This window comes from Stenotrophomonas sp. YJH_SMC_94-11 (assembly GCF_059370435.1).
Map to the genome: position 1 here is coordinate 54,066 of NZ_JCAFTR010000002.1, position 113,104 is coordinate 167,169.

General features: G+C 67.3%; 100 protein-coding genes, 3 tRNA genes and 1 pseudogene (2 of these 104 only partly in view). 55 read left to right on the forward strand and 49 right to left on the reverse strand.

The genetic code is table 11. The features are described 5' to 3' along the window. Window positions 1–826, forward strand: the 3' portion of a protein-coding gene (gene curA, locus AC5P74_RS04505) for an NADPH-dependent curcumin/dihydrocurcumin reductase (RefSeq protein ID WP_188239300.1). It extends 200 nt beyond the left edge of the window; only the last 826 of its 1,026 coding nucleotides appear in the window; its start codon lies beyond the left edge, outside the window; it ends in the stop codon at window positions 824–826. A gap of 79 nt (window positions 827–905) precedes the next feature. Here the strand turns inward: curA and AC5P74_RS04510 are convergent, their stop codons facing one another. After that, window positions 906–1,748, reverse strand: a complete 843-nt coding sequence (locus AC5P74_RS04510) for a bifunctional transcriptional activator/DNA repair enzyme AdaA (protein WP_206620024.1) — start codon at window positions 1,746–1,748, stop codon at window positions 906–908. Window positions 1,749–1,880: 132 nt separating this feature from the next. Here AC5P74_RS04510 and AC5P74_RS04515 point away from each other — a divergent pair, with 132 nt between their 5' ends. Further along, window positions 1,881–2,642, forward strand: coding sequence for an SDR family oxidoreductase (locus tag AC5P74_RS04515; protein ID WP_206620023.1), 762 nt, complete (start codon window positions 1,881–1,883; stop codon window positions 2,640–2,642). Between the two features lie 6 nt (window positions 2,643–2,648). On the opposite strand, the gene AC5P74_RS04520 is transcribed toward AC5P74_RS04515, so the two are convergent. Further along, window positions 2,649–3,134 carry a hypothetical protein gene (locus AC5P74_RS04520; RefSeq protein WP_053500731.1) on the reverse strand — a complete coding sequence of 162 codons (486 nt, stop codon included), beginning with the start codon at window positions 3,132–3,134 and terminating at the stop codon, window positions 2,649–2,651. Between the two features lie 164 nt (window positions 3,135–3,298). On the opposite strand from AC5P74_RS04520, the gene AC5P74_RS04525 reads away from it, so the two are divergent. Continuing rightward, window positions 3,299–3,469 (forward strand): hypothetical protein, encoded by a 171-nt coding sequence (locus AC5P74_RS04525; RefSeq protein ID WP_495204855.1) that lies wholly within the window; start codon window positions 3,299–3,301, stop codon window positions 3,467–3,469. 60 nt (window positions 3,470–3,529) lie between these two features. Here AC5P74_RS04525 and AC5P74_RS04530 read toward each other — a convergent pair. Beyond that, window positions 3,530–3,605 (reverse strand) — tRNA-Ala (locus tag AC5P74_RS04530). A gap of 496 nt (window positions 3,606–4,101) precedes the next feature. Here AC5P74_RS04530 and AC5P74_RS04535 point away from each other — a divergent pair. Beyond that, window positions 4,102–6,432 carry a TonB-dependent receptor gene (locus tag AC5P74_RS04535; protein WP_206620021.1) on the forward strand — a complete coding sequence of 777 codons (2,331 nt, stop codon included), beginning with the start codon at window positions 4,102–4,104 and terminating at the stop codon, window positions 6,430–6,432. Window positions 6,433–6,564: 132 nt separating this feature from the next. Here AC5P74_RS04535 and rnd read toward each other — a convergent pair whose 3' ends face one another. After that, a complete protein-coding gene (rnd, locus tag AC5P74_RS04540) occupies window positions 6,565–7,644 on the reverse strand; it encodes a ribonuclease D (RefSeq protein ID WP_206620020.1) in 1,080 nt (359 codons plus the stop codon). A gap of 84 nt (window positions 7,645–7,728) precedes the next feature. Here rnd and AC5P74_RS04545 point away from each other — a divergent pair, with 84 nt between their 5' ends. Then, window positions 7,729–9,621 carry a formylglycine-generating enzyme family protein gene (locus tag AC5P74_RS04545; RefSeq protein ID WP_171957252.1) on the forward strand — a complete coding sequence of 631 codons (1,893 nt, stop codon included), beginning with the start codon at window positions 7,729–7,731 and terminating at the stop codon, window positions 9,619–9,621. An 88-nt stretch (window positions 9,622–9,709) separates the two neighbouring features. Continuing rightward, window positions 9,710–10,606 (forward strand): M48 family metallopeptidase, encoded by an 897-nt coding sequence (locus AC5P74_RS04550; protein WP_495204854.1) that lies wholly within the window; start codon window positions 9,710–9,712, stop codon window positions 10,604–10,606. A gap of 618 nt (window positions 10,607–11,224) precedes the next feature. Here the strand turns inward: AC5P74_RS04550 and xseA are convergent. Beyond that, window positions 11,225–12,556, reverse strand: coding sequence for an exodeoxyribonuclease VII large subunit (gene xseA, locus AC5P74_RS04555; RefSeq protein WP_495204853.1), 1,332 nt, complete (start codon window positions 12,554–12,556; stop codon window positions 11,225–11,227). 44 nt (window positions 12,557–12,600) lie between these two features. Then, window positions 12,601–13,671 carry a tRNA epoxyqueuosine(34) reductase QueG gene (gene queG / locus AC5P74_RS04560; protein WP_005417785.1) on the reverse strand — a complete coding sequence of 357 codons (1,071 nt, stop codon included), beginning with the start codon at window positions 13,669–13,671 and terminating at the stop codon, window positions 12,601–12,603. A gap of 23 nt (window positions 13,672–13,694) precedes the next feature. Between queG and AC5P74_RS04565 the strand changes: the two genes are divergently transcribed. From AC5P74_RS04565 to AC5P74_RS04590, 6 genes are all read left to right on the forward strand, one after another. Then, the gene (locus AC5P74_RS04565; RefSeq protein WP_053500620.1) at window positions 13,695–15,179 is read left to right on the forward strand and encodes a bifunctional ADP-dependent NAD(P)H-hydrate dehydratase/NAD(P)H-hydrate epimerase; all 1,485 of its coding nucleotides are present in this window, start codon (window positions 13,695–13,697) and stop codon (window positions 15,177–15,179) included. After that, window positions 15,176–15,658: a tRNA (adenosine(37)-N6)-threonylcarbamoyltransferase complex ATPase subunit type 1 TsaE gene (gene tsaE / locus AC5P74_RS04570; RefSeq protein WP_053500618.1), complete on the forward strand. Its 483-nt coding sequence runs from the start codon at window positions 15,176–15,178 to the stop codon at window positions 15,656–15,658. Before AC5P74_RS04565 ends, tsaE begins: the two co-directional genes overlap by 4 nt. An 82-nt stretch (window positions 15,659–15,740) precedes the next feature. Then, window positions 15,741–17,309 carry an N-acetylmuramoyl-L-alanine amidase gene (locus tag AC5P74_RS04575; protein WP_495204852.1) on the forward strand — a complete coding sequence of 523 codons (1,569 nt, stop codon included), beginning with the start codon at window positions 15,741–15,743 and terminating at the stop codon, window positions 17,307–17,309. A gap of 139 nt (window positions 17,310–17,448) precedes the next feature. Next, on the forward strand, window positions 17,449–19,350 hold the full coding sequence (gene mutL / locus AC5P74_RS04580; protein WP_032954348.1) for a DNA mismatch repair endonuclease MutL: 1,902 nt from the start codon (window positions 17,449–17,451) through the stop codon (window positions 19,348–19,350). Between the two features lie 11 nt (window positions 19,351–19,361). Continuing rightward, on the forward strand, window positions 19,362–20,291 hold the full coding sequence (locus AC5P74_RS04585) for a DUF1684 domain-containing protein (RefSeq protein WP_495204851.1): 930 nt from the start codon (window positions 19,362–19,364) through the stop codon (window positions 20,289–20,291). Window positions 20,292–20,293: 2 nt separating this feature from the next. Then, the gene (locus tag AC5P74_RS04590) at window positions 20,294–21,262 is read left to right on the forward strand and encodes a TraB/GumN family protein (protein ID WP_495204850.1); all 969 of its coding nucleotides are present in this window, start codon (window positions 20,294–20,296) and stop codon (window positions 21,260–21,262) included. Between the two features lie 74 nt (window positions 21,263–21,336). Here AC5P74_RS04590 and phaR read toward each other — a convergent pair whose 3' ends face one another. The 3 genes and pseudogenes from phaR to gluQRS all read right to left on the reverse strand — a co-directional run. Next, a complete protein-coding gene (gene phaR / locus AC5P74_RS04595; RefSeq protein ID WP_005417756.1) occupies window positions 21,337–21,870 on the reverse strand; it encodes a polyhydroxyalkanoate synthesis repressor PhaR in 534 nt (177 codons plus the stop codon). A 182-nt stretch (window positions 21,871–22,052) separates the two neighbouring features. Beyond that, entirely contained in the window at window positions 22,053–22,793 is a 741-nt protein-coding gene (gene phbB / locus AC5P74_RS04600; protein WP_005417754.1) for an acetoacetyl-CoA reductase, read from the reverse strand. A gap of 24 nt (window positions 22,794–22,817) precedes the next feature. Then, window positions 22,818–23,732: pseudogene (gene gluQRS / locus AC5P74_RS04605) on the reverse strand (tRNA glutamyl-Q(34) synthetase GluQRS); the annotation flags it as partial. A 93-nt stretch (window positions 23,733–23,825) separates the two neighbouring features. Between gluQRS and htpX the strand changes: the two are divergent. Beyond that, window positions 23,826–24,692, forward strand: coding sequence for a protease HtpX (htpX, locus tag AC5P74_RS04610; protein ID WP_005417751.1), 867 nt, complete (start codon window positions 23,826–23,828; stop codon window positions 24,690–24,692). A 686-nt stretch (window positions 24,693–25,378) separates the two neighbouring features. Here the strand turns inward: htpX and AC5P74_RS04615 are convergent. Further along, a complete protein-coding gene (locus tag AC5P74_RS04615; protein ID WP_005417749.1) occupies window positions 25,379–26,206 on the reverse strand; it encodes an inositol monophosphatase family protein in 828 nt (275 codons plus the stop codon). 120 nt (window positions 26,207–26,326) lie between these two features. Between AC5P74_RS04615 and AC5P74_RS04620 the strand changes: the two genes are divergently transcribed. The 3 genes from AC5P74_RS04620 (at window position 26,327) to AC5P74_RS04630 (ending at window position 30,201) form a co-directional block, all read left to right on the forward strand. Continuing rightward, complete coding sequence (locus AC5P74_RS04620) at window positions 26,327–27,097, forward strand: RNA methyltransferase (RefSeq protein WP_065178241.1); 771 nt, start codon at window positions 26,327–26,329, stop codon at window positions 27,095–27,097. Window positions 27,098–27,202: 105 nt separating this feature from the next. Then, a complete protein-coding gene (locus AC5P74_RS04625) occupies window positions 27,203–28,078 on the forward strand; it encodes a phosphate/phosphite/phosphonate ABC transporter substrate-binding protein (RefSeq protein ID WP_346608008.1) in 876 nt (291 codons plus the stop codon). Continuing rightward, window positions 28,075–30,201 (forward strand): putative bifunctional diguanylate cyclase/phosphodiesterase, encoded by a 2,127-nt coding sequence (locus AC5P74_RS04630; RefSeq protein WP_005417742.1) that lies wholly within the window; start codon window positions 28,075–28,077, stop codon window positions 30,199–30,201. The genes AC5P74_RS04625 and AC5P74_RS04630 overlap by 4 nt, the downstream gene beginning before the upstream one ends. Window positions 30,202–30,268: 67 nt before the next feature. On the opposite strand, the gene epmB is transcribed toward AC5P74_RS04630, so the two are convergent. Next, the gene (gene epmB / locus AC5P74_RS04635; protein WP_111176194.1) at window positions 30,269–31,309 is read right to left on the reverse strand and encodes an EF-P beta-lysylation protein EpmB; all 1,041 of its coding nucleotides are present in this window, start codon (window positions 31,307–31,309) and stop codon (window positions 30,269–30,271) included. A 96-nt stretch (window positions 31,310–31,405) separates the two neighbouring features. Here epmB and efp point away from each other — a divergent pair, with 96 nt between their 5' ends. The 5 genes from efp (at window position 31,406) to AC5P74_RS04660 (ending at window position 35,670) form a co-directional block, all read left to right on the forward strand. Further along, window positions 31,406–31,972 carry an elongation factor P gene (efp, locus tag AC5P74_RS04640; protein ID WP_005410381.1) on the forward strand — a complete coding sequence of 189 codons (567 nt, stop codon included), beginning with the start codon at window positions 31,406–31,408 and terminating at the stop codon, window positions 31,970–31,972. A gap of 205 nt (window positions 31,973–32,177) precedes the next feature. Continuing rightward, window positions 32,178–33,521, forward strand: coding sequence for a TRZ/ATZ family hydrolase (locus AC5P74_RS04645; RefSeq protein WP_053500540.1), 1,344 nt, complete (start codon window positions 32,178–32,180; stop codon window positions 33,519–33,521). Between the two features lie 24 nt (window positions 33,522–33,545). Then, entirely contained in the window at window positions 33,546–34,262 is a 717-nt protein-coding gene (ubiG, locus tag AC5P74_RS04650) for a bifunctional 2-polyprenyl-6-hydroxyphenol methylase/3-demethylubiquinol 3-O-methyltransferase UbiG (RefSeq protein WP_053500538.1), read from the forward strand. Further along, entirely contained in the window at window positions 34,259–34,954 is a 696-nt protein-coding gene (locus tag AC5P74_RS04655) for a phosphoglycolate phosphatase (RefSeq protein ID WP_188248792.1), read from the forward strand. The genes ubiG and AC5P74_RS04655 overlap by 4 nt, the downstream gene beginning before the upstream one ends. Before the next feature lie 11 nt (window positions 34,955–34,965). Continuing rightward, the gene (locus AC5P74_RS04660; protein WP_065196619.1) at window positions 34,966–35,670 is read left to right on the forward strand and encodes a squalene/phytoene synthase family protein; all 705 of its coding nucleotides are present in this window, start codon (window positions 34,966–34,968) and stop codon (window positions 35,668–35,670) included. Window positions 35,671–35,757: 87 nt separating this feature from the next. On the opposite strand, the gene AC5P74_RS04665 is transcribed toward AC5P74_RS04660, so the two are convergent. Genes AC5P74_RS04665 through yidD form a run of 3 tightly spaced genes read right to left on the reverse strand, consistent with a single transcriptional unit; the run spans window position 35,758 to window position 38,208 of the window. After that, window positions 35,758–36,606, reverse strand: coding sequence for a M23 family metallopeptidase (locus tag AC5P74_RS04665; RefSeq protein WP_053500534.1), 849 nt, complete (start codon window positions 36,604–36,606; stop codon window positions 35,758–35,760). Next, window positions 36,606–37,952, reverse strand: coding sequence for a dihydroorotase (locus AC5P74_RS04670; protein WP_053500532.1), 1,347 nt, complete (start codon window positions 37,950–37,952; stop codon window positions 36,606–36,608). The genes AC5P74_RS04665 and AC5P74_RS04670 overlap by 1 nt, the downstream gene beginning before the upstream one ends. A gap of 1 nt (window position 37,953) precedes the next feature. Beyond that, complete coding sequence (yidD, locus tag AC5P74_RS04675; RefSeq protein ID WP_005417723.1) at window positions 37,954–38,208, reverse strand: membrane protein insertion efficiency factor YidD; 255 nt, start codon at window positions 38,206–38,208, stop codon at window positions 37,954–37,956. 271 nt (window positions 38,209–38,479) lie between these two features. On the opposite strand from yidD, the gene dksA reads away from it, so the two are divergent. Continuing rightward, entirely contained in the window at window positions 38,480–39,706 is a 1,227-nt protein-coding gene (gene dksA, locus AC5P74_RS04680; protein WP_065186037.1) for an RNA polymerase-binding protein DksA, read from the forward strand. A 648-nt stretch (window positions 39,707–40,354) separates the two neighbouring features. Here dksA and AC5P74_RS04685 read toward each other — a convergent pair. The 3 genes from AC5P74_RS04685 to cysS are packed head-to-tail and all read right to left on the reverse strand — an operon-like array spanning window position 40,355 to window position 43,482. Continuing rightward, window positions 40,355–41,602, reverse strand: a complete 1,248-nt coding sequence (locus AC5P74_RS04685; RefSeq protein ID WP_005417718.1) for an MFS transporter — start codon at window positions 41,600–41,602, stop codon at window positions 40,355–40,357. Next, entirely contained in the window at window positions 41,599–42,051 is a 453-nt protein-coding gene (locus AC5P74_RS04690; protein ID WP_053499987.1) for a SufE family protein, read from the reverse strand. Before AC5P74_RS04690 ends, AC5P74_RS04685 begins: the two co-directional genes overlap by 4 nt. A 54-nt stretch (window positions 42,052–42,105) precedes the next feature. Beyond that, on the reverse strand, window positions 42,106–43,482 hold the full coding sequence (gene cysS / locus AC5P74_RS04695; protein WP_053499986.1) for a cysteine--tRNA ligase: 1,377 nt from the start codon (window positions 43,480–43,482) through the stop codon (window positions 42,106–42,108). Window positions 43,483–43,668: 186 nt separating this feature from the next. Here cysS and AC5P74_RS04700 point away from each other — a divergent pair, with 186 nt between their 5' ends. The 12 genes from AC5P74_RS04700 (at window position 43,669) to AC5P74_RS04755 (ending at window position 55,406) form a co-directional block, all read left to right on the forward strand. Next, window positions 43,669–44,232, forward strand: a complete 564-nt coding sequence (locus AC5P74_RS04700) for a glycine zipper 2TM domain-containing protein (protein ID WP_053499984.1) — start codon at window positions 43,669–43,671, stop codon at window positions 44,230–44,232. Window positions 44,233–44,551: 319 nt separating this feature from the next. Further along, entirely contained in the window at window positions 44,552–45,562 is a 1,011-nt protein-coding gene (locus AC5P74_RS04705; RefSeq protein WP_005417714.1) for an N-acetylornithine carbamoyltransferase, read from the forward strand. A gap of 62 nt (window positions 45,563–45,624) precedes the next feature. Beyond that, entirely contained in the window at window positions 45,625–46,818 is a 1,194-nt protein-coding gene (locus tag AC5P74_RS04710) for an argininosuccinate synthase (RefSeq protein WP_329842354.1), read from the forward strand. Between the two features lie 55 nt (window positions 46,819–46,873). Next, on the forward strand, window positions 46,874–47,314 hold the full coding sequence (locus AC5P74_RS04715) for a GNAT family N-acetyltransferase (protein ID WP_053499980.1): 441 nt from the start codon (window positions 46,874–46,876) through the stop codon (window positions 47,312–47,314). Between the two features lie 17 nt (window positions 47,315–47,331). Beyond that, complete coding sequence (locus AC5P74_RS04720; RefSeq protein ID WP_053499978.1) at window positions 47,332–48,429, forward strand: acetylornithine deacetylase; 1,098 nt, start codon at window positions 47,332–47,334, stop codon at window positions 48,427–48,429. A gap of 76 nt (window positions 48,430–48,505) precedes the next feature. Continuing rightward, a complete protein-coding gene (locus AC5P74_RS04725; RefSeq protein WP_171957264.1) occupies window positions 48,506–49,834 on the forward strand; it encodes an acetylglutamate kinase in 1,329 nt (442 codons plus the stop codon). A 3-nt stretch (window positions 49,835–49,837) separates the two neighbouring features. Further along, on the forward strand, window positions 49,838–50,440 hold the full coding sequence (locus tag AC5P74_RS04730) for a GNAT family N-acetyltransferase (RefSeq protein WP_346607894.1): 603 nt from the start codon (window positions 49,838–49,840) through the stop codon (window positions 50,438–50,440). Beyond that, complete coding sequence (gene argC, locus AC5P74_RS04735) at window positions 50,437–51,390, forward strand: N-acetyl-gamma-glutamyl-phosphate reductase (protein ID WP_005417695.1); 954 nt, start codon at window positions 50,437–50,439, stop codon at window positions 51,388–51,390. Before AC5P74_RS04730 ends, argC begins: the two co-directional genes overlap by 4 nt. A gap of 20 nt (window positions 51,391–51,410) precedes the next feature. After that, entirely contained in the window at window positions 51,411–52,706 is a 1,296-nt protein-coding gene (gene argH, locus AC5P74_RS04740; protein WP_053499972.1) for an argininosuccinate lyase, read from the forward strand. Beyond that, a complete protein-coding gene (locus tag AC5P74_RS04745) occupies window positions 52,706–52,969 on the forward strand; it encodes a YciI family protein (protein WP_005417692.1) in 264 nt (87 codons plus the stop codon). Before argH ends, AC5P74_RS04745 begins: the two co-directional genes overlap by 1 nt. 11 nt (window positions 52,970–52,980) lie before the next feature. Beyond that, on the forward strand, window positions 52,981–54,138 hold the full coding sequence (proB, locus tag AC5P74_RS04750) for a glutamate 5-kinase (RefSeq protein ID WP_495204849.1): 1,158 nt from the start codon (window positions 52,981–52,983) through the stop codon (window positions 54,136–54,138). Beyond that, entirely contained in the window at window positions 54,135–55,406 is a 1,272-nt protein-coding gene (locus tag AC5P74_RS04755; RefSeq protein WP_070489496.1) for a glutamate-5-semialdehyde dehydrogenase, read from the forward strand. The genes proB and AC5P74_RS04755 overlap by 4 nt, the downstream gene beginning before the upstream one ends. 109 nt (window positions 55,407–55,515) lie before the next feature. On the opposite strand, the gene pgaD is transcribed toward AC5P74_RS04755, so the two are convergent. The 10 genes from pgaD to AC5P74_RS04805 form a co-directional block, all read right to left on the reverse strand. Continuing rightward, entirely contained in the window at window positions 55,516–55,986 is a 471-nt protein-coding gene (gene pgaD, locus AC5P74_RS04760) for a poly-beta-1,6-N-acetyl-D-glucosamine biosynthesis protein PgaD (RefSeq protein WP_053499966.1), read from the reverse strand. Next, window positions 55,983–57,239: a poly-beta-1,6-N-acetyl-D-glucosamine synthase gene (gene pgaC / locus AC5P74_RS04765; protein ID WP_053499964.1), complete on the reverse strand. Its 1,257-nt coding sequence runs from the start codon at window positions 57,237–57,239 to the stop codon at window positions 55,983–55,985. Before pgaC ends, pgaD begins: the two co-directional genes overlap by 4 nt. Window position 57,240: 1 nt before the next feature. Further along, window positions 57,241–59,127 (reverse strand): poly-beta-1,6-N-acetyl-D-glucosamine N-deacetylase PgaB, encoded by a 1,887-nt coding sequence (gene pgaB, locus AC5P74_RS04770; RefSeq protein WP_329842350.1) that lies wholly within the window; start codon window positions 59,125–59,127, stop codon window positions 57,241–57,243. A gap of 1 nt (window position 59,128) precedes the next feature. Then, the gene (gene pgaA, locus AC5P74_RS04775) at window positions 59,129–61,156 is read right to left on the reverse strand and encodes a poly-beta-1,6 N-acetyl-D-glucosamine export porin PgaA (protein WP_329842348.1); all 2,028 of its coding nucleotides are present in this window, start codon (window positions 61,154–61,156) and stop codon (window positions 59,129–59,131) included. 343 nt (window positions 61,157–61,499) lie between these two features. Continuing rightward, window positions 61,500–62,705 (reverse strand): CynX/NimT family MFS transporter, encoded by a 1,206-nt coding sequence (locus AC5P74_RS04780; RefSeq protein ID WP_065178262.1) that lies wholly within the window; start codon window positions 62,703–62,705, stop codon window positions 61,500–61,502. 224 nt (window positions 62,706–62,929) lie between these two features. Beyond that, window positions 62,930–63,006: transfer RNA gene (locus AC5P74_RS04785), tRNA-Pro, on the reverse strand. A 140-nt stretch (window positions 63,007–63,146) separates the two neighbouring features. Continuing rightward, window positions 63,147–63,223 (reverse strand) — tRNA-Pro (locus tag AC5P74_RS04790). A gap of 55 nt (window positions 63,224–63,278) precedes the next feature. Next, a complete protein-coding gene (cydX, locus tag AC5P74_RS04795) occupies window positions 63,279–63,395 on the reverse strand; it encodes a cytochrome bd-I oxidase subunit CydX (protein WP_171957269.1) in 117 nt (38 codons plus the stop codon). Window positions 63,396–63,453: 58 nt separating this feature from the next. Then, complete coding sequence (gene cydB / locus AC5P74_RS04800) at window positions 63,454–64,605, reverse strand: cytochrome d ubiquinol oxidase subunit II (RefSeq protein WP_053501030.1); 1,152 nt, start codon at window positions 64,603–64,605, stop codon at window positions 63,454–63,456. 15 nt (window positions 64,606–64,620) lie between these two features. Then, window positions 64,621–66,210: a cytochrome ubiquinol oxidase subunit I gene (locus AC5P74_RS04805; protein WP_053501033.1), complete on the reverse strand. Its 1,590-nt coding sequence runs from the start codon at window positions 66,208–66,210 to the stop codon at window positions 64,621–64,623. 228 nt (window positions 66,211–66,438) lie between these two features. On the opposite strand from AC5P74_RS04805, the gene cydD reads away from it, so the two are divergent. Continuing rightward, window positions 66,439–68,184 carry a thiol reductant ABC exporter subunit CydD gene (gene cydD / locus AC5P74_RS04810; protein ID WP_253135276.1) on the forward strand — a complete coding sequence of 582 codons (1,746 nt, stop codon included), beginning with the start codon at window positions 66,439–66,441 and terminating at the stop codon, window positions 68,182–68,184. Continuing rightward, on the forward strand, window positions 68,181–69,854 hold the full coding sequence (cydC, locus tag AC5P74_RS04815; protein ID WP_495204848.1) for a thiol reductant ABC exporter subunit CydC: 1,674 nt from the start codon (window positions 68,181–68,183) through the stop codon (window positions 69,852–69,854). The genes cydD and cydC overlap by 4 nt, the downstream gene beginning before the upstream one ends. A 98-nt stretch (window positions 69,855–69,952) precedes the next feature. Here cydC and AC5P74_RS04820 read toward each other — a convergent pair whose 3' ends face one another. The 11 genes from AC5P74_RS04820 to ccmA all read right to left on the reverse strand — a co-directional run bounded on the left by AC5P74_RS04820 (window position 69,953) and on the right by ccmA (window position 78,447). Continuing rightward, complete coding sequence (locus tag AC5P74_RS04820; RefSeq protein ID WP_053501039.1) at window positions 69,953–70,297, reverse strand: DUF1294 domain-containing protein; 345 nt, start codon at window positions 70,295–70,297, stop codon at window positions 69,953–69,955. Then, complete coding sequence (metX, locus tag AC5P74_RS04825; protein WP_053501041.1) at window positions 70,298–71,410, reverse strand: homoserine O-acetyltransferase MetX; 1,113 nt, start codon at window positions 71,408–71,410, stop codon at window positions 70,298–70,300. It lies immediately after the preceding gene. Between the two features lie 161 nt (window positions 71,411–71,571). Further along, window positions 71,572–72,561 (reverse strand): tetratricopeptide repeat protein, encoded by a 990-nt coding sequence (locus AC5P74_RS04830; RefSeq protein WP_495204847.1) that lies wholly within the window; start codon window positions 72,559–72,561, stop codon window positions 71,572–71,574. Next, window positions 72,555–73,004: a cytochrome c-type biogenesis protein gene (locus AC5P74_RS04835; protein WP_053497872.1), complete on the reverse strand. Its 450-nt coding sequence runs from the start codon at window positions 73,002–73,004 to the stop codon at window positions 72,555–72,557. Before AC5P74_RS04835 ends, AC5P74_RS04830 begins: the two co-directional genes overlap by 7 nt. Window positions 73,005–73,008: 4 nt before the next feature. Continuing rightward, a complete protein-coding gene (locus AC5P74_RS04840) occupies window positions 73,009–73,626 on the reverse strand; it encodes a DsbE family thiol:disulfide interchange protein (protein WP_053497870.1) in 618 nt (205 codons plus the stop codon). Between the two features lie 8 nt (window positions 73,627–73,634). Further along, window positions 73,635–75,554 carry a heme lyase CcmF/NrfE family subunit gene (locus AC5P74_RS04845; RefSeq protein WP_495204846.1) on the reverse strand — a complete coding sequence of 640 codons (1,920 nt, stop codon included), beginning with the start codon at window positions 75,552–75,554 and terminating at the stop codon, window positions 73,635–73,637. Further along, on the reverse strand, window positions 75,555–76,016 hold the full coding sequence (gene ccmE, locus AC5P74_RS04850; RefSeq protein WP_372483991.1) for a cytochrome c maturation protein CcmE: 462 nt from the start codon (window positions 76,014–76,016) through the stop codon (window positions 75,555–75,557). It abuts the gene before it with no gap. Then, window positions 76,013–76,201: a heme exporter protein CcmD gene (locus AC5P74_RS04855; RefSeq protein ID WP_005417652.1), complete on the reverse strand. Its 189-nt coding sequence runs from the start codon at window positions 76,199–76,201 to the stop codon at window positions 76,013–76,015. The genes ccmE and AC5P74_RS04855 overlap by 4 nt, the downstream gene beginning before the upstream one ends. Next, window positions 76,198–76,968, reverse strand: a complete 771-nt coding sequence (gene ccmC / locus AC5P74_RS04860; RefSeq protein WP_033832945.1) for a heme ABC transporter permease CcmC — start codon at window positions 76,966–76,968, stop codon at window positions 76,198–76,200. Before ccmC ends, AC5P74_RS04855 begins: the two co-directional genes overlap by 4 nt. Before the next feature lie 43 nt (window positions 76,969–77,011). Beyond that, complete coding sequence (gene ccmB / locus AC5P74_RS04865) at window positions 77,012–77,707, reverse strand: heme exporter protein CcmB (protein ID WP_006456616.1); 696 nt, start codon at window positions 77,705–77,707, stop codon at window positions 77,012–77,014. After that, on the reverse strand, window positions 77,704–78,447 hold the full coding sequence (ccmA, locus tag AC5P74_RS04870; RefSeq protein ID WP_495222451.1) for a heme ABC exporter ATP-binding protein CcmA: 744 nt from the start codon (window positions 78,445–78,447) through the stop codon (window positions 77,704–77,706). The genes ccmB and ccmA overlap by 4 nt, the downstream gene beginning before the upstream one ends. A gap of 82 nt (window positions 78,448–78,529) precedes the next feature. Between ccmA and AC5P74_RS04875 the strand changes: the two genes are divergently transcribed. From AC5P74_RS04875 to AC5P74_RS04885, 3 genes are all read left to right on the forward strand, one after another. Further along, on the forward strand, window positions 78,530–79,678 hold the full coding sequence (locus AC5P74_RS04875; protein ID WP_495204844.1) for a pyridoxal phosphate-dependent aminotransferase: 1,149 nt from the start codon (window positions 78,530–78,532) through the stop codon (window positions 79,676–79,678). A 14-nt stretch (window positions 79,679–79,692) separates the two neighbouring features. Then, entirely contained in the window at window positions 79,693–80,499 is an 807-nt protein-coding gene (locus tag AC5P74_RS04880) for an amidohydrolase (protein ID WP_111176245.1), read from the forward strand. Between the two features lie 103 nt (window positions 80,500–80,602). Next, complete coding sequence (locus tag AC5P74_RS04885; RefSeq protein WP_053497861.1) at window positions 80,603–81,037, forward strand: hypothetical protein; 435 nt, start codon at window positions 80,603–80,605, stop codon at window positions 81,035–81,037. An 86-nt stretch (window positions 81,038–81,123) separates the two neighbouring features. On the opposite strand, the gene AC5P74_RS04890 is transcribed toward AC5P74_RS04885, so the two are convergent. The 4 genes from AC5P74_RS04890 to AC5P74_RS04905 all read right to left on the reverse strand — a co-directional run bounded on the left by AC5P74_RS04890 (window position 81,124) and on the right by AC5P74_RS04905 (window position 84,984). Next, the gene (locus AC5P74_RS04890; RefSeq protein ID WP_495204843.1) at window positions 81,124–81,366 is read right to left on the reverse strand and encodes a protein L; all 243 of its coding nucleotides are present in this window, start codon (window positions 81,364–81,366) and stop codon (window positions 81,124–81,126) included. A gap of 208 nt (window positions 81,367–81,574) precedes the next feature. Continuing rightward, complete coding sequence (locus AC5P74_RS04895; protein ID WP_346607547.1) at window positions 81,575–83,197, reverse strand: pseudouridine synthase; 1,623 nt, start codon at window positions 83,195–83,197, stop codon at window positions 81,575–81,577. Further along, a complete protein-coding gene (gene scpB, locus AC5P74_RS04900; RefSeq protein WP_053497859.1) occupies window positions 83,190–84,065 on the reverse strand; it encodes an SMC-Scp complex subunit ScpB in 876 nt (291 codons plus the stop codon). Before scpB ends, AC5P74_RS04895 begins: the two co-directional genes overlap by 8 nt. 13 nt (window positions 84,066–84,078) lie before the next feature. Beyond that, window positions 84,079–84,984, reverse strand: a complete 906-nt coding sequence (locus AC5P74_RS04905) for a segregation and condensation protein A (protein ID WP_053497857.1) — start codon at window positions 84,982–84,984, stop codon at window positions 84,079–84,081. Between the two features lie 374 nt (window positions 84,985–85,358). Here AC5P74_RS04905 and AC5P74_RS04910 point away from each other — a divergent pair, with 374 nt between their 5' ends. From AC5P74_RS04910 to AC5P74_RS04955, 10 genes are all read left to right on the forward strand, one after another. Next, complete coding sequence (locus AC5P74_RS04910; RefSeq protein WP_005417634.1) at window positions 85,359–85,658, forward strand: YciI family protein; 300 nt, start codon at window positions 85,359–85,361, stop codon at window positions 85,656–85,658. Then, window positions 85,655–85,930, forward strand: a complete 276-nt coding sequence (locus tag AC5P74_RS04915; RefSeq protein ID WP_005417632.1) for a BolA family protein — start codon at window positions 85,655–85,657, stop codon at window positions 85,928–85,930. The genes AC5P74_RS04910 and AC5P74_RS04915 overlap by 4 nt, the downstream gene beginning before the upstream one ends. Window positions 85,931–86,078: 148 nt before the next feature. Then, the gene (locus AC5P74_RS04920) at window positions 86,079–87,116 is read left to right on the forward strand and encodes a LacI family DNA-binding transcriptional regulator (protein WP_005417630.1); all 1,038 of its coding nucleotides are present in this window, start codon (window positions 86,079–86,081) and stop codon (window positions 87,114–87,116) included. 76 nt (window positions 87,117–87,192) lie between these two features. Continuing rightward, a complete protein-coding gene (locus tag AC5P74_RS04925) occupies window positions 87,193–90,249 on the forward strand; it encodes a TonB-dependent receptor (protein WP_049414530.1) in 3,057 nt (1,018 codons plus the stop codon). 248 nt (window positions 90,250–90,497) lie between these two features. Next, window positions 90,498–92,102 carry a glucoamylase family protein gene (locus AC5P74_RS04930; RefSeq protein WP_005417626.1) on the forward strand — a complete coding sequence of 535 codons (1,605 nt, stop codon included), beginning with the start codon at window positions 90,498–90,500 and terminating at the stop codon, window positions 92,100–92,102. 4 nt (window positions 92,103–92,106) lie between these two features. Continuing rightward, window positions 92,107–93,447: a sugar ABC transporter substrate-binding protein gene (locus tag AC5P74_RS04935; protein WP_053497855.1), complete on the forward strand. Its 1,341-nt coding sequence runs from the start codon at window positions 92,107–92,109 to the stop codon at window positions 93,445–93,447. Next, the gene (locus tag AC5P74_RS04940) at window positions 93,444–94,325 is read left to right on the forward strand and encodes a carbohydrate ABC transporter permease (RefSeq protein WP_005410323.1); all 882 of its coding nucleotides are present in this window, start codon (window positions 93,444–93,446) and stop codon (window positions 94,323–94,325) included. The genes AC5P74_RS04935 and AC5P74_RS04940 overlap by 4 nt, the downstream gene beginning before the upstream one ends. Then, a complete protein-coding gene (locus AC5P74_RS04945) occupies window positions 94,322–95,158 on the forward strand; it encodes a carbohydrate ABC transporter permease (protein ID WP_005417620.1) in 837 nt (278 codons plus the stop codon). Before AC5P74_RS04940 ends, AC5P74_RS04945 begins: the two co-directional genes overlap by 4 nt. Next, on the forward strand, window positions 95,155–98,322 hold the full coding sequence (locus AC5P74_RS04950) for a discoidin domain-containing protein (RefSeq protein WP_346607546.1): 3,168 nt from the start codon (window positions 95,155–95,157) through the stop codon (window positions 98,320–98,322). The genes AC5P74_RS04945 and AC5P74_RS04950 overlap by 4 nt, the downstream gene beginning before the upstream one ends. A 2-nt stretch (window positions 98,323–98,324) precedes the next feature. Beyond that, entirely contained in the window at window positions 98,325–99,209 is an 885-nt protein-coding gene (locus AC5P74_RS04955) for an endonuclease/exonuclease/phosphatase family protein (RefSeq protein WP_495204842.1), read from the forward strand. A 165-nt stretch (window positions 99,210–99,374) separates the two neighbouring features. Here AC5P74_RS04955 and rne read toward each other — a convergent pair whose 3' ends face one another. Further along, complete coding sequence (rne, locus tag AC5P74_RS04960) at window positions 99,375–102,647, reverse strand: ribonuclease E (RefSeq protein ID WP_346607544.1); 3,273 nt, start codon at window positions 102,645–102,647, stop codon at window positions 99,375–99,377. 408 nt (window positions 102,648–103,055) lie between these two features. Here rne and AC5P74_RS04965 point away from each other — a divergent pair, with 408 nt between their 5' ends. After that, the gene (locus AC5P74_RS04965) at window positions 103,056–104,030 is read left to right on the forward strand and encodes an RluA family pseudouridine synthase (protein WP_031269982.1); all 975 of its coding nucleotides are present in this window, start codon (window positions 103,056–103,058) and stop codon (window positions 104,028–104,030) included. 347 nt (window positions 104,031–104,377) lie between these two features. On the opposite strand, the gene zupT is transcribed toward AC5P74_RS04965, so the two are convergent. From zupT to AC5P74_RS04980, 3 genes are all read right to left on the reverse strand, one after another. After that, complete coding sequence (zupT, locus tag AC5P74_RS04970; RefSeq protein ID WP_005417614.1) at window positions 104,378–105,187, reverse strand: zinc transporter ZupT; 810 nt, start codon at window positions 105,185–105,187, stop codon at window positions 104,378–104,380. A 97-nt stretch (window positions 105,188–105,284) separates the two neighbouring features. Further along, complete coding sequence (locus tag AC5P74_RS04975; protein ID WP_053497847.1) at window positions 105,285–105,701, reverse strand: energy transducer TonB; 417 nt, start codon at window positions 105,699–105,701, stop codon at window positions 105,285–105,287. Next, window positions 105,698–106,048 (reverse strand): 4a-hydroxytetrahydrobiopterin dehydratase, encoded by a 351-nt coding sequence (locus AC5P74_RS04980; protein ID WP_021203009.1) that lies wholly within the window; start codon window positions 106,046–106,048, stop codon window positions 105,698–105,700. The genes AC5P74_RS04975 and AC5P74_RS04980 overlap by 4 nt, the downstream gene beginning before the upstream one ends. Before the next feature lie 90 nt (window positions 106,049–106,138). On the opposite strand from AC5P74_RS04980, the gene AC5P74_RS04985 reads away from it, so the two are divergent. Beyond that, a complete protein-coding gene (locus AC5P74_RS04985) occupies window positions 106,139–106,738 on the forward strand; it encodes an NfuA family Fe-S biogenesis protein (RefSeq protein ID WP_495204841.1) in 600 nt (199 codons plus the stop codon). A 10-nt stretch (window positions 106,739–106,748) separates the two neighbouring features. Further along, window positions 106,749–108,506 (forward strand): hypothetical protein, encoded by a 1,758-nt coding sequence (locus AC5P74_RS04990; protein ID WP_495204840.1) that lies wholly within the window; start codon window positions 106,749–106,751, stop codon window positions 108,504–108,506. Between the two features lie 132 nt (window positions 108,507–108,638). Here AC5P74_RS04990 and AC5P74_RS04995 read toward each other — a convergent pair whose 3' ends face one another. Both AC5P74_RS04995 and AC5P74_RS05000 read right to left on the reverse strand, forming a co-directional pair. Continuing rightward, window positions 108,639–109,052 (reverse strand): barstar family protein, encoded by a 414-nt coding sequence (locus AC5P74_RS04995; RefSeq protein WP_171957288.1) that lies wholly within the window; start codon window positions 109,050–109,052, stop codon window positions 108,639–108,641. Continuing rightward, complete coding sequence (locus AC5P74_RS05000; RefSeq protein ID WP_061478000.1) at window positions 109,052–109,504, reverse strand: guanyl-specific ribonuclease; 453 nt, start codon at window positions 109,502–109,504, stop codon at window positions 109,052–109,054. The genes AC5P74_RS04995 and AC5P74_RS05000 overlap by 1 nt, the downstream gene beginning before the upstream one ends. Before the next feature lie 219 nt (window positions 109,505–109,723). Here AC5P74_RS05000 and AC5P74_RS05005 point away from each other — a divergent pair, with 219 nt between their 5' ends. Next, a complete protein-coding gene (locus AC5P74_RS05005; protein WP_005410310.1) occupies window positions 109,724–110,335 on the forward strand; it encodes a superoxide dismutase in 612 nt (203 codons plus the stop codon). A gap of 131 nt (window positions 110,336–110,466) precedes the next feature. On the opposite strand, the gene AC5P74_RS05010 is transcribed toward AC5P74_RS05005, so the two are convergent. After that, complete coding sequence (locus AC5P74_RS05010) at window positions 110,467–111,312, reverse strand: endonuclease/exonuclease/phosphatase family protein (protein WP_032954310.1); 846 nt, start codon at window positions 111,310–111,312, stop codon at window positions 110,467–110,469. Between the two features lie 162 nt (window positions 111,313–111,474). Between AC5P74_RS05010 and AC5P74_RS05015 the strand changes: the two genes are divergently transcribed. After that, a complete protein-coding gene (locus AC5P74_RS05015; protein ID WP_005417593.1) occupies window positions 111,475–113,040 on the forward strand; it encodes a POT-type proton-dependent oligopeptide transporter in 1,566 nt (521 codons plus the stop codon). A gap of 7 nt (window positions 113,041–113,047) precedes the next feature. Continuing rightward, window positions 113,048–113,104: the start of a rhomboid family intramembrane serine protease gene (locus tag AC5P74_RS05020; RefSeq protein ID WP_005417591.1), read on the forward strand. It continues 567 nt past the right edge of the window; only the first 57 of its 624 coding nucleotides appear in the window; it begins with the start codon at window positions 113,048–113,050; its stop codon lies off the right edge, out of view.

Sequence of the window (113,104 nt, forward strand, 5' to 3'; positions counted from 1 at the left end):
GGCAGTGGAAGCTGTGATGGAAGGCCAGACCGTGGCCGAGGTATTGCAGTCCAGGGCTGCGGGTGTCGCAGTGGGCGAACGGGTGCTGGCGCCGGGCGGGTGGCAGACCCACGCGGTGCTGCCGGCCAAGGCGCTGGGCCGCCGCCTGGACCCGGCCGGGCTGCCGTTGAGTACGGCGCTGGGGGTGTATGGCATGCCGGGCTTCACCGCCTATTCCAGCCTTCATGAAATCGCCCGCCTGCAGCCGGGAGAGACGCTGGTGGTGGCCGCTGCAACGGGGCCGGTCGGCGCGACCGTGGCGCAGTTGGCCAAGCTGCAGGGCGCGCGCGTAGTGGCTATCGCCGGTGGCGAGGCCAAGCGTGCCTATCTGCAGACGCTGGGCGTGGACGTGGCGCTGGATCATCGCGCGGCTGATTTTGCCGAGCAGCTGCGCGCGGCGGTACCTGCGGGTATCGACGTGTACTTCGAGAACGTCGGGGGCCATGTGCTGGATGCGGTGCTGCCGTTGCTCAACGACTTCGCCCGCATTCCGGTGTGCGGCACCATCGCCACCTACAACAATCGTGGTGTTGCGCAGCCTGGCCCGGACCGCCTGCCGGTGCTGTTCAGCCAGATCCTGCGCCAGCGCCTGACCGTGCGCGGTTTCATCGTGCACGACTTCAAGCACCTGTGGCCGGACTTCGAGCGCGAGATGGCGCAGTGGCTGCGTGAGGGCCGCATCCAGTACCGCGAGGATGTGGTGGAAGGGCTGGAAAATGCACCGGAGGCGTTCTTCGGGCTGCTGCAGGGGCACAACTTCGGCAAGCTGGTGGTGAAGCTGGACTGAGGGCTTGGCCGATGCCGGCCAAGGTTGGCGGCTACCGGAGGTTCGGGGCGCCGACAAGGTCGGCGGCTTGCGGGTCGCGTCAGCCGTTGGCGACCTTTTCCCGGCGCAGCAGTTCGCGCTTGCGTGCCACGCCCCAGGCATAGCCGGACAGGTCGCCGTCGCGGCGCACCACCCGGTGGCAGGGCACCGCCACGGCCAGCGGATTGCTTGCGCAGGCGCGTGCCACCGCGCGGCTCGATTGCGGCGCGCCAATACGCGCGGCGATTTCGGCATATGAGGCCGTCTGTCCGCGCGGAATCTGCTGCAGCGCCTGCCATACACGTTGCTGGAAGGCCGTGCCGCGGATGTCCAGCGGCAGCGTGGCGCCTCGCGAGGGATCCTCGACCAGGCCCACCACCTGTGCCACCAGTTGTTCATAGCCGCTGTCGGCCCCGACCAGTTCGGCCTGGCGGAAGCGCTGCTGCAGTGACTGCAGCAGCGCTTCCGGATCGTCGCCGAGCAGGATCGCGACCACGCCGGTGGCACTGCTGGCCACCAGCACGCTGCCCAACGAACTTTCGGCAAGCGCGAAGTGGATGACTTCGCCGCGACCACCGGCACGCCATTGCTTCGGCGTCATGCCCAGCAGCTTCGGCGCGTTCTCGTAGAAGCGACCGCTGGAGCCGAAGCCGGCATCGTGGAAGGCGTCGGTGATGCGTTCCTGTTGTTCCAGCCCGGTGCGCAGGCGGTCGGCGCGCAGCGCGGCAGCGTACTGCTTCGGGGTCAACCCGGTTGCTTCCTTGAAAAGGCGATGCAGACGGGTTGGGCTGCAACCCGCGATCCCGGCCAGTTCCTGCAGCGAGGGTTCGTCGTGGCTGGCTTGAAGGTGGCGGCAAACCCGTTCGACGCGGGCATCGAGGGCGGTGGTGGCGGTGCTGTCCATGGCCGGATTCTGGCACGTACTGGTTCTGCGGAAACTCCGTTTCCTGCACCGATGGGCCGGGCCCGGAAACGGAGTGTTGGCAGGCGAGAGGCGCGGCATCGTGGCGGCCACTTCACAACCGGTACCACGACCATGCGGCTGAACAACAAGATTGCTCTCATCACCGGTGCCAGCGCCGGCATCGGCCGCGCCAGCGCGCTGCGCTTCGCTGCAGAAGGGGCAAAGCTGGTGCTCAACGCACGGCGGCCGGAGCCGCTGCAGGCGCTGGCCGAGCAGATCCGCGCCGCCGGTGGCGAGGTGGTGGTGCATGCCGCGGACGTGGCTGATCCGGCCACGGCACAGGCGCTGGTGGAACTGGCCCAGCAGTCATTCGGTGGGTTGGACATCGCGCTCAACAATGCCGGCATGCTCGGCCCCGGTGCACCGGCAGCAGAGTTCCCGGTGGATGCGTGGCGCGAGGTGATGGCCACCAATCTCGATGCCGCCTTCCATGCCGCACGCGCCCAGTTGCCGGCGTTGCTGGCACGCGGCGGTGGCTCGCTGGTGTTTGTCGGCACCTTCGTCGGCCACACCGTCGGCTTCCCGGGAATGGCGGCCTATGCGTCGAGCAAGGCCGGCTTGATCGGCCTGAGCCAGGTGATCGCCGCCGAATACGGCGCGCGTGGCGTGCGCAGCAACGTGCTGCTGCCCGGGGGCACCGATACCGAGATGGGCCGGCAGGCGGCACCGACCGGTGATGCGCGTGATTTCGTGCGCTCGCTGCATGCACTCAAGCGCATGGCCAAGCCGGAGGAGATCGCCAATGCGGCGTTGTTCCTGGCCAGCGATGAAAGCAGCTTCGTTACCGGTACCGCAATGCGCGTTGAAGGCGGCGTGTCGATCACCCGAACCTGAGCGCCGTCACGTGCGAGGCGAGTAGCGGAGGCCGCTGCTCGCCATGAATCCCTTCGGGTCGAACCGGGCCCAGGCCTCGCCCCAGCTGAAGCGGGCGTGGCCGCCTGCCAGTTTGCGCCCCAGTGCCGTGGCCAAGGTGCGCCGCATGAAAGCGACTTCGGCATCGATCGCGGCCTGGGTCGGCCAGCCGTCTTCCAGTGTTGCACCGGGCAGATCGACGCTCATTGTCACCATGTCGAGGTATTGGCCGTGGAAGCACAGGCTGATGCCAGCGGGTGCACCGCCCAGGCTGAGCCGGTGCAGGCTCAGCCAGACATAGCCGGTGCCGACATCGCGCTCGCCATGCGTCAGCGTGGCGAAGGCGATGCGCGCCTCCTGCGGTGAGAGGCTGGGACAGATCAGGTTCGGCAGCGTGCCGAGCTGGATGCTGCCGTCGGTTGGATTGAGGTTCATCGGCACGGTGTGTGCCGCGTGCTGGGCGGGCGGGGGCATGGATGTACGCGGAATTCGTGCTGCATCGGATTCTGGGCGTGTGTTCACCGTCGCAGCAAGTGGGTTCGTGCACACGCTGTTGGCGCGGGACTGACCTGTGGATTACCCGCCGGCCTCTAGCGTGGGGCAGAACGTCGGCCTGATGCCGATGAGGGAGTAATCAGATGAACGAGCCAGAAAAGGATCAGGACCCGAAGCAGGGCATCCAGGAAAGCCTCCAGGACCGGAAGCAGGACAACGTGGCGAAGCAGCGGCCGGGCCAGTGCGACCAACAGGTGCGTGATGCGCATTCGCGCAGCCCGCGCCGCAAGGATGGCGGCCAGGAACCCGGCTAGGCGGATTCCAGACAAGAAAAAACCCGTAGATCGCCAGGATCTACGGGTTCTTCTGAATAGTGGTGGAGCCAAGGAGGATCGAACTCCTGACCTCGTCATTGCGAACGACGCGCTCTCCCAGCTGAGCTATGGCCCCACGGCAGGGCTGCAGTGTAGCGCTGCCTGCCGGGCTTGCCAAGCGCCGGGCAGGGACGACGCAAGGCCTGGATCCACCGCCGTGCCGGCCGGATTCGGGCCAGTGCTTGGCGCAGCAGGGCGAATTCGACAGAGACCAGGCGTTGCGCAAGGCAATGCCGGGGGCGGCAGCAATGAGCAGTCGTCCCGCGAAGCCGTGGCGCCGTAGAAGTAAAGGCGAGAGTTGGTTTCGCAGCGCGCATGCGGGCGACTTGCGAGGGTCGATGTCGCGCTGACCCGGCTGCCAGGAGCTTCGGGGTCAGATCCGTTTTCCCTTGGAAAACGGATCTGACCCCAGGCGCTGCCGGCGGACTGTGCCGAAACCGCTTGTTTCGCCGGGTTCGGGTGCCGCGCAACGAAATCGTAACAGTTTGGGGGATAATGGCCGCTTGCGCAGTTTTCCCCCTTTTTGCCGCCCGGCTCGCGCAGGCCGCACGGACGCCTCCTCAGAGCATTCCATGCCCTCCCATTCCGATTCCCGCCGCCTGTCGGGTATGTCGTCTTCCTTCGTTTCCTTCCGCCGCCATCCGCTGGCCCTGGCCTGCGCCGGCCTGGCTCTGGTCGGCAGCTTCGGTGCCGCCGCGCAGGACAGCGCGCCGACCCCGACCGGCCTGGACACGATCACCGTGACCGCCGAACACCGTGAGCAGAACCTGCAGGAAGTGCCGGTCTCGGTGGGGGTGGTACAGGGCGAGCGCATGCGCGACTTCACCGCCGGCGGCGACGACACCCTGCTGGCACTGTCCGGCCGCGTGCCGAGCCTGTATGCGGAAACCACCACCGGCCGCATCTTCCCGCGCTTCTATATCCGTGGCCTGGGCAATATCGACTTCTACCTGGGGGCCTCGCAGCCGGTGTCGATCATCCAGGACGATGTGGTGCTGGAGCACGTGGTGCTGAAGTCCAACCCGGTCTATGACGTGGACCAGGTGGAAGTGCTGCGTGGCCCGCAGGGCTCGCTGTTCGGCCGCAACACCACCGCCGGCATCGTCAAGTTCGACACCCTGAAGCCGACCCAGGACTACACCGGCCGGGTCAGCGCCAGCTACGCGACCTACAACAGCGTGTCGATCGACGGCGGCTTCGGCGGTCCGATCAATGACATCGCCTCGTTCCGCGTGTCGGCGCTGTACCAGCACCGCGATGACTACGTCGACAACACCTACAAGGGCCCGAGTGCCGACGGCACGGTCAGCCCGAAGAAGAACGCGATGGGCGGCTTCGATGACCGCAACGTACGCGCGCAGCTGCTGCTGACCCCGAGCGACCAGTTCTCGATCCTGGCCTCGGCCCACGCCCGTGACTACGAAGGCACCTCGACCCTGTTCCTGCGCGGTGCGCTGACCAAGGGCTCGAACAAGACCGACGTGCCGCGCGACCAGGTCGCCTACGACGAAGCCGACAACAATCCGCAGGCCTACAAGACCTACGGCGGCTCGGTGAAGGCACGTTACGACTTCGGCGCGATCGACTTCACCTCGATCACCGCCTACGAAACCACCTCCGGCTACAGCCGTGGCGACACCGACGGCGGCGCTGCGGTGAATTTCCCGGTGAACGGCGTGCCGAACGGCTACGGCCAGTCGATGGGCCGCATCCGTGACCTGGACCAGTGGACCCAGGAATTCCGCCTGGCCAGCCATGACGACAGCGCGCTGCAGTGGCAGGCCGGTGCGTTCTACTTCAACGGCAGCGACACCACCGACTTCTACCAGCGCGCCTGGTTCCTGCAGGGCGCGGCACGCAACCCGAACAACTGGGTGCGCCTGCGCAACAAGAACACCTCGTGGGCCGGTTTCGGCCAGCTGAGCTATGCCTTCACCGACAAGTTCACCGTCACGGCCGGCCTGCGCCAGACCCGGGACGAGAAGCACACCCGCCTGCTGAAGACGGCTGACACTGCCGCTGGCGTGGTCACCTACAAGGGCCGCACCGACGTCAAGATGTCCGACACCACCCCGAGCTGGGATCTGAGCGCGATGTATCAGATCACGCCGGACGTAAGCGTCTATGCCAAGGTCGCCCGCGGTTTCCGCGGCCCGACCATCCAGGGCCGCTCGGCCGTGTTCAATGCCGACTTCACCACCGCCGATTCCGAGACCATCCTGTCCTGGGAAGCGGGCGTGAAGAGCAGCCTGTGGGACAACCGCCTGCGCTTGAACGCCACCGCGTTCACCTACACCGTCAACGACATCCAGCTCAACGGCAACGATTCGGACGGCAACGGCGTGCTGTTCAACGCCGACAAGGCCAAGGCCTATGGTTTCGAAGCGGACATGGAGCTGCGCCCGATCCCGAACCTGACCCTGAGCGCCGGCCTGAGCCTGCTGCACAGCGAGATCAAGGACAAGCGCGTCTACGCGCAGGTCTGCGGCCTCAACGGCCAGGTGGTGTGCACGGTGAATGACCCGACCATCAAGGTCGGTGCCAACACCTTCGCGCAGATCGACGGCAACCCGCTGCCGAACGCACCGAAGTACAACGTCAACCTGGCCGCCCGTTACGACTTTCCGGTCAGCGACGCGGGCACCATGTTCGTGTCCACCGACTGGAACAAGCAGGGCTACACCAGCTTCGTGCTGTACGACAGCAAGGAGTTCAACTCCAAGGGTGATTTCGAAGGCGGCCTGAAGATCGGCTACTCGGGCAACTACGGTGCCTACGAAGTGGCGCTGTTCGCGCGCAACATCACCAACGAGAAGAACCTCAAGGGTGTGATCGAGAACTATATGGCTGCGGTCTACAACGAACCGCGCACCGTCGGTGTCTCGCTGAACATGAACTGGTAATGCATTGCCACGGTGGCGGGTCTTCCCGCCATCGTACTGCTGGAATGCAAAGGGCGGCCCGGTGATCCGGGTCGCCCTTTTTCATGGCCTTCGACGGTGGCCGGAACGCAATCCCGCGCCGCGCTCGGCGCTTCAGCGTGTCGGCAGCAGCGCCTGCAGCCGCGACTCCAGTTCCTGCTGGCGCCAGCCGGCCAGTGCGGCCGGCCATTGGCGGCGCTCCAGGTAGCTTTCCAGATGCTTGCGCGAGGCCAGCACGCCATCCGGCAGACCCAGCTCGCGGCTGCGCTCGGCAACGGCATCCTGCAGCCTCTTCAGTGCCTGCTTGTTGGTGTCGTTGGCGGGCAATGCCAACGGTGCCTCGGCCTCATCGGCCAGCGGCGTGTCCAGCGCCTGCCACACCGCGCCGGCGAGCTTGCGCGGTGCCTTCGGGAACTGTTCAAACAGCGTGGCCAGCGCGGCGGCATCGGCCGGTGGCGTGCGTGCCAGCGTGGCGGCCAGTTCGTTGTCCAGGATCCAGCTGCGCGGGCGGTCGCTGCTGCGTGCCTGCACATCACGCCAGCGCAGCAGGCGCAGCAGGCGGCGCTGCGCGGGAGCATCGAGAAACTGCGCTGAGCGCATCGCCAGATGCGGCCAGCGGTCCTCGTCATTGGCGACGCTGGCCAGCAGGCGCTCGCCGTCGTCGTGCAGCCACTGCTGGCGGCCCAGCGCCTGCAACTTGGCATCAATGGCGTCATGCAGCGCGAACAGGTGCTCGACGTCGTCGGCGGCGTATTGCAGTTGCGACTCCGAGAGCGGACGGCGCATCCAGTCCGAGCGGGTTTCGCCCTTGGCCAGCGCCACGCCGGTGATTTCCGCGACCAGCTTCTGGTAGCCCATGCCGCCACCAATGCCGGCCAGCGAGGCGCCGATCTGTGTGTCGAACAGCGGTCGCGGCAACACGCCGCAGGTCCACTTGAAGGCAACTAGGTCTTCGCTGGCGCTGTGCATCACCTTGGTGATCGACTCATCGGCCAGCCACGGCGCCAGTGCCTCGGCCATACCGGGAATCAGCGGATCGATCAGCAGGATGTCCTGCCCGACCGCCATCTGCACCAGAGCCAACTGCGGCCAGAACGTGCGTTCACGGATGAATTCGGTGTCCAGGCCGATGCGGGCCGGACGCTGCTGGAAGTACGCATCCAGCTCGGCGGGGGTGGTGATCCAGGTTGCCACGGGTCAGGGCCTACTACTCGGGTTTGCTCAGGCAGGGGAGAATAGCCTAACGTCGGTCCGCGTCCGTGCCGAAGGAGATCCTGCTTGCGTTTTCCGCTGTCGTCCGTGCTGTGCACCGCTCTGGCCGTGGCCTTGGCCGGTTGCACGCCGTCGCCCTCGGCAACACCGGAGCCGGGGCCGGCTGCTGGCGAAGACGCGCGGCCGCAGGAAGGTTCACTGGCGGAGCCGACACCGGGGGCGGGGCAGGGTAGCGTCACCATTGCCGGTGAGGATGCCACCGAGGACGTGCAGCGGTGGACACCGCCACGGGTCGACCGGCAGGGCCGCAACGTCGCCCAGCTGCGCCGCGCAGCCGAAAAGGCGTTCAGCGAAGGGCACCTGTACGAGGACGCCGACGCGGCGGTTCCGCTGTGGCTGGCGGTGCAGGAGGAAGATCCGGATGATCGCCTGGCCCGCAGCGGCCTGCAGCGTGCTCGCCAGCGCCTGCAGCAGCAGGCCGATGCTCTGCTGGTTCGGCCACTACGGCAGCGCGAGGCGCTGGCCGAGGCGAGTCGCCAGGCACTGGTGCTGCTGACCCTGGCGCCGAAGGATGAGAAGGTGCGCGCGCTGCAGGGCCGGGTGGAGCTCGCCCAGCGCGTGGTGGCCTATAACCGTGCCGGCGAGGAAGACCTGCGATCGGGGCGGATCGGCGAGGACGGTGACGGTGCGATCGGCAACTTCCGTGAAGCGCTGGCTCTGGACGAACACAACAGCCGGGCGCGGCAGGGCCTGGCGGCGGCCGAAAGTGGCCTGATCCGCCGGGCCGAGGACGCCGCGCGTGTACGCGACTTTGCCAGTGCGGGCACCTGGCTGGCCGAAGCCAGCAAGGTCCGTGACTCGTCACCGACCATTGCCGATGCCTTCGAGCGCATCGAGCAGATCCGCGCCGCCGCGCTGCTGCAGCTGCGTGATGAGGGCCTGCGCGAGCTGGCCACGCCGCAGGGGCTGAAGCCGGCGCGCGAAAAGCTGGCCGAGGCCCTGCGCATCGCCTTGCCGGGGGATGCGGTGGTGGCCCAGCTGCGCGAACGCATCGATCTGGCCACCCACTACGGCAGCTTCCGTCCGGGCCAGGTGTTCAGCGACGCGATGCGTGATGGTGGGCGCGGTCCGCAGATGGTGGTGGTGCCGCATGGCGGCTTCCAGATGGGCGCGGGTGATGCCGAGCCCGGCTCCACCGACGCCGAGCGCCCCTCCCACTACGTGCGCTTTGACCGCGGCTTCGCGATGGCGATCACTGAGGTTACCGTCGGCGATTTCGAGCGCTATGTGAAGTCGACCAATGCACGACCACGTGCGACCCGGCGCGGCCACTCGGTGGTCTATGACGAGCGCAGCGGCAATTTCATCCGCCGCAGCGGCGTTGACTGGCGTTCGGATTACGATGGCGCGCGTGCACTGGGTAACTCGCCGGTGATGCATGTCAGCGTGCGGGATGCCGAGAACTACGCGGCATGGCTGTCCGAGCAGACAGGACGCAGCTACCGGCTGCCGAGCGAGGCCGAATTCGAATATGCGCTGCGCGCCGGGAGCAGTGGCCGCTACCCCTGGGGAGACGCTGGTACGCCGCCGCCGGGCAGCGGCAATTTCACCGGCAGCAAGGACGTCTCGCCTTCGGGTCGGCACTGGCACAACGCATTCATCGGCTATGGCGATGGCTGGTGGGGACCGGCGCCGGTGGCCAGTTTCCAGGCCAATGCTTTCGGCCTGCACGACATGGCCGGGAATCTGAGCGAATGGGTGGCCGACTGCTGGCACGCCAGCTACCGGCGTGCGCCGTCCGATGGTGTCGCCTGGTTCAACCCGGGCTGCCGGTCGCGGGTGATCCGGGGCGGTAACTGGGCCAATGCGCCCGAGCAGACCCGTGCGGCCTGGCGTCAATCGCAGGATTCGGACACCACCAATGCGCGCATCGGCTTCCGCCTGGTGCGCGGCATCTGAGCGGCATCGGGCTTCACCCGCTGCTGGCGTCCGCGCACTAAGATTGCGCCGTGCCCGCCAGCCGGCGGGGTCTGCTGGAAGACCACCGATGCGCAACGATCCCTTTTCCCGCTCGCCCCAAGGTCCGCAGCGACGCGGCCTGTTCGGCAACATCCGCTGGTGGGTGCTGCTGCTGGCGGCGGGCTACGCGGTGTTCTACTGGTTCTCCAATCGCACCGTCAATCCCTACACCGGCGAGAAGGTGATGATCGACAGCAGCCTGGATGCGCGCCAGGAGACCGCGCTCGGTCTGCAGGCCTACCAGCAGATCCTCTCGCAGGAACGGCCGATGGATCCGAATGCGCCGATCGCGCGCGATGTGCGCGACATCGCGCAGCGCCTGATCGCCAAGGTGGACGTGGTGGAGACCGCGCTGGCACAGGAGCACGGCGTGCAGCCCGCGCATTTCGCGCGGGATTTCCAGTGGGAAGTGAACGTGATCCCGTCCGAGCAGGCCAATGCGTTCTGCCTGCCGGGCGGCAAGATGGCGGTCTACACCGGCCTGGTGCCGGTGGCGCGTACGCGTGATGCGATGGCGGTGGTGATGGGGCATGAGATCGCCCACGCGCTGTTGCGCCATGGTGCGCAGCGGATGGCGCAGCAGAAGCTGACCCAGATCGGGCAGATGGCCGGTGCCGCCAGCGGCATGGATGCGCAGCAGCAACAGATGATGATGTCGGCGATGGGCTACGGCTATCTGCTGCCCTATGCGCGCAGCCACGAGACGCAGGCCGATGAAGTGGGGCTGATGCTGGCCGCGGCGGCGTGCTTCGATCCCCGCGAGGCGGTGCCGCTGTGGCAGCGCATGGGCCAGGCCAGTGGCGGCCAGGCGCCGCCGGAGTTCGCTTCCACCCACCCGAATCCGGGCACCCGCATCCAGAACCTTCAGGCACTGATGCCGAAGGCGCTCGAGTACCGGCAGAAGTTCTGCGAGCAGGCAAAGTAGAGGGTGTTCGGCAGGGCTTGCAGCCCTGCACCTGCCGAAGCCAGAGCAACAGCAACAGCAACAGCCGAAGCAAAAGCTGGCTATCCGTGGGATGGCGGGGTGGGTCCGGTTGCGGGAGACGCCGTAAACCCCCAGTCCGGCCCAGCCGCTGGCGGCTGTGCGTTCGGGCGCTTGCGAAGCAGTGCTTCGCAAGCGAAGCGCCCTCACCCATGGGGGCTTGGCCGCGGCATCCATGCCGCGGACACTCCCGCAACCGGACCCACCCCGCCTTCGACAGATGTCCGCGATCTGCCGGAATGGCGCTTGGGGTCAGATCCGTTTTCCGCAGGAAAACGGATCTGACCCCGAATTGATTCGATATCTGAAAGAGATTCATCCACGCATGGCGTGGATCTACCGACCGTCATCGGGACACTGTCGAGGGTGGGGCGGTGTGGCTGTGCAGGACCGTTGGCGCCATGGATGGCGCCATCGAGCCCCCAGGGATGGGTTTACGGCGTGTCCTGCACAGCCACACCACCCCGCCAAGCTTTCAGCAATCCAGGGCCGCTTTCGCTGTTGCTTCGGCTGTTGCATTTGCCTCTGCAGGTGCAGGGCGCAGCCCTGCCGAACACCCCTCTACTTGACCTGCACGTCGATCACGCCGTCGCCGACGCGGGCCTGCAGGGCGTCACCAGGTTGCACCTGGTCGATGCGCCGCACCAGCGCACCATCGTCGCTGCGGGTCAGGATGCTGTAGCCGCGGGCTACGGTGGCCAGCGGGCTGACTGCTTCCAGTGAACGCGCCAGCCCGCGCAGCCGCAGTGCATCGCGCTCCAGCAGACGCTGCATCGCTGCCTGCGGTCGTCCGCGCAGGGCGGCCAAGCGGCGCTGCATCGTGTCGAGCTGGCGCTGTGGATGGTGCCCGCGCAGGACCGCCGCTGCATGGCGAAGCCGCGCAGCACGGCGCTCCTGCTGCTGGTTGAACGCGGCATGCAGGCGTCGTCCCAGATCGAGCTGGCGTCGACGCAGCAGATCCAGTCGTGCCTGCGGGCTCTGCGCGTTCAGGCGCAACAGGGCGCGGTCGGCGCGCTGCATCGCCTGTTGCATCGCATGCCGGTGCAGCTGCAGCATGCGAACGGCCGTGCGGCGCACGCGCAGGGCCAGTTCGCGCTGGTCCGGTACCAGCAGCTCAGCCGCCACCGATGGCGTCGGTGCACGCAGGTCGGCGGCGAAGTCGCTCAGGCTGAAGTCGGTTTCGTGGCCAACCGCAGACACCACCGGGGTGCGGCTGGCGGCGACCGCACGGGCCAGGGCTTCGTCATTGAAGGCCCACAGGTCTTCCAGCGAACCACCACCGCGGGTCAGCAGGATCACGTCGTAGCGGCCGCTGGCATCGGCGGCCTGCAGCAGCCGGGTGATCTGCGCGGCGGCACTGCTGCCCTGTACCAGGGTCGGCAGCAGGTCAACTTCCAGCAGCGGGAAGCGCCGGCCGAGCACGCTCAGCACATCGCGCACGGCAGCGCCGGTGGGCGAGGTGATCACGGCCAGGCGTCGCACGTGCGCCGGCAGCGGCCGCTTGCGTGCCGGGGCGAACAGGCCTTCGGCCTCCAGCCGTGCCTTCAGCTCCTCGAAGGCGCGGCGCAGCGCGCCTTCGCCGGCTTCCTCCATGTGGTCCAGCACCATCTGGTACTCGCCACGGGCGTCGTACAGGGTCACCTTGCCGCGCACCAGCACGCGCATGCCTTCGCGCGGCACGAACTTCAGGTACTGCGCCTTCATCCGGAACATCGCCGCACGCAGCTGCGCGCGCGCGTCCTTCAGGGTGAAGTAGAGGTGTCCGGAGGCAGGACGCGCCACGCTGCCCAGTTCGGCCTCGACCCAGATCGCCGGGAAGCTGCCTTCCAGCAGGTCGCGGGCCAGGGTGTTGAGCTGGCTGGGGGTGAGGATGTCGTTGTTGCGTGGCTGCATGGAAACGGCGTGCTGCGGGCGGAACGGGGGCTCAGGATCGCACGTCAGCGCGCCGTATGCTGGCCCAGTGCCCACTGCACGTGTTCACGCACCAGCGGCGAGGGATCGTCGATGCGGGTCTGCAGGGCAGCCAGCGCTTCGGCCGAGGACGGCGCATTGCCCAGCGCCACGGCGATGTTGCGTAGCCAGCGCTCATGGCCGCTGCGCCTGATCGGGCTGCCTTCGGTGCGGCGCAGGAACTCGGCTTCGTCCCAGGTGAACAGCTGGTCCAGGCGCGCGGTATCGAGGTTGTTGCGCGCGCGGAAATCGGCTTCGTCGGTGCGCTTGGCGAACTTGTTCCAGGGGCAGACCAGCTGGCAGTCGTCGCAGCCATAGATGCGGTTGCCGATCAGCGGGCGCATCTGTTCGGGAATGGCGCCGTCGTGTTCGATGGTCAGGTAGGAAATGCAGCGCCGCGCGTCCAGCCGCTGCGGGCCGGTGATGGCCTGGGTCGGGCAGACATCGATGCAGCGCGTGCAGGTGCCGCAGTGCGCCGTGGCCGGCGTATCGATCGGCAGCGGGATGTCGATGTAGATCTCGCCGATGAAGAACCAGGAACCGCCATGGCGGTCGATCAGGCAGGTGTGCTTGCCGATCCAGCCGAGCCCGGCGTTGCGGGCCAGTGCGCGCTCCAGGACGGGGGCGGAATCGACGAACACGCGGTAGCCCAGTGGCGCGACTTCGTCGTTGATCTGCGTGGCCAGCTTCTGCAGGCGGTTGCGCATCAGCTTGTGGTAGTCGCGGCCCAGCGCATAGCGCGCCACGTAGGCGCGGCCCGGGTCGGCCAGCGTCGCCCAGGCTTCGGTGTCATCCTTGTGGCTGTAGTCCATGCCCACCGAGATCACGCGCACAGTGCCGGGCAACAGCTCGGCCGGTCGTGCGCGCAGGGTGCCGTGGCGCGCCATCCAGTCCATCGTGCCGTACAGGCCCTGACCCAGCCAGTCGGCCAGGTGCGCCTCATCCTCGCCCAGCTCGATACCGGCGATGCCGCAGCGCTGGAAGCCATGCGCGCGGGCCAGTTCGCGGATGCGCTGCACGGCCTGGGCCGGATCGACGGGGGTGGGGGCGAGGGACATGCGCACCAGTATAAAATCCCTGCATGGCCAACCTCGCCGATCTGTTCGATTCCGCTGCCGCGCGTGCGCTTGATGCCCAGGCGTCCACCCTGGCGGGGGATGCTGGCTGGGGACTGATGGCGCAGGCCGGCCAGGCCGCCTGGCAGTGCCTGCTGCAGCATTGGCCGCAGGCGCAGCGCATCGGCGTGGTGGTCGGTGCGGGCAACAATGGCGGCGACGGCCTTGTGCTGGCTCGCCACGCGTTGCAGGCCGGACGCGAGGTGAGGGTGATCGCCCTGCCGGGCAGGGCGCCATCGACCGCGCTGGCGCAGCGTGCAACATCGGAGTTCAGGTCCGACGGCGGCGCCATCACCGAGTTCGACGGCGCGCTGCCCGAGGCCGACCTCTGGGTCGATGCCCTGTTCGGGCTGGGCTTCGATCGCGCGCCGGAGGGTGCGGCGCAGGCGCTGATCGTTGCGATCAATGCGCAGGCGGCACCTGTGCTGGCCCTGGATGTGCCCAGTGGCGTCGATGCCGACCGCGGTGCGATACCTGGCGCGGCAGTGCGCGCGGCGCTGACCCTGCAGTTCATCGTGGCCCATCGCGGGCTGTACACAGGCGACGCGCTGGATCATTGCGGGCACAAGGCCCTGGCACCCCTGCAGTTGCCCGCTGCCGCATGGCAAAGCGTGTCGCCTGCCGTGGAGTACTGGGCGCAGGCACGATTGCCGGCCCTGTTGCCGCCGCGCCGCGCAAATACCCACAAGGGCGAATCCGGCCACGTGCTGTGCGTCGGCGGCAACCATGGCAGCGGCGGTGCCATCGCCATGGCAGCCGAGGCCGCCTTGCGCGCAGGGGCGGGGCTGTTGAGCCTGGGTACCCGCCGCGACCACGTCGCTCCACTGCTGGCTCGCCTGCCCGAGGCGATGACCCACGCGCTGGAAGACGGCGAGGCGCTGCCGGCATTGCTTGACAGGGCAAAGGTGGTGGCGATCGGGCCCGGTCTGGGCCAGGACGAATGGGCGCGCGCACTGTTTGCGCGGGTGCTGGCCAGCGCCAAACCACTGGTGGTCGATGCTGACGCGCTGAACCTGCTGGCGCAGGATCCGCGTGCCTTGCCTGGCGCCGTCCTCACACCGCACCCGGGCGAGGCCGCACGCCTGCTCGGCTGCAGCACCAGCGACATCCAGGCCGATCGCTACGCCTGTGCGCAGACGCTCGCCGAGCGTTTCCACGCGGTGGTGGTGTTGAAGGGCGCCGGCAGCATCGTGGCGGCGCCCGGGCAAACGCCCCGGTTGGTCGCCGCCGGCAATCCCGGCATGGCCGTGGGGGGCATGGGCGACCTGCTCACCGGCATCATCGCCGGCCTGCGCGCGCAGGGCCTGGCCGCCTTCGATGCCGGCGCGGCGGGCGCGTTGCTGCATGCGCTGGCCGGCGACGCGGCTGCCGCTGACGGCGCACGCGGCCTGCTTCCTACTGATCTGCTGGCGCCGTTGCGGCGACTGGCCAACCCGGAACGCTTCCCATGACCGATTTCTTCCTTGCCGACAGCGACGCCACCGAACTGCTCGGGCAGTGGCTGGCGACCACCCGGCCGCCGCAGGCGCTGATCGAACTGCGCGGCGACCTGGGCGCCGGCAAGTCCACAACGGCCCGCGCGCTGCTGCGGGCGCTGGGCGTGCAGGGCGCGATCCGCAGCCCCACCTACACCCTGGTCGAGCGCTATCCGCTGGCCAGTGGCGGTGAGGCGTGGCACCTGGACCTGTATCGCATCGGCCAGGCCGGTGAGCTGGATTTCCTCGGCCTGGACGAGGGCAGCGCGGTCTTGTGGCTGGTCGAATGGCCGGAACGGGGCGCCGGCGCGCTGCCGCCGACCGACCTGGTGGTAGCACTGGAGATCGAAGGACAGGGGCGACGCGCCAGTCTCACCGCGAGCAGCGACGTTGGGCATGAATGGCTGAAACGGCTGCCTCAAGGGGGCGACTTGCAGGCCATTTCTGTCGGCTGACGAGAACAAACACCGGCAGGTTACGGATTATTAAGGAAAAAGGTGTTGCATTCCGTTCAGCGCGGTGATTGAATCCTGAGCCATGCGCCCGGGGAACCGTCTCATCGCCATCTGTGCCGCCGTCGGACTGGGTCTGGCGAGCGTCACTGCGTGGGCGGGTGAAGTCCGCCAGGTCCTGCTGAACACCGGCGCGACCGGCACCCGTGCCGAGATCTCGCTGGTCGGCAGTGGCGGCTACAAGACCCTGTCGCTGGCCGGCCCGAACCGCCTGGTGGTCGATTTCCCCGACTCCAGCGCCGTACGCAACCTGAAGATGCCGGCCGCGCAGGGCGTGGTCACGGCGGTGCGTACCGGACAGCCGGTCCCGGGCACTTTCCGTGTCGTCTTCGACCTTGCCGAATCGGTGGCGCCGTTCCGTCCGCAGATGCAGCGCGAGGGCAATGAATCCAAGCTGGTGATCGAATGGCCGGGTGATGGCCCTGCCGTGGCCACCAGCCGCCCGGCGACGCCACCGGCGGTGCAGTCGCAGGCGGCCGCTGTGGGGGGCTCAGTCGCGCCCGCGCCGGCCGAGAACGCGCAGTCGCGCACCGATGCTGCGCGGGCCACCGCCCTGCTGACCGCACAGGTGCAGCAGCAGGCCAGCGCCAGCGCCGCCGCACCCGCCACGCCGACCCCCGCACCGACCAGCGCGCCGGCCCAGGTTGCTGCGGCAGGCGTCGCGGCCAGCAGCACGCCTTCATCCTCGCCGGCTGCAATCCTTGCCGGCCAGCGCACTGCTGCGGTGGTGACCACGCCGCCGGCAACGGCCCCCACACCCGCGCCGACGCCGGCCGAGCCGCCGCGTCCGGCGATGCCCAGCGATGCATCGCGCATCCGCATGCAGCCCGGCATGCGCCACCTGGTGGTGGCGATCGATCCCGGTCATGGTGGCCAGGACCCGGGCGCGATCGGCCCGACCGGCAAGCGCGAGAAGGATGTCACCCTGGCGGTGGCGCGTGAGCTGGCCCGCCAGGTCAATGCCACGCCGGGCCTGAAGGCCTACCTGACGCGCGACAGCGACGTGTTCATTCCGCTGCCGATGCGCGCGCAGAAGGCGCGTGCGAACAAGGCGGACATTTTCATCTCGATCCACGCCGATGCGGCTGAAAACCGTTCGGCCACGGGTTCGTCGGTGTACGTTCTGTCGACCAAGGGTGCCTCCTCGCAGCGCGCCCGCTGGCTGGCGGACAAGGAAAACGCGGCCGACCTGGTCGGTGGGGTGCGCCTGCAGCAGACCGAAGGCACCCTGGCCAACGTGCTGCTGGACCTGGCCCAGAGCGGCTACATGAAGGCGTCCGAAGATGCGGCCGGCCACGTGCTGGGCGGCCTGAAGCGGATCGGCAACAACCACAAGCCGAACATCGAGCGCGCCAACTTCGCGGTGCTGCGCACGTCGGACATGCCGGCGATGCTGGTGGAAACGGCATTCATTTCCAATCCGGATGAAGAGCGCCGCCTGACGGACCCGGCATACCAGCGCAAGGTGGCGGGCGCCGTGCTGGATGGCGTGCACACCTTCTTCAGCCGCCAACCGCCGCCCGGCACGTTGTATGCCGCCCGCGCGCAGGCCGAGATCGACGCCGCAGCCACCATGGCAGGCGGCAGCAAGTAAGCCGCCGAAGGCGGGTTACTGCTTTCCGTAGAGTCGACTGTCAGTCGACTGCGCGCGCAGTGTGGGGGTTTCGGTGGCCGGCGAAGAGCAGTCGACTGACAGTCGACTCTACATGCGCAGCCTCCGTTATCATCCCCGCATGACGTCTGCTACCCATCCGCGCCCGATCCGGCCGTTGCCGGAGATCCTCATCAACCAGATCGCTGCCGGCGAAGTGGTCGAACGGCCCGCGTCGGTGGTCAAGGAACTGGTCGAGAACGCGATCGATGCCGGTGCCAGCCGTGTCGACATCGACCTGGAAGAAGGCGGTGTACGCCTGATCCGCATCCGCGACAACGGAAGCGGCATCGCGCCAGAACAGTTGCCCCTGGCGGTGTCGCGCCATGCCACCAGCAAGATCGCCGATCTTGACGATCTCGAATCGGTGGCCACGCTCGGTTTCCGTGGAGAAGCGCTGCCGTCGATCGCATCGGTCAGCCGCTTCACCCTGTGCTCGCGGCGCGCGCACGACGAGCACGGTTCGGCACTGCAGATCGAAGGCGGCAAGATCGGCGAGGTGACCCCGCGCGCGCATGCGCCGGGCACCACGGTGGAAGTGCGCGAGTTGTTCTACAACGTGCCGGCGCGGCGCAAGTTCCTGCGCGCCGAGCGTACCGAACTGGGCCATATCGAAGAGTGGCTGCGTTCGCTGGCGCTGGCACGGCCGGATGTCGAGCTGCGCGTGTCGCACAACGGCAAGGCCTCGCGGCGCTACAAGCCGGGCGATCTGTATTCCGATGCGCGCCTTGCCGAAACGCTGGGCGAGGATTTCGCCAACCAGGCCGTGCGCGTGGACCACAGCGGCGCCGGCCTGCGCCTGCATGGCTGGATTGCGCAGCCGCATTATTCGCGCGCGAGCGCCGACCAGCAGTACCTGTACGTCAACGGTCGCTCAGTGCGTGACCGCAGCGTCGCCCACGCAGTGAAGATGGCCTACGGCGACGTGCTGTATCACGGCCGCCAGCCGGCCTATGTGCTGTTCCTCGAACTGGATCCGACCCGCGTCGACGTCAACGTGCATCCGGCCAAGCACGAGGTGCGCTTCCGCGATTCGCGGCTGGTCCACGATTTCGTCTATCGCACGTTGAAGGATGCGCTGGCCGATACCCGTGCCGGCATGTCGGCGCAGGAGATCGGTGCCGGCCCCGCACATCCGGTGGACGCCGCCGCCGTCCCGACGGCATCGAGCGCTGGCGCGTCGGGGTTCGGGCTGGTGCGCGGGGCTGCGCCCGGCTCGGGAGGTGGTGGTGGCGGGTTTTCAGGCTGGCGTCCGCAGCAGCCGCTGGGCCTGCAGGTGGCCGATGCACCGGCCGCCTACGCCGCGCTGTACGCCGCGCCCGCCGGCGTCGAACGCGCAGCGGCGTTGCCGCCGATGCCGAGCGAGAACGGGTTGCCGGTGACCAGTGCCGACGCGGGTGTACCGCCACTGGGCTACGCGATCGCGCAGCTGCATGGCATCTACATCCTGGCCGAGAACGCTGAAGGCCTGATCGTGGTCGACATGCATGCGGCCCACGAACGCATCGGCTACGAGCGCCTGAAGAATGCGCACGATGGCATCGGCCTGCAGTCGCAGCCGTTGCTGGTGCCGATCACGCTGGCGGTGGGCGAGCGCGAGGCCGACACCGCCGAAAGCGAAGCCGAGACACTGGCGGCGCTCGGCTTCGAGGTGACCCGGGCCGGCCCCGGTTCGCTGCACGTGCGCAGCATTCCGGCACTGCTGGCGCATGCAGAACCGGAAGGACTGCTGCGCGACGTGCTGACCGACCTGCGCGAGCATGGCCAGAGCCGCCGCGTGGCCAGTGCACGCGACGAACTGCTGTCGACCATGGCCTGCCACGGCGCGGTGCGTGCCAACCGGCGCCTGACCGTGCCGGAAATGAACGCGCTGCTGCGCGACATGGAAATCACCGAACGGTCCGGCCAGTGCAACCACGGCCGACCGACCTGGGCCCGTTTTTCGCTGGCGGAGATCGACCGCTGGTTCCTGCGCGGACGTTGAGGGGAGCATCGATGCGTTATCGGGGAATGGCGGGCCTGCTGGCCGCCGTGGTGTTGGCCGCCTGCAGCCCGGCAACACCGCCGGCGCCGACGGCCGCTGAAGATCCGGCCTACGCGGCCGCGCAGCAGCAATGGCGTGTAGCGCGCTACCAGGACCTGACCCGGCCCGATGGCTGGACGGCCCTGGTCGGCCTGCACTGGCTGCAGAACAAATCCCATTTCGTTGGCAGCGGCGCCACCAACGGCATCCGCCTGACGGTTGGCCCGGACAGGCTGGGCCTGCTGCGTCGCGAAGGGACGCAGTGGTGGTTCACGCCTGAAGCCGGTGTCGATGTCAGCCACGACGGCCAGCCGGTGCGTGGCCGCATCCGCGTCGACACCGACAAGGACGCGCAGCCGACGCTGCTGGCCTTCGATGGCGGCAAGGGCCAGCTCAGCATCATCCGCCGGGGGCCACGGGACGCGCTGCGGGTCAAGCATGCCGAGGCACCTGCGCGGCGTGATTTCGCAGGCCTGCAGTACTGGCCGGGCGGCGCGGACTGGCAGGTGCAGGCGCGCTTCATCGCGCATCCGCCGGGCAAGACCTTGCCGATCATCGACATCACTGGCTTGACCACCGAGATGCCCAATGCCGGTGCGGTGGAGTTCGAACGTGATGGCCGCAGCTGGCGCCTGGAGGCCATCGGTGCGCCCGGGCAGCCACTGTTCCTGATCTTTGCCGACCGCACCAGCGGCCGCGGCAGCTATCCGGCCGGGCGCTATCTGGATACCGATGCCCCCGCTGCAGACGGCACGGTGCGCATCGATTTCAACCACGCCTACAACCCACCGTGCGCGTTCACCGCCTACGCGACCTGCCCGCTGGCGCCGCCGGAAAACCGGTTGGACCTGCGCGTGGAAGCGGGCGAGAAGGCCTACCACCTGCCTGAAGGAGAAGGCTGACCATGCCGATCAAACACCTGTTCCGTACCGCGCTGTTGCTGGCGGCCTGCGCAGTGGCGCCACTGGCCACGGCCCGCGATGGCCAGGCCAGCCCTGCTGCGGCCGCGGCCGCGGCCGCAACCGCGGCCAAGCCGCCGGTACCCCTGTTGTGGAAAGTCACCGGCCCGGGCGATGCACGCGTGTACCTGCTGGGATCGTTCCATCTGCTGAAGCCACAGGACTACCCGCTGTCGCCCGACGTCGAGCAGGCGTTCGAAGCCTCGCAGCGGGTGGTGTTCGAACTGTCGCCGGAAGACATGCAATCGCCCCAGCTGGCCAGCCGCATGGTGCAGGCTGCGACCCGCACCGATGGCAGCGAGCTGAAGCGTGATCTGGATGCGGCCACCTGGCAGAAGCTGCAGGCTTTTGCTGCCCAGAACCAGTTGCCGCTGGCGCAGATGCAGGGCATGAAGCCCTGGTTCGTCGGCCTGAGCATTTCGATCGGGCAGATGCAGAAGCTGGGCCTGGACCCGGCGCTGGGCCTGGACCGCCACTTCATGGAACGCGCGCAGAAGAGCGGCCGGAAGACTGCGGGACTGGAAGATATCGATACCCAGATCGGCATGCTGGACGGGATGACGGTGCAGGAGCAGCGGCAGATGCTGGCCGAAGCACTGGACCAGGCCGGCAAGGCAGATGAGCAGGCGCGGCTGCTGCATGATGCATGGCGTCGCGGCGACGATCGCCTGCTGTGGACCAAGATGGCGGCAGAGATGCGCCAGCAGTATCCGCAGCTGTACCAGCGCATCAACACCGGTCGCAACGATGCCTGGGTGCCGAAGCTGCAGCCGTACCTGCAGGCCGGGCAGGGCGGTACGCTGGTGGTGGTCGGCACGCTGCACCTGCTGGGCAGTGATGGCGTGGTCGAGAAGCTGAGGGCGAAGGGCTACAAGGTCGATCGCGTGTGCACGGGGTGCAAGGCCAAACGCTGACGCACCGCTGGAGCGATGCCAAACAAGACGGCGCGCCAGGGGCGCGCCGTTTTCGTATCAGCCGTTGCTGCAGCTCAGCGGCGGGTCTTGCCGCCGGTGCCGGTACCGGTGCCGGGTTCGCCGGGCTTGTTGCCGGTTCCCGTTCCGGTGCCGCCCGGGCGCGGGCCACCGAAGCCGCTGCCCATGCTGCGCTGGAATTCCTGCCACAGCTCCAGGTTGCGCTCGGTCAGCTGGTTCATCATCGCCCACGGGGTCTGGCCCAGCAGGTTGCCCATCTGCTGGCGGAACTGCTGCTGCTGGTCGAGGAAGACCTGCATGCTGCGCTCCAGGTAGTTGCCCATGAAGCCCTGCAGGGAATCGCCGTAGAAGCGGATCAGCTGGCTCAGCAGCTGGGTCGACAGCATCGGTTCGCCGTCCTGTTCCTGGTCGGCGATGATCTGCAGCAGGACCGAACGGGTGAGGTCGTCGCCGCTCTTGGCGTCGCGGACTTCGAAGTCTTCGCCGTCCAGGATCAGCTGGCGCACGTCCTCGATGGTGATGTAGCTGGAGATCTCGGTGTCGTAGAGACGGCGGTTCGGATACTTCTTGATGATGCGGGTCGCAGCCATGAAGCGGTACTCGTCACAGTAGACGCGCAGCATGGCGCAGTGCAGCAGCGGTTGCAACCGCCCCAGCCCCCGCCAGGCTTGGCTTTCAGGGGCGATCATGTTGCGCAGCAAGGGTTTGCGTGCTGCGCAGCATGACCATCGGCAGGGGCCGTCAGCGCATGCCGCAGCGGCCCCTGCGCGGCTTACCAGCCCATGTGGTGGCCGCCGTTGATGTCCAGGTTGCTACCGGTGATCCACGAGGCTTCCTCGGCCACCAGGAAGGACACGCCATAGGCGATTTCCTCCGGCTTGCCGAGGCGCCCGGTGGGGATGTCGGCGATGATCTTGGCGCGCACGTCCTCCGGAACCGCCATCACCATGTCAGTGGCGACGTAGCCGGGCGAAATGGTGTTCACGGTGATGCCGAAGCCGGCGTTCTCGCGGGCCAGCGAAATGGTGAAGCCATGCATGCCGGCCTTGGCCGCGGCGTAGTTGGCCTGGCCGTACTGGCCCTTCAGGCCGTTGATCGAGCTGATCTGGATGACCCGGCCCCAGCCGCGGCGCCGCATGCCTTCGATGACCGGACGGGTGACGTTGAACACCGAATTGAGGTTGGTGTTGATCACATCGTGCCACTGGTCCGCGCGCATGCGGTGGAACGTCGTGTCGCGGGTGATGCCGGCATTGTTGACCAGGATCTCGACCGGGCCCAGCTCGGCCTCGACCGCACGCACCAGCGCCTCGGCGCTGCCTGGATCGGAGACATCGCCCGGGAAGATCGACACGCTGTAGCCGCGCTCGGTCATCGCCTGCTGCCATGCGCGGGCCTTGTCCTCGTCGCGGTAATTGGTGGCGACCCGGTGGCCCTGGTCGGCCAGGCGTTGGCAGATGGCGGTACCGATGCCGCCGGTTCCGCCGGTGACCAGTGCGACGCGAGATGTCATGGAATGCTGTCCGGGAATCAGGTGGGGGAAGGGGGGATTCTGCAACATCGGCGCGGAAAGTGCGCCGGCCGGCAACAGGATGTCGGTCCGCGGCAGTCGGGCCGGGTCGAATGCCCGTTGCGCAGTGTGCAGCAGCGCATCCCGGTCATCGGCGCCGTCCAGTGCGGCAGGGGCCTGGCCCAGCAGCTGCCAGAGTGCGCGCAGTACCGGCACCGGCCGTGTACTGTCCACCGGCAGCGACGCCAGCGACTTGGACAGTTTGTGGCCGGGGGCGTCTAGCAGCAGCGGCAGGTGCCAGTAGCGCGGCACGGCCAGGCCCAGCGCCTGCTGCAGCAGGATCTGCCGCGCGGTGGAATCGAGCAGATCGGCGCCGCGCACCACTTCGGTCACCCCCTGCGCGGCGTCGTCGACCACCACCGCGAGCTGGTAGGCCCAGCAGCCGTCGGCACGGCGCAGCACGAAGTCGCCGACTTCGGCATGTACGTCCTGCTGCTGCGGGCCACGCAGGCCATCGTCGAAGCGGACCAGGTTGCCGGGCGGTACGCGGAAGCGGACGGCAGGATCCGGTCGCGGCTGCCGCGCAACGCAGCGGTGGTGGATGCCGCCGCTGGCAGCCAGTTCGCTGCGGCTGCAGTGGCAGATGAAAGCCTGGTCGCTGGCCAGCAACACGTCCAGCGCGGCCTGGTAGGCCTCGCCTCGAGCGCTCTGCCACAGGACCGGGCCGTCGTGGACCAGGCCGAACGCAGCCAGTGCCTGCAGCTGTGACTGCGCGGCGCCGGGTACGGTACGCGGCGGGTCAACGTCTTCGATGCGCAGCCGCCACAGGCCGCCGTGGTGGCGGGCCAGCAGCCAGCTGCCGAAGGCGGCAAGCAGGGATCCGGGGTGGAGCAGGCCGGTCGGCGAGGGCGCGAAGCGGCCGCAGGGAACAATGGCGGTCATGCAGGCTGAATCGTCGGTCAGGTTGGCGCTTGAATTCAAGCTGAGCGCACCGCAAATTGACGGATATCGACCCCTTCCGAGCCGGATTTTCCCATGTTCACCCGTATTGCCCTGTTCCTGGCGACCAACCTCGCGGTCCTGATCCTGGCCGGCATCGTCATGTCGATCCTGGGCGTGGACGCGCGTTCGATGAGCGGCCTGCTGGTGATGGCCGGCATCTTCGGTTTCGGTGGCTCCTTCATCTCGCTGCTGCTGTCCAAGTGGATGGCCAAGCGCTCCACCGGTGCGGTGGTGATCACTGAGCCGCGCAACCAGACCGAGCGCTGGCTGCTGGCCACGGTCGAGCGCCAGGCCAAGGCCGCCGGCATCGGCATGCCGGAAGTGGCGGTCTATGACGGCCCGGAGATCAATGCCTTCGCCACCGGCGCCAACCGCAACAACGCGCTGGTGGCGGTGTCCACCGGCCTGCTGCACAACATGAGCGAGGACGAGGCTGAAGCGGTGCTGGGCCACGAGATCGCCCACGTCGCCAATGGTGACATGATCACCATGGCGCTGCTGCAGGGCGTGCTGAACACCTTCGTGATCGTGCTGGCCCGCGTGGTCGGCGGCATCATCGACAGCGCGCTGTCGGGCAACCGCGAAGGCGGCGGCCGTGGCTTCGCTTACTACATCATCGTGTTCGTGCTGGAGATGGTGTTCGGCCTGTTCGCCACGATGATCTCGATGTGGTTCTCACGCCACCGCGAGTTCCGCGCCGACGCCGGCGGTGCCTCGCTGGCCGGTCGCCAGAAGATGATCGCTGCGCTGGAGCGGCTGCAGCTCAACCACGGCCAGAGCACGTTGCCGACCCAGATTGCCGCCTTCGGCATTTCCGGTTCGACGGCGAAGAAGCTGTTCATGAGCCACCCGCCGCTGGAAGAGCGCATCGCCGCGCTGCGGGCGTCGACGGCGGCGTAAGCTTCTGCTTTCAAGGTAGTGCAGGAACGCCTGGCCTCGCGCCGGGCGTTTTTGTATGTGCGCGCACGCATTGGTGGTGCCGGGATCATTTCCGCGACCGCGGAGGGGTGTCACTTTCTTTGCGCGCAAAGAAAGTAACCAAAGAAACGCTCCGCCGGCCGCGAGCCGACGTGCTGCGCACGCCGGTGCCCTGCGCTTCTCGGCGAATCAGGGGACGGCGCCGAACTCGCTGCGCTCAAACACCGGCGCCTCTTCGCCCCTGATTCCCCTGCGATGCTCGGCTCGCTCAAGGCGGACTGGAAGGTCAAGATCAAGAGCAACAGCATCCACGCGTAGCATGGATCAACCGGGTGCCGTTGTGGCATTTGACCTTGGGTCCGCCTTGAGCGAGCTGAGCACCGCAGGTCCGGCGAGGGCGAAGAGGTGCGGGTGTCTGAGCGCAGCGAGTTCCCGCACCGCCCCTCGACGGGCCGAGGAGCGCAGGGTACCGATGCGCAGCATCGGCTCGCGCCCCGGCGGCGTGTTTCTTTGGTTACTTTCTTTGCACGAGCAAAGAAAGTGACACCCCTCCGCGGTCGCCGAAACGACTCTCGCCAGGTCGTACCCGGCGCCACCAATGCATCGGCGCGCAAACGAAAACGGCACCCTCGCAGGCGCCGTCTCCATGAACCGCTTTACACGGAATCTCAGAACTTCGCGTCGAACTCCGCCGCGTAACCGGTGTTGACCAGTACCTTCTGCAGCGACTCGGCCACCTTCAGGTTGCCGGCCACGATCTGGTGGGTTTCCGGGCCACGGTTGTCCATGCGGCCCAGGGTCGCGCCCTTGAAGTCACAGACCTTGCCGCCCGCCTCGCGGACCAGCAGCAGGCCGGCGGCGATGTCCCACGCCTTCACGCCGGCTTCGAAGTAGGCATCGGCACGGCCGCAGGCCACGTAGGCCAGGTCCAGTGCCGCCGAACCGGTGCGGCGGATGTCCTCACCGTGCACCAGCAGGGCGTCGACCGCCTTCAGCTGGGCGCTGGCGCGGCTGCGCTCGCGCGGGGCGAAACCGGTGTGGATCATCGTGCCTTCCAGGTCCTTGCGGTCGGCCACGCGGATGCGGCGGTCGTTCAGCACGGCGCCGGCACCCCGGCTGGCGGTGAACAGTTCATTGCGCAGCGGGTCGAAGATGACCGCATCGGTCGGCTCGCCGTTCTCGACCAGCGCGATCGACACGCAGTAGTGCGGCACGCCACGCAGGTAGTTGCTGGTGCCGTCCAGCGGGTCGATGACCCACATCTGGCGGCGCTCGCCCTGCACGCCACCTTCTTCACCGAAGATGCCGTAGTCCGGGTAGGCGCGCTTGAGTTCCTTGACGATGACCTTTTCCGCGTCCGCATCCACTTCGCTGGCGTAGTCCATCCGGCCCTTCTGCACCACGTTCAGTGCCTCGAGCTTGTTGATGTTGCGCAACAGGACGTTGCCGGCGAGGCGGGCGGCCTTGACCATGACGGTGACGGCGGGTTTCTGCATGGCGTGGGCTCCCGGAAAGGCAGAAGAGATGGACTGGCGGGGGAAAAGAGCGGGTCCGGCGCAGTGGCCGGCCGCACAGTTTACCATTGGTCATCGTCCAGCTCGACCTTTTCCCTGTTCATGTCCCAGTTTCCCGCCGCCACCCGCCTCCGATTCGTCCTGGTCGGTACCCAGCACCCCGGCAACATGGGCGCCGCCGCCCGTGCCCTGAAGACCATGGGCCTGGCCCGCCTGGTGCTGGTCGCCCCCGAGAAACCGCTGGACGAGGAGGCCTTCCGCCGCTCTGCCGGTGCCGAAGATGTGCTGGGGGACGCCCCGGTGGTCGCCACCCTGGCCGAGGCCGTGGCCGATTGCCGCTTGGTGCTGGGCTGCACCGCGCGTGCCCGCCGCGTGCAGCTGGAGGAGTACCTGCCGGCCGATGCCGCCGCTCGTGCGGTGGCCAAGGCGGGAGAGGGCGCCGAGGTGGCGCTGGTGTTCGGCCGTGAGCGCACTGGCCTGACCAACGAAGAACTGCAGCTCTGCCACGCGGCGGTGCACATCCCGTCCGATCCGGCGTTCAGCTCGCTCAACCTGGCGGCCGCCGTGCAGGTGCTGGCCTATGAGACACGCATGCAGCTGCTGGGCGCGCAGCCGGCCGCGGACGCCGAGCCCGGTTTCCGCGAACAGGCAGCAAGCCATGAACAGATGGAGAGTTTCTTCGCCCAGCTTGGCGACACCCTGGACGAGATCGATTTCCACAAGGGCCGCGCGCCGGAATCGGCGATGCGCAAGCTGCGCCGGCTGTTCCTGCGCAGCGAGCCGAGCGAGCAGGAAGTGCGCCTGTTGCGCGGCATCCTTGCCGACACCCAGCGGATGGCGCGGCTGGCACAGGCGGGCAACAAGGACGGCTGACGACGTTCTCATTTTTTCGGGTAGTCTGTCCGGATACCCAGGGGGGGGATGAAGCCTGTGTCGGGTCTGCGAAGGGCAGTGCAGAGGGGACTGCTGAGCCTGGTCATGATCCTGCTGGCCGGGACGGTACATGCGGCAGCGGACGGGGTGCTGGTGCTGGGCCGGATCAGCGATGATCCCAAGGCCCATTACGAGCAGCTGCAACCGTTGCTGGACTATGTGGTGGCACGCATGCACGACGTCGGCATCACCGAAGGGCGGATCCTGATGGCACGCGACCCGCAGCAGATGGCCAGCTATCTGCGGCGGGGGCGGGTCGACTGGGTCACGGAAACGTCGGGTACGGCGGTGGCACTGGGCCAGCGCAGTGGCGCGCGGCCGCTGCTGCTGACCGAGCGCAATGGCGTGCGTGAGTACCAGACCGTGTTCTTCGTGCGTCGCGACAGTCCGATCCAGCGGATCCAGGACCTGCGCGGGCATCGCCTGGCGCTGCAGAACACGGCGTCCACCAGTGCCTACCTGGTGCCGGTGATGACGCTGCTGCAGGAGGGGCTGGCGCCGCAGATCCTGGCCGGTGTGTGGGACGTGCCGGGCCGGGACAGCGTGGGGTACGTGTTCGCACGTAGCGAGTTGAACATCGCCACGTTCGTGCACAAGGGCATGGTCGAAGTGGGGGCGGTGAGCAGCGTGGACTGGAATGACGAGCGACGGATGCCGACGGCATTCCGGCGCGACTTTCGCGAACTGCTGCGCACCGAACCCTACCCACGGGCGGTGGAAATGGTTCGCGCCGACCTTGACCCGCGGGTACGTGACCGGCTGCAGGACGTCCTGCTGCGGGCGGCCAGCGACCCGCAGGCACAGGGGGCGCTGCATCGGTTTTTCGGCACTTCCGGTTTCCACCGCGTCGATGCGCATGCGCAGCAGCGGCTGGATGAATTGAAACAAGGATTGACGCGCGTGCGGATGGAAGTGGAATGAAGTGGCTCGGCTCGGGAATGCAGGCCCGGTTCCTGCTCGCGATGGGCGGGGCGATGGTCGTGGTGGTGGCGATCCTGGCGGTGTTGCTGGGGCGGCAGGCGGCGATGCAGGGCGAGGTGCGCAACCTCAGTGGTGGCGTCATCCATGAACTGTTCGACCGCAGCGTGCGCAGCCGCGGCGAAGCGATGGCGCGCGAGCTGTCCGACGCGCTGGCCAACCCGCTGTACTACCGCGACCTGGACCAGGTCGGTGCGCTGGTGCGCAGCACCGCACGGCAGCCGGTCGTGCGCTATGTGCTGGTGTTCGACGAACGTGGCCGGCTGGTGCACGACGGCTCGATCGAGGTGTCCGGCTTCGGCCAGCCGATGACCGACCCGCTGGCCCCCAAGGCCGCGGTGGCGCAGGCGCTGGTGGTGCAGGAATCGCCCAAGGTACTCGACAACACCATGCCGATCATGGTCGGCAACCAGCGCATCGGCGGCGTCCGCGTCGGCATGGCGCTGGACGAGGTGCAGCAGCGCGAACAGGCCGCCAATGCCACGCTGGGCGAGCGCCTGCAGCAGGTCGGCAGCCGCCACCTGGGCTGGCTGCTGCTGATGCTGGGCCTGCTGGTGGTGATCGGCGTGGTGGTGATCCTGTACGTGCAGCGCACCCTGGTGGCGCCGATCCGGGACCTGGCCGCTGCGGCGCGCCGCATCGAGGCTGGTGACTACCAGGCGCCGCTGGCCGAGAACACCCGCGACGACGAAGTCGGCGAGCTGGTGCGCGGCTTCGCCCGCATGCGCGATGCCATCGCCCGCCATGATCGCGAGGTGCGGCGCATGGCCTATACCGATGCACTGACCGGGCTGACCAACCGGTTGGCATTCCGGGAAGCGCTGGACCATCGCCTGATGGCCGCGCGCGCATCCAATCATCGGCTGGGCCTGCTGTTTGCCGATATCGACGATTTCAAGCGCGTCAACGACACCCTGGGCCATGAGGCCGGTGACGAAGCGCTGTTGCAGTTCGCGCAGCGCATCGGCAGTGCGGTTACCGAGGCCGGTGGCGATGAAGCCCTGCTGGCCCGCTTTGGTGGCGACGAGTTCGTGATCCTGGTCGGTGATGGCGACGTGGCGGCCAACGCACGGCTGCTGGCCGAAGTGCTGGTACGCGAGCTGGGCAAGCCGCTGGTGGTGCAGGGCCGGGAACTGTTCCTGGGCACTTCGATCGGCGTGACCCTGTTCCCGGATGATGCCGCCGATGCGACCACGCTGCTGAAGAACGGCGACATCGCCATGTACCAGGCCAAGATGGCCGGCAAGAACTGCTACCGCTATTACAGCCGTGCGATGGACCACGCGGTCGAGCGCCGCGTGCACATGGAGCAGGAGCTGCGCGGGGCCTGGGAGCGCGGCGAGCTGCGCCTGGCCTACCAGCCGATCTTCCGCATGCGCGATCGCCGCATGGTCGGCGTGGAAGTGCTGCTGCGCTGGCAGCATCCGACCTTGGGCACGATTCCGCCGTCGGTGTTCATCGAAGTGGCCGAGCAGAGCGGGCTGATCGAGCTCATCGGGCCGAAGGTGCTGCGTGCGGCCTGCATGGAAGCCTCGCAGTGGCCACGCGGGGCGGGCGGCGATGATCTGTTCGTGTCGGTGAATGTGTCGCCGCGGCAGCTGCGCGGCGGTGAACTGCCGGCATTGGTCGCGCAGTGCCTGCACGAGTCCGGGCTGCCGGCGTCGCGCCTGCACCTGGAGTTGACCGAAACCGCGGTGATCGGCGACGAAATGGTCGCCGCGCAGCTGCTGGACAAGCTGCACCGCACCGGCGTGAAGGTCTGGCTGGACGATTTCGGCACCGGCTTCTCCGGTCTCAGCCATCTTCGGCAGGTACCGGTGGACGGCGTGAAGATCGACAAGAGCTTCGTGGCCGACATGCAGCGCGATCCCGACGATCTGGCGCTGACCACGGCGATCATCGCCATGGCCCACGCACTGGGCATCACCGTGGTGGCCGAGGGCATCGAGCAGCAGGCGCAGTTCGAACTGCTGGTGCAGCGCGGCTGCGATCTTGGCCAGGGCTACTGGCTGAGCCACCCGGTGACCGCCACCGAAGTGGTGCGGATGATCGAATCGGGCCTCTGACCTGCTGCCGTTGTCCTGGGGTCAGATCCCTTTTCCGCAGGAAAAGGGATCTGACCCCGCCCCCGGATTACAGCGGGCGCTTGCTCGGGTCGCCCGGCAGCTCGCGCACCAGTTTCGGAATCAGATAGCCGGACAGGCGTGCGGTCAGGCCGGCAATCAGCGCCTTGGCCTGGGCATCATCCACTTCGAAGTGGGCCACGCCTTCGACCCGGTCCAGCTGGTGCAGGTAGTAGGGCAGCACGCCAGCGGCGAAGCTGCGCTCGCTCAGGTCCTGCAGGGCCTGCACGCTGTCGTTGACCCCGCGCAGCAGTACCGCCTGGTTCAGCAGCTGGGCGCCGACGCCGCGCAGGCGGGCCATCGCCGCGTCCACACTGGCGTCGAATTCATTGGCGTGATTGGCGTGGACCACGATCGCCAGCGGCCATGGCAGGCTGCCCAGCCAGCACACCAGTTCATCGTCCACGCGTTCCGGCAGCACGATCGGCAGCCGGGTATGGATGCGCAGGCGGCGGATATGCGGAATCGCGCGCAGGGCGTCGGTCAGCTCGACCAGCTTGTGCGTGGCCAGTGACAACGGGTCACCGCCGGACAGGATCACCTCATCGATGTCCGGGTCGGCCGCGATGGCGGCTACGGCCTCCTGCCAGCCGCCCTTGGCAGCGTTTTCCGCGGCATAGTCGAAGTGGCGGCGGAAGCAGTAGCGGCAGTTGATCGCGCAGCTGCCGGTGGCGACCAGCAGGGCACGGCCACGGTACTTCTGGATCACCCCGGTAGCCTTCTTGGCGGCACCATCGCCCACCGCGTCGAAGCTGAACCCGGGCGCCGGGCGCATTTCCTCGTCGATCGGCAGCACCTGGCGCAGCAGCGGGTCGGCCGCATCGCCCACGCGCATGCGGGCCACGAAGCCCTCGGGCACGCGCAATGCGAACTGGTCCATGGCCGCCTCCGAGACACCCAGCGCCGCCGGGTCCAGCTGCAGCCGGGCCAGCAGGGCGTGCGGGTCGCGCAGCGCCTGGCGCCAGAGCTGCTGCCAGCGCGCGGGCGCGCCTGGCGACTGGGGCCGGGGGAAGGCGGAAAGCTGCATGGAGAGGGGGCCTGCGGTTATCATGGGGGCAGAAAAACAGTCGCCCACCGGCATCCGGTGGGCTTTCCATTCTAACGGCTCGCCGCACCCGCGGCGTTTCTGCCACTCAGGAGTTTACGCATGGCCAGCTACGGCATGAACGACGTCAAGAACGGGATGAAGATCCTGGTCAACAACCAACCGGCCGTCATCATCGACACCGAATACGTCAAGCCGGGCAAGGGCCAGGCCTTCACCCGCGTGAAGTACCGCCTGATCAAGGACGGCCGTACCCAGGAAGTGACCATGAAGTCGACCGACTCGCTGGATGCAGCCGACGTCGTCGATACCGACATGAACTTCATGTACAGCGACGGCGAGTACTGGCACTTCATGGACCCGGAGTCCTTCGAACAGGTCCAGGCCACCAAGGCCGGCATGGGCGGCGCCGAGAAGTGGCTGAAGGGCGAAGAGTCCTGCGTGGTCACCCTGTGGAACGGCGAGCCGATCTTCGTTCAGCCGCCGAACTTCGTCGAACTGAAGATCACCGAAACCGATCCGGGCGTCCGTGGCGACACCTCGGGCGGCGGCGGCAAGCCGGCCACCCTGGAAACCGGTGCCGTGGTCCGCGTGCCGCTGTTCGTCAACCAGGACGAAGTGATCCGCGTTGACACCCGTTCGGGCGAATACTCCGCACGCGTCAAATAAGGTTCCGGCCGCAGGCCGACCTTGCTGTAGAGCCGAGCCATGCTCGGACACGCGCCAGCGCATTCGCGCTGGCGCTCCCATGATCTGCTTCGGCAGATCATGGGCCCCGCTTCACGGGTCTCCAGACCCCGCCGCTTCGCGGCAGCCCCTGACCCAGGGGCGTGTCCCCAGAAGTATCTCGCCGCCCCCCAGCCAGTGAGCCCGCATGAGCGATAGCCCGCACCTCCCCGAAGCCTGCGACCTGCTCATCGAAGCTGGTCATGTCGTTCCGATCGAGCCGCATGCGGTGGTGCTGGAAGACCATGCCGTTGCCGTGCGTGGCAGCGAGATCGTGGCCATCCTGCCGCGTGCCGAGGCGCGCGCACGCTTCCGTGCCGCGCAGGTGGTCAGCCGCCCCGAGTCGGCGCTGATGCCGGGCCTGGTCAACGCGCACACGCACAACCCGATGACCCTGCTGCGCGGCGTCGCCGACGACCTGCCGCTGATGACCTGGCTGCAGCAGCACATCTGGCCGGTGGAAGCGGCCGTGATCGGGCCGGAATTCGTGGCCGACGGCACCACCCTGGCCATCGCCGAGATGCTGCGCGGCGGTACCACCTGCGCCAACGAGAACTACTTCTTCGGCGACGTGCAGGCCGCGGTCTACAAGAAGCACGGTTTCCGCGCGCTGGTCGGCGCGGTCATCATCGATTTCCCCACCGCCTGGGCCAGGACCGATGACGAATACTTCGCCAAGGCTGGCGAACTGCACGACCAGTGGCGCACCGATCCGCTGATCGGGACCGCGTTCGCGCCGCATGCGCCGTACACGGTCAACGATGCCAACTTCGAGCGGGTGCGTATGCTGTCCGACCAGCTCGACATGCAGGTGCACCTGCACACTCACGAGACCGCGCAGGAGATCAACGATTCGATCAAGCTGCACGGCCAGCGCCCGCTGGCGCGGCTGGATCGCCTTGGCCTGGTCAACGACCGCCTGATCGCGGTGCACATGACCCAGCTGACCGATGCGGAAATCCACCTGTGCGCCGAACGCGGCGTCAGCGTCGTGCATTGCCCCGAATCGAACCTGAAGCTGGCCTCCGGCTTCTGCCCGGCCTGCGCCCTGCAGCGCGCCGGTGTGAACCTGGCGATCGGCACCGATGGCTGCGCCAGCAACAACGATCTGGACATGTTCAGCGAGAACCGTACCGCAGCGATCCTGGCCAAGGCCGTGGCCGATGATGCCACCGCGCTGGACGCGGCCACCACGCTGCGCGCAGCGACGCTGGGCGGTGCCCGTGCGCTGGGCTTTGCTGACCGCATCGGTTCGATCGAAGTCGGCAAGCAGGCCGACCTGGTCTGTGTCGACCTGTCGGCGCTGGAAACCCAGCCGCTGCACAACGTGCTGTCGCAGCTGGTGTATGCCACCGGCCGCCAGCAGGTCAGCGACGTCTGGATCGCCGGCAAGCCGAAGCTGGTGCAGCGCGAGCTGGTCGGCATGGACCTGCCGGGCATCATCGCCAACGCGCGCCAGTGGCGCGAGCGTATCCGTCATATCCGCGCCTGACCCCCGGCGCCGCAAGGACCCCTCATGACTGCCCCCCACGCTTCCTCCAATTTCGATCAGGCCGAGCTGGACAAGTTCGCCGCGCTGGCCAACCGCTGGTGGGATGCTGACGGCCCGCAGAAGCCGCTGCATGCGCTGAACCCGGTGCGCCTGAAGTACGTCGCCGACCGCGTGCCGTTGCGTGGCGCGCGCGTGCTCGACATCGGCTGCGGTGGCGGACTGCTGAGCGAAGCACTGGCGCAGGCCGGCGCCGACGTCACCGCCATCGACCTGGCCCCGGAACTGGTGAAGGTCGCGCGCCTGCATGCGCTGGAAAGCGGCGCCAAGGTCGACTACCGCGTGCAGGCCGCCGAGGATCTGGCCGCCGAGCAGCCGGGCAGTTTCGATGTGCTCACCTGCATGGAAATGCTCGAGCACGTGCCAGACCCGGGCGCGATCATCGACGCCTGCAAGCGCCTGCTGAAGCCGGGCGGCCACCTGTTCCTGTCGACCATCAACCGCACCGCGGCCGCCTTCGCGGTGGCGATTGTCGGCGCCGAGTACGTGGCGCGGCTGCTGCCCAGGGGCACCCACCACTACCAGGAATTCATCAAGCCGGCCGAGCTGGCGCGCTGGCTGCGCGAGGCCGACCTGCAGCTGGTGGATGTCAGCGGCATGGCCTACGAGCCGTGGCGCAACCATGCCCGCCTGAGCAGCCGCACCGACATCAACTACCTGGCCTACGCGGTCAAGCCGGCATGACCTCCGCCCGCTTCCCGCGTGCGGTGCTGTTCGACCTGGATGGCACGTTGCTGGACAGCGCGCCGGACTTCGTCGCCACCTGCAATGCGATGCTGGCCGAGCGGGGCCGGGCAGCGGTCGATCCGGCGCAGCTGCGGCCGGTGGTCTCCAAGGGCTCGCGCGCGATGGTCGGGGCCGCTTTCCCGGACCTGGATGCCGCTGCGCGCGATGCATTGATCCCGGAATTCCTGCAGCGCTACGAAGCGCTGATCGGCCAGCACGCGGTGCTGTTCGACGGCGTGGCCGGCATGCTCGCCGCGCTGGATGAGGCCGGTACGGTATGGGGCATCGTCACCAACAAGCCGGAGTACCTGGCGCGCCTGATCCTGCCGCAGCATGGTTGGCAGCAGCGATGCGCGGTGCTGGTCGGCGGTGACAGCCTGGCCGAGCGCAAGCCGCACCCGCTTCCACTGCTGCACGCTGCGCAGGCCATTGGCATGGCCGCCGAAGACTGCGTGTACGTGGGTGATGACGAGCGCGACATCATCGCTGCACGTGCTGCCGCGATGCCGTCGGTGGCGGCGCTGTGGGGCTACCGCCTGCACAGCGACGATCCGCTGGCCTGGCAGGCCGACGTGCTGGTCGAGAACGCTGAACTTCTGCAACTGGCCAGTCTCTGGCCGACCCGGCCGGCAGCCCCGGCCCAGCCGTAAGGAATCCCGTAGTGAGCAGTACCGCGCTGGACAGTTTCCTCGACAAGTGGCGCAGCCGTTGGCCGGAATGGTCGGTGGCCGCCCCGTTCGTGGCCGAACCGCAACGCGAGCTCGCAGTGGCGTGGTTTGCGCTGCTGCAGGAGTTCGACGACATGCTCAACACCAGCGGCGATCCGCTGCCCGCCGATGCCAAGCTGGCGTGGTGGGGCGAGGAGCTGCGCAGCTGGGCAGGGCATCGTTCGCGCCATCCGCTGGGCCGTCTGCTGGAGCCGGTGCGTGCGCCGTGGGTGCAACTGGCCGAAGCACTGCCGGACCTCGTTGAAGCGCGTACCGTTGCGCTGGATGCAGCCGGTGCCGAGCGTGCGCTGGCCAATTACGCCGACGCCGTGGCCGCAGTGGAAGCGGCCTTGTTTGCCGACAAGCCGCGCACCGGCGCCGGTCGTGCGGTGCAGCTGCAGACCCTGGCCCAGCGCCTGCAGGACGCCGGCGTGGCCGGTGTGCCGCGCAGCCTGTTGGATGAGGATTCCAGCACGGCCGCGCAGCGCTGGGCCCAGTACCTGTTGAAAGGATGGGGCAGCCGCGTGCCGGGTCCGCGCCCGCGGCGCGTGTGGTCGAGCCTGGCGCGCGCACGCGTTGCCGCGCAGGCCGCAGGCAAGCCAATCGAAGCCACCCCGGTGCGCACGTTGCTGCGCGTGTGGTGGGCCGCGCGCGGTTGATCCAACTGTCTGGTAGTGCCGGCCGCTGGCCGGCAGCTCGGGCACTGCAGAATTCATGCGGTTGCCGGCCAGCGGCCGGCACTACCGTTATTTGCGTTCCAGCACCAGCAACGGGTCGATGCGGGTGTCGAACCAGTTCATGCCCCAGTGCAGGTGCGGGCCGGTGGCACGGCCGGTGGCGCCGACGGCAGCGATCACCTGGCCCTGCTCCACACGGTCGCCAACTTTTACGTCGATGCGCGAAAGGTGCAGGAAGTTGGAGCTGACCCCGAAGCCGTGGTCGAGCAGCAGCGTGCCACCGGTCAGGTACAGGTCCGGACCGGCGAAGGTCACGATGCCGGCCGCCGGCGCCTTCACCGGGGTGCCGGTCGGCACCGCGATGTCCATGCCGGAGTGACCGGCCCCCGGCTGCCCGTTGTAGACGCGTGCATTGCCGAAGCGGCCGCTGATGCGGCCCTGTACCGGCCAGATGAAGGTCTGGGTGAAGTCGGTGCGGTCGTCATCGCGGGCACGTGCGGCGGTCACCTGCGCCTGTTCGCGCTTGATCCGCTCGGCGATCGCCGCCGGCGGATTGACCGTCTTCGGTGGCACCCCGTTGACCCGCTCGGTGGGCCAGTCGCGCGGCGTCACCGCGATGGTCGCGGTCTCGCTGCCACCATCGGGGCGTTGCACCTGTACGCGCAGCGGACCCTTCTCGTCGCGGCCGATGCCGAACACCACGCTGCCGTAGCCGCTTACCCGCAGCTGGCGGCCGGCATACTGCACGCGACTGCCGGCGGGTACCTTGCCGATCACCAGCGCGCCCTGCGACGCACTGGCCGGGAACACCACGCGGCTGTCGATCAGGCTGCCGATGCCATCCTGCGCCTGCGCCGGGGAAGTGGAAAACAGGGGCGCGGCCAGCAGCAGCGCCCCGAGCATCAGTGCCGAACGCATCAGCGGTCGTAGGTCATGCGCTGGCCGGCGGGTTCACCCACCAGCTTGCTGCCGTCCCACACCTGCTGGCCGTTGACCCAGGTGGAGGCGATGCGCGAGCGGAAAGTGGTGCCCTCGAACGGCGACCAGCCGCACTTGGACAGCACGTCCTCGCGCTTGACGGTGAACGGCACGTCCTCCACCAGCACCAGGTCGGCAAAGTAGCCTTCGCGCAGGAAGCCGCGTTCTTCCACGTCGAACAGCTGCGCCGGCGCATGTGCGAATTTCTGCACCACCTGCTCGCGGGTCAGCTTGCCTTCGTGCACCCGCTCCAGCGCGGCCACCAGCGCGTACTGCACCAGCGGCAGGCCCGACGGTGCCTGCGCGTAGGGCTTCTGCTTCTCTTCCCAGGTGTGCGGCGCGTGGTCGGTGGCCAGCACGTCCAGCACGTCATCGGCCAACGCAGCGGTGATTGCCTCGCGGTCGGACACTTCCTTGATTGCCGGGTTGCACTTGATCAGGTTGCCCTTGGTCGCGTAGTCCGGACGCGCGAAGTGCAGGAAGTGCACGCAGGTTTCGGCGGTGATCTGCTTGCGGCTGCCATCGGCGCGGATCAGCGGGCCCTTCTCGAACAGCGCCAGCTCATCGGCGGTGGAGATGTGCAGCACATGCAGGCGGGTGCCGTGCTTGCGTGCCAGCGACATCGCCAGGCGCGTCGACTTGATGCAGGCTTCGCGCGAACGGATGTCCGGGTGCATGTCCGGGGTCAGCGCATCGCCGTACTTTTCCTGGAAGGCCTTGAGGTTGGCATCGATCATCGGCGTGTCTTCGCAGTGCGTGATGATCGGGGTCGGGCATTCGCGGAAGATCGCGTCCAGCGTTTCCGGGTTGTCGACCAGCATGTTGCCGGTCGAAGCACCCATGAACACCTTCACGCCGGGCGCCTTCTTCGGGTCCAGCGCACGGATCGCTTCCAGGTTGTCATTGCTGGCGCCGTGGTAGAAGCCGTAATTGGCCCAGGCGCGGCCGCGCGCGAGCTCGTACTTGGCTTCCAGGATGGTCGAATCCAGCGTCGGCGGGTTGGTGTTGGGCATGTCCATGAAGCTGGTCAGGCCACCGGCCACGGCCGCGGCCGATTCGCTGGCGATGTCACCCTTGTGGGTCAGGCCCGGTTCGCGGAAATGCACCTGGTCGTCGATCATGCCGGGCAGCAGCCAGCGCCCGGCGGCGTCCACCACCTGCTCGCCGTCGCGCGGCGCCAGCCCGTTGCCGATCTGCGCAATGCGGCCGTTCTCGATGCGCAGGTCGCCGTCGAAGGTGCGGCCTTCGTTGACCATCCGGGCGTTGGTGATGAGGGTGGAGGACATGTCAGTGTTTTCCTGTGCAACGGCAAGAGGGGGCGTGGGTGGATTCGGGCACCGGATCGAAGCCGCCGGGGTGGAACGGATGGCAGCGGCCCAGCCTGCGCGCAGCCAGCCAGCTGCCGCGCAGCGGCCCGTGCCGGGAGATGGCATCCATCGCGTATTCAGAACAGCTCGGCACGAAACGGCAGCGCGGCCCCAGCAGGGGGCTGATGAAGCGCTTGTAGAAGCGCAGCAGGGCAATGAGCAGGCGCGAGATCACCCAGTCATCTTATGCCAGTTGGCATGAAGGCCGCATTTGTGCAGGATGGGCCGTTGGTCGCATGTCGCCGATGGCCTGCGACCGGTACCAGCACCCGCGGGTGTTGGCCAGGTTCCGTACCGCGCAAGGCGGTCCGTGTTCGTCGGACTGCCACTTGGGCACCTTGACTCCAGGACTGAATGGAGCAGGGTGCCAAGGTTGCTGCTGCGGGTCGGGTAGGCTATAAAGGCCCGCTTTCCCGGGCCCCGGGGAATCCAAGGAAGAGCGTTTCGTGGCTGCTAAAAAAACTGCAAAGAAGGCCGCAACGGCCGCCAAGAAAACCGCCAAGCCTGTTGTGAAGAAGTTGGCGGCAAAGCCCGTTGCCAAGAAGCCGGCCAGCAAGCCGGCCACCAAGGCAGCGTCCTCGCAACCGGCGGCCAGGAAGGCCACCGCAAAGAAAACGCCGGTCAAGGCAACCAAGCCGGTGGCGAAGAAGGCCGCTGCGCCCGCCAAGGCCAAGCCAGCCGCTGCCAGCAAGAAGGCGCCGGTGAAGAAGACCGTCAGCAAGGCTGCGCCGGTGAAGAAGGCCGCCGCCAAGCCGGTGGCCAGGAAGGCAGCCGCCAAGCCAGCGCCGAAGGCGGTGGTGAAGAAGGCTGCAGCCAAGCCGGTCGCCAAGCCCGTAGCAAAGAAGGTCGCTGCGGCTAAACCGGCCGCCACGCCCGCCGCTGTAAAGAAGGTTGCCAAGAACGTTGCCGCGCCGGCCACAAAGCCGACCCCGGCCCCAGTAGTGAAGTCCGCACCGAAGCCTGCTGCCAAGCCGGCTCCGGCCAAGCCTGTCCCGGCCAAGACCGTGGCAGTGGCGGCAGCCCAGCCGGCCTCAACGCCGGCCCCGGCCGCCGCTCCTGTCGCTTCGAAGGCCCCGCAATCCAAGAATCCCGTGCCCGTTTCGAAATCGCCTGCCAAAACCGCCGTGAAATCCGATTCCGCCCCGAAGACCGTGTCGCGCCCTGTCGGCAAGGTTGCCGTGGCCGTCGCCGCCCGCTCGGCAGCACCGGCCCCGCGCAGCAAGTACAAGGTGGTCGAGTACAAGACCGACGAGGCCACTGGCCGCCCGATCCTGCCGGCTGGCTACAAGCCGTCCTCGGAAGAGGAATACATGAGCTCGCTGCAGCAGGAGTATTTCCGCCAGCGCCTGCAGAACTGGCGCGCGGACCTGGTGGAAGAGTCCAAGCAGACCATCGAGAACCTGCGCGAGGAAGTGCGTGACATCGGCGACGAAGCCGAGCGTGCGACCCGCGAGACCGAGAACTCGCTGGAACTGCGTACCCGCGACCGCTACCGCAAGCTGATCGGCAAGATCGACAGCACCCTGAAGCGCCTGGAAGCAGGCGACTACGGCTACTGCGTCGACACCGGCGAAGAAATCGGCCTGGAGCGCCTGGAAGCGCGCCTCACCGCTGAACGCACCATCGACGCCCAGGAGCGTTGGGAGCACCTGCAGAAGCAGCAGGGCGACTGATTCCCGGTCGTTGTCTGGTCATGCAGAAAACCCGGCTTCGGCCGGGTTTTTTGTTGGGGGTGGTTGGCTGGGTAGAACGGCGCCTTCCGGGTATCGGAGGGAGCCTGCGGGTGGGTCCGGGCAGGACACGCTGCAAGTACATCCCTGTAAGCTCGGCTGCGGCATCCATGCCGCGGACGGTCCCGCCCGGACCCACCCGCAGGCTCTCGACGCATCCCTGCGTGCGCGGCTGATGTAGAGCCGAGCCCACGCTCGGCTCAGGCCGAAGCCGGAGGGTAGGGAAGAGCAAGAGCAAGAACAAGAACCGCCAAGCATGGCTTGGCTCTACCAGGAGCGGTCATGCGTGCGCTCGCGGCTGTGTTGGGTCCGCTTTGTAGCGAGCCGAGCACCGCAGGGGAATCAGGGGCGAAGAGGCGCCGCTGTTTGAGCGCAGCGAGTTCGGCGCCGTCCCCTGATTCACCGAGGAGCGCAGGGTACCGGTGCGAAGCACCGGCTCGCGGATGGCGGAGCGTTTCTTTGGTTACTTTCTTTTCGCGAAAAGAAAGTGACACCCCGCCGCGGTCGCGGAAAAGGGCCGCCGGGCATGGCCCGGCGCTACCAATGCGTCGGCGCACGTAAAGCGGCTGTCGCGGAAACGACGAGCCGACGCTACTGCAGGTCGCGAAGATTCAGTTTCCGCAGCGTTGGGTTCTTCCACGCGGTGATCCCGGCCACGCTCAGCACCGCGAATCCGCCCAGCACCACCGCCGGCACCAGGCCGAGCAGCTTCGCCATCGTGCCGGCATAGAACGCGCCCAGCTCATTGGACGAACTGATGAAGATGCCGTTGATCGACGATACGCGACCGCGCATTTCTTCCGGCGTAGCCAACTGCAGGATGGTCGAGCGGATCACCACCGAGACGCCATCGAACGCGCCGTAGAACAGCAGGATCAGCGCCGACAGCCAGAAGTGCTGCGACAACCCGAAGCTGATCACGCACAGGCCGAAGCCGGCCACCGCGAACAACAGCACGCGGCCGGCATTGCGGTGCAGCGGGTGGCGCGCCAGCCACAGGCCCACGCACACCGAGCCCAGCGCCGGCATCGCGCGCAGGATGCCCAGTCCTTCCGGGCCGTGGTGCAGGATCTCGTGCAGGAACGCCGGCAGCATCGCCACCACGCCGCCCAGCAGCACCGAGAACATGTCCAGCGCCATCGCGCCGACCATGATCCGGTTGCCGACCACGAAGCGCGCGCCTTCAGCGATGCTCTTGAAGATCGGGGCGGCCGGACCGGTATGCACCGGTTCTTCCACCTTCAGCGTGGCCAGGCAGGCCATCGCCACCAGCGCAAAAGCGGTGGCCACTGCGTAGGACAGGCCTTTGCCACCGAAGCCGACCAGCACGCCACCCAGTGCCGGGCCGGCGATCATGCCGGCCTGGAACACCACCGCGCCCAGGCCGGCGCCACGCGCGAACTGGTCACGGGCCAGCACGCGGGCGAACAAGGCGTTGTAGATCGGCGACAGGAAGGCGCGGACCATGCCGGTCAGCGCGATGGCCGCGTAGATCGGCCACACGCCGTCAATCGGCAACCAGCCCATGGCCACGCTGGTCAATACCAGTGCAGTGGCGATCAGCCCGCAACAGGCGACCATGCCCAGCCGACGGCGCGGCAGGTGATCCACCAGGTAACCGGCGAACGGAGCCACGCAGAAGAACGGCACGACCTCGGCCAGGCCGATCAGGCCCAGCGAGAACGGATTGCGGGTGACTTCGTAGATGTGCCAGCCGACAGTGACCGCGACCACCTGGTAGGACAGCATCGCAAAGATGCGGTAGGCCAGCAGCCTGGCGAAACCGGGCCGGGACAGCAGGCCCAGTGCACTGTCTTCGGCCGTGGCGGGCTCGCTCACGACGGGTCGCGCTGCAGCTGCGCCTGCGCCGTCTCACGGATGAACGCCAGCATCGCCGCCACGCCGTTGCTGCGGGTGGGCGAGAGGTGGCGGGCCAGGCCGATGTCCTGGATGTAGCTCGGTTCGGTGGCCAGGATCTCCTGCGCCGAGCGCCCGGAGTACACGCGCAGCGCCAGGAAGATCAGGCCGGAGACAATCGCCGAATCGCTGATGGCATGGAAGCGCAGCGACTGCGCGTTGCCTTCCGGCACGATCCAGACCATCGACTGGCAGCCGAGCAGGCGATGCTCTTCGGTCTTCCATTCTTCCGGGAAGACCGGCAGCTTGCGGCCGAGGTCGATCAGGTACTGGTAGCGCTCGGACCAGTCGCCGAAGAAGCCGAATTCCTCGGCGATGGCGGTCTGGGCCTCGGCGGCGGTGGATTCAAGCGGGAACGGGGAGTCGGTCACAACAGTCTCTACGGTGGGGGCGTGGCCGGCGGACCGGCCACGGGGCAGGGCAGGTCAGCTGCGCTTGCGCGACCAGCGAACGCCCTGCGGGGTGTCATCCAGCACGATGCCTTCGGCGGCCAGCTGGTCGCGGATGGCGTCGGCACGGGCGAAGTCGCGTGCCTTCTTGGCCGCGGCGCGCTCATCGATCAGGCCCTGGATGCGGGCATCGTCGCCGTCATCGCTGGCCGCGGTGCCGAACCACTGCGCCGGATCGGCCTGCAGCAGGCCCAGTGCCAGGCCGGCGCCGAGCAGTTCACCCTTCAGGCGCGCCTGCTCGGCCGGGTCGGTGGCACGACGCGCATCGGCGGCGATGCGGGCCACTTCGGCCAGCGCCTGTGGGGTGTTGAGATCGTCGTCCAGGGTCGCCTCGACCGTGGCCGGAATCACTGCAGTGGCCTCGACCGATGCCAATTCGCGCAGGGTGCCGTACAGGCGGTCCAGGGTGCGCACCGATTGTTCGATCAGCGCATCGGACCAGTCCAGCGGCTGCCGGTAGTGGGCCGACAGCAGGGCCAGGCGCAGCGCTTCCGGCGGATGCTGGCGCACCAGATCGTGCACGCGCTCGATGTTGCCCAGCGACTTGCTCATCTTGGCGCCGCCGAAGTTGAGCATGCCGTTGTGCAGCCAGAAGCGGGCGAAGATCTTGCCGCCGTGGGCGCATTCGCTCTGCGCAAGCTCGTTCTCGTGGTGCGGGAACTGCAGGTCGACGCCGCCGGCATGGATGTCGATGGTCTCACCCAGGTGAGCCGCGGCCATCGCCGAGCACTCGATGTGCCAGCCCGGGCGGCCACGGCCCCAGGGCGACGCCCAGCCGGGCAGGTCGTCGCTGGACGGCTTCCACAGCACGAAATCACCCGGGTCGCGCTTGTACGGGGCCACGTCGACGCGGGCGCCGGCCAGCATTTCGTCGGGGTCGCGGCGCGAGAGCTTGCCGTAGCCGTCGAAGCTGGCCACTGCGAACAGTACGTGGCCCTCGGCGGCATAGGCATGCCCGTTGGCGATCAGCTGCTCGATCATGGTGATGATCTGCGGAATGTGCGCGGTCACCTCCGGTTCGATGTCCGGCGGTACCACGCCCAGCGCGGCCATGTCTTCACGGTAGGCGGCGGCGAACTTGCCGGTGATGGTGCTGATCGGCACGCCCTGCTCGCGCGCGGCGGTGTTGATCTTGTCGTCCACGTCGGTGATGTTGCGGGCGTAGCGCAGCGCGCCGAAACGGCGCCGCAGCAGATCGGCCAGCACCCCGAACACCACCGGGCCACGGGCGTTGCCGATGTGCACGTAGTTGTAGACCGTGGGGCCGCACACATACAGGGTCGGACAGGCCGGGTCGAGCGGAGTGAACGGTTCGAGCTGGCGAGTCAGGTTGTTGTGCAGGCGCAGGGTCATGGGGCTGTGGCTGGGGGACAAGCCTGTGATTTTAGAACGTGTCGGCCCCCTTTGGGGGCACTGGCTGCCACCGGTGGACGCCGGTTCCTCCGGGTGGGGTGGGCAGGAGCAGCGTGGACGGGTAATGTTCAGCCCCTTGCGCTCGCCACTGCCTACACTATTGCCGTGTCCTTGCTCCCGTCGCCAATGAAATCCACCGCGTTGCTGACCCTGGCCTACCTGTCGGCGCTGCCCGCCGTGGTGCTGGCCCAGGAGGCCGAGCCCCGCAACCGGGTGGTGATCGTGGAGAACGTGAAGTTCGACTACGCGCAGGTGCTGAACGTCGAACCCGTGTTCCAGACCCTGCGTGCGACCCGCACCGAAGAGCACTGCGAGCCGGTGTCGACCCGGACCCTGGCCCCGGTGAACGTGACCGGCGAGGAGCCGGTCGAGGACAAGGGCCGGATCAGCCGCTTCTGGGACTCGGTGCGCTCGATGTTCAAGCGCAGTGACGAGGAGGCCGTTGAGGAGGTCGGAACCGAGTCGCCGGCCCCGGCGCCGGCCAACACCGGTCCGATGCTGACCCGCGACTGCCGCATCGTGCCGGTGGGGCGTGAATTCCGCCGGCCCATCGCCTACGACGTGGATTACGTCTACAAGGGCACCAAGTACCGCTCGCGGCTACCGGAAGACCCCGGCAACCGGCTCAAGATCCGGGTGTCGATCACGCCCTGGGTCGGCCCCGAGCAGGGTGCGGCCGGCAATCCCTGATTCTGCGACCGCGGCCCCTTGCGCCGGCCCCGGCCGCATGCAAAGATGGCTGACCATGAAGCTCACCGACTTCCAGCACGACAGCAGCGCAGCCCGACAGGCGTCGGGCATGACCTCGCGTGCGCGTCGACCGGAACCCCACATTCTCGCTGGGTAACCGGAGCTTTTTGCTGTTCGTCCGATAAAAACCCAGCCCGCCGGCTGGGTTTTTTCGTTTCTGCGTTCTGAAAGCTGCAACTGCAACCTTTTCGCTCCACCTTTGGTTCCTGCTTTTCCCTTCCACTGCGTCGAACCCGGCGCCGCCACGCAAGGAAAGATGATGTCCCCCAAGCACTTCCTGAACACCCAGGACTGGAGCCGCAGCGATCTCGACGCGCTGCTGACCCAGGCCGCGCTGTTCAAGCGCAACAAGCTCGGCGACCAGCTCAAGGGCAAGTCGATCGCGCTGGTGTTCTTCAACCCGTCCATGCGCACCCGCACCAGCTTCGAACTGGGCGCGTTCCAGCTCGGCGCCCACGCGGTGGTGCTGCAGCCGGGCAAGGATGCGTGGCCGATCGAGTTCAACCTCGGCACGGTGATGGACGGCGATACCGAAGAGCACATCGCTGAAGTGGCCAAGGTGCTGGGCCGTTACTGCGACATCATCGCCGTGCGCGCGTTCCCCAAGTTCGTCGACTGGGCCTACGACCGCCAGGACATCGTCCTCAACAGCTTCGCCAAGTACTCGCCGGTGCCGGTCATCAACATGGAGACCATCACCCATCCGTGCCAGGAGCTGGCCCACATCATGGCGCTGCAGGAGCACTTCGGCACCCAGGACCTGCGCGGCAAGAAGTACGTGCTGACCTGGACCTACCACCCCAAGCCGCTGAACACTGCCGTTGCCAATTCGGCGCTGACCATCGCCACCCGCATGGGCATGGACGTGACCCTGCTGTGCCCGACCGCCGACTACATCCTCGACGACCGCTACATGGGCTGGGCCGAGCAGAACGTGGCCGAGAGCGGCGGTTCGCTGAAGATCAGCCATGACATCGACAGCGCCTACGCAGGCGCCGACGTGGTCTACGCCAAGAGCTGGGGCGCGCTGCCGTTCTTCGGCAACTGGGAACCGGAAAAGCCGATCCGTGACCAGTTCAAGCACTTCATCGTGGACGAACGGAAGATGGCGCTGACCAACAACGGGGTGTTCAGCCACTGCCTGCCGTTGCGCCGCAACGTGAAGGCCACCGATGCGGTGATGGATTCGCCGCAGTGCATCGCCATCAACGAAGCCGAGAACCGCCTGCACGTGCAGAAGGCGATCATGGCCGCGGTTGCCGGGCGCTGATTTTTTCCGATTCAATCATTTCCGCCGGGCACGGCCCGGCGCTACCAGGACATACCCTCCCCATGAGCAACAAAGACGTCGTTCTCGCCTTCTCCGGCGGCCTGGATACCAGCTTCTGCGTGCCGTACCTGCAGGAGCGTGGCTACAACGTGCACACCGTGTTCGCCGACACCGGTGGCGTGGATGATGAAGAGCGCGATTTCATCGAGAAGCGCGCCGCCGAACTGGGCGTGACCAGCCACGTCACCGTCAATGGTGGCCCGGCCATCTGGGAAGGCTTCGTCAAGCCGTTCGTGTGGGCCGGCGAAGGCTACCAGGGCCAGTACCCGCTGCTGGTTTCGGACCGCTACCTGATCGTCGATGCCGCGCTGAAGCGTGCTGCCGAGCTGGGTACCCACATCGTCGCCCACGGCTGCACCGGCATGGGCAACGACCAGGTCCGCTTCGACCTGGCTGTGAAGGCACTGGGCGACTACCAGATCATCGCGCCGATCCGCGAGATCCAGAAGGAACACACCCAGACCCGCGCCTACGAGCAGAAGTACCTGGAAGAGCGCGGCTTCGGCGTGCGCGCCAAGCAGCAGGCCTACACCATCAACGAGAACCTGCTGGGCGTGACCATGTCCGGCGGTGAGATCGACCGTTGGGAAGCCCCGGGTGAAGGCGCGCGTGGCTGGTGCTCGCCGCGCAGCGAATGGCCGGAACAGGCGCTGACCGTGACCCTGAAGTTCGTTGAAGGCGAAGCCGTCGAACTGAACGGCAAGGCGCTGCCGGGCGACCAGATCCTGGCCCAGCTCAACAAGCTGTTCGCCCCGTACGGCGTTGGCCGCGGCGTCTACACCGGCGACACCGTGATCGGCCTGAAGGGTCGCATCGTGTTCGAGGCCCCGGGCCTGGTTTCGCTGCTGGCCGCGCACCGCGCGCTGGAAGATGCCGTGCTGACCAAGCAGCAGAACCGCTTCAAGCCGGACGTCGCACGCAAATGGGTGGAGCTGGTGTACGAAGGCTTCTACCACGACCCGCTGAAGACCGACATCGAGGCCTTCCTGAAGTCCTCGCAGGCCAAGGTCAACGGCGAAGTGGTGCTGGAAACCCGCGGCGGCCGCGTCGATGCAGTGGCGGTGAAGTCGCCGCACCTGCTCAACGCCAAGGGCGCCACCTACGCGCAGTCGGCCGACTGGGGCGTGGAAGAGGCCGAAGGCTTCATCAAGCTGTTCGGCATGAGTTCGACGCTGTTCGCGCAGGTGAACCGCTGAGATCCCATCGCCCTGGCCCTTTGCGGGCCAGGGCGCACGGCAACCGGATGAAACGATGAGCACGCTCCGCATCAGCACCGATCCGCAGCACCTGGACGTTGCCCTGATCCACCAGTTCCTGTCCACCCAGGCCAATTGGAGCCTGGGCATCGGGCGCGAGGTGGTGGAGCGGGCGATCAATGGTTCGCTGTGTTTTGGCGCCTACCTGGACGAGTCCGGCCAGGTTGCGTTCGCGCGCGTCATCACCGATGGTGCCACCTTTGCCTATCTGGCCGATGTGTTCGTGCTGCCACAGCACCGCGGCCAGGGCTACAGCAAGCAACTGCTGCAGGCGATCATGGCCCATCCGCAGTTGCAGGGCCTGCGCCGCTTCATGCTGGCCACCAGCGATGCCCACCGGCTCTACACCACGTTCGGCTTCAGCGCGCCGGCACGGCCAGAGTCGTTGATGGAAATCATGCGCCAGAACCTCTATGCACCGGCTGCGGCCGAGTGAACACCTTGTTGATTCCCATGACCGACCTGCTTGCTTCCACCCTGTATCACCTGCAGGCGCTGGTGTCCTTCGACACCCGCAACCCGCCGCGTGCGATCACCACCGGTGGCATCTTCGATTACCTGCGCGACAACCTGCCCGGCTTCAACGTCGAGGTGATCGACCATGGCGCCGGTGCGGTGAGCCTGTATGCCGTGCGTGGGACGCCGAAGTACCTGTTCAACGTGCATCTGGACACCGTGCCGGATTCGCCGCACTGGAGTGCCGACCCGCACGTGATGCGGCGCCTGGACGACCGTGTGGTCGGCCTGGGCGTGTGTGACATCAAGGGCGCCGCCGCGGCACTGGTGGCGGCGGCCAACGCCAGCGATGGCGACGCCGCGTTCCTGTTCTCCAGCGACGAGGAAGCCAACGACCCGCGCTGCATCGCTGCATTCCTGGCCCGTGGCCTGCCGTATGAAGCCGTACTCGTGGCCGAACCGACCATGAGCGAAGCAGTGCTGGCGCACCGTGGCATCAGTTCGGTGCTGATGCAGTTCGCAGGTCGGGCAGGGCACGCCTCGGGCAAGCAGGATGCGGCCGCCAGCGCATTGCACCAGGCCATGCGCTGGGGAAACCGCGCGCTGGATCATGTGGAATCGCTGGCTTCGGCGCGCTTTGGCGGACTGACCGGCCTGCGCTTCAATATCGGCCGCGTCGAAGGCGGCATCAAGGCCAACATGATCGCACCGGCTGCTGAGGTGCGCTTCGGGTTCCGCCCGCTGCCGTCGATGGACATCGATGGCCTGCTGGCGACCTTCGCCGGTTTCGCCGAGCCGGAAGCCGCCGTTTTCACCGAGACGTTCCGTGGTCCCAGCCTGCCCGCCGGTGACATTGCCGAAGCTGAGAACCGCCGCCTGCTGGCGCGCGACGTGGCCGATGCGCTGGAGCTGACGATCGGCAATGCGGTGGATTTCTGGACCGAGGCGTCGCTGTTCTCGGCCGCTGGCTACACCACCCTGGTGTTCGGCCCGGGTGACATCGCCCAGGCCCACACCGCCGATGAGTTCGTGACGCTGGACCAGCTGCAGCGCTACACCGACGCCGTGCATCGGATCATCACCGCCGGCGCCTGATCGACCCCACAACGCCGCCATGCCCCGGGCATGGCGGAACTGCAACGCGGCGACCGCCGCCTGTGACGAAACCGAAATGTCTCCTGCCCTCCAGCCCCACCGCCAGACCCGCCAGACCATCGTGCGCCTGCTTTCCAGCATGGCCAGCGCGAAGGAGATCAGCCAGTACCTCAAGCGCTTTTCGCAGCTGGATGCCAAGCGCTTCGCCGTGGTCAAGGTCGGCGGCGCGGTGCTGCGCGACGACCTCGACGCACTGACCTCCTCGCTGTCGTTCCTGCAGGAGGTCGGTCTGACCCCGATCGTGCTGCACGGCGCCGGCCCGCAGCTGGATGCCGAGCTGTCGGCCGCCGGCATCGAGAAGCAGACCGTCAACGGCCTGCGCGTGACTTCGCCGGAAGCATTGGCGATCGTGCGCCGGGTGTTCCAGCAGTCCAACCTGCGCCTGGTCGAGGCGCTGCAGCAGAACGGCGCACGTGCCACCTCGATCACCGGTGGCGTGTTCGAGGCCGAGTACCTGGACGTGGACACCTACGGCCTGGTCGGCGAGGTGAAGAAGGTCAACCTGGCACCGATCGAGGCCAGCCTGCGTGCCGGCTCGATCCCGGTCATCACCAGCCTGGGTGAAACCGCCGGTGGCCAGATCCTCAACGTCAACGCCGACTTTGCCGCCAACGAGCTGGTGCAGGAACTGCAGCCGTACAAGATCATCTTCCTGACCGGCACCGGTGGCCTGCTGGACGAGGCGGGCAACGTGATCGATTCGATCAACCTGTCCACCGAATACGACCACCTGATCGCGCAGCCGTGGATCCACGGTGGCATGAAGGTGAAGATCGAACAGATCAAGGACCTGCTCGACCGCCTGCCGCTGGAATCGTCGGTGTCGATCACGCGTCCGGCCGACCTGGCCAAGGAACTGTTCACCCACAAGGGCTCGGGCACGCTGGTGCGCAAGGGTGAGAAAGTACTGCGCGCCACCGCCTGGAGCGAGCTCGACCTGCCGCGGCTGAAGGGCCTGATCGAATCCAGCTTCGGCCGCACCCTGGTGCCGGACTACTTCGAAAAGACCAAGCTGCTGCGTGCCTATGTCAGCGAGAACTACCGCACTGCGGTGATCCTCACCGACGAGGCAGAGGGCGTGTACCTGGACAAGTTCGCCGTGCTCGACGACGCGCAGGGTGAAGGCCTAGGGCGTGCGGTCTGGAACGTGATGCTGGAGGAAACCCCGCAGCTGTTCTGGCGCTCGCGCCACGGCAACCCGATCAACCACTTCTACTACGCCGAGTCCGATGGCTGCTACAAGCAGGACCATTGGAAAGTGTTCTGGTTCGGCGCCGATGGCATCGACCGGATCAAGACCTATGTCGATCATTGCGCGCAGCGCGCACCGAGCCTGCAGGGCTGAGCGATGGCCAATCCTGACGTTTGGAAGACGGTGCCTACCCTGCGCGGCCAGCATGTGACGCTGCAGCCGCTTCAGCTTGAGCATGTCCCCGGCCTGCGCGCTGCACTCGAAGGCAGCGGCCTGGACCAGCTCTGGTACACCCAGGTACCGTCACCGCAGCGGGCCGAAGCCTATGTGCAGGCCGCGCTGCAGGTGCAGGCCGAAGGCAAGGTGCTGCCGTTCGTGATCTACGATGCGGCGGGTGACATCATCGGCAGCACGCGCTTCTACGACATGGACCCCAGCGTGCCCAAGCTCAGCCTCGGCTACACCTGGTACACGCCGCGCGTGCAGCGCACCGGCGCCAACACCGAAGCCAAGCTGTTGCTGCTGCAGCACGCCTTCGAGGCCATGGGCTGCATCAGCGTGGTGCTGGAAACCAGTTGGTTCAACGTCACCTCGCGCACCGCCATCGCCCGCCTGGGCGCCAAGCAGGATGGCGTGCTGCGCAACCACAAGCGGCACGCCGACGGCACGCCGCGCGACACCGTCATCTTTTCCATCATCGATGCCGAATGGCAGGGCGTGAAGCGCCACCTGCAATACCGACTGGACAGCCACGCATGAACGATTCGACCTTCACCCTGGGCATCGTCGGTGCCCGCGGCCATACCGGCGCCGAGCTGATCAAGCTGGTGGCCGCCCACCCACGGCTGGAACTGGCCTTCGTCTCCTCGCGCGAGCGCGCCGGGCAGCGCCTGTCCGACCACCACCCGGAATTCCAGGGCGAGCTGCAGTACGAAAACCTGGACGCCGACGCAGTGGCGGCCAAGGGGGTGGACGCGGTGATCCTGGCCCTGCCCAACGGCCTGGCCGCTCCGTTCGTGGCCGCATTGGAAGCGGCGAAGCCCGACACCGTCATCGTCGACCTGTCGGCCGACTACCGCTTCGACAACAGCTGGTACTACGGCCTGCCGGAGCTGACCCGCGGCCGGTACAACGGCCAGAAGCACATCAGCAACCCGGGCTGCTATGCCACGGCGATGCAGCTGGCGGTGCATCCGCTGCTGGACCTGCTGGCCGGCCCGCCGCAGTGCTTCGGTGTGTCCGGCTACTCCGGTGCCGGCACTACGCCGTCGGACAAGAACAACGTCGAACTGCTGGCCGACAACCTGATGCCGTATGCGCTGACCAACCATGTGCACGAGCGCGAAGTGTCCGTGCAGCTGGGCGTGGCCGTCGAGTTCATGCCACACGTCGCGCCGCACTTCCGTGGCATCACGCTGACCGCCAACCTGTGGCTGAACCGCGTGCAGACCCGTGAGCAGATCGTCGAGCGCTTCCAGCAGGCCTATGCCGGTGAACCCTTGATCGAAGTGCTGGACGAAGCGCCGTGGGTCAGCCGCATCGCCGGCCGCCACGGTGCCCAGGTCGGTGGCTTCACGCTCGCGCCGGGCGGCAAGCGCGTGGTCGTGGTGGCGACGCTGGACAACCTGCTGAAGGGCGCGGCCACCCAGGCCATGCAGAACCTCAACCTCGCGCTGGGCATCGACGAACTGACGTCGATCCCGCACTGAACACGCATTCCGGAGCCCCCATGGCAGACCTTCTTTGGCAGAAGCCCGGCGTCGCCGTCGACGCCCAGATCCAGACCTTCCTCGCCGGCGACGACGTGATCCTCGACCGCGAGTTCTTCCTGCATGACATCGCTGCCAGCGCCGCGCATGCGCAGGGCCTGCAGCACATCGGCATCCTCAGTGCCGATGAGCTTGCCGGACTTCTGCGCGAACTGGAGATCCTGGCGCAGGACTTCCGCGAAGGCCGCTTCGTGCTGGATACGCAGTACGAGGATGGCCACTCGGCGATCGAAGCGCGCCTGACCGAACGCCTTGGTGATGCGGGTCGCAAGATCCACACCGGCCGCAGCCGCAATGACCAGATCCTGGTCGCCACGCGCCTGTGGCTGAAGGAGAAGCTGCTGCGCGTGGCCCAGCTCAGCGCCGACGTGGCCAAGGTCGCGCTGGACCGCGCGCAGGCTGAGAAGGATCTGCCGATTCCCGGCTACACCCACATCCAGCGTGCCGTGGTGTCCTCGGCCGGAATGTGGTGGGCGGGCTGGGCCGAGGCCTTCATCGACAACGCCATCCGCGCCCGTGACACCCATGCACTGGTCGATGCCAATCCGCTCGGCACCGCTGCCGGCTACGGCGTGAACCTGCCGCTGGACCGCAAGCACACCACCGCCGCGCTGGGCTTCGCGCGCATGCAGATCTCGCCGATCTACGCGCAGCTGTCGCGTGGCAAGTTCGAGCTGGCTGCACTGGAAGCGCTCGGTGGCGCCACGCTGGACCTGCGCCGCATTGCGTGGGACCTGTCGCTGTTCACCAGCGCCGAATTCGGCTTCGTCGCGCTGCCGGCGCAGTACACCACCGGCAGTTCGATCATGCCCAACAAGCGCAATCCGGATGTGATCGAGCTGATGCGCGCCACCCACGCCAGCGTCGCCGCTGCGCGCACCGAGATCGAGCAGCTACTGTCGCTGCCGTCTGGCTACCATCGCGACCTGCAGTCGTCCAAGGGTGCCATCTTCCACGGCTTCGGCCGTGGCCTGGCCGCGCTGGAACTGCTGCCGGCGCTGCTGGCCAATCTGGAATGGCGTGAGGACAGGCTGCGCGCGGCGATTGATTCGGGCATGTATGCCACCGACGTCGCCGTGGAGGCGGCCGTGGCTGGCGTACCGTTCCGCGAGGCCTACAAGGCCGCTGCGGCCGGTGCCGACAGTGCAGGGCAGGGACGCACGCCGGAAGGCAGCCTGGCCGCGCGTGTATCGCCGGGCGCGGCCGCTGACCTGCGCCTGGACGAACTGCGCGCGCGCTGGCAGGCGCTGTCCTGATGGCGGGCACTGTCTACCTGGTCCTGGCGATGCGCCGGCCGGACTTCAACGATGCAGCGGTGCAGCCGCACCGCGATTTCCTCGATGCGTTGCAGGCGCAGGGCAAGCTGCAGCTGACCGGTGGCTTCGCCGATGGCAGCGGTGGCGCCTACGTGCTGTGCAACGTGGACAGCCTGGCGCAGGCGCGGGCCATCGTCGCCACCGATCCACTGGTGACGATGCAGGCCTCCGACCTGACCGTGCACGAATGGAACACCCGCTGAGAGCCTGACCGATGATCCAGCACGCTGCCCATGTCGCCTCGCCGTTCCCCGAACAGGTGCTGCCGCCGTGGCGGCGTGCGGTGCTCAAGGTCGGCAGCAGCCTGCTGGCAGCCGATGGCGGCGGCCTGTCGCCACGCCACGCGCTGGGCCTGGCCCAGTTCGTCTCGGCCAATCTCCTGGGCGGGCGCGAGGTGGTGATCGTCTCCTCCGGCGCGGTCGCTGCCGGGCGCGCGATCCTGCCGCGCGCCGATGAACCGGGCGCAGCGATGGCGGCGCGGCAGGCCCTGGCGGCGCTTGGCCAGGCCCAGCTGATCGGGCTCTGGCAGCGCTTCTTCGAGCGCCCGGTGGCGCAGGTGCTGCTGACCCATGACGACCTGCGCAACCGCCGCCGCTACCTCAATGCACGCGCCACGTTGAGTGAACTATTGCGCCTGGGCGCGTTGCCGGTGGTCAACGAGAACGACACCGTGTCGGTGGATGAGCTCAAGCTCGGCGACAACGACAACCTGGCTGCCACCGTGGCGGCGCTGGTCGACGCCGATGCGCTGTTCATCGCCACCGACATCGATGGCCTGTACAGCGCCGACCCGCGCACCGTGGCCGATGCGCGGCCGTTGCACGACGTGCCGGAACTGGGTGACGAGGTGCTGGCGATGGCGGGCGGCGCCGGCTCGCGCGTCGGTACCGGCGGCATGCGCACCAAGCTGGAGGCGGCGGCGAAGGCCGGACGCCTGGGCATCGAAACCTATCTGTTCAATGGCCGCAGCGGTGACGTGGTGCGCGCGCTGGCGCAGGACCGCCTGTTCGGCACCCGCATCCATGCCGCACGCAGCCGCGAGGCCGCCCGCAAGCACTGGCTGCGGCATGCACCGCTGGCCGAGGGTGTGATCGTCATCGATGCCGGTGCGGCACAGGCGATGCGCGAGAAGGGCGCCTCGCTGCTGCCCGGTGGCATCACCGGTGCAGAGGGCGTGTTCCGCCGCGGCGATATGGTACAGGTGTGCTGGAACGCGCCGCAGGGCCGAGTCTGCGTGGCCCGTGGCGTCAGCCAGTATGCTGCCGACGACGTACGCCGGATTGCCGGCCACCATTCGCGCGACATCCAGGCCGTGCTCGGCTACAACTATGGCGGCAGCGTCGTCCATCGCGACGACCTGGTGCTGCCATGACCGGATTGAAGGACACACCGATGAGCGAGATCGAAGCGCAGGCGCGTGCCTGCCGTGATGCGGCGCAGATCGTTGCCGGCCTCGACGGCGCGGCACGACGCACGCTGCTGCTGGCGATGGCGCAGGCGCTGGAAGTGAATGCAGGGTTGATCCTGGCCGGCAATGCACGTGACCTCGCCGCCGCGCGCGAGAAGGGCGTGGGCAGCGCCATGCTCGATCGTCTGGCACTGGACCCGCCGCGCCTGTTCGCGATGGCCGAAGCCGTGCGCGAAGTGGCCGGATTGCCAGATCCTGTCGGCGAGGTCACCCGCGATGACGTGCGCCCGAATGGCATCCGCGTGCAGAAGGTGCGCGTGCCGCTGGGCGTGATCGCGATGATCTACGAGGCGCGCCCGAACGTGACCGCCGAAGCCGCGGCGCTGTGCCTGAAGGCGGGTAACGGCGTGATCCTGCGCGGTGGTTCCGAGGCAATTCACTCCAACACCGCGATCGCGCAGGCACTCGCCGGTGCATTGAAGGCCAATGGCGTGCCGCCGGCCGCCGTGACCGTGCTGACCGACCTGCGCCGCGAGGCGATGCTGGAACTGCTGCAGCTGCATGAGCTGATCGACCTGGCGATTCCGCGCGGTGGCGAAGGCCTGATCCGTTTCGTTGCCGAGCATGCGCGGGTACCGGTGATCAAGCACTACAAGGGTGTCTGTCATCTGTTCGTGGATGCCAGCGCCGACCTGGGCAAGGCCATCGACCTGCTGGTGGATGGCAAGTGCAGCCGGCCAGCCGCCTGCAATTCTCTGGAGACACTGCTGGTACACCGTGACGTAGCCGATTCCTTCCTGCCGCGCGTGGCGCAGGCGCTTGGCCAGCGTGGCGTTCAGCTGCGCGCCGATGCGCAGGCGCAGCCGCTGCTGCCGGGCAGCACGGCGGCGACCGAGGAGGACTACGCCGCCGAGTTCCTCGACCTTGTGCTGGCCGTGCGCGTGGTGGACGACCTCGATGCGGCCATCGCGCACATCCGCCGCTATACCTCCGACCACACCGAAGTGATCGCGACCGCAGACGCCGACCATGCCGAGCGCTTCGTCACTGCGCTGCGCTCGGCGGTGGTGATGGTCAATGCCTCATCGCGCTTCTCCGATGGTGGCCAGCTGGGCCTGGGCAGCGAAATCGGCATTTCCACCACGCGCCTGCATGCCTATGGCCCGATGGGTCTGGAAGCGCTCACCGTCGAACGTTTCGTGGTGCGTGGCGAAGGGCAGACGCGCAAGTAGATTCACGCCATGCGTGGATGCTCTTCGCGGTAGACCCCGGTGCCGACCATGATCGGCACCCACCAGGCACAAGCGCCGACCAGGGTCGGCACCCCACCGGCTTGTCGGGCTACACCACCTCGCGGCGGATGCCGACCGGGCGTGCGTGATCATCCATGTGCAACGTGGCGGCCTTGCAGCCCATCAGGCGTTCGGCCAGCCCCGTGCTGGCACCCAGATCGGCGGCCACTTCGTTGAGGCTGGCCAGTGGCCGCGGCAGGCGGCGTTCGCGGCCACGGAAGCGGGCGCGGTTGTACTCGGCCCAGCCGATCAGCAGCACGCTGGCGCCCAGCAGCATCAGCGGCAATGCCACCAGCACGTAGGGATCGAACTGGCTTTGCCGTTCGTACAGCTGCTGCCAGGCCAGCTGGCCGCCAACCAACCACGAGAACAGGGTCACCAGGGGCGCCCACAGGTAGAAGTAGAAGCCCCAGAACGCCAGCGTGACGAATCCCCAGGCGGTGCGCTGGAAGCGCGGCTGGCGGTGTGGCTTGCGGATCATCCGTGAGTCGAAGCGGTTGGACGGGCGTTGCGCGTTCATCGGATCCCCCGGTCAGGGCTGGTCCAGGTGGCGCGCTTGCTGCGACGGCGCAGCAGTGTCTTCGGCAACGCCACCAGGGTGGTGGAAAGGCTGATCAGCCAGTACGCCATCGGGTACCAGATGACCCAGAAATAGTTGCGTCCAATCTGTGTTTCGTAACGCCGGTCGATGATCAGGCTGCTGGCGAACTGCAGCAGGCAGACCAGCGCCAGGATCACGCCATGCCACTGCGGCAGCAGGCTGGCGATATGCAGCTGCGGCGGCAGCTCGACGAACTTGCCCAGTGCCCACAGCAGCACGATGAACAACATGGTGTAGGCCCAGATCACGCTCAGCACGTACTCCAGAAGCACGCCCCACATGCGCCGCTCTTTCCAGTGCAGCAGCGAGCGCGCGTGGCGCAGCATTACCTCCACGCCGCCCTGGGCCCAGCGCAGGCGCTGCCGCCACAGGCCCTTGAGGGTCTCCGGCATCAGGATGAAGCACAGCGCATTGGGTTCGTAGCGGATGTCCCAGTGCGCGCGCTGCAGGCGCCAGCTGATGTCGATGTCCTCGGTCACCATGTCATCCGACCACCAGCCGACCTGATGCAGGGCGGTACGGCGGAAGCCGGCGATCACCCCGGAGAGGGTGAAGATGCGCCCGTATACGCGCTGCGCGCGCTTGATCATGCCGATGATCGAGGAAAACTCGGCCACCTGCAGGCGTCCGAGCAGGGTGGAGCGGTTGCGGATGCGCGGGTTGCCGGTGACCGCACCGACCCGGTTGCCGCTGACCAGGTGCCAGATCATCCAGTGCAGCGCATGTTCCTCCAGCATTGCATCGCCGTCGATGCACACCAGGTACTCCGAGCGAGCGGCCAGTGCGCCCATGCGCAGCGCATTGGCCTTGCCCAGGTTACGATCCAGGTGCAATACGCGCAGCCGCGGGTGCCTTGCCGCCAGCACATCCAGCCGCGCGCCGGTGTCATCGCTGCTGCCATCATCGATGGCGATCACTTCGTAGTCGGCGGGGTAACGCTGGGCCAGCGCCGCAGTGAGTGTGTCATCCAGATTCTCTGCCTCGTTGTGGCAGGGCACCAGCAGGCTCGCGAAGGGGGGATCGACCATCAATGGAGGGTCGTTGCGCGGGCGCGAGTGGCGTTCGCGCCGGTAGTAGTAGTAGAGGCCGCCGGACATCCAGAAGAACGCCATCACCATCGGGTAGTAGAAAGCGAACTGGAACAGGACCTGCAGCAGCGGATGCATGTCCATGTCACTTCTCCGGGTACGGGAAGGTGCCGGCGGACATCGCCGCGCGGGCATCGCGGGTGGAGGGCTGGTCGGCGATGAAATCGTCCGGGTACCAGGCGAAGTGGTGCACGCCCTGTGCCTGCAACTGGCGGATCTGTGCGCGCAGGCGCTCGGCGGGAATCGGTTGCCCGTTGCGCCAATCGACGGTCTGCAGCTCGAACAGGGTGTGCTGCAGCTGCGGGTCGTGTGTGCGTACTGCGGCCAGCAGCTGGTCCAGCCAGCGCTCGGGGTGCTTGCTGCCTTCCATCCACGGCATCGCCATCAGCGCGGTCTGGTCATAGGCCTTGTTGAACAGGTCCAGGCGCTGCGCGAACCAGGCCTCGCTCTGCGGGCGGAGTACCGGCTCAGCGTACAGGTTGCGCACGGTGGCCAGTTTCGGGCGCCAGCGTTGCGCGCTGTCGCGCAGCGCCAGGGTGAAGCTGATCAGCGCCTGCGTGCGCGCACTGCCATCGCCGCCGGCTGCCAGTGCCGGCAGCTCGGTGTCGCGCAGGTAGCCGTCGTCATGGAACAGCAGGCCTTCAAAGTAGGAATTGACCGCCAGATCCTCGTAGATGTCGAGCATGATCTGGCGGGCTTTCGGGTTGGTGAAGTCGAGCCGGTACATGCCGTCGGCATCGCCGTTGCGGATCGCCAGCGCCTTGCGCTGCGCCGGGTCGGGCAGCTCGAAGCCAAGCACCGGCAGCCATGCGTAGACCTTCACGCCGGCGCGGGATTTCAGTTGCCAGGCGACGCGGCTGAACAGGTCCGCCCGCATCGGCATGTGACGGTTGGGGAAGTACAGCGCATCGGCCGTGTTGTTGCCGTCCGGATCGGCGAACGCCTGCAGGTAGACGTGCGTCGGCGCGATGCGCTTGACCCGTTCGACCAGCGCATCGAGGTTGCGTGCCTGCTGCGCCGGGTCAGCGTCGTAGACATCATCCAGGTCGATCTGCAGGGCACGGATGCCATCGAGCGCGACATCGCGGCGCAGCTCGTAGGCCAGGCCTTCCACGGTCGGGTTGTCGCTGACCAGGAAGCGCGCCAGGCCATGCAGGTCGCTGGCCACCGGCGTGCTGCGGCCCTCCAGATCGAAGGACACCGGCATGCCCAGCTGTTCGGCGATGTCGTTGCTCAACTGGTTGTAGGCCGCGTACGGCCAGACGATGGCGCGCGGGCGCACGCCCAGGTGCTGCTCGATGCGCTGCACGCTGCGCGCGAGGTCGGTGCGCAGGCGCTGCTCATACTGCGCTTCAGTCTCGTAGCTGTGCGTGGCCGGGCTGTAGATGCGGGTGACCACGGCGGGCGTGGAATTGCCCTGTGGATTGGCGAGCACGCCGTGGTGCAGGTCATCGGTGTGGCTGGCCACTTCGATCAGGCCGCTGTCGTGCATCTGCTTCAGCTGCGCCCAGGTGACGAAGTCATCGCGGCCGAACGGCCGGTACCCGTAGTCGATGGTGCGTCCCGGAGCCATGTCCACGTAGTCGGTGATTACCGCCACCAGTGCCGGGTAGCGGTAGGCCTGCAGCAATGGGAAGGCCTTGTCGTAGACGCTGCGCAGGCCGTCATCGAAGGTCAGCAGCACAGGCTTGGGCGGCAGCGTGGCCCGCCCCTGCGAGGCATCGATCACCTGCGACAGCGAGACCGGGTGGTAGCCATGCGCGCCGAGCCAGTCCAGGTGTGCGGCGAAGTTCTGCGTGCTCACCGCATAGGTATCGGCATCGCCCTTGGCCGCGACCTGGTCGCGGATGTCGTGGTAGCTGAGGATCAGCAGGCCATTGTCGATCGCATCGAGATGCGCGGCCTGCTGCGCGAACGCCGGCGGCATGGCGGCCAGCAGCAGGAGCACGATCAGTCGCAGGAAGCAGGCCATGTCAGTCTCCCCAGCGCAGTGCGGCTTCGAAGCCGATATGACGCTCGCGGTGGCCGTCGTAGACCGGCCGCGACCAGCGCACGCCGTATTCGAGCACGCGGCCCGGGCCCAGCTGCCACTCGTGCATGTAGGACACCGTCGGCACCAGCGCACTGCCGAAACCGTCCTGCCAGTAGTCACCCAGCGAGACGGTCAGCCGGTGCCGGAAGTGGCGCTCGTAGTGACGCCACAGCTGCTGGTCGATGCGCAGGCCGATCTCGACCATGCGGTCGCGCTTTGGATTGAAGTAGGGCGCGTCGTCGCGGCTGCCGCGGCTGGTATAGGCACTGGCCAGGCCATCGAGCAGCCAGCGCGGGCGGGTCAACAGGCGCTGTTCAATGCTGGTGCTGAACAGTTCGCGATGGTTGCCGTCGTCGTAGCGGAAGCGGCTGGCACCGAGCATCCAATGGGTGAGCTCGCTGCGCCGGTAGTCCACCTGTGCGCTCACGCTGTCGGCGGTGATGCCGGCCGCGCGTGCCTGCATCGAGGCATCTGGATCATTGCGCGCGGCCACCAGGCCGGCGTGCCAGTAATCGTTGAACTGCCAGCCGATGCCGACCCGCAGGCCGGTATCGCCGATGTGGTCGTTGGCGCGCAGGACGGCCGCTTCCGCATCCAGCTGCCCGAAGCGGTAGCGCACGCCCGCACCCAGCCACAGGGGATCGATGCGCTGGTCCTGGAAATCGGTCGAGCGCCGGTCGGCCAGGGCGAACAAACGCCAGCGGTCATCAAGGATCGGTGTCTCCACTTCCACACCATAGTGGCGATCGTTGTTGCCCAGTGGCGAGGTGCCACCGCCACCGGAGCTGCGGCCGATGTCGGTCCATGCCTTCAGCTGCCAGCCGCGATGCGCACGCCAGGCCTGGTCCATGCGTTCGACAGCCGGTTGGGTGGGATAGCGTGCGACCAGGTCATCGTGCAGCGGCCGCGCCAGGTCGTCGCGCTGCAGGGCGACGTAGGCCTCTTCCATGCCCAGTCGCGGTTCGATGTCACGCGGGTCCAGCACGTGTGCCATCTGCTGCCGCTGCAGCGCCCTGCGTGGCCAGCCGCGCATCATGTAGACGCTGCCCAGCGCACTCTGCAGGCCTCCGTTGCCGGGTGCGATGTCCACCATCGACTCCAGCTCGTGCTGCGCGGTGACCAGGTCGCCGCTGTAAGCGCGCACCATTGCCAGGTTGAGATCGGCCTCGTAGCGTGACCAGTTCGCGTACGGTGATTTGCCATTGCTCCAGCGCCACGCCGGCTCCTTGTCGCGCCATGCCTGCAGCAGGTCGATCGCTTTTTCCTGCTGCTCGCTTTCCAGGTAGGCGTAGGCCAGTTCCGAATGTGAGGCGTCGCGCGCCGGATCGCCAGCGACGGCTGCCTGCAGTACGGGAATGGCTTCTTCCGGGTGCAGGGTGCCCATCAACGAATCGCCCACGGCAGGCAGCACGTAGTCGGGCAGGGTATGGCCTTCGGCCTGCAGGGCTCGTGCTTCCTCGCGGACCTGCGCATGGCGGCCCAGCCGGTTGAGCAGGATCAGCCGGTCCATGCGGATGCGCAGTGGCGCCTGCGAGGGCGGGGTGCCTTCGCCGCCGATGTAGCGCTGCATGCGCGCCAGGGTCGATTCGGCTTCTTCCAGGCGGCTGTCCTCGCTGCTGCTGTAGGCCAGGCTCCAGACCACGAGTTTGGCCAGGTAGTCGCCTTCCAGGCGCTGCTTCTGGGCGTCGTCGAACAGCTGCGGCCGCTGCTGGTACAGCTCCCAGGCGCGCCAGGCATTGCCGATGTCGCCCAGGGTCAGCACGCGCAGCTTGAACAGCAGATCGTCGTTGGGCTGCTGCTGGCTGGCGCGCTCGATTGCGCCGAGCGCATCCAGCCAGCGGGCCTGGTCGCGGTAGCGGCCGATCTCGGCCAGGGCCGCGTCGCGGTCGGACGGAGCCGCGCTGCTGGCCCAGGCCAGAGCGGTACATGCGAGGCCGACGCAGAGCGCCAGCCGGCGGTGGACAACCATTGGGGACCCCCTTGGCTTCCGAACCAGACAACCTGTGAAAATGTGACGCAAATCACATGCCAGTGCTTGGCGTGACCGTGGCCCGCGTCACTCCCTTCGTGCATTCCCGCCCAGCGAAGACGGATACAACCCGGACAGCGACCTGCAATGTCTTGTCTGAAACGAGAGTCCCCCGCGCACCGAGTGGTGGCCTGGGCGGCGCCGCCGCCCCCATGCCCGATGCCGGCACGCGGCAAGGAAGGGCATTCGTGGGCACTATCCGCCCGCAATTGTCAGTCCGGCGTCAAAATTTCCCCGGTGTCTGACGAGCGGTAGGCGGGGCCGTCTGGCGGCCCCGGCCGGGCTACCAGAGATCTTCCAGCTTGCGGGGCTTGCAGGCGACCCACGAGGCGCACAGCATCAGGGTGGCGCAGCCGAACAGGAAGCTGAACGGGAGCGTCCAGCCATTGCTGACGGTATGCAGCCAGCCGACCAGGAACGGGCCCAGGCAGCTGAAGCTGTAGCCCACGCCCTGCATGAAGCCCGACAGCGCGGCCGAGCCGGCCGGGGTGCGGGTGCGCAGGTTGATCAGGGTCAGCGCCAGCGGGAAGGTGGACGGGCCGACGCCGAGCAGGCAGGCCCACAGCAGGGGAGCCTTCATCGGCGCCAGCAGCAGCCCGGTGAAGGCGATCACGAACGAGAAGAAGCCGATCAGCACCAGCGGGAACGGGTTCTGCATGCGTACCGCCATCGATGGAATGACCAGTGACGGCAGCAGGCCCAGTGCCGAGAACACCGCTACCATCACGCCACCGAATGCAGGCGTGCCACCGGCCTCGACCACGATGCGCGGCAGCCAGGTGAACATCGAATAGGTCATCAGCGAGGTCATGCCGAACATCAGCGTCATGCTCCAGCCCAGCGACGTGCGCCAGACCTTTCCGTGCGGCTGCGCGGTGGGATCGGCGGCATCGGCCAGCGGTTTCGGTGCGCGCCTGGCCAGCACCAGCCACGGCAGCGCGGCGGCCAGTGCAAGCAGCGCCCACATGCCCAGCGACACGCGCCAGCCTGCAGCGTTGGCCACCGGTACTGCCAGTAGCGCCGGCAGCATCGTGCCCAGCTGCAGCACGCTGATGTAGAGCGTGCTCATGGTGCCGACCTTGTTGGCGAAGTAACGCTTCACCAGCGGCGGCACCACCACGTTGCCGATGCCCATGCCGGCCAGCGCGATTACCGAGCCCAGCAGCAGCGTGCCGACGTTGCCGGCGCTGGAGCGCAGCAGCAGGCCGGCCATCGCCATCAGCATTGCCAGCAGCGTAGTGCGTTCCAGGCCCAGGCGCCGCGCCAGTGCCGGCGTGGCCACGCCGAACAGCGCGAACGAGGCGGTCGGCAGCATGCCCAGTACGCCGGTCATGGTGGTACCGAAGCCGAACTGCTGGCCGAGCACGTCCAGCAGGGGCGTGATCGACGTTACTGCGGTGCGCAGGTTGATCGCTGCCAGCAGGATGGCGGCGAAAGCCAGCACGCGCCCGTGCAGCAGCGACGGCGAATCGGAAGTGGAGGAACTCATCGGTGGTCCTTGCAGGTGTCGCACGCCGCGGCAATGGCATGCAGCGCCGGCATCGGTCTACGCCGAAGCGGCAGGTGGGGGAGTGGTGGCTGCAGGTGGGCCGGCAGCGCGGCCATTGTACGTGTGCGCCCCGGCAAGGTCCCGTCATGCGGGCGGCCTGGCGCCGGGTACAAAAAAACCCGGAGGACAGTGATGTCTTCCAGGCTTCTTGGTGACCACCGAAGTGGTCGGGGAGACAGGATTCGAACCTGCGACCTCTACGTCCCGAACGTAGCGCTCTACCAGACTGAGCTACACCCCGAAGGGATCCGCCTATTCTAGCGATTCACCCCGATGGCGGCAAGGGGTGAATGCTGTTTTCTTCACACTGCCGAAGCAGTGCCACCTCAGGGAACAAAAAAGCCTGGATGACTTCACCAGGCTTCAATGCGACCACGTGAGTGGTCGGGGAGACAGGATTCGAACCTGCGACCTCTACGTCCCGAACGTAGCGCTCTACCAGACTGAGCTACACCCCGAAGGAGCCGCCTAAGATACCGTGTGAAGGCCAGGGCGGCAAGGTTTTTTTACGGCTCAGTGACGATTTTCCTTCTCGACGCGGTTCTGCTCGCGGGCTTCGAACCACATGCCGTTGAGGATGGCCACCGTCGAAGCAAGGCCGGCACCGAGAATCCAGGCGAAATACCACATGATCAGTCTCCTTCATTCCGGGTAGGTGCCGACCGTTGGTCGGCACTCGTGCAAGCAATCAATACGCGTTCGGGTTGTTGCCCATCTCTTCGGTGGTGGTCTTGCCCTTCAGCACGCGGTACACCCAGGTGGTGTAGGCGAGGATGATCGGCAGGAACACCGCCGTGGCCAGCAGCATGATCCACAGGGTCAGGTGGCTGGACGAGGCATCCCACACGGTCAGGCTGGAGGTGGGCTGGCTCGAGGACGGCAGCAGGAACGGGAAGATGGCGAAGCCGACGGTCAGGATGATGCCGGCGATGGCCGCACCGGAGGCGATGAAGGCCAGGCCACCACGACGGGCACGCAGCAGCACCGCACTGGCCAGCAGACCCGCCAGGCCGAGCAGCGGGGCCAGGATCGTGGCCGGCATCGCGCTGTAGTTGCGCATCCAGCCACCGGCGGCGCCGAGTTCGGCGGTCTTCAGCAGCGGATTGGTGGCGCCATCGGTAACCACCTGCGAGGTGATCTGGTAACCCGGCAGGCCGAAGGCCACCCAGGCGCCACCCACTGCGAACAGCACGAAGGCGATGATTGCCGCGATGCTGCCGAAGCGGGCCGCACGCTCGGCCACCGGGCCGTCGGTCTTGATCACCAGCATGGCCGCACCGTGGGCGACCAGCATCGAGACGCTGAGCAGGCCGGCCAGCAGCGCGAAGGGCATCAGCAGGCCGAAGAACGAGCCGGTGTAGAAGATGCGCATGCTGTCATCGAAATGGAACGGAACGCCCAACAGCACGTTGCCCACGGCCACGCCCATGATCAGTGCGGGAATGAAGCCACCAATGAACAGCGCCCAGTCCCAGGTGTTGCGCCAGCGTTCGCTGGGCATCTTGCTGCGGAACTTGAAGCCGACCGGACGCAGGATCAGGGCGAACAGGATCACGAACATCGCCAGGTAGAACCCGGAGAAGCTGACCGCATACAGCGGCGGCCAGGCGGCGAAGATCGCGCCGCCACCCAGGATCAGCCACACCTGGTTGCCTTCCCAGACCGGGCCGATGGTGTTGATCACCCGGCGGCGCTCGGCATCAGTGCGGGCGACGAAGGGCAGCAGGGTGCCCACGCCCAGGTCGAAACCATCCATCACGGCGAAGCCGATCAGCAGGATGCCGAGCAGCAGCCACCAGATCACGCGCAGCGTGGTGTAGTCCAGAAGAATGAAATCCATCTTGGTTCTCCTGCCTCAGGCCTGGCCGGCGGCCGGCGCCGAGGCATTGTGGGAAGCATGCGGCTGGGGCGACTGCAGCGACGGCAGCAGTTCGTCCGGCCCCTTGCGGATCGCCTTGAGCATCAGCTTGATCTCGACCACGATCAGCGCGGTGTAGATCGCGGTGAAGCCGGCCAGGGTCAGCACGATTTCATGCAGGGCCAGGCCCGATGCCGCATAGAAGGTCGGCAGCACGCCATCGACCGCCCACGGCTGGCGGCCGTATTCGGCGACGAACCAGCCGCACTCGATCGCGATCCACGGTGCCGGCAGCGTCCACAGGGCCAGCTTGAGGAACCAGCGCTTGTCCTGGAAGTTGTTGCGGCACGAGTAGTAGAACGCCAGCGCGAAGAAGGCGATCAGGTAGAACCCCAGGCCGGCCATCACGCGGAAGGTCCAGAACAGCGGCATCACGCGCGGCACCGTGTCCATCGCCGCCTGCGAGATTTCCTGCGGGGTGGCGTTGAGGATGTCATCGCGATAGCGCTTGAGCAGCAGGCCGTGGCCCAGGTCCTGCCAGTGGCGGTCGAACATCTCGCGCGCTTCCACGTCGTTCTTGTTCGCACGCAGGCGTTCCAGCGCGCCGTAGGCGAGCTGGCCACCGCGCACGCGGTGTTCGGCGCGCTCGACCAGTTCCAGGATGCCCGGAATCGGCTGGTTCAACGAACGGGTGGCGATCAGGCCCATCAGGTACGGGATCTTCACCGCGTAGTCGTTCTGGTGGGTGTCCTGGTTCGGGATGCCGAAGGCGGTGAAGTCGGCCGGCGCACGCTCGGTCTCCCACATCGCTTCGATCGCGGCCAGCTTCATCTTCTGGTGTTCACTGGCGGCGTAACCGCTCTCGTCACCCAGCACCACCACCGACAGCGAGGACAGCAGGCCGAACGCTGCGGCCACCGCGAACGAACGACGGGCCAGGTCCTTGTGCTTGTTGCGCAGCAGGAACAGGGCGCTGATCGCCATCACGAACACCGCACCGGTCACATAACCGGCGCTGACGGTGTGCACGAACTTGGCCTGCGCCACCGGGTTGAACACCACCGCCATGAAGTCGACCACTTCCATGCGCATGGTTTCCGGGTTGAACACCGCACCGGTCGGGTTCTGCATCCAGCCGTTGGCGACCAGGATCCAGATCGCCGACAGGTTGGTACCCAGCGCCATCAGCCAGGTCACCATCAGGTGCTTGACCTTGGTCAGGCGGTTCCAGCCGAAGAAGAACAGGCCGACGAAGGTGGCTTCCAGGAAGAAGGCCATCAGGCCTTCGATGGCCAGCGGCGCACCGAAGATGTCACCGACGTAGTGGCTGTAGTAGGACCAGTTCATGCCGAACTGGAATTCCATGACGATGCCGGTGGCGACGCCCATGGCGAAGTTGATGCCGAACAGGACGCCCCAGAACAGGGTCATCCTGCGCCAGATCTCCTTGCCGGTCATCACGTACACGCTCTCCATGATGGCCACCATGAAGGACAGGCCGAGGGTGAGCGGTACGAATAGGAAGTGGTACATCGCGGTCAGCGCGAATTGCAGCCGCGACAGTTCTACGACTGTCTGATCAATCATGGCCTGGCTACCTCGTTGGATAGTGCCGTTGCAGGTGGCGGGAAGGGTGGTCTACGACGTGAATGATGTGACCGACTACTTCAAACAGCCTTGATCCAGATCAATGTATGAACAGGTGCCCCGGTTGATCGTATGCCAACCTGATGAAGACTGCGACTGCTGGCCGCAGAGGCCGGCCATTGCCTGCGCCTACAATGCCGTGTCTCCCCCGTTGCCCGTGAAGACCCCTTGAGCGCTGCCGAAACCTCCTCCGCCGCCCTGTCCCAGGACGCCGAAACGACCCGCCAGCGGCGCGCCCGCAGCGCGTGGCTGGCCGATCTGGCGCGGCCTGCTCGAGGCCGCCAGCGGCTGGCGGCACTGTGCATCAGCCTGTCCGGTGCCCTGTTGATCGGCCAGGCGGCCGCCATCGCCTGGCTGGTGCAGCAGGTGCTGGTGGAGCGCGCGCCGCTGGCCTCGGGGTTGCCGGTGCTGGGCGGTCTGGCGGCGATCCTGGTGGCGCGCACGCTGCTGGGCAGCGCCACCCAGGCCGCCGCCGGTGATGTGGCCGATGCCGCGCGGTTGGCCCTGCGTGAACGCGTGTTCGGACGCCTGCTTGGCCATGGGCCGCTGTGGCTGCGCCAGCGCCGCACCGGCGAACTGGGCGAACTGATGCTGCATCACGCTGATGCGATCGAGAGCTATTACAGCGGTTTCCTGCCGGTACGCACCGAAGTGGTGGTGGTGCCGCTGCTGATCCTGGCCGCCGTAGCCTGGGTCGACTGGGTGGTGGCGCTGATCCTGCTGTTCACTGCACCGTTGGTACCGTTCTTCATGATGCTGGTGGGCTGGGGGGCCGAAGCGGCCGGCCGCGCGCAGCTGGGTGAGCTGGCGCGGATGAGCGGCCATTTCGCCGATCGCATCAAGGGCCTGGGCCTGCTGCGCCTGTATGGCCGCGGCGAGGCTGAGCTGGAGGGGATCGAGGCAGCTGCCGAAGGCGTGCGCGTGCGCACCCTGAAGGTTCTGCGCATCGCTTTCCTGTCGTCCACGGTGCTGGAGTTCTTCGCCTCGGTCAGCGTGGCGATGGTCGCCCTGTACCTCGGGCTGAGCTATCTGGGCATGATGTCGCTGCATGCAGCGGTACCGACGCTGGGGGCGGGACTGTTCTGCCTGCTGCTGGCGCCGGAATTCTATGCGCCGCTGCGACGGCTGGCCGCGCACTACCACGACCGTGCCAATGCCCTGGCTGCCGCTGCCGAGGTGGAGCGCCTGCTGCAGTCGCTGCCCGATGAGCAGGGCCTGATCGAGAACGAAGCTGCGCCGCTGGCGGTGGAACCGGCCGAGGCCGCGCTGCCGCCGCTGCGGGCACAGGGGCTGGTGCTGCGTCCGCTGGGCGCGCCGCACGATGTGCTGCAGGATCTGGACGTGCTGCTGGAACCGGGCCAGCGCCTGGCCCTGGTCGGTCCCAGCGGTGCCGGCAAGAGTACGTTGCTGGAGGCGCTGGCCGGTTGGCTGCCACCGCGTGCCGGCAAGCTGCAGGTGCGTCCCGGCGTGCAGGTGGCCTATGCCAGCCAGCGTCCGTACCTGTTCCACGGCAGCATCGCCGACAACCTGCGCTTGGCCGATCCCGGCGCCAGCGATGCGCGCCTGCGCGCGGTGGCCGAGGCTTCGCAGGTATTGCAGTTTGCGCAGCGCCTGCCGCAGGGGCTGGATACGGTGATCGGCGAACGTGGCTTCGGCCTGTCCGGTGGTGAGGCGCGTCGCATCGGCCTGGCCCGTCTCCTGCTGCGTGATCCGCAGGTGCTGCTGCTGGACGAACCCACCGCGTTCCTGGATGCCGATACCGAAGCGGCATTGCTGCGCAGCCTGGCGGCATATGCACGTGGCCGCAGCGTGGTGGTCGCCACCCACAGCCCGGCGGTGATCGCCTGGGCCGATCGTTGCCTGCTGTTGCCGGAAGGCCGCCTGGTGGAACCGGCACAGGCGGTGCGCGCATGAGCCGTTCGCCCGATTCGCTGCGCGCGGTGTTCCTGCGCCATCGTCCGCGCCTGTTGCTGACGATCCTGTTGTTGTGGACCACGATGCTGGCCGGCACTGCATTGCTGGGCCTGTCCGGTGGTTTCCTCACCGCGGCCGCGCTGGCCGGTGCCGCAGGCCTGGGGCAGGGATTCAATTTCTTCTCGCCGTCTGCGGGTATCCGCGGGCTGACCCTGGCGCGCATCGTGTCGCGCTACTTCGAAAAGCTGGTGGGCCACGATGCCACCCTGCGCATCGCCCGCGATCTGCGCGTCTGGTTCTTCCGCCGCGCGCTGCCACTGGCGCCGGCACGGCTGGGGGCTACGCGCACCGGGGAGCTGCTGGCGCGCCTGCTGGGCGACATCGGCGAAGTGGATGGCCTGCTGGTACGGGCGATCGGGCCGCTGGTGGCGCTGGGTGCGCTGTCGGTGGTGGCGGTTGCATCGGCTGCGCTGATCCTGCCGTCGGCGGCAGTCCTGCTGGCGGTACTGGCGCTGCTGATCGCCTTGGGCGTGCCGTGGCTGGGCGTGCGGGGCCACGATGAGGAAGAAGCCGACCGCGCCGCGCATCGCGCCGCATTGCGCACCGCGGCCTTTGAAGGGTTGGAAGGGGCGGGAGATCTGGCCGCGCTGCATGCCGATGCCGCGTGGCAGCTGAAGGTGCGCGTGGCAGCCAAGCAGCTGGCCTCGCGCGACCGCCGCCGCCGTTGGCGCCTGATCGCGGCCTCGACCCTGCACGGCCTGGTGGCGGGGCTGGGCCTGGTGGCGATGCTGGCGCTGGCCCTGTCCGCCGCCGAACAGCAGCGCATTGCGCCGGAGATGGCGGCGGGCCTCGTGTTCCTGACCGTGGCGTTGATCGAACTGTGGGCCGGCATGGGCCTGGCCTGGCAGTCGCTGCAGTCCGGGCGCATTGCCGCCGATCGCCTGCAGGCAATCATCGAGCAACCGCCGACGGTGGACGATCCGCAGGTGCCACAGCCGGTGCCGCAAGCCGCGCGCGTGCATTGGGACGATGTGCATTTCCAGTGGCCGGGCGCGGCGCGGCCGGTGCTGACCGGCCTCCAGCTGACCCTGGCGCCAGGCGAACGCATTGCCATCCGCGGCGACAGCGGCAGTGGCAAGACCACGCTGTCCAGCCTGCTGCTGCGGCTGTGGGATCCGCAGCAGGGGCGAATCACCTATGGTGGCCGCGATCTGCGCGACGTCGCCCAGGCTGAGTGGCACCAGCAACTGGCGTGGCTGCCACAGAACGCACCGGTGTTTGCCGGCAGCGTGGCAGAAAACCTGCGGTTGGGCGATCCCGATGCCAGCGACGCCGCCTTGTGGGCGGTCCTCCGTCGCGTGCGCCTGGGCGACTGGGCCGAGCGCAACGGTGGCCTGCAGGCCTGGGTGGGCGAGAACGGCGCGACGATGTCGGCCGGCCAGGCGCGACGGCTGGCGCTGGCGCGGGCACTGCTGCGCAACGCGCCGATCCTGCTGCTGGACGAACCAACCGAAGGGTTGGACGTGGATACCGCACGTGCGCTGCTGCAGGATCTCTCCGGGTTGCTGGACGGGCGCAGCCTGTTGATGATCACCCACGACGACCTGCCCGAAGGCGTGGTCGATGCGCAGTACCGGTTGCGTGATGGGGTGTTGGAGCGCGAAGCGTGAAAACACCCCGGTAGTGCCGGCCGCTGGCCGGCAACCACGCATCCGCGTCGAACATCATGACGTTGCCGGCCAGCGGCCGGCACTACCCATTCGAACGGTTACCGCGAGAACTCGCGCAGCAGTACCGCGATCGAGGCCACGTTGGCCAGCACGCACAGCCAGAACACCCATTGGAACGCGGCCTTGCGATGCTTGTGGCGGAACATCGCCTGGCCCAGCAGCGCGCCGGGCCAGCCGCCGGCGAACGCCAGCAGCTGCAGCGTGCGTTCGGGAATCCGCCACTGCTTTCGCTGCGCCGCGCGCTTGTCATGGCCATAGAGGCCGAACGACACCGCGCTGGCGAGCAGGCACCACCCACCCAGCCACAGCGGCAGCACGCCGCTGATCATCAATGCAGCCAACGCGCCGAAAGCAGCCAGCGCGAGATTACGCCGCCACGCCACTTACAGCGCGTCGAGGAAGCCGCGCACGGCCGGGCCGAAACGCTCGAAATCGACGAGGAAGGCGTCGTGGCCCTGCGGCGATTCCAGGCCGATGAAGTGCGCATCGGCACCGCCGGCGCGCAGGCCATCGGCAATCTGTTGCTGCTGCTGCACGGGGAACAGGATGTCGGTGTTGGCGCCGATCGCCAGCGCCTTCCCCACCCGGATCTTCGCGAGCCCGGCCAGCACGTCGCCGTCGGCATACTCGGCCAGGTCGAACCAGTCCATCGAGCGGCTCAGGTACAGGTAGCAGTTCGGATCGAAGAAACGCACGAAGCGCCGTGCGTGGCCTTCCAGATAGCTTTCCACCTGGAATTCCAGGCCGAACGGATCGTCGTCGGTCTGGTCCGAATCCAGCCGTACGCGGCCGAAGCGGCCATCCCACTCCAGTGCGGAGCGGTAGGTGATCACGCCCAGCTTGCGCGCCATGCGCATGCCGGACTCGGGGTACTCGGCATCGTCGTAGTGGCCGCCATTCCAGCGCGGGTCAAGGCGGATCGCCTCGCGCTGAAGCGAGCGGATGGCGATCGAGAACGGCAACGCCTGCGCGCTGCCGGAAATGTTGACGTGGCTGCGCGCGATGCCCGGATGCAGCATCAGGATGGCAAGGGCCGTCATGCCGCCCATCGAGTTGCCGACCACGCAGGCCAGTCGCTCGATGCCCAGTGCACGCACGACGTCGACGGCGGCGCGGGCGCCGTCTTCGACCGACAGCTCGGGGAAGCCCAGGCGATACGGTTCGCCCGTGGCCGGGTTGAGCGAAGCGGGGCCGGTCGAGCCCTTGCAGCTGCCCAGCGAATTCACGCACACCACGAACCAGCGGTTGGTATCGATCGGCTTGCCGGGGCCAACCATCGCTTCCCACCAGCCCGGTGCCGGGTTGGCCTCGTTGGCCGCCGCATGCGCATCCGGCGACAGGCCGGTCACGATCAGGATCGCATTGCTGGCATCGGCGGCCAGCGTTCCCCAGGTCTCGTAGGCCACCCGTGCGCCATGCAGGGCGCCACCGCGCTTGAACGGGAAGGGCGAGGGCAGAGCGTGGAAGCGGGTGCCGGGCGGGATGAATTCAGTCATGCGGGCATTCTAGCGGGGCCGCATGTGGAGCTGGCGACACGCTGGCTTCCATCGGTGCCCGTATCCACGCATGGCGTGGATCTACTGTAGAGCCGAGCCCATGCTCGGCTGCCGTTGGTTTCCTGGCATTTGGCAGCCGAGCATGGGCTCGGCTCTACAGGTCAGGGAAACCGCAGTTCCACCACGCCTTCATGCGGCAGGCTTACCTTCACCGGAACGCTCTGCAGGTCATCCTCGCTGCGGTTAGCGCTGCCGCTGCGCGAGATGCGTGCCAGCACTTCCACTTCGCGATGGGCCGACAGCGGTGCGGTTGGCATCGGACTGTCACCGTCGCCCAGCGCAACCGTGGCCGGGAAGCCGGCCAGCGGCAGCTTGCGAGCGGCCACCGGCATCGGCGGTCCATCCACGGCGCGCGCCAGTACGAACACCTGGGTGCTGGCTGGCCAGTCGGCGTTCTTCAGTGCCGGCAGCTGCACGCGCACCTGCAGCAGCGCCGCTGGCGCCGCAGCGCCAGCATCGGGCGCCTGGCCAGCGGCCTCGCGGGCAATCGCGATCTGCGCCTGCAGCGCCCGCGCGGCACCCGGTTCCAGTCGCGGCAGCAGGCCGCTCCACACGTCCGCAGCCTCGGCGTTCTTTCCGCGCTGCCGCAGGGCGATGCCCAGCAGCCAGCTGGCGCGCTCGGCGTCGGGGGCCTGTGTACGTGCCTGCTGCAACCAGGCCATCGCGGTGTCGTCGAACTGCTTGCCGGCATCAGCCTGCGCGCGCGCCTGCGCGGCTTCCACCAGCACGCCCGGATCATCCGGTGCCAATTCGGCGGCCTTCGCGAAGGCGTCTGCCGCAGCTGAGGCATTGCCCAGTTCGGCCTGCGAACGCCCGAGCAATGCCCAGCCATCGGCACGCTGAGGGTCGCGCTCCAGTGCATCCTGCAGGGCCTGCACGCCATCGCGCAGGGTGGCTACCGACGGCGTCGGCTGCACCTGTGCTGCACGCGGATCACCGACCAGCAGGTACAGGCAGGCACCGGCCACGCCCAGTGCGAACACGCCGACCACGAAACCGCGACGACCTTGGTGGCGCAACGGCCACAGCACCAGTGCTGCCATCAGCGCAGCAACCAGGCCGGCCAGCACCGGCAGCCAATGGTTCACCATTCGTCTCCTTCATCGGCCTTGCCGGCCGGTGCCGCGCCGACGGTGCGTCCACGTCGGCGGACGATGCCCAGCACCACCAGTGCACCGGCGCCGAGCATCAGCAGGGGACCGCCCCACAGCAGCCAGGTGCCCGGCTGCAACGGTGGTTGATAGAGCACGAACTCACCGTAGCGGGCGACCAGGAACTGCTTGATCTGTGCGTCGTCGTGGCCCTGCTGCATCAGCTGCAGCACCTCGCGGCGCAGGTCCTGCGCGATCTGCGCATTGGAATCGGCCAGCGACTGGTTCTGGCACTGCACGCAGCGCAGCTGCGCGGCCAGGTCATGGAAGCGGCGTTCCTCGGCATCATCGCGGAACTGCAGCGGCTGCGGATCGTGCAGCGGCTGCTGGGCCAGCGCGGCCAGCGGCACCATCAGGAGCAGCAGCGCCAGCAGCCAGCGCATCGGCTCAGGGCGCCGTATGCAGGGTGTTGCCGGCACTGCCCTGGGCCTTCTCGATCTTCTGCAGTGCCGGGATCAGCTTCTCGTCGACCACGCGCTGGGTCATCGCGCCACTGTACTTCCAGCGCACGATGCCACTGCCATCGACCAGGAACGTCTCCGGTGCGGCGGTCACGCCCCAGTCGATCGCGGTGCGGCCCTCGACGTCACTGAGCACCACCATGAACGGGTTGCCCAGCTGTTCCAGCCAGTGCAGCGCGTCCTTCGGATCATCCTTCCAGTTGTAGCCGATCACGCGCACGCGCTTGCTCTCGGCAAAGCGGGTCAGCACCGGATGTTCTTCGCGGCAGGCCGCGCACCAGCTGCCCCAGACGTTCAGCAGATAGGGCGCACCGCGCAGGTCGTCGCTGTGTACGATCATTTCCGGGTCATGCAATACCGGCAGCGCGAACGCCGGCGCCGGCTTGTCGATCAGGGCCGACGGCAGCACGTCGCGCTGCGGGTCGCCCGATTTCATCACCCCGTAGATCATCAGCCCGAGCAGGCCGAAGAAGAACAGCACGCCGATCACGATGGCTACCGGCGGCAGCGGGCGGGAGGGGCGCGGGGCGGGGGACTCGGACATGGGAACTCCTACGGACGACGGAAACGGCGGTCGGCGGCGGTGATGAATCCGCCCAGGGCCATCAGCAGCGCGCCCAGCCAGATCCAGCGCACGAACGGCTTGATGTGCACCCGTACCGCCCATGCATTGTTGCCCAGCGGCTCGCCCAATGCCACGTAGACATCGCCGTCGAAGCGTGCATCGATGCCGGCCTCGGTCATCACCTGGCCGCCGCTGGCGTACTGGCGCTTCTCCGGATGCAGCAGGGCCAGCTCGCGGCCGTCGAGGAACACGCGCAGGTGGCCGCGGTCGGCGATGAAGTTGGGGCCTTCGCGATGGTCCACGCCCTCGAAGCGCACTTCGTGGCGACCGATCACCAGCTGCTGGCCAGGCGCCAGCGCCACTTCGCGTTGCACGTTCAGCGTTTCCACCAGCAGCGCACCGGCCAGGAACACGGCGATGCCGGCGTGGGCGACGATCATGCCGAGCATTTCGGCGGTGAAGCGGCCATTGCCACGCAGGCGCTGCCAGACGAAGCGCCCGGTGCCGAGTGCGACCCAGGCCGCAGCGGCGACGCCGATGCCGGCCTTCCAGCCATTCTGCGGTGCCTGCCACCAGGCCAGCGCGCCCAGCAGCAGCGACAGGCCCAGCCAGGGTGCCAGCAACGCGAAGGCGCGCGAGGGCTGGTCACGCTGCCATTTCACCAGCGGGCCGAACGGCAGCAACAGGATCATCGGCGCCATCAGCAGCAGGAACAGGCTGCCGAAGTAGGGCGGGCCGACCGAGATCTTGCCCAGCGACAGCGCATCGGCCAGCAGCGGGTACAGCGTGCCGAGCAGTACCATCGCGCAGGCGGTGGCCAGCAGCAGGTTGTTGGCCAGCAGCAGGGTCTCGCGCGAGGTGGCGGTGAAGCCACGACGTGGGTCCTCGGCGTCCACGCTCAGCTGGCTGGCCCGCAGCGCGTACAGCAGCAGGCTGCCACCGACCAGCACCGACAGGAACACCAGGATGAACAGGCCGCGCGAAGGATCGGCAGCGAACGAATGCACGCTGGTCAGCACGCCCGAGCGCACCAGGAAGGTGCCCAGCAGCGACAGCGCGAACGCGGCGATCGCCAGCAGCAGGGTCCAGCTGCCGAAGGTGCCGCGCTTTTCAGTGACGGCCTGCGAATGGATCAATGCCGCACCGACCAGCCACGGCATGAAGCTGGCATTTTCCACCGGGTCCCAGAACCACCAGCCGCCCCAACCCAGCTCGTAGTAGGCCCACCAGCTGCCCAGTGCGATGCCCAGGGTCAAAAAGCCCCAGGCGACGTTGGTCCACGGCCGCGTCCAGCGCAGCCAGCGCGCATCCACGCGACCTTCCAGCAGCGCGGCAACCGCGAAGGCGAAGGGCACCGCGAAGCCTACGTAGCCCAGGTACAGCATCGGCGGATGGATGATCAGCCCCGGGTCCTGCAGCAGCGGGTTGAGGTCGCGGCCTTCCAGCGGCGCCGGGTTCAGGCGCAGGAACGGATTGGAGGTGAAGATCAGGAAGGCGAGAAAGCCGACGCTGACCACGCCCATCACTGCCAGCACGCGCGCCTGCACCGGTGCCGGCAGGTGCCGCGAGAACAGCGCCACCGCGCCGGTCCACAATGCCAGCACCAGCGCCCACATCAGCAGCGAGCCCTCATGCGCGCCCCACACCGCCGAATAGCGATAGATCAGCGGCAGCAGCGAATTGGAGTTCTCGGCCACGTAGCGCACCGAGAAATCCTGCTGCACGAACGCGGCGGTCAGCACCGCGAAGGCGCCGGCCAACAGCAGCAGCTGCGCGAAGGCGGCAGGCCGCGCCACTGCCATCCATGCCGCATTGTTGCGATGCGCACCGACCAGCGGCAGGCCGGCCTGCAGCAGCGAGGCCAGCAACGCACACAACAGCAGGATCTGACCCAGTTCGGGCAGCACTCAGCGCACCTCGGGGGCCGTCACCGGCACGTCGTGCTTGCGATGGGCATCGCCCATCTTGTCGGCCACTTCCTTCGGCACGTACTTCTCATCGTGCTTGGCCAGCACTTCGTCGGCGACGAAGACACCGTCCTGCAGGCGGCCACTGGCGACCACCGCGGTGCCTTCGGCGAACATGTCCGGCAGGATCCGCGAGGTGGTCACCGCCAGCTGTGCATCGCCGTCGGTCACCTCGAAGCGCGCCTCCAGCGAGCCCACCGGGCGGTTGAAGGAGCCCTTCACCACCATGCCGCCCAAGCGGAAACGCGACTGTGCATCGACATCGCCGCGCAGCACTTCCGAAGGGGTGTACAGGTAGGCGATGTTGCGCTCCAGCGCCATCGCCACCAGCGCGGTGGCCAGGCCGGAGGCGAGCAGGGTCAGCAGCACCCACACCAGGCGGCGACGCTGCACCGGGGTCATCGTTCCAGCTCCGTCGACAGCGTCGTCGCCGCGTCCTGCCTGCCAGCGCGGGTCTGCTGCCGCTGCTGGCGGGCCAGTGCCAGCCGGCGCGCCACGCGCAGGCGCAGCCACGAACCGAGGGCATCGGCGCTGAGTACCAGCACGAATACGGCGTAGGCGCCGATCACATAGGGCAGGTGGGTCATGGCTGGGCCTCCCGGGAGGCGCGCGCGGCATCGACACGGCCGCCGACCCAGGCCTTGCCGGCCTCGCGGTCGAGATTGTCGGCGCGGGCCTTGGCCAGCACCGAACCGGCGAACCAGAATTTGGTGCCGATCACCATCCACCACAGCGGCGCGATCATCGCGCTGCTGATCGCCGATTCACCGAACACGTTGATCGACTGGCGCTGGTGCAGGCCGCCCCACCAGTCCACCGAATAGCGGATCACCGGCAGCAGGCTGACACCTACAATGGCCAGCAGGCCAGCGGCGCGCGCGGCGCTGCGGCGGTCTTCGATGGCGTGGTACAGGCCGATCACGCCCAGGTACAGGAACAGCAGTACCAGTTCGCTGGTCATGCGCGGGTCCCAGTCCCACCAGGTGCCCCAGGTGCCCTTGCCCCAGATGCTGCCGGTCAGCAGGGTGATGAGGGTGAAGCCGGCGCCCATCGGCGCGCAGGCCATGGCCAGGATCTCGCAGACCTTGATCCGCCAGATCAGCGCGATCGCGGCATACAGCGCCATCAGCGCGAACACGAACAGGCTCATCCAGGCACTGGGGACGTGGATGTAGAGGATGCGGAAGCTGTCCAGCTGCTTGGCTTCCGGCGGCACCACCAGCAGCGCCTGCCACATGCCGACCAGCAGCACCGGCACTGCGGCGAGGTAGAACACCCGCGACCAGCGGGCAGCGAAACGGTCGAACGTGGGAGGCGAACCGAGTTGGTGGAACCAGCGGACAATCGGATTCATGCGTGGCGGCTATCCAGCAGGGGTGGATTGGCTCTCAGCTCGGTCAACTCAGAGAAATACGTATTGCAGCGGCGGTGGCCAGCGGCGCCAGCACCAGCGCGACCAGCAGGCCGGCGCCCAGCATCAGCAGCGCACCGACCGGATCCTGCCCGCGCCCGGCTGCCGCCAGGCTGCCTGCGCCGAACACCAGCACCGGCACGTACAGCGGCAACGACAGCAACGCCACGAGAATACCAGAGCGCCGGATGCCAACGGTCAGTGCAGCGACCACGCCACCGATCAGGCTCAGCAACGGCGTTCCCAGCAGCAACGATGCCAGCAACATCGGCAGCTGGTCATGCGGCAGATGCAGCATTTCGGCCAGCAGCGGGCTGACCACGATCAGCGGCAGTGCCGTGGTGGCCCAGTGCAGCAGCACGCGCACCAGTACCAGCCAGGCCAGCGGCACCGGCGCCAGCAGCCACTGTTCCAGCGAGCCATCTTCGGCGTCGGAACGGAACAGCGAATCCAGCGACAGCTGTCCCGCCAGCAGCACGGCCAGCCACAGCACCGCGCCGGCGGTGGCGGCCAGCAGTTGTGGCTCACGACCCTGGGCCAGCGCGAACAGCACCACCACCAGCACCGCGAACAGCAGCGGCTGCAATGCGTCGCCGCGGCGGCGCCAGAGCAGGCGCAGGTCGCGCTTGAGCAGGGCGCCTGCGGTCTGCCACAGGCCCGGTTCGGTGCCCGGCGCGATCATGCGGCACCGCCGAGGTCGAGCTGGCGGGTACGCACCGGCGGTGCGGCGTAGGCGCCGTGGGTGGTGACCAGCGCAGCGCCACCGGCGCGCAGGTGCGCCGAGATCATCCGGTTGACCAGGGTGATGCCCTCCAGGTCGAGGTTGGCATAGGGTTCGTCGAGCAGCCACAGCGGCGCCGGCGACAGCCAGATGCGCGCCAGTGCCAGCCGCCGCTTCTGTCCGGCCGACAGATGTCGTACCAGGGTGTCCTCATAGCCGGCCAGGCCGACGATGGCCAGCGCGTTGCCGGGCATCTGGCGCGCACGGCGGCCGTGCAGGCCACACAGGAAATGCAGGTTTTCCAGCGTGCCGAGGTCCGGCTTCAGGGCCGGCAGGTGGCTGAGATAGGCGACATAGCGCGCGCGCTCGGCATTGCTGGCGGGCTTGCCGTCGATCCGCACCTGGCCGGCGCCGGGCCGGGCCAGGCCGGCCAGCACGCGCAGCAGGGTGGTCTTGCCGGCGCCGTTGCCACCCTGCACCAGCAGGGCTTCGCCGGCGTCCACATGGAAGTCCAGCGGGCCGAACACCGGCTCGTCATTGCGGGAGAAGCTCAGGCCGCTGGCGGCCAGCAATGCAGGGGTGTTCAAGGGGCAAAGGTCTTCATGCCGGAGTGCGGCGGCAATTGTAGCGGTGAATGCTGTCCCGGTAGCGCCGGGCCATGCCCGGCGGCCGCAAGGCATATGCAAAGAGCCGCCGGGCATGACCCGGCGCTACCGGCTGAACCCACAGTCGCAGCGTGGATTTCGTACACTTCTGGGCCTCGTTCCCCCAGACTCCAGGCCGATGCAACCCACCACCAAGCTGCCCAAGGTCGGTACCACGATCTTCACCGTGATGTCCCAGCTCGCCGCCGAACACGGCGCGGTCAACCTGGGCCAGGGTTTCCCGGACTTTTCCGCGCCGCAGCGCCTGATCGATGAGACTGCCAAGGCGATGGCCGCCGGGCTGAACCAGTACCCGCCGATGACCGGCGTGGCCCCGCTGCGCCAGGCCATCGCCCAGAAGGCGCTGGACTGCTACGGCGCGCAGGTCGATGCGGACAGCGAGATCACCGTCACCAGCGGCGGCACCGAGGCGATCTTCAACGCCATCCACGCCGTGGTGCGTGCGGGCGAGGAAGTGATCGTGCTCGACCCGGCGTATGACTGCTACGAACCGGCGATCGACCTGGCTGGCGCCAAGGCCGTGCATGTGTCGCTCGATCCGCAGACGTTTGCGGTCGACTGGGACCGCGTGCGTGCAGCGATCACCCCGCGCACCCGCATGTTGATCGTCAACACCCCGCACAATCCGTCCGGCGCGATGCTGTCGGCGCAGGACATGCAGGCGCTGGCCGAACTGCTGCGCGGCACGCAGATCTACCTGATTTCCGATGAAGTGTATGAGCACATCATCTACGACGGCCGTCGCCATGAGTCGGCGCTGCTCTACCCGGAGCTGCGCGAGCGCGCATTCGTGATCTCCAGCTTCGGCAAGACCTACCACTGCACCGGCTGGAAGATCGGTTATGCGATCGCGCCGCCGGCGCTGACCGCCGAGTTCCGCAAGGTGCACCAGTACAACACCTTCACCAGCTTCGGCCCGGCGCAGTACGGTTTCGCCGCGATGATCCGCGATGAGCCGGAACACCACCTGGAACTGGGCGCGTTCTACCAGGCCAAGCGCGACCGCTTCCGCGAGCAGCTGGCCAGCACCCGCCTGAAGGCGCTGCCGGTACCGGGCGGCTACTTCCAGCTGGTCGACTACTCGGCCATCAGCGACCTGCCGGATCATGAGTTCGTGAAGTGGCTGACCATCGAGAAGGGCGTGACCGCCATCCCGCTGTCGCCGTTCTACGAGACTCCTCCGGCCGGCCAGCGCCTGGTGCGCCTGTGCTTCGCCAAGAACGAAGCGACCATGGACGCGGCGATCGAACGCCTGCGCCTGCTGTGAGCGGAGCCGTAGACATGCAGGACCTGCGCATTTCCCTCGTCCAGGGCGACACCCGCTGGCACGACCCGGCCGGCAACCGTGCCTACTATGGCGCGCTGCTGGCGCCGCTGGCCGGCAGCACCGACCTGGTGATCCTGCCGGAGACCTTCACCAGTGGTTTCTCCAACGAGGCCATTGCCCAGGCCGAAGGCATGGACGGCCCGACCGTGGCCTGGGTACGCGAGCAGGCCAAGGCCTTGAATGCCGCGGTGATCGGCAGCGTGCAGCTGCGCGACGGCGAGGGCGTCTACAACCGCCTGCTGTTCGCCACGCCCGATGGTGACCTGCAGTACTACGACAAGCGCCACCTGTTCCGCTACGGCGGCGAGCACGAGCGTTATGCCGCCGGCCGTGAGCGCCTGAGCGTGGAATGGAAGGGCTGGCGGATCAATCCGCAGGTCTGCTACGACCTGCGCTTCCCGGTGTTCTGCCGCAACCGCTACAACGTCGAGCGTCCGCAGCAGCTGGACTTCGATCTGCAGATCTTCGTGGCCAACTGGCCGTCGGCGCGCGCCTATGCATGGAAGACCTTGCTGCGCGCGCGCGCGATCGAGAACCTGTGCTTCGTGGCGGCGGTAAACCGCGTCGGCGTGGACGGCAACCAGCTGCACTACGCCGGCGACAGCGCGGTGATCGACTTCCTCGGCCAGCCGCAGGTGGAGATCCGCGAACGCGAACAGGTGGTGACCACCACCATCTCGGCCGATGCCTTGGCCGCGCATCGCGCGCGTTTCCCGGCGATGCTCGATGCCGATGCCTTCCACCTGGACGAACAGGCCTGAGCCGCGGCCTGAACACCGCCGCACCAGCGCGCGCGCCTGCATCCAACGTGCACGCGCGCGCTGCTAGATTCGCCGGCAGTCCGACCGAACTGGAAGTCCCGCCATGAACAAGCCCTTCGCCCTGCTGCTGGCCCTGTCTACTGCGACGCTGGCCCCGGCCGCGCACGCCGCCGGCAATCTCGATTGCCAGCTGCGCTACAACCTGTCCGGCTGGTCGCTGATCTACAAGACCGCCTCCGGCAATGGCACCGTGAGCTGCAGCAACGGCTCCAGCCTGCCGGTGCGCATCGAAGTGAAGGGCGGCGGCCTCACTGTGGGCAAGTCGAAGATCACCAATGGCCGTGGCAGCTTCACTGGCGCCGTCAGCGTCAACGAGCTGTTGGGCACCTACGCCTCGGTTGGCGCGCATGCGGGTGCCGTGAAGTCCAGCAACGCGCAGGTGATGACCAAGGGCGACATCTCGCTGGCCCTGTCCGGTACCGGCAAGGGCTGGGACCTGGGCGTGGACGGCGCCGCCTTCACCATCAGCCGCCGCTGATCCCAAAAAAAGGGGACGGAGGGGATTAAGTCGCTTTCGCCCCTTTGAGGCAAAAACGACTTAATCCCCTCCGTCCCCTTTTTGTATCAGATGCCGTCGGTGTTGGTGCGCACGATCAGCTTCCAGCGGATGTCGCCCTCGTGGGGCGCGTGCTGGTGATGGGATTGGGGCGGGAATGGATCGTTCTTGTTGCACGTCACTTCACGCTTGCAGCCCTTGCACCGATAGATGCCTGACGCCTGGACCTTCTCGGCCGGGCCATGCGTGTCAGTCCATACCTGTGTGACCTTCTCTGCCTGCAGGTGCGCTGCTTCGATGTACCACGCCATCGTCAATGCCTCATGTTGCGGGTGAGGGTTCACGATAGGCGTTCATCGCGTTGCTCGCGTCGACCTATGGCACTAATTGCACGTTTTCAAAGAATTCCTAGCTCACGCTTTTCATCCGCGCATGGCGTGGATCTGCCAACGGATCGACCCACCAGAAAAAGAAAAACCCCGGCCTGCGCCGGGGTTCTCATTTCAACGTGGCTGCCGATCAGCCGCCGCGCGGGCCGCTACGGCGCGGGCCGCCGGGACCGCGGTTGCCACCGGGGCCACGGTGGCCCCCCGGACCGCCGGGACCACGGTTACCGCCCGGGCCACGGTTGCCACCACCACCCGGACCACGACCGCCCGGACGGGCGCCCTGTGCCGGCTTTGGGCTGCCATACGGGTTGAAACCCGGGGTTGCATGGTCGGACGGGAAGCTCGGGGCGTTGCCCGGATGACCGTACGGGTGCTTGTTGCCCTGGCCCTGCGAGCGGTTGCCGGCACCGGCCGGACGACCCTGACCGCCTGCGCCGCCACGGCCTTCACCACCGAAACCGCCACGGCCCTGGCCGCCACCGGCGCCCGGGCCCTTCGGCTTGCCGTACGGACGGCCTTGGCCGCCTGCGCCCGGACCACGGGCACCCGGGCCACGTGCGCCCGGGCCGGCATTGCGATGGCCGCTCGGGCCGGTGTTCACGCCATCGGGCACGTACCAGGTGCGGAACGCGGCCGGATTGCCTTCCGGCAGCGAACGGTCATTCTTCGGCGCGCGCTGCTTGAACGGCTTCTGCGACTGCTTGGCCGCTGCTTCACCGCTGACCGTCAGGCCGCCCTTGAAGCCGCCACCCTTGCCGCCGCGACCACGGCCGCGGTCTTCGCGGACGTTGTCGAAACGGCGCAGCTCGCGACCTTCGTCAGCGGTGTTGTGGCCATTGACGTAGGCATTGCCGCGGCCACCTTCGCGCACGCGCACGGTGGTCTTTGCGGCGCGGCGCTGGCCGATCACCGGCTGCAGCGTCAATGCCGACGGAGCGCCTTCTTCCAGCTTCAGCTGCGCACGCAGCGCTTCCACCTGAGCGGTGCCCAGTTCCACCGAATGGCCACGGGCCAGTTCGCGCGGCAGGCTCACCTTGCCATAGCGTGTGCGCTTCAGGCGGCTGACCTGGCAGCCCTGCGATTCCCACAGGCGGCGCACTTCGCGGTTGCGGCCTTCCTTCACCACGACGCGGAACCAGTCGTGAGAATCGGTGCCGCCGATGCGTTCGATCTCATCGAACTTGGCCGGACCGTCTTCCAGTGCGACGCCACGGCTGAGGCGGTCGACGATGGCGTCGGAGACCTTTTCCTCGCCTTCCGGTGCACGCACGCGCACCACGTACTCGCGCTCGACCTCGAACGATGGGTGCATCATGGCGTTGGCCAGCTCACCGTCGGTGGTGGCCAGCAGCAGGCCGGTGGTGTTGATGTCCAGGCGGCCGATGGCGATCCAGCGCGCGCCCTTCAGCGGCGGCAGCGACTCGAACACGGTCGGGCGGCCTTCGGGATCTTCGCGGGTGGTCACCTGGCCTTCCGGCTTGTTGTAGACCAGCACGCGCGACGGCTCGGCCAGGGCAGTGGCGACGAAGCCGCGGCCATCCAGTTCGATCCTGTCGCCGCTCTTGACCGACATGCCGGTCTGCGCGACTTCACCGTTGACCTTGACCAGGCCTTCGGCGATGCGCTGTTCCAGCGCGCGGCGCGAGCCGAGGCCGGCCTGGGCCAGCACCTTGTGCAGGCGCTCTTCCAGCTTGAACTGTTCGGAGGTGGCTTCGCGCTTCAGCGAGAGCTTGTTACGGGGGGTGTCACTCATCAGTTTTGCTCCGGCCGACGGTTTCGAGGTCGGCCTCTGGTTCGGAATCGGCTTGGTCAACAGCCACGGTCGTCATCGCGACGGCGTTGTCTTCGCGTTCGTTCACTGGCACCGCGCGCTCGCCCGGCGCGGAATCGGGGTGCCCATCATCGAGGGGCGAAGGTGCTTGCTCATCGGAGGCCGATGCAGGGGCTGCATTGGCGGAATCGGGGGTGTCACTGCCGGCCAGGCCGGCGTCATCGTTCGCGGCAACGCCATCGGCGCTGGCCGAGATGTCCGGACCCTCGGCACCGGCCACGGCCGGTGCATCACGGTCCAGGGCCAGCTGCGGTTCCAGCTCGCCCAGGTCCTTCAGTTCCGACAGCGGCGGCAGTTCGTCCAGCCGCTTCAGCCCGAAGTAGTCCAGGAAGCCCTTGGTGGTGCCGAACAGCGCCGGCTTGCCGGGCACGTCGCGGTGGCCGACCACGCGGATCCATTCGCGTTCTTCCAGCGCCTGGATGATGTTGCTGCTGACCGCCACGCCGCGCACCTGCTCGATCTCGCCGCGGGTGATCGGCTGCCGATAGGCGATCAGCGCCAGGGTTTCCAGGGTGGCGCGGGTGTAGCGGGTCTTGCGTTCGGTCCACAGCCGGCTGATCCAGCCATGTACTTCGCTGGTGACCTGGTAGCGGAAGCCGGAGGCGACCTCGACCAGTTCCACGCCACGACCTTCGCAGGCCTCGCGCAGGCGCTCCAGCGCACGTTCGATGCTGCCCGGCGGTGCCGGTTCCTCTTCCGGAAACAGGTCCTTCAGCTGGGCCAGGGTGAGTGGCTGGCTGGAGGCCAGCAGGGCACCCTCGACAATGCGGTCGATCAGCGATTGATCCATCGGCAGTCAGCGCTCACTCGTTGGCATTGGCGGCGTCGTTGTCGTCAAACTCGCTGCTGAACTGCAGCGGCGCGTTGGTGTTGCCAGCAGCCAGCGACTTCACGTAGATCGGCGCCAGCGGTTCTTCCTGGACGATGTCCAGCAACTGCTCCTTGGCCAGTTCCAGCACCGCCAGGAACGTGACAAGCACGCCCAGCTTGCCTTCTTCGGCGGTGAACAGCCCTTCAAAACGATAGAACTTGCCGTCTTCCAGGCGTCCCAGTACTTCGCCCATGCGTTGCCGCACACTCAGTGCTTCGCGCTTGATGGCGTGGCCGCTGAACAGCTCGGCGCGCTTGAGCACGTCGTGCAGGGCCAGCAGCATTTCCTTCAGGTCCACCGGCGGCGGCAGCTTCACCGTGGCGCGCTCGGGCATGAAGGCATGCGCCACCGTCGTGTCGCGGTCCTGGCGGGGCAGGGCGTCGATGTCCTCGGCGGCCTGCTTGAAACGTTCGTACTCCTGCAGCCGGCGCACCAGCTCGGCGCGCGGGTCGGCCTCATCGCCTTCCTCGCTGACCGGGCGCGGCAGCAGCATCCGCGACTTCACCTCGGCCAGGATCGCGGCCATCACCAGGTACTCGGCCGCCAGCTCGAAGCGCAGCTCGCGCATCACGGTGATGTATTCCACGTACTGCCGGGTGATTTCGGCCACGGGAATGTCCAGCACATCCAGGTTCTGGCGGCGGATCAGGTACAGCAGCAGGTCCAGCGGGCCTTCGAAGGCGTCCAGGATGACTTCCAGCGCGTCCGGCGGGATGTACAGGTCCTGCGGGATCTGCAGGACCGGTTGCCCATGCACCACGGCCAGCGGCATTTCCTGCTGCTGGGGGGCGGGCGGCCGGGTTGGCAGGTTCGCGTCGAGCGCGAGTTCGGAAGTCATCTAATGGACATCAGGATTGCAACGGACCAGTCGCGGCACCGGGTTCGCCGGGCCAGCGCCACGGAGCCCCAGGGCACCAGACGCGCCGGGATCGGCGCGATTCCACACATATCAAACAGCAGGACGCGCCGCAGTAAACGGCAGCGACAGAACTACGGGGAGGTCGTCTACGTGGCCCGGCCAGGTGGTCCGGTTTGAAGCAGCGGATCTGTCGTCGGGGGCTGCGTGGCCGCAGAAACCAACGGGCTGCTGCATCCAGCCACGTGCAATGGAGTCTAGGGTAAGCCTTTGCTGCGCCAGTGTCCAGCCGGACCGGGGCAGGGGCTGCATTGGCTAGAATCGGCGGACCCGACAACGCAAGCGAGGAAATGCCGGTGTGGTATGTGATCGAAGGGTATGACGGCCAGGATGTGCTGGCGCAGCGGCTGCAGGCGCGGCCGGAGCATCTGGCGCGGCTGCATGCGCTGCGCGACGCGGGACGCCTGCTGCTGGCCGGGCCGTGCCCGGCGGTGGACAGTGAAGACCCGGGCCCGGCCGGTTTCAGCGGTTCGGTGGTGATCGCGCAGTTCGAGTCGCTGCCGCAGGCCCAGGCCTGGGCCGATGCCGACCCGTACGTGGCTGCAGGCGTCTACACCCGCGTGCAGGTCCGCCCGTTCCGCAAGGTGCTGCCGTGAACGCGGAACGGATCGAGCGGATCCGTGATGCGCTGCAGCAGGCGCTGGCGCCGAGCGTGCTGGAGATCGAGGACGATAGCCATCGTCACGCCGGCCATGCCGGTGCGCGCGACGGGCGCGGCCATTTCAACGTGCATGTGGTCAGTGAGCGCTTCGCCGGGCTGGGGCCGCTTGCCCGGCACCGCGCGGTCTATGCCGCGCTGGGGTCGATGATGGAGACCGATATCCACGCGTTGTCCATCCGCGCGCAGACCCCGTCAGAACAGGGCTGAGCCCTTGTCCCACGCTGTCCTGGCGGGTCCTTCATGGCCTCGCCACGGACAGGTTTTCATGTCCATTTCGGGACATTCGCCTAACGGACTGTTTACAAGCCTGGATGGAAACGCTTACATTCCGCGCCAATGCTGGTAGGTCCAAGCCGTGGAGGGCGGCTTCGTGAACAAGGCAGCTATCACAATCAAAGACGTCGCACGCGAAGCCCGGGTCTCCGTGGCCACGGTTTCCCGCGCGCTCAACGGGCATGAAAATGTCGCCGAACCGGTCCGCCAGCTTGTGCTGGAGGTGGCCGCACGGCTGCGTTACACCCCGCACGCCGCCGCCCGCAGCCTGAGCAGCCGCCGCACCAATACGGTGGGCGTGGTGCTGCCTGACCTGTACGGCGAGTTCTTCTCCGAGCTGATGCGCGGCATTGACGGGGTGGCCCGCAACCGCCGCCAGCACCTGCTGGTGTCCAGCTACCACGGTGACCAGGAACAGCAGGGCGCCGCCCTGCGTGCCATGCGCGGCCGCGTCGACGGCCTGCTGGTGCTTTCGCCCTATGCCGAGAGCCCGGGCTTCCTGACCGACAACCTGCCGCAGTCGTTGCCGACGGTGTTGATCAACACCTACCTGCCCGGGCAGGACCACCCGGTGCTGAGCATCGACGACCACGCCGGCGCAATGGCGATGACCCGCCACCTGCTCGACGCTGGTCACCGGCGCATTGCATTCATTTCTGGCCCGGACCTCAACTTCGACGCGCGCGAGCGCCTGCGCGGCTTCCGTGACGCGCTGGCGGCTTCTGGCGGTGGCGCCGAAGGCATCGAGTTGCCCGGTGATTTCGACGAAGCTTCCGGCCATCGTGCCGGTCAGGAGTTGCTGGCAGCCGGAGCGCTGCCCGATGCCGTATTCGCCGCCAACGACATGATGGCCCTGGGCTGCCTGTATGCGTTCACGCAGGCAGGGGTCCGCGTCCCGGCCGATGTGGCCTTGGCGGGTTTCGATGACATTCCACTGGCGCGTTTCGTCCACCCGTCGCTGACCACCATGCAGGTCAGCATCGCCGAGCTCGGCGACCGGGCCATGACGCGTCTGATGCAGTTGATGGACGGCACCTCCACGGATGGGGCAGGGGACAAGCAGACCCTGGTTCCCCGCTTGATTGTTCGCGATTCCACCACTCCGCCATCCGGCCGTTGAAGCCAGAGGCGTTCCTTCTTTTTTGATTGATCGCAGGGACCGCGCAAGCGGTTACCGCCACCCGGAGATTGAGTTGATGATGCATACCACCTTCCGCATGCCGGCGCGCCGGCTGCTGAGCACCGCCCTGGTCAGCTGCCTGATGCTGGCTGCCGCCCCCAACGTCATGGCGCAGTCGGCCAACGCCAGCCTGCGCGGCCAGGTTGCCGGTGCCCAGGCCGGCACCGAAGTGACCGCCACCAACGTCGCCACCGGTACCGTCCGCCGTGGCACCATCCGCGCCGACGGCAGCTACTCGCTGATGGGCCTGGATCCGGGCACGTACAACGTGGTCGCCAACGGCCAGACCCAGAAGGTCACCGTCACCGTAGCCTCGACCGCGACGCTGAACTTCGCCGGCGCGGCCAGCAGCACCCCGGGTTCGACCGCGGCCACCAACCTGGACACCGTCAACGTTGTCGCGCCGACCCTGCTGCAGGAAGTGCGTACCTCCGAAGTCGGCAAGACCGTCAGCCTGCAGCAGATCCAGACCACCCCGCAGGTGTCGCGCAACTTCCTGGAGTTCGCTGACGCGGTGCCGGGCCTGATCTTCACCCGCGACGCCAAGGGCAACACCTCGCTGCGCGGCGGCGCCACCAATGCAGATGGCACCAACGTCTACATCGACGGCGTGGGCCAGAAGAGCTACGTCAAGGGCGGCGGCGTGGCCGGCCAGTCCGGCAGCGCCGGTAACCCGTTCCCGCAGCTGGCCATTGGCGAATACAAGGTCATCAGCGGCAACTACAAGGCCGAGTATGGCCAGGTGTCGAGCGCCGCCGTGACGGCTGCAACCAAGTCCGGCACCAATGAGTTCAAGGGTGAGGCGTTCTACCGCTACACCGATGAAGACATGCGTGCCAAGACCCCGGCCGAGCGCCAGGGTGGCAAGGAGAAGATGGTCTCGGCCGAGAAGGAATACGGCTTCGCCCTGGGCGGCCCGATCATCCAGGACAAGGCGCACTTCTTCGTGACCTACGAAGCCAAGCGCTTCGACCTGCCGGTCACCATCGCGCCGGATGGCGCGGTCACCGGCGCTGCCGGCCTGCTGCCGCCGGCCGGCGCCGCCGGCCTTGGCCCGGCCAGCCAGCCGTTCCAGCAGGACCTGATCTTCGGCAAGATCGACTTCGAGCCGACCGACAACGATCGCATCGAGCTGACCTTCCAGGACCGCGACGAAACCCAGTCGCAGTTCAGTGGCCAGACCTCGCCGGAAGCCGGCCGTGAAGTGGTCAACACCGACCGTCGTTACGCCCTGCGCTGGAACCACAGCGGTGAGCGCTACTACAACGAGTTGATGGTCACCCACGAAGACTCGTTCAACAACCCGACCCCACTGACGCTGGCCAACGGCATCACCTACACCGCACCGGACGGCCCCGAAGACCGCACCATCGTGAAGATCGGTGGCGCCTCGGCACTGGATTCGCAGGTGAAGGGCCAGAAGGGCTGGTCGATCGAAGACAACCTGACCCTGGATGGCATCCAGTGGGCGGGCGATCACACCATCAAGATGGGCGTGAAGTACAAGCAGATCGACCTGTACGCTTCCGATGCGGCGCAGATCAACCCGACCTTCACCTACTCGCTGGGTGATCCGGACTTCCCCGATTCCATTCCGTACAAGGCGCAGTTCGTCAAGCCGGTGACCGGCGTGACCGGCGTGTCCGGCGAAGTGCGTTCGAAGTCCAAGCAGTACGGCGTGTTCATCCAGGACGACTGGCAGGTCAACGACCACCTGCAGCTGAACATCGGCCTGCGCTGGGACTACGAAAAGACCCCGTCCTACCTGGACTTCGTGACCCCGCAGCAGGTGGTCGACGCCATCTATTCGCAGGATCCGCGCGCTCCCGCCGGCCAGACCTATGCCGATTCGCTGGCACTGGGCGGCCTGGACATCAGCGACTACATCAGCAACGGTCACAACCGCAAGGCATTCAAGGATGCCTGGCAGCCGCGCCTGGGCTTCTCGTATGACATCAATGCCGACGAGCAGCACGTGATCCACGGTGGTGCCGGCCGTTCCTACGACCGCGACCTGTTCGACAACCTGCAGCTGGAAACCACCAAGCTGGCCCTGCCGCAGCCGACCATCTACTTCCGCAACCCGGCCACCGGCGCCTGCATCAACGGCCAGGCTGCCTGCTATGACTGGAACCCGAACCTGCTCAACGGCATCGGCAACCTGCAGGCACTGGTCGGCGCGACCAGCAATGCCGGCCTGGAAGTGGACCTGCTGAACAACAAGCTGAAGGCGCCGTACTCGGACCAGTTCAGCCTGGGCATGAGCAACCAGATCGGCGACTGGCTGACCGACGCCACCATCGCTCGTACCTTGAGCTACGACGGCTTCGCCTTCACCTTGGGCAACCGCTATCCGACCGGCCAGTTCTTCGATGATCCGCGCCTGTGCGGTGGCACCTCCCCGGGCCTGAGCCAGGCCTGGAGCTGCAACGTACCGGGCTTCGGCAGCCTGATCATCGGCCAGCAGGGCATCAAGACCCGTGCCACCCAGGTCCTGCTGTCGGCGCAGAAGCCGTTCACCAAGGAAAGCGGCTGGGGCACCTCGATCGCCTATACCTGGACCACCGCGCGCCACAACCGCGACATCAACGAGAAGTACGCCTTTGATCGCGGTCTGATCGGTGATTACCCGACCATCCGCTCCAACGGCGCACCGCGCCACCGCCTGGTGGTGACCGGTTCGTACGCGGGCTTCTGGGGCATCACCTTCGGCGGCAAGATCACCTTGGCCACCCCGACCGCCGTCAACGACTGGTACCCGGTGATGCAGGCCAGCGGCTACACCCTGCCGACTCCGCAGGCGGCCGTGCCCAACGCCACCGGCAAGTTCCTGGTGGGTGGCAAGATCTTCGGCTACCGTTCGGTCGACCTGCAGGCGACGAAGACGTTCAAGCTGGCGGGCAACACCGAGCTGTACGCCCGCCTGGACATCATCAACGTGTTCAACTTCGACAACTTCTCCACCTACAACTACGTCAAGACCAACGGCAAGCTGCAGGCCAGCTACAACGAGACCGGCGACATCATCGGTACGCCACGCCAGGTCAAGGCCGAAGTGGGCTTCCGCTTCTAAGCCTGGGCGGTGATGCATGACCCGATGCCGCCGGCTCGCCGGCGGCATCGATCGTGTGAAAACGGCAATGGCCGGCCCCGTGCCGGTCCATTGCCCACGCCGCTGCCGGGCAGGGGGCAGCGGCGTGGGCAATGATCGCGGTGTCAAACCACGTTTTTCGTGGTTTTTTAAGAGCGCATCTTGTAAACGATTTCAGATCATTGGACGGTATGCTTTCCCATCGATCAGACCACCGGAGGAACCGCGCCATGCAGGCACGCCATCTGTTGTCCGCGGCAGCGTTGAGCCTGGCCGTCGCCGCCTGCCAGCCGGCCCAGCAGGAGCCTGCCAAGCCGCGTCCGCCGGTGATCCTGATCGAGGCCGATGCACCGCCGCGGCCGATGAAGCCGGAGCTGCCGCCGCTGTTCGATGACATCGAGCGCCGCACCTTCCAGTTCTTCTGGGACACCACCAACGAGATCAATGGCCTGACCCCGGACCGCTATCCGTCGCGGCCGTTCGCCAGCATCGCGTCGGTGGGTTTCGCGCTGACCGCCTATCCCATCGGTATCGAGAACGGCTGGGTCAGCCGCAACCAGGCGATCGACCGGACCCTGACCACCCTGAAATTCTTCCGCGACGTGCCGATGGGCCCGCAGCGCACCGGCAAGGCGGGCTACAAGGGTTTCTACTATCACTTCCTGGACATGCAGGAAGGCCGTCGCTACGACAGCTGGGTCGAACTGTCCTCGGTGGATACCGCACTGCTGATGATGGGCGTGCTGTTCGCGCAGTCGTACTACGACGGTGACGATCCGCGCGAGAAGGAAATCCGCCAGATTGCCGATACCTTGTACAAGAAGGTCGACTGGCCGTGGCTGCAGCAGCGTGCACCGCTGATCTCGATGGGCTGGTTCCCCGAGAGCGGCTTCATCGACCACGACTGGATGGGCTACAACGAGGCGATGATGGTCTACATCCTCGCCCTGGGCTCGCCCACGCACCCGGTCAGCCCGGACGCGTGGACGGTGTGGACGCGCACCTATGACAACGACTGGGGTGTCTACCAGGGCCAGGAATACCTGTCCTTCGGCCCGCTGTTCGGCCACCAGTACAGCCACGTCTGGATCGATTTCCGCGATATCCAGGACGCGTACATGCGCGAGCGCGGCAGCACCTATTTCCTCAACAGCCGCTCGGCCGCACTGGCCCAGCGCGAATACGCCATCGCCAACCCGATGCAGTGGAAGGACTATGGCGAGAACGTCTGGGGCCTGACCGCCAGTGATGGCCCGCAGAACACCACGCAGGAGTACCGCGGCGAACAGCGCCAGTTCCGCCATTACTCCTCGCGCGGCGCCGGCCTGCGCGAGAACTTCGATGACGGCACCATTGCCCCGACTGCGGCGATCGCCTCGGTGGTGTTCGCGCCCGAGCAGGTGATCCCGGCCACGCTGGAAATGCACAAGCGTTACGGGGACTACATCTATTCCAGCTACGGCTTCCTGGATTCGTTCAATCCCAGCTTCAACTATGACATCCCGATCAAGACCGGTCGCCTGGTACCGGATCGCGGCTGGGTCGCCAGCGACTACATCGCCATCGACCAGGGGCCGATCCTGACCATGATCGCCAACTACCGCAACGACTTCGTCTGGGAAGTGATGAAGAAGAATCCGTACATCCGCAAGGGCCTGGAGCGGGCCGGATTCAGCGGCGGCTGGCTGGCGCCGGAAGGGTCGTTCCAGCCGCTGGAACTGCAGAAGGACGAAAAGGCCGCGGCAGCACGCGCGGTGGGTATCGCCGAATCACGCGCGGCTGCCGCGCAGGAACAGAAGAACAATGCCAACCGCACCACAGGCCAGGGCAAGTAACCTGATGCCGAACTGGATCGACCGCCTGCGCCGCTGGGCGCTGCCTGCCCTGGCCGCCCTGGCCGTGGCCGGCTGCGCCCGCACCGAACCGGGCACCACCACCGTGCGCTTCTGGGCGATGGGCCGCGAAGCCGAGGTGGTCAGCGAGCTGATCCACGAGTTCGAGGCCGAAAATCCCGGCATCAAGGTGGATGTGCAGAACATCCCGTGGACCGCCGCGCACGAAAAGCTGCTGACCGCGTTCGCTGCCGACGGACTGCCGGACGTGTGCCAGCTCGGCAATACCTGGGTGCCGGAGTTCGCCGAACTCGATGCATTGACCCCGCTGCAGCCGTTCGTGCAGCGCTCCACCGTGGTCGACCCGAAAGATTACTTCCAGGGCATCTGGGACACCAACGTGATCCACGGTGAGCTGGTCGGCGTGCCGTGGTACGTCGATACGCGCCTGATCTACTACCGCAAGGACCTGCTGGCCAAGGCCGGCTACGACCACCCGCCGCGCACGTGGCCGGAGTGGGAGGAGCAGATGGCGGCGATCAAGCGCATGCAGGGCCCGAACCGCTACGCGGTGCTGATGCCGATCAATGAGTTCGAGCAGCAGCTGTCGCTGGCCCTGCAGCAGCCCGATCCGCTGCTGCGCGACGACGATACCCGCGGCAATTTCGCCAGCCCGGGGTTCCGCCGCACGCTGTCCTTCTACGCCAACATGTTCGAGCAGGGCTGGGCGCCGAAGATGTCCGAGACACAGATCTCCAACGTCTGGGATGAATTCTTCCGCGGCTTCAACGTGTTCTACATCTCCGGTCCCTGGAACATCCGCGAGTTCAAGAAACTGCAGCCGAAGGAACTGGAAGGACAGTGGGGCACCGCTGCGCTGCCGGGGCCGGACGGTCCGGGCGCGGGCATCGCCGGTGGCACCAGCCTGGTGATCTTCCGCAAATCGCAGCAGAAGGAGGCGTCCTGGAAGCTGATCGAATTCCTGTCGCGCCCGGAAATCCAGGCACGCTTCCATTCGATCATCGGCGATCTGCCGCCGCGCCGCAGTGCCTGGAACGCGCCGTCGCTGGCCAACGATCCACTGGCCGCCGCGTTCCGTGATCAGCTGGAGCGGGTCAAGCCGACGCCGAAGGTGCTCGAATGGGAGCGCATCGTGCAGGAAATGCGCATTGTCACCGAGAAGGTCGTGCGCGGTGGCCTGCCGCAGGACAAGGCCGTGGCCGAACTGGACCAGCGCGTGGACAAGGTGCTGGCCAAGCGCCGCTGGATGCATGAACAACAACGCCTGCAGGAGCGCGCGCCGTCGCCGCGCTCGAGCAGCGCAGTGGCCGCCGGGAGCGCGCAATGAAACGTACTTCGCTGGCCGGCTGGATCTTCGCCGGCCCCTCGCTGATCGTGCTGGGCGTGTTCTTCGGCCTGCCGGTCGCCTCGGCGCTGGCGCTGAGCGTGACTGACTTCGACCTCTATGCACTGGCCGACAGCAGCAACCTGCGCTTCGTCGGCCTGGGGAACTACATCGACCTGCTGCAGACGCCGATGTTCTGGAAGTCGCTGTGGAACACCACCTACTTCGTGTTGATCGGCGTACCGTTGTCGATCGGCGTGTCGCTGGGCGCGGCCATGCTGCTCAACGCACCGGCCGCGCGCTTCAAGGCGCTGTTCCGTACGGCACTGTTCGCGCCGGTGGTGACCACGCTGGTGGCGGTGGCGGTGATCTGGCGCTACCTGTTCCATACCAGCTATGGCCTGGTGAACTACGGGCTGGGCCACCTGGGTATCAGTCCGATCGACTGGCTGGGTGATCCCAACTGGGCAATGCCGACCATCATGCTGTTCGCGGTGTGGAAGAACTTCGGTTACAACATGGTGATCTTCCTCGCCGGCCTGCAGGCGATCCCGCATGACCTGTACGAAGCCGCGCGCATCGACGGTGCTTCGCGCTGGAAGCAGTTCCTGCACATCACCCTGCCGATGCTCGGCCCGGTACTGCTGGTGGTCGGGGTGATCACCGTGTCCGGCTACTTCCAGCTGTTCGCCGAGCCGTACGTCATGACCCGCGGCGATCCACTGCAGAGCACCGTCAGCGTGCTGTATTTCATGTTCGAGGAAGGCTTCAAGTGGTGGAACCTGGGACGCGCATCGGCTGTAGCGTTCCTGCTGTTCCTGATCATCCTGGCGGTGACCACCGTGATGCTGCGTTTCGGTCGCAAGAGGCAGTTGGTATGAGTCGTGAAATCGGCCAGTCGCGCTGGTATCCGTGGATGATCAATGGTGCGCTGCTGGTGCTGGCCCTGGTCAGCCTTGCACCGCTGCTGTGGATGCTCTCGGTCTCGTTCATGCCGCAGGGCGAGGCCAGTCATTTCCCGCCGCCACTGCTGCCTTCGAGCATCACCACGCACAACTACCACGAGCTGTTCGCGCGCACCGGCATGGGCGGCAACTTCGCCAACAGCCTGCTGGTGTCGCTGGCTATCACGCTGGGTTCGCTGCTGCTCAACACCATGGCCGGCTACGCCTTCGCCAAGCTCAACTTCGTCGGCCGCGAGCGCCTGTTCCAGGTGCTGATGGCAGCGCTGGTGATTCCGGCGCAGGTGGCGATGCTGCCGCTGTTCCTGCTGATGAAGCAGCTGGGCCTGGTCAACAGCTTTGGCGGAGTGATCGTGCCGGCGCTGGCCAGCGTGTTCGGCATCTTCCTGGTGCGCCAGTACGCGCGTTCGATCCCGGACGAGCTGCTTGAAGCGGCGCGCATCGACGGCGCGGGGGAGCTGCGCATCTTCTTCCAGATCGTGCTGCCGATGCTCAAGCCGGTACTGGTGACCCTGGCGATCTTCACCTTCATGGGTGCATGGAACGATTTCATGTGGCCGCTGATCGTGTTGACCGACCAGGAGCACTACACTTTGCCGGTGGCGCTGGCCACCCTCTCGCGCGAGCACATCATGGACGTGGAAATGATGATGGCTGGCGCGGTCGTCACCGTGGTTCCGGTGCTGGCACTGTTCCTGGTGCTGCAGCGTTACTACATCCAAGGTCTGTTGCTGGGGAGCGTCAAGGGATGAAGCGAGCGATCGCCGTTGGACTGGGCCTGTTGTGGACTTCCCTGGCGATCGCCGCACCACCGGCACTGCCGGCGCCGAAGGTACTGGACGATTTCGACGACATCGGCGCCTGGAAGCTGGTGCTGTCCGACCAGGTCAGCGGTTCGCTGCGGCCGGTGAGCGGTGCCGGTGGCGGCCGCGCGCTGTGCCTGGACTACGATTTCCACAAGGTGTCGGGCTACGTCGGCATCCGCCGCGCGCTGGGCATCGAGTACCCGGCCAACTACCGCTTCGGCTTCCAGCTGCGGGGAGATTCGCCGGGCAACGACCTGCAGTTCAAGCTGATCGATGCCAGCGGCGATAATGTCTGGTGGGTCAATCGCCCGGGCTACAGCTTCCCCAAGGCGTGGACGCCGGTCGAATACCGCCGTCGCCAGATCGACAAGGCGTGGGGGCCGTCGCCGGAGAAGGAGATGGCGCGCAGCGCTGCGGTCGAGTTCACGATCTACAGCAAGGTCGGCGGCCGCGGCACGGTGTGCTTCGACAAGCTGACCCTGCAGGGCCTGCCGCCGCAGGATGATTCGGCGCTGGTGCCATCGGTGATCGCCGACACCGCCACCGCGCTGCAGGACCGGATGATTGACGGAAAGAGCGATACGTTCTGGATCAGTGGCGGGGTCAAGCAGCAGACCATCAGCCTGGACCTGCACAAGAGCCGCGAGATCGGCGGTGCGGTGATTGACTGGCTGCCGAACCTGGAAGCCAATCGCTACACCGTGCGTACGTCCGAGGATGGCCGGGACTGGCGCACCGTGCGCGAGGTGGCCGGCGGTGCGGGCGGCCGCGACTGGCTGGCGCTGCCGGATACCGACGCGCGCTACGTGCGCTTCGATCTGCACGATGGCCCGAACTGGCGCTATGGCATCCGTGACATCACGCTCAAGCCGCTGGCGTTCGCGGCCACGCCGAACGCATTCCTGTCCTCGGTGGCGGCCGACCTGCCGCGCGGCTCGCTGCCGCGCGCATATGTGGGCGAACAGCCGTACTGGACCCTGCTTGGCCTCGATGGCGGCCAGGAGCAGGCACTGATCAGCGAGGACGGTGCGCTGGAACCGGCCAAGGGCAGTTTCAGTATCGAGCCGTTCATCCGCGTGGACGGCAAGTTGCTGGACTGGTCGAAGGTGGCCATCACCCAGTCGCTGCAGGATCGCTACCTGCCCATCGCCAATGTCGACTGGGTGCACGAGAAGGCAGGCCTGGCGGTAACCAGCTTCGTGCAGGGCACGCCGGAGCGCGCGCAGCTGATCGGCCGCTACCGGTTGAGCAATCCGGACAAGGTGGCGCACGAGTACACCCTGGCGCTGGCGATCCGGCCGTGGCAGGTGAACCCGCCGACCCAGTTCCTCAACACCGTCGGCGGCTTCAGCCGCATCGATGCGCTGGATGTGGGCGAACAGCTGGTGCGCATCAACGGTGAGCCGCGCATCTATCCGTTGCAGGTGCCGGATGCGCGCTTCGCCAGCACGTTCGATGGCAAGCTCGACGCGATGCATCTGGCCTCCGGGAAATACCCGGCCAGCACGGCGGTGAAGGACAGCACCGGCATGGCGTCCGGTGCTCTGCTGTATACGATCAGGCTGGAGCCTGGCCAGAGCCGAGAAGTGGCGGTGGTGTTGCCACAGACCGGAGGCTGGGCGCCGCAGGCGCTGGATGTGGCCAAGGCGCAGGCGCAGGTCGCAGAGCAGTGGCGGCAGAAGCTGGGGGTGGTCTCGTTGCAGGTACCGGCTGCGGGCCAGGCACTGGTCGATACCCTGCGCACCGCCGTGGCGCACATGCTGATCTCGCGGGTCGGCCCGCGCCTGCAGCCGGGCACGCGCTCGTACGCGCGCAGCTGGATCCGCGATGGCGCGATGATTTCCGAGGGCCTTCTGCGCATGGGGCGCAGTGATGCGGTGCGTGATTACATCAACTGGTATGCGCCCTATCAGTTCGAGAATGGCAAGGTGCCGTGCTGTGTCGATGCACGTGGCAGCGATCCGGTGCCGGAGAACGACAGCCATGGCGAGCTGATCTACAGCATTGCCGAATATGGGCGCTATACCGGTGACAGCACCTTCGCCGAACTGATGTGGCCGCATGTGCAGGGCGCCTACAACTACATGGAGCAACTGCGCGCCAGCGAGCGCACGGACGAGAATCGGGCGCGCAATCCGGCGTTCTACGGGATGATGCCGGCCTCGATCAGCCATGAAGGCTATTCGGCCAAGCCGATGCATTCGTACTGGGACAATTTCTGGGCGTTGCGCGGCTACAAGGATGCGGCATCGCTGGCGGCCCAGCTGGGCAAGGTCGAAGCCATGCAGATTGCCGAATCGCGTGACCAGTTCCGTGATGACCTGCAGGCCTCGCTGCTGTCGGCGATGCAGCAGCACAACATCGATTACCTGCCGGGCTCGGCCGAGCTGGGCGATTTCGATGCGACCTCGACCACCATCGCGCTGGCTCCGGGCGGTGAACAGGGGCGCCTTCCGCAGCAGGCGCTCGATGCCACCTTCGAGCGCTACTGGAAGGAGTTCGTGGCCCGTCGCGATGGCAAGCGCGAGTGGAAGGACTACACGCCCTACGAGTGGCGCAACGTGGCCGCCTTCGTCCGCCTCGGCTGGCGCGATCGCGCCTGGCAGGCGACTGAGTTCTTCTTCAAGGACCGTACGCCGCAGGCCTGGAACCAGTGGGCCGAAGTGGTCTCGCGCACGCCACGCAAGCCGTTCTTCGTCGGTGACCTGCCGCATGCCTGGGTGGCCTCGGACTTCGTGCGCTCGGCCCTGGACATGTTCGCCTACAGCCGTGACATGGACGATGCGCTGGTATTGGCCGCCGGCATTCCGACCGCCTGGCTGCAGGGCGAGGGCATCGCCGTGCAGGGCCTGCGCACGCCGCAGGGCCAGCTCAACTACCACCTGCAGCGCAGCGACAAGCAGCTGGTGCTGGAGGTGCAGCCGGGCCTGGTGCCACCGGTCGGTGGCGTGGTCTTGCCGTGGCCGTACGCCGGTGATCCGGGTGAGGCGACCATCAACGGCGAAGCGGCCGAATGGACCAACAGGGAACTGCACGTGCACCAGCTGCCGGCGCGGGTCGAGATCGATGTACCGGGCGCGGTGCGCCGCGCCGAGCGCAAGGGGCAGTAACGATGAAGCAGCAGGGGGCAAGGGTGCGCACGGCCGTGCGTGCCCTGGGACTGGCCATTGCATTGGCATTGCCGGGTGCGGTGATGGCAGCCGTGCCAACCGCCGCGACGGCGGCTGACGTCGCCAGCGCGCCAGGCATGAGCATGGTGACCTTCAACCTGCATCACGACCGCGAGGACTGGCCGAGCCGCCGCCGCACCATCCTGGCCGAACTCAAGCGCCTGCAGCCGGATGCGGTTGCCCTGCAGGAGGTGATCCAACGCCGTAACGTGCGCAACCAGGCACAGTGGCTGGCCAGCCAGCTGGGCTACAGGTACATCTTCGTCTCCACCGATCCGGTGGGCGCGCCGAAACGTTACGGCAACGCGCTGCTGAGCCGGCGCCCGATCCTCGCCCAAGGTGAGCACCTGTTGCGGCCGCTGGACGATTATCGGACGGTCGCCCATCTGCGTATCGATGTGGACGGCAAGGCGGTCAACGTCTATGCCACCCACCTCAACGAGCGCAGCGACGAGAATGGCCAGCGCATCCGTCGCACCCAGGTCGAGGACCTGCTGCGCTTCATCGCCAGCACCTCGGCCGGCGCACCGGTGGTGATCGCGGGCGACTTCAACGCACTGGTCGATGCCAGTGACCTGAGCGAGCTGCGCAGCCATTACGGTGACAGCTACGGCAGCGTGCACGTCAACACCGACCTGGCCGGGGTCAGTACGCTGAACAGGCACTACTACCCGGTGGCCTCGCGGATCGACCACATCTTCTTCCAGCAGGACGCGATGGTTGCACGTGAGGCCAAGCTCCTGTTCGACCAGCCCGATGACAGCGGTCGCTGGGCCTCGGACCACTACGGTGTGTGGACCCGCCTGCAGTTCGCTCCGACGCGCTGATGTCCTGGTAGGTGCCACCCTGGGTTGGCACGGACGTGTCCGCGTTCGCTCCAACAACGGCGCCGACCAGGGTTGGCCTCCCAGAGCGCTGCACGCGCCTGGCGCACAAACAGAAGCGGCGGGGATCATCGATCCCCGCCGCTTTTTCACGCGATCAAGGCGCGATCAGTTCGCCGGCGGCGTGCGCTTGGCGCCTTCTTCGCCTTCTTCGTCGGCCTTGGCTTCGGCCGCCTGGGCTGCCGCATCGGCGTGGCCATCGGCGACCGGATCGATCGACGGTGTCACCACTGCATCGGCGACCGGGGCCGCAGCTTCCACCGGTGCCGCTTCAACTGCCACCGGCGCGACCGGCTGTTCGGTGACCGGTGCGGTCTCGACGACCGGTTTGGCTTCAACCGCAGGAGCGGCTTCCGCCACCGGGGCAGCCTCAACGGCCAGCGGCTTGGCTTCGACCGCCGGAGCGGCTTCAGCGATCTCCGGCATCGATTCCACGACCGCAACAGCCTCGGCCTCGGCCTCGGCCGACTTCACTTCGACCACCGCAGTGGCTTCAGCGACCGGGGCAGCCTCAACCACCACCGGCTTCGCTTCGACCGCCGGGGCTGCTGCTACCGCTGGCTGGGCCGGGGTTGCAGCGTCGATGGCATCAAGCATGCTGGTCTGCACCGGCGACGCCGCCGGTTCGGCCTTGGCGACGGCTTCGACCGGAGCCTGTACCTTCGCCACGACCGGTGCAGGAGCGTCGATCACGGCGCTGCTCACCACTGCGACCGGCGCGGCGACAGCAGCGGCGGCGGCGCGGACCGGCTTCTCGGCTTCGGCAGCGGTCGGTTCGGCTTCGTCATCGAATTCGAACTCCGGCTGCGAACGCGCCGGCTGTGCCGCGGCCACCGGAGTGGTCCCGGCAACGCTGTCGTTGCTCTGCCCGGCGACATCAGCGGCATCGGTGTCATCACCGTCGTCCGCGTCGTCCTGATCATCGCCCAGGCCATCGCTGCCGGCAGCGTTCTCGGCGCCACCACGACGGCGGCGACGGCCACCACGACGGCCACGGCGGCGGCGGGTTGCGCCTTCACCGGCCTGCTCGCCGTTGGCGTCGAGGGCAGCCTCTTCACCGGTCACGGCAATCGCCTCGGCCTCATTGCCGGCGTTGGCAGTGCTGTCGGCCGGTGCAGTGACTTCCGCCGGAGCGGAGGCAGCCGGTGCAACCGGCGCAGTGGCTTCCTGCGCGGTCACGACGTTGGCAGCGACGGCCGTAGCGGCTACGGCTGCCGCCACGGCCTCGGACGGCAACTCGGCGGCGCTGCGCTGCGGCTTTTCGGCCGGCTTGTCACCGTCCTGCTGCTGGCGCGGCTGCTTGGGCTGCTTCAGCTTCGGCTGGTTCTGGTTCTGGTTCTGGCCCTGCTGCTCGTTGCGCGGCTTGTTCTGCTGCTGCGGCTGCTGCTGGCCATCCTTCTGCTGCGGCTCTTTCTGCCTGCCCTGCTGCGGCTGCTGCTGGGCGTTGCCGTTGTTGCGGCCGTCCTTGTTGCGCTGCTCAGCACGGTCCTTGCGGTTGCCGCCATCCTTCTGCTGCTGCGCGTTGCCGTTGCCACCGTTGCCACGGTTTTCGTCGCGACGGTCCTTGCGATCCTTGTTGCGATCCTTGTTGCGGTCCTTGCGACCACCGTCCTGCTGCTGGCGCGGAGCCGGGGCGGCCGGAGCCGGCGCCGGTGCCGGCTCGCCACCGAACACGCGCTTGAGCCAACCAATCACGCCGCCACTCGGAGCCGGCGCCACTGGCGCTGCCACGACCGGAGCCGGAGCGGCTGCAGCCGGAGCCGCTTCCTCGCGCACCGGGGCGGGAGAGGTGTGCTTGACCTGGGTCACTGCCGGCGGCGGGATGTTCAGCTGGCCCTTGGTCAGGGCGTGCACCGGCAGCTTGCGCGGGGTGCCGCGCTGGTAGCTGGGCTTGCTGCTCTCTTCACCCAGCTCGTTCTCACGCAGGCGGGTGACGGCATAGTGCGGGGTGTGCAGCTGCTCGTCGGCTACGATCACGATCGGCGCTTCGTGGCGCTGCTCGATCTCGCGCAGGGCGCTGCGCTTCTCGTTCAACAGGTAGTTGGCGATCTCCACCGGCGCCTGGACCAGCACCTGCCCGGTGTTCTCCTTCATCGCGTGCTCTTCGGCGACGCGGATGATCGACAGCGACAGCGACTCGACGCTGCGCATGCGGCCGTGGCCGTCGCAACGCGGGCAGACGATCTGGCTGGATTCGCCCAGGCTCGGGCGCAGGCGCTGGCGGCTCATTTCCAGCAGGCCGAAGCGCGAGATGCGGCCGACCTGCACGCGGGCACGGTCGTACTTCAGCGCGTTGGCCAGGCGGTTCTCGACCTCGCGCTGGTGCTTGTTGGAGGCCATGTCGATGAAGTCGATCACCACCAGGCCGCCCAGGTCGCGCAGGCGCAGTTGGCGAGCCACTTCCTCGGCCGCTTCCAGGTTGGTCTGGAACGCGGTGTCCTCGATGTCGCTGCCCTTGGTGGCGCGCGAGGAGTTCACGTCGACTGCGGTCAGTGCTTCGGTCTGGTCGACCACGATCGAGCCACCCGACGGCAGGCGCACGTTGCGCTCGTAGGCACCTTCGATCTGCGACTCGATCTGGAAGCGGTTGAACAGCGGGATGTCGTCCTTGTAGTGCTTGAGCTTGCGCAGGGTCTGCGGCATCACCTGCTGCATGAACTCGCGGGCGTGCTCGTACATCTCCTCGGTGTCCACCAGGATCTCGCCGATGTCGGCGCGCAGGTAGTCACGCAGGGCGCGCACGATCAGGCGTGATTCCTGGTAGATCAGGAACGGGGCCGGCTTGCTCAGTGCGGCTTCGGCGATGGCGCGCCAGACGTTGAGCAGGTAGTCCAGGTCCCACTGCAGCTCTTCCGCATCGCGACCGACGCCGGCGGTGCGGATGATCACCCCCATGTCGTCGGGAATGTTCAGCTTGTCCAGGGCCTCCTTCAGCGCGGCACGGTCTTCGCCCTCGATGCGGCGGGACACACCGCCGGCGCTGGGCGAGTTCGGCATCAGCACCATGTAGCGGCCGGCCAGCGAGATGAACGTGGTCAGGGCGGCGCCCTTGTTGCCACGCTCTTCCTTGTCGACCTGGACAACGATCTCCTGGCCTTCCTTCAGCAGCTCGCGGATACCGGCCTTGTTGTGGTCGACACCGGCCTGGAAGTAGTCGCGGGAAATCTCCTTCAGCGGCAGGAAGCCATGGCGGCCACCGCCATACTCGACGAAGGCGGCTTCCAGCGAGGGCTCGATGCGGAAGATCCGGCCCTTGTAGATGTTGGACTTCTTCTGTTCCTTCGACGGCTGTTCGATGTCGATGTCATACAACGACTGGCCATCCACGATGGCAACACGCAGCTCTTCAGCCTGCGTGGCGTTGATCAGCATTCGCTTCATTGTTGCGTTCCTCGCAAGCGGCTACCGCGCGGAACGCCATGGGGTTTCGCCTCTGGACACGGCTCGCCGCCCATTCGCGCAAGCGCGGGGAGGGCGGCTTGGGTTTCCAGCGCTACGACACCACGGCAGGCCGCGGGAGCGCTTCACTCTTATGGGTTTTTGGGTGTTGCAGGGCCGCAGGCAGCTGTCAGCCAGGCTGGAGCGCCACGCGGGACATGTTCAGCACGGTTGCGTGTCAGGCATCCGGCGATGGCCGGGAAGGCCGGTGAGCCGCTAACATGGCCGCCCCGCGGGCGGTGGTCGCGCACTGTGCCGGATTCGTCGGAAGCTGGGCTTCTGGCCCTGAGTAACTTCCAACGAAATCAATCCCTTATCTCGCCCCCCGAGTGTAACAGAATAAACAGCCTGATGACCGCCCAAGACCCGACCAAACCCGCTGGCGACAAGCCTTCCGTGCGCATGATCACCGTTCCCGCCGACCGCGCCGGCCAGCGCCTGGACAACTTCCTGCTCGGCCAGCTGAAGGGAGCCCCGCGCAGTCTGGTGTACAAGCTGGTGCGCAGTGGGCAGGTTCGGGTGAACGGCGGCCGCGCCAAGGCCGAGCGCAAGCTGGAGGCGGGCGATGAGGTGCGTGTGCCGCCGGTCCGTCTCAGCGAGGAAGGAGACAAGGCCGGTCCGCCAGAGGCGTTCATGCGCCGCCTGGAGCAGGCCATCGTCTTCGAGGACGCCCGGCTGCTGGCCCTGAACAAGCCCTCCGGCGTGGCCAGCCACGGCGGCAGCGGCATCAGCTTCGGTGCCATCGAGACCCTGCGCGCCTTGCGCCCGGGACAGACACTGGAGCTGGTCCATCGGCTGGATCGCGACACCTCGGGCCTGCTGATCGTGGCCAAGAAGCGTTCGGCACTGAGCGAACTGCAGGCGCTGTTGCGTGAAGACCACGGCGCCGGCATCCGCAAGCGCTATCTGACCCTGCTGGCCGGCCGCATGCCGGACGGCGTGATGACCGTCGACGCGCCGCTGCACGTGGGCCTGCGCCAGGGCGGCGAGCGCCATGTACAGGTCAATGCGATCGGCAAGGAATCGATCAGTCACTTCCGGGTGCTGGAGCGCCGCGGCGGCCATTCGTACTGCGAGGTGCGCATCGAAACCGGCCGCACCCATCAGATCCGCGTGCATGCCCAGCATCTGGGCCATCCGGTGGCCGGTGACGACAAATACGGCGATCCTGCGGTCAACAAGCGGCTTCGTGAGCAGATCGGACTGAAGCGACTGTTTCTGCACGCGGCCTCGCTGGAGTTTGCACTGGACGACGGCAAGAGTCCGTATGTGCTGAACGCGCCGCTGGCCGATGAGCTGGTCGAGGCGCTGGACCGGCTGCGCTGACGGCGGTTCGGCGGCGCCGGGTGCTTGGTCGGCGCCGTCGCTTCCCTGCGGAGAGTGGGCTTGTCACTTTCTTTGCTCGTGCAAAGAAAGTAACCAAAGAAACACGCCGCCATCCGCGAGCCGGCGCCGCGCGCCGGTGCCCTGCGCTCCTCGGTCCGCCGAGGGACGGCGCGGAACTCGCTGCGCTCAGACACCCGCGCCTCTTCGCCCTCGCCGGACCTGCGGTGCTCGGCTCGCTACAAGGAGGACCCGGACATCCGCAGCGTAGGCCCATACCCGCCCGTGACCTCTCGATACTGTGGGACGTACCAGCCGCGAGGGGGCTCAGCCCGTTGGCTGCAAACCCCTCACCACTTGAACAGCACCAGGCTGATCGCCAGCGTGCCCATGCCCGCCACCAGCCCATAAACGGTCTCGTGGCCCTTCGCATAGCGCTTGGCGGCCGGCAGCAGTTCATCCAGTGCCAGGAACACCATCACGCCGGCAATCAGCCCGAACACCCAGCCGAAGGTGGCGTGCGAAAGCGACCCGGACAGCAACCAGTAGCCGAGCGCCGCGCCCACCGGCTCGGCCAGACCCGACAGCAGGCTGGCGCTGAATGCATAGGCCTTGTTCTGGGTGGCGAAGTACACCGGCACCGCGATCGCGATGCCCTCGGGGATGTTGTGGATGGCAATCGCAAAGGCCAGTGGCATGCCCACCGACGGGCTTTCCAGCGTGGCGAAGAAGGTCGCCAGCCCTTCCGGGAAATTGTGCGCGGTGATCGCGACGGAAGTCAGCAGCGCGACCCGCTTCAGGTACTCGCGGCTGTTCTCGCGGAACGCGGGATCCTGCTTGTCCAGGCTGTCATGCGGGTTGGGAATGAAGTGGTCGATCAGCACGATCACGATCACGCCCAGCAGGAACGCGAGGGTGCCGTAGGTGAAACCGGTGCGCTCGCCATGGGCCAGTGCGAACGAAGCAATGGACTTGTTGAGGATTTCCGACAGCGACACATAGACCATCGCGCCGCCGGCGAAGGCCAGGCCAAAGGCCAGCAGGCGCGGGTTGGGGCGGCGCGAGAACAGCACCAGCAGGCTGCCGATCGCAGTGGCGAGGCCGGCCGCGAGGGTGACCGCCAGCGCAATCCAGATGTTTTCGGGGGGAATCTGCAGCATCTACCGACGCAGTCCTGGTCAACAGACAGCCGCCCCGGACAGGGCCGGGGCGGCGAGGGCGAGGCGGGCGCCGGCTGGCCTCGTCGGGTGCGTGCGATCAGCCGCCGCGGCGCAGGCGCTCTTCAATGGCGAAGCACTGGTCCGGCTTCGGCTGCGGCGGGTTGAAGCTGACCGGCACCTGGATGGTGGCCGGCACCGGCTGGCCGTTGCGGGTGGCGGCATTGAACTGCCAGCCCTGCACGGCAGTCTTGGCCAGCTCGTCCAGCTGCGGGTTGCCGGCGCCAGTCAGCAGGGCCACTTCGCTCGGCTTCCCGTCGGTGCCGATGGTCACCTTGAACGTACTGGTGCCGCCCACGCCCATGCAGGCCAGTTCAAGCGGGTACTGCGGCGGCGGCGTCTTCACCGCTGCGACTTCGGTCGGCGGAGGCGGTGGCGGTGCCGGCGGTTCGGATGAACCACAGCCGGCCAGGCCGGTCGCAGCGATCAGGGACAGGCTCAGCAAGCGTACGTTCATGGCAGTTGCTCCGTCAGGGCCGAAGTCTTTGCCGCGCAGATGAAGTCGTTCTCGCTCAGGCCACCCACGTCGTGGGTGGAAAAGCGCACGACCGCGCGGTCGTAGTGCACGCCCAGGTCCGGATGGTGGTCCTCGCGATGGGCAATCCAGGCCAGAGCGTTCACGAAGGCCATGGTGGCGTAGTAATCCTTGAAGCGGAAGGTGCGCGTCAGGGCCTGCCCGCCCTCGCTCAGCTCCCAGCCGGGAACCTGCGGCAGCAGTTCGGCCAGGCGGGCTTCGCCGAGCTTGTGGTCGCTGCCTTTGCGTGGCACGCAACGGGCCTGGGCCAGTGGAATCAGGTCGGCCATGGGAATCTCCACCTCGTGTTGACTGAACAATGCGCCGGACGGTGTATAAACCGAATGAGCGGCTGACGCTTACTTGGCTAGAATAGCCTGATGATCCAGATCTCCGACACTGCCCAGACCCATTTCCGCAAGCTGATCGAACGCGAGGGCGTGCCTGGCATGGGCGTGCGCCTGAGCGCGGTCGACCCCGGTACCCCGCGCGCCGACGCCCGGCTGGAATTCGCCGAACCCACCGACCTGCTGGGCGACGAGTGGGCGGTGGACTGCGATGGCTTCACCCTCTATGTCGATGCCGGCAGCGTTGGCTGGCTCGACGGCGCAGAGATCGACATCGTCGCCGGCACCGCCGGTGCCCAGCAGTTGACCATCAAGGCGCCGCGCATCAAGGGTGAAGCGCCCGGTGATGAGGCCTCGCTGGTCGAGCGCGTGCACTGGGTGGTGGAGAACGAAGTCAATCCGCAGCTGGCCTCGCATGGCGGCAAGGTGGCCGTGCAGGAAGTCTCGGCCGACGGCGTGGTGCTGCTGCGCTTCGGTGGTGGCTGCCAGGGCTGCGGCATGGCCGACGTGACGCTCAAGCAGGGCATCGAAAAGACCCTGATGGGCCGCGTGCCGGGCGTGACCGCCGTGCGCGACGCGACCGACCACGACAGCGGCCACGCGCCGTACATTCCGCGCGACAACGTCGCCTGATCGCTGACGCGTGCCTCTGACCCGGGCCGAGCAACTCATCGATCTGCTGCTGGCCCGCCAGCAGCCCCGCGCCGTCCTTGAGAAGACCACGCGCCTGCCTTATGGCTGGGCGTTGTGGCTGCGCTCGCTGGGGCCGCTGCCGCGGCCGTTGCATGCCGGCGAAGTAATTGCGGTGTTGCTGCCGCGTCCGCTGCCCGGCCGGCCAGGCCAATCGCCGCAGCTGTCGCTGTGGCAAGCGTTGCGCCGTCTGTTCTGGCAGGACTGGGACGCTGCGCCGCGCGACCAGCGCTGGATGCGCTGGACCTCGGCACTGATCAGCGCACTGCTGCACCTGCTGTTCTTCATGCTGCTGCTGTGGGTGGCGGTGATCCGCACCACTGCGCCAGACGAAGAGGGTGCCGAGGGTGAGCGCGTGCAGGTGGAGTTCGTCGGCCGCGCGACCCAGGAAGGCGGGGGCGATCAGCCAGGCGCCGAAGTCGCTGCGGCCGTTGCGGCAGGTCGGGTTGCGACGGGGCAGCAGACGGGTGCCGCCACAGCTCCTGCCCCGCACCCGGCGGCTGCCGAAGCCGCCGCATCTTCCCCTGCATCCGCGCCGACCGCCAGTGTTCCTCCGCCGCCTGCCGAAGCCGAGCCGGCGCCGGTTGCCGCGCCGCCGCCTTCACCGGTCCAGGCCACCGAGGTGGCGCAGGCCAGCACGGATTTCGTGGTGCCGCCGGTCAGCGTGCCTCGAACCGAAGTCAGCGTCGTACCGCGTGACAGCACGCCCGTAGTGCGCGAGCGCAGCGTGCAGCCGGTGCAGGCGCCGCCGACGCCAAGCCAGATGCGCAGCCCGGAACTGGCCGTGCGCACGCCGCAGGTGCGTGACATCCAGGTGCGCGAACGCGAAGTCAGCATCGTCGAAGCGCCCGTCGCACCCAAACCGCTGCGCAGCCCTGAAATGCAGGTGCGCGTGCCACAGCAGGACGTGCAGGTGCGTGAACGTGAAGTGCAGGCCGTGGCCGATCCGCAGGTGCGGATGGCGGCGGTGGCCGGGCGTGAGCCCGCCGTACGCGCGCCCACCGGCCGTGATGTACAGGTGCGGGAGCGTGAAGTGGCCCCGGCACCGGCGGCGGCACCGGCATCCTCCAGTGGCAGTGCCTCCGTGACGCCTGCGGCTGCGGCGCAAGGCAGCGCGGCGCAGACGAGCAGCAGCACGCGTCCGTCGGCCTCCAGCAGCACGGCAAACGCCGGAGCGCGCCCGGCGCCCAATCCAGGCAACTGGGCCACGCCTGCCAAGGGCGACGACTGGGGTTCATCCAGCCGTAACCGTGACGGTGCCAGCAGTGGCGCCCGCCAGGCCAGCACTGCCGGCAAGGGCAATGGCCTGTTCAATGCCGATGGCAGCGTGCGCGTGCCGGGCCAGGACGGCGATGGCCACGCCGAGCGCGGTGCGCCCGGTGGCGCCAACGACGGCTGGAGCAAGGAGCGCATCGCGCAATCGGGCACATGGCTGAAACGTCCGCCGTACGACTACACGCCGACGTCGTTCGACAAGTACTGGGTGCCACAGGAATCGCTGCTGGCCGAATGGGTGCGCAAGGGCGTCAAGGCGATGGAGATTCCACTGCCGGGCACCAACACGAGGATTTCCTGCGTCATTTCGATCCTGCAGGCCGGCGGTGGCTGTGGCCTGACCAACCCCAACATGCAGGACCAGCCGGCCGTGGCACGGCCGCCGCCGGACATTCCGTTCAAGAAAGAACTGCAGGAAGACAACGGCAGCCGCTAGGACGGCGCATCCACGCATGGCGTGGATCTACTGTGCATCCAGCTGCGCCGGGTAGATCCACGCCATGCGTGGATGATCCATGCGGGGACACGCCCATGCCGACCAAGGTCGGCCTCTACCAGGGCGTTGCCCCTACGCGCTCTGTGACAGGAACACCCAGAACGGTACATCGCGACCGACCCAATCGCGGCTGGCTTCATCCATCACGTCCAGCAGGGTGTCGAAGTCCCTCTGTGCGTTGGCACGCAGTGCATCCACGTCGGCCAGGAACAGCGCGTAGCCGTTGGCCGGCAGCCATTGCAGATCACGCAGATTGTCTGACAGTGCATCCCAGTTGCCGCCGAAACCGGCCGGGAAATCCAGTTGCGCGGCGAGCCGGGCGAGCAGGGTGCGCTTGTCCGTCACGCCTTCCAGGTCAATGCGGATCACCTTGAGGCTGGCATCGCGCATTGCTGCGGCCAGTGCGCCGATGTCATCGCTGTCGATGGCATAGACGCCGGCATTATTGATGTCATGCAGGCCGAGGCCGAAATCATCGTGGCTCATCACTGCGCTCCTTGGGCCGGTACGGTGAAGCTGCGGAACGATTCGTAGTGGTCGTCGGTGTAGTACCACGCCTCCGGCGGATCGCCGCCGGTGACGATGCGGCGCGTGCCACGCGTGCGTGCACCGGGGGTGTCGACGGTGTACTCGCGGTAGTAGCCACGCGGACGTTGTGGCAGCTGCTGCTCGCGGTTGCCGAAGGTAGTGCCGTCCTGGCGGTGCGGGAATGGACCGCCTCGCTGGATCAGGGCAATGGTCTGGCGTGCTTCGGTGGGCAGGAACGCGGGCAGGCCGTTGTCCCGTCCGGGCGTTGCCGTGGCAGGGGCCCGTGCGGTCGGTGTTCCCTGCAGGTCCGGTGCGAACTGTGGCGCCGGCGGCCGCTGCAGGAAATGGTTGGCGACCAGGCCGAGCAGCAGCAGGGCGATGGCGGTGATCAGCAGCCGGGGGTTGCGCATGGGCAGGGGCGGGCGAGGGTGGTGCACGCACTGTAGCGCCTGCGCGCTGCATGGCGCATGAGGAGGGTGCCGCGTCACTGCTGCGTAACAATTGCCGTCGTGCTCACTGGCAGGACGCAATTTCCTTTACATCCCCCTTGGTAATCTGCGGGTCTGTCCCCATCATTCACGGCGCACCGCCCGACATCGTCGGGTGCCCTCGCAATCAGGAGATGCATCATGGCCTACACCCTGCCCAAGCTGTCCTACGCCTACGACGCGCTGGAGCCGCATATCGATGCGGCGACGATGGAAATCCATCACACCAAGCATCACCAGACCTACATCAACAACGTCAACGCGGCGCTGGAAGGCACCGAATACGCTGACCTGCCGGTCGAAGAGCTGGTGAAGAAGCTCAAGTCGTTGCCGGAGAACCTGCAGGGTCCGGTGCGCAACAACGGTGGTGGCCATGCCAACCACTCGCTGTTCTGGACCGTGATGGCCCCGAACGCAGGTGGCAACCCGGTGGGTGACGTGGCCAAGGCCATCGACAAGGACCTGGGCGGTTTCGACAAGTTCAAGGACGCCTTCACCAAGGCGGCGCTGACCCGTTTCGGCAGCGGCTGGGCGTGGCTGAGCGTGACCCCGGACAAGAAGGTCGTGGTCGAGAGCACCGGCAACCAGGACAGCCCGCTGATGGAAGGCAACACGCCGATCCTCGGCCTGGACGTTTGGGAGCACGCGTACTACCTGAAGTACCAGAACCGCCGCCCGGAATACATCGGCGCGTTCTTCAACGTCATCGACTGGAATGAAGTCGAGCGCCGTTACCAGGAAGCGATCGCCTGATTGCGGTGATGGGATGAGTGGAAAGGCCGGGGGAGACCCCGGCCTTTCCTGTTGCAGGATTCATTCGGTAGCGCCGGCCGCTGGCCCGCAATCGTGTGGTCCCCGGGGAGCCGGCCAGCGGCCGGCACGACCTATTCGGCAGTGGCCGTATCGTCCTGGAGGCGCAGGGTTGCCAACACGCCCAGGCGCAGTCCGGGCAGGTCGCCGTCGGCGGGCAGCAGGATCGGCTGCTGGCGGATGCCGCCGAAGTGCTTGACCTGGAACAGCACGTCCAAGCCGTGGCCACTGGCGCCGCCACCACTGGCTGCAGGCGGCTCGGCGCGGCCGCCGGGATTGCGCCGTGCCGGCTGGAAGCCGGGCGTGCTACGCACCAGCTCCACCGTGCTGGCCGAAAAGTCGCCCGCGATCAGGCTGGGCATGCCTTCGGCGGTGGCGCCGATCCAGGTCATCAGGTCGCTGGTCTGGTGTTGGCGGGCGGTGGCCTCGTCCGGGTCCGGGCGCAGCCGCGCCACATAGATGTTGACCAGCGCCTCGCCCAGCTTCAGCCGCATCATGCCGGCCGCACTGAAGGTGCCGGGAGGATGCAGCAGGGTCACGCCGTCCTCGCTCACCGGCAGCCGGGTCAGCATGGCGTTGCCATGCCGCAGTGGCTGGCTGGGTGGGTCGGCGGTGACGAAGTCGCAACTGTAGCGCAGCCGGCTGGCCAGCCAGCAGGCCGGGTTGCGGCCTTGCTGCTGCAGCACCTGCTGCACCGAGATCACGTCCGGCTGCAGGTCAGTCAGCAGTTGTGCGACCTGCTCGCGGCGTTGCTTCCATTGCGCGTCATCGCGGCTGGGCAACTCCAGCGCGGCCACGGTCAGCTGCCGGGGCGCGCTCTCACTGGCGGCGGCCGGCGCCTGCGGCCGCGCCTGTACCTGCAACGCCGGCAGCAGCACGAGACAGCTGAGCAGGAGGCGGGCGGGGGCGAGGGGGCGCATAACGATAAGTTTACGCTTTTGTCGTGCAGGTGCCGTGACTTCCGGCAGGGCCTGCACTGCCTGCCATGGATTGGCACCGTTGTCATGCAGCCCTGCAGCGTGCTTCGCAAGCCCCGGTTCCGGTAACCTTGCGCCTTTCGCTTTGCAGGAATGCCTTACAGGATGAGCCACGACGCAGTCGCCCCCATCGCCGGCCAAGGAAAGATGCCGCGCCAGATTCCGTACATCATCGGCAATGAGGCCTGCGAACGGTTCAGTTTCTACGGGATGCGCAACATCCTGGTGCAGTTCCTGATCACCTCGCTGCTGCTGCAGGAAATCACTGCGGAAGGCCGTGCCGGTGAAGCCAAGGACATCATGCACAGCTTCATGATCGGCGTGTATTTCTTCCCGCTGCTCGGTGGCTGGCTGGCCGACAGGTTCTTCGGCAAGTACCACACGATCCTCTGGTTCAGCCTGGTCTACTGCGCCGGCCACCTGTGCCTGGCGCTGTTCGAGAACAGCCGCGAGGGCTTCTTCCTCGGCCTGGGCCTGATCGCGCTGGGTGCCGGTGGCATCAAGCCGCTGGTGGCCTCGTTCATGGGCGACCAGTTCGACCAGAGCAACAAGCACCTGGCCAAGATCGTCTTCGACGCCTTCTACTGGATCATCAACTTCGGTTCGCTGTTCGCCTCGCTGCTGATCCCGCTGGTACTGAAGAACTGGGGGCCGCAGTGGGCGTTCGGTATCCCGGGCATCCTGATGTTCATTGCTACCTTCGTGTTCTGGCTGGGCCGCAAGCGCTACGTGCTGGTGCCGCTGCCGCCGAAGGATCCGCATTCGTTCGCCAACGTGGTGCGTACCGCGCTGACCACGCGCGTGGCCGGCCAGGGCCGTCCGGGCCTGGTGATCGCCGTGCTCGGCCTGGCGCTGGCTGCAGCCTCGTTCGGCCTGGTCGGCTCGCTGGGCATCGTGATCTGCCTGTGCCTGGCGCTGGTGTCGATCCTGGCGGGCATCGGTGGTGGCACCTGGCTGCAGCTCGATCGCGCCCGCGGCCAGCATCCGGCCGAAGCCGTGGAAGGCGTGCGCTCGGTGCTGCGCGTGCTGGTGATCTTCGCGCTGACCACGCCGTTCTTCTCGCTGTTCGACCAGAAGGCCTCGACCTGGGTCCTGCAGGGCCAGCAGATGCAGATGCCGAGCTGGTTCACCGCCTCGCAGATGCAGGCACTGAATCCGCTGCTGGTGATGATCCTGATTCCGTTCAACAACCTGGTGCTGTACCCGGCCCTGCGCCGCTTCGGCTTCGAGCCGACCGCGCTGCGCCGCATGACCGCCGGCATCGCCTTCAGCGGCCTGGCCTGGATCGTGGTCGGCGGCATCCAGGTGGTGATGGACGGCGGCAACGCCATGTCGATCTTCTGGCAGATGCTGCCGTATGCGCTGCTGACCTTCGGTGAGGTGCTGGTCTCGGCCACCGGCCTGGAGTTCGCCTACAGCCAGGCGCCGCAGGCGATGAAGGGCGTGGTGATGAGCTTCTGGAACCTGACCACCACCATCGGCAACCTGTGGGTGCTGCTGTCGAACGCTGCCGTGCGCAACGATGCCGTGACCCACAGGATCGCCAGTACGGGCCTGAGCGAAGCGGCGTTCCTGATGTTCTTCTTCGCCGGTTTCGCCTTCGTCGCGGCGTTGGCCTTCGGTTGGTACGCGAAACGCTATCGTATGGTCGACAACTACCGTAGCGCCTGAGCCTGACATGACCCCCGTCAATCTGCTGTTGATCGCCATCACCGCCATCCTGTCGTGGATGGCG

Bases quoted from the DNA above. Each gene is read 5' to 3' on its own strand.
- AC5P74_RS04510 (WP_206620024.1), bottom strand. From the start codon at position 1,748: ATGGACAGCACCGCCACCACCGCCCTCGATGCCCGCGTCGAACGGGTT.
- AC5P74_RS04515 (WP_206620023.1), top strand. From the start codon at position 1,881: ATGCGGCTGAACAACAAGATTGCTCTCATCACCGGTGCCAGCGCCGGC.
- AC5P74_RS04520 (WP_053500731.1), bottom strand. From the start codon at position 3,134: ATGCCCCCGCCCGCCCAGCACGCGGCACACACCGTGCCGATGAACCTC.
- AC5P74_RS04525 (WP_495204855.1), top strand. From the start codon at position 3,299: ATGAACGAGCCAGAAAAGGATCAGGACCCGAAGCAGGGCATCCAGGAA.
- AC5P74_RS04535 (WP_206620021.1), top strand. From the start codon at position 4,102: ATGCCCTCCCATTCCGATTCCCGCCGCCTGTCGGGTATGTCGTCTTCC.
- AC5P74_RS04550 (WP_495204854.1), top strand. From the start codon at position 9,710: ATGCGCAACGATCCCTTTTCCCGCTCGCCCCAAGGTCCGCAGCGACGC.
- xseA (WP_495204853.1), bottom strand. From the start codon at position 12,556: ATGCAGCCACGCAACAACGACATCCTCACCCCCAGCCAGCTCAACACC.
- queG (WP_005417785.1), bottom strand. From the start codon at position 13,671: ATGTCCCTCGCCCCCACCCCCGTCGATCCGGCCCAGGCCGTGCAGCGC.
- AC5P74_RS04565 (WP_053500620.1), top strand. From the start codon at position 13,695: ATGGCCAACCTCGCCGATCTGTTCGATTCCGCTGCCGCGCGTGCGCTT.
- tsaE (WP_053500618.1), top strand. From the start codon at position 15,176: ATGACCGATTTCTTCCTTGCCGACAGCGACGCCACCGAACTGCTCGGG.
- AC5P74_RS04575 (WP_495204852.1), top strand. From the start codon at position 15,741: ATGCGCCCGGGGAACCGTCTCATCGCCATCTGTGCCGCCGTCGGACTG.
- mutL (WP_032954348.1), top strand. From the start codon at position 17,449: ATGACGTCTGCTACCCATCCGCGCCCGATCCGGCCGTTGCCGGAGATC.
- AC5P74_RS04585 (WP_495204851.1), top strand. From the start codon at position 19,362: ATGCGTTATCGGGGAATGGCGGGCCTGCTGGCCGCCGTGGTGTTGGCC.
- AC5P74_RS04590 (WP_495204850.1), top strand. From the start codon at position 20,294: ATGCCGATCAAACACCTGTTCCGTACCGCGCTGTTGCTGGCGGCCTGC.
- phaR (WP_005417756.1), bottom strand. From the start codon at position 21,870: ATGGCTGCGACCCGCATCATCAAGAAGTATCCGAACCGCCGTCTCTAC.
- phbB (WP_005417754.1), bottom strand. From the start codon at position 22,793: ATGACATCTCGCGTCGCACTGGTCACCGGCGGAACCGGCGGCATCGGT.
- htpX (WP_005417751.1), top strand. From the start codon at position 23,826: ATGTTCACCCGTATTGCCCTGTTCCTGGCGACCAACCTCGCGGTCCTG.
- AC5P74_RS04615 (WP_005417749.1), bottom strand. From the start codon at position 26,206: ATGCAGAAACCCGCCGTCACCGTCATGGTCAAGGCCGCCCGCCTCGCC.
- AC5P74_RS04620 (WP_065178241.1), top strand. From the start codon at position 26,327: ATGTCCCAGTTTCCCGCCGCCACCCGCCTCCGATTCGTCCTGGTCGGT.
- AC5P74_RS04625 (WP_346608008.1), top strand. From the start codon at position 27,203: ATGATCCTGCTGGCCGGGACGGTACATGCGGCAGCGGACGGGGTGCTG.
- AC5P74_RS04630 (WP_005417742.1), top strand. From the start codon at position 28,075: ATGAAGTGGCTCGGCTCGGGAATGCAGGCCCGGTTCCTGCTCGCGATG.
- epmB (WP_111176194.1), bottom strand. From the start codon at position 31,309: ATGATAACCGCAGGCCCCCTCTCCATGCAGCTTTCCGCCTTCCCCCGG.
- efp (WP_005410381.1), top strand. From the start codon at position 31,406: ATGGCCAGCTACGGCATGAACGACGTCAAGAACGGGATGAAGATCCTG.
- AC5P74_RS04645 (WP_053500540.1), top strand. From the start codon at position 32,178: ATGAGCGATAGCCCGCACCTCCCCGAAGCCTGCGACCTGCTCATCGAA.
- ubiG (WP_053500538.1), top strand. From the start codon at position 33,546: ATGACTGCCCCCCACGCTTCCTCCAATTTCGATCAGGCCGAGCTGGAC.
- AC5P74_RS04655 (WP_188248792.1), top strand. From the start codon at position 34,259: ATGACCTCCGCCCGCTTCCCGCGTGCGGTGCTGTTCGACCTGGATGGC.
- AC5P74_RS04665 (WP_053500534.1), bottom strand. From the start codon at position 36,606: ATGCGTTCGGCACTGATGCTCGGGGCGCTGCTGCTGGCCGCGCCCCTG.
- AC5P74_RS04670 (WP_053500532.1), bottom strand. From the start codon at position 37,952: ATGTCCTCCACCCTCATCACCAACGCCCGGATGGTCAACGAAGGCCGC.
- cysS (WP_053499986.1), bottom strand. From the start codon at position 43,482: ATGACCCTGCGCCTGCACAACAACCTGACTCGCCAGCTCGAACCGTTC.
- AC5P74_RS04700 (WP_053499984.1), top strand. From the start codon at position 43,669: ATGAAATCCACCGCGTTGCTGACCCTGGCCTACCTGTCGGCGCTGCCC.
- AC5P74_RS04705 (WP_005417714.1), top strand. From the start codon at position 44,552: ATGTCCCCCAAGCACTTCCTGAACACCCAGGACTGGAGCCGCAGCGAT.
- AC5P74_RS04710 (WP_329842354.1), top strand. From the start codon at position 45,625: ATGAGCAACAAAGACGTCGTTCTCGCCTTCTCCGGCGGCCTGGATACC.
- AC5P74_RS04715 (WP_053499980.1), top strand. From the start codon at position 46,874: ATGAGCACGCTCCGCATCAGCACCGATCCGCAGCACCTGGACGTTGCC.
- AC5P74_RS04720 (WP_053499978.1), top strand. From the start codon at position 47,332: ATGACCGACCTGCTTGCTTCCACCCTGTATCACCTGCAGGCGCTGGTG.
- AC5P74_RS04725 (WP_171957264.1), top strand. From the start codon at position 48,506: ATGTCTCCTGCCCTCCAGCCCCACCGCCAGACCCGCCAGACCATCGTG.
- AC5P74_RS04730 (WP_346607894.1), top strand. From the start codon at position 49,838: ATGGCCAATCCTGACGTTTGGAAGACGGTGCCTACCCTGCGCGGCCAG.
- argC (WP_005417695.1), top strand. From the start codon at position 50,437: ATGAACGATTCGACCTTCACCCTGGGCATCGTCGGTGCCCGCGGCCAT.
- argH (WP_053499972.1), top strand. From the start codon at position 51,411: ATGGCAGACCTTCTTTGGCAGAAGCCCGGCGTCGCCGTCGACGCCCAG.
- AC5P74_RS04745 (WP_005417692.1), top strand. From the start codon at position 52,706: ATGGCGGGCACTGTCTACCTGGTCCTGGCGATGCGCCGGCCGGACTTC.
- proB (WP_495204849.1), top strand. From the start codon at position 52,981: ATGATCCAGCACGCTGCCCATGTCGCCTCGCCGTTCCCCGAACAGGTG.
- AC5P74_RS04755 (WP_070489496.1), top strand. From the start codon at position 54,135: ATGACCGGATTGAAGGACACACCGATGAGCGAGATCGAAGCGCAGGCG.
- pgaD (WP_053499966.1), bottom strand. From the start codon at position 55,986: ATGAACGCGCAACGCCCGTCCAACCGCTTCGACTCACGGATGATCCGC.
- pgaC (WP_053499964.1), bottom strand. From the start codon at position 57,239: ATGGACATGCATCCGCTGCTGCAGGTCCTGTTCCAGTTCGCTTTCTAC.
- pgaB (WP_329842350.1), bottom strand. From the start codon at position 59,127: ATGGCCTGCTTCCTGCGACTGATCGTGCTCCTGCTGCTGGCCGCCATG.
- pgaA (WP_329842348.1), bottom strand. From the start codon at position 61,156: ATGGTTGTCCACCGCCGGCTGGCGCTCTGCGTCGGCCTCGCATGTACC.
- AC5P74_RS04780 (WP_065178262.1), bottom strand. From the start codon at position 62,705: ATGAGTTCCTCCACTTCCGATTCGCCGTCGCTGCTGCACGGGCGCGTG.
- cydX (WP_171957269.1), bottom strand. From the start codon at position 63,395: ATGTGGTATTTCGCCTGGATTCTCGGTGCCGGCCTTGCTTCGACGGTG.
- cydB (WP_053501030.1), bottom strand. From the start codon at position 64,605: ATGGATTTCATTCTTCTGGACTACACCACGCTGCGCGTGATCTGGTGG.
- AC5P74_RS04805 (WP_053501033.1), bottom strand. From the start codon at position 66,210: ATGATTGATCAGACAGTCGTAGAACTGTCGCGGCTGCAATTCGCGCTG.
- cydC (WP_495204848.1), top strand. From the start codon at position 68,181: ATGAGCCGTTCGCCCGATTCGCTGCGCGCGGTGTTCCTGCGCCATCGT.
- metX (WP_053501041.1), bottom strand. From the start codon at position 71,410: ATGACTGAATTCATCCCGCCCGGCACCCGCTTCCACGCTCTGCCCTCG.
- AC5P74_RS04830 (WP_495204847.1), bottom strand. From the start codon at position 72,561: ATGGTGAACCATTGGCTGCCGGTGCTGGCCGGCCTGGTTGCTGCGCTG.
- AC5P74_RS04835 (WP_053497872.1), bottom strand. From the start codon at position 73,004: ATGCGCTGGCTGCTGGCGCTGCTGCTCCTGATGGTGCCGCTGGCCGCG.
- AC5P74_RS04840 (WP_053497870.1), bottom strand. From the start codon at position 73,626: ATGTCCGAGTCCCCCGCCCCGCGCCCCTCCCGCCCGCTGCCGCCGGTA.
- ccmE (WP_372483991.1), bottom strand. From the start codon at position 76,016: ATGACCCCGGTGCAGCGTCGCCGCCTGGTGTGGGTGCTGCTGACCCTG.
- AC5P74_RS04855 (WP_005417652.1), bottom strand. From the start codon at position 76,201: ATGACCCACCTGCCCTATGTGATCGGCGCCTACGCCGTATTCGTGCTG.
- ccmC (WP_033832945.1), bottom strand. From the start codon at position 76,968: ATGAATCCGATTGTCCGCTGGTTCCACCAACTCGGTTCGCCTCCCACG.
- ccmB (WP_006456616.1), bottom strand. From the start codon at position 77,707: ATGATCGCGCCGGGCACCGAACCGGGCCTGTGGCAGACCGCAGGCGCC.
- ccmA (WP_495222451.1), bottom strand. From the start codon at position 78,447: ATGCCCGGCGGCTCTTTGCATATGCCTTGCGGCCGCCGGGCATGGCCC.
- AC5P74_RS04875 (WP_495204844.1), top strand. From the start codon at position 78,530: ATGCAACCCACCACCAAGCTGCCCAAGGTCGGTACCACGATCTTCACC.
- AC5P74_RS04880 (WP_111176245.1), top strand. From the start codon at position 79,693: ATGCAGGACCTGCGCATTTCCCTCGTCCAGGGCGACACCCGCTGGCAC.
- AC5P74_RS04885 (WP_053497861.1), top strand. From the start codon at position 80,603: ATGAACAAGCCCTTCGCCCTGCTGCTGGCCCTGTCTACTGCGACGCTG.
- AC5P74_RS04890 (WP_495204843.1), bottom strand. From the start codon at position 81,366: ATGGCGTGGTACATCGAAGCAGCGCACCTGCAGGCAGAGAAGGTCACA.
- AC5P74_RS04895 (WP_346607547.1), bottom strand. From the start codon at position 83,197: ATGAGTGACACCCCCCGTAACAAGCTCTCGCTGAAGCGCGAAGCCACC.
- scpB (WP_053497859.1), bottom strand. From the start codon at position 84,065: ATGGATCAATCGCTGATCGACCGCATTGTCGAGGGTGCCCTGCTGGCC.
- AC5P74_RS04905 (WP_053497857.1), bottom strand. From the start codon at position 84,984: ATGACTTCCGAACTCGCGCTCGACGCGAACCTGCCAACCCGGCCGCCC.
- AC5P74_RS04925 (WP_049414530.1), top strand. From the start codon at position 87,193: ATGATGCATACCACCTTCCGCATGCCGGCGCGCCGGCTGCTGAGCACC.
- AC5P74_RS04930 (WP_005417626.1), top strand. From the start codon at position 90,498: ATGCAGGCACGCCATCTGTTGTCCGCGGCAGCGTTGAGCCTGGCCGTC.
- AC5P74_RS04935 (WP_053497855.1), top strand. From the start codon at position 92,107: ATGCCGAACTGGATCGACCGCCTGCGCCGCTGGGCGCTGCCTGCCCTG.
- AC5P74_RS04940 (WP_005410323.1), top strand. From the start codon at position 93,444: ATGAAACGTACTTCGCTGGCCGGCTGGATCTTCGCCGGCCCCTCGCTG.
- AC5P74_RS04945 (WP_005417620.1), top strand. From the start codon at position 94,322: ATGAGTCGTGAAATCGGCCAGTCGCGCTGGTATCCGTGGATGATCAAT.
- AC5P74_RS04950 (WP_346607546.1), top strand. From the start codon at position 95,155: ATGAAGCGAGCGATCGCCGTTGGACTGGGCCTGTTGTGGACTTCCCTG.
- AC5P74_RS04955 (WP_495204842.1), top strand. From the start codon at position 98,325: ATGAAGCAGCAGGGGGCAAGGGTGCGCACGGCCGTGCGTGCCCTGGGA.
- rne (WP_346607544.1), bottom strand. From the start codon at position 102,647: ATGAAGCGAATGCTGATCAACGCCACGCAGGCTGAAGAGCTGCGTGTT.
- AC5P74_RS04965 (WP_031269982.1), top strand. From the start codon at position 103,056: ATGACCGCCCAAGACCCGACCAAACCCGCTGGCGACAAGCCTTCCGTG.
- zupT (WP_005417614.1), bottom strand. From the start codon at position 105,187: ATGCTGCAGATTCCCCCCGAAAACATCTGGATTGCGCTGGCGGTCACC.
- AC5P74_RS04975 (WP_053497847.1), bottom strand. From the start codon at position 105,701: ATGAACGTACGCTTGCTGAGCCTGTCCCTGATCGCTGCGACCGGCCTG.
- AC5P74_RS04980 (WP_021203009.1), bottom strand. From the start codon at position 106,048: ATGGCCGACCTGATTCCACTGGCCCAGGCCCGTTGCGTGCCACGCAAA.
- AC5P74_RS04985 (WP_495204841.1), top strand. From the start codon at position 106,139: ATGATCCAGATCTCCGACACTGCCCAGACCCATTTCCGCAAGCTGATC.
- AC5P74_RS04995 (WP_171957288.1), bottom strand. From the start codon at position 109,052: ATGAGCCACGATGATTTCGGCCTCGGCCTGCATGACATCAATAATGCC.
- AC5P74_RS05000 (WP_061478000.1), bottom strand. From the start codon at position 109,504: ATGCGCAACCCCCGGCTGCTGATCACCGCCATCGCCCTGCTGCTGCTC.
- AC5P74_RS05005 (WP_005410310.1), top strand. From the start codon at position 109,724: ATGGCCTACACCCTGCCCAAGCTGTCCTACGCCTACGACGCGCTGGAG.
- AC5P74_RS05010 (WP_032954310.1), bottom strand. From the start codon at position 111,312: ATGCGCCCCCTCGCCCCCGCCCGCCTCCTGCTCAGCTGTCTCGTGCTG.
- AC5P74_RS05015 (WP_005417593.1), top strand. From the start codon at position 111,475: ATGAGCCACGACGCAGTCGCCCCCATCGCCGGCCAAGGAAAGATGCCG.